At 57.0% G+C, this 115,343-nt stretch carries 98 protein-coding genes and 1 riboswitch (2 of these 99 cut by a window edge); of the genes, 45 read left to right on the forward strand and 53 right to left on the reverse strand.

What is annotated here, in order from left to right; all coding sequences use genetic code 11:
* Positions 1–2,036 carry the 5' portion of an ATP-dependent helicase HrpB gene (hrpB, locus tag N7V53_RS12645; RefSeq protein ID WP_279793585.1) on the reverse strand. The gene continues 394 nt to the left of window position 1, outside the view, so only the first 2,036 of its 2,430 coding nucleotides appear in the window; it begins with the start codon at positions 2,034–2,036; its stop codon lies beyond the left edge, outside the window.
* Positions 2,037–2,108: 72 nt separating this feature from the next.
* On the opposite strand from hrpB, the gene thpR reads away from it, so the two are divergent.
* The 9 genes from thpR to panD all read left to right on the forward strand — a co-directional run bounded on the left by thpR (position 2,109) and on the right by panD (position 9,192).
* Positions 2,109–2,642, forward strand: coding sequence for an RNA 2',3'-cyclic phosphodiesterase (gene thpR, locus N7V53_RS12650; RefSeq protein ID WP_279793586.1), 534 nt, complete (start codon positions 2,109–2,111; stop codon positions 2,640–2,642).
* Between the two features lie 44 nt (positions 2,643–2,686).
* Positions 2,687–3,391 (forward strand): DNA/RNA nuclease SfsA, encoded by a 705-nt coding sequence (gene sfsA, locus N7V53_RS12655; RefSeq protein ID WP_279793587.1) that lies wholly within the window; start codon positions 2,687–2,689, stop codon positions 3,389–3,391.
* A 172-nt stretch (positions 3,392–3,563) separates the two neighbouring features.
* Positions 3,564–4,019, forward strand: coding sequence for an RNA polymerase-binding protein DksA (gene dksA / locus N7V53_RS12660; protein WP_007373199.1), 456 nt, complete (start codon positions 3,564–3,566; stop codon positions 4,017–4,019).
* An 89-nt stretch (positions 4,020–4,108) separates the two neighbouring features.
* Positions 4,109–5,005 (forward strand): tRNA glutamyl-Q(34) synthetase GluQRS, encoded by an 897-nt coding sequence (gene gluQRS / locus N7V53_RS12665; RefSeq protein ID WP_279793588.1) that lies wholly within the window; start codon positions 4,109–4,111, stop codon positions 5,003–5,005.
* A gap of 58 nt (positions 5,006–5,063) precedes the next feature.
* Complete coding sequence (gene pcnB / locus N7V53_RS12670; RefSeq protein ID WP_279793863.1) at positions 5,064–6,461, forward strand: polynucleotide adenylyltransferase PcnB; 1,398 nt, start codon at positions 5,064–5,066, stop codon at positions 6,459–6,461.
* Positions 6,458–6,937, forward strand: a complete 480-nt coding sequence (folK, locus tag N7V53_RS12675) for a 2-amino-4-hydroxy-6-hydroxymethyldihydropteridine diphosphokinase (RefSeq protein ID WP_054802815.1) — start codon at positions 6,458–6,460, stop codon at positions 6,935–6,937. Before pcnB ends, folK begins: the two co-directional genes overlap by 4 nt.
* Positions 6,938–7,045: 108 nt before the next feature.
* Complete coding sequence (panB, locus tag N7V53_RS12680; RefSeq protein ID WP_054802814.1) at positions 7,046–7,837, forward strand: 3-methyl-2-oxobutanoate hydroxymethyltransferase; 792 nt, start codon at positions 7,046–7,048, stop codon at positions 7,835–7,837.
* Positions 7,838–7,848: 11 nt separating this feature from the next.
* Positions 7,849–8,706 (forward strand): pantoate--beta-alanine ligase, encoded by an 858-nt coding sequence (panC, locus tag N7V53_RS12685; protein WP_042716567.1) that lies wholly within the window; start codon positions 7,849–7,851, stop codon positions 8,704–8,706.
* A 105-nt stretch (positions 8,707–8,811) separates the two neighbouring features.
* On the forward strand, positions 8,812–9,192 hold the full coding sequence (gene panD / locus N7V53_RS12690) for an aspartate 1-decarboxylase (protein ID WP_023480241.1): 381 nt from the start codon (positions 8,812–8,814) through the stop codon (positions 9,190–9,192).
* Positions 9,193–9,196: 4 nt separating this feature from the next.
* On the opposite strand, the gene N7V53_RS12695 is transcribed toward panD, so the two are convergent.
* A complete protein-coding gene (locus tag N7V53_RS12695) occupies positions 9,197–10,441 on the reverse strand; it encodes a polysaccharide deacetylase family protein (protein WP_023480477.1) in 1,245 nt (414 codons plus the stop codon).
* Positions 10,442–10,658: 217 nt separating this feature from the next.
* On the opposite strand from N7V53_RS12695, the gene N7V53_RS12700 reads away from it, so the two are divergent.
* Positions 10,659–10,988, forward strand: coding sequence for a hypothetical protein (locus N7V53_RS12700; protein WP_054802813.1), 330 nt, complete (start codon positions 10,659–10,661; stop codon positions 10,986–10,988).
* An 81-nt stretch (positions 10,989–11,069) separates the two neighbouring features.
* Here the strand turns inward: N7V53_RS12700 and N7V53_RS12705 are convergent, their stop codons facing one another.
* On the reverse strand, positions 11,070–11,840 hold the full coding sequence (locus tag N7V53_RS12705; RefSeq protein ID WP_034813337.1) for an ABC transporter permease: 771 nt from the start codon (positions 11,838–11,840) through the stop codon (positions 11,070–11,072).
* The gene (locus N7V53_RS12710) at positions 11,837–12,763 is read right to left on the reverse strand and encodes an ABC transporter ATP-binding protein (RefSeq protein ID WP_023480271.1); all 927 of its coding nucleotides are present in this window, start codon (positions 12,761–12,763) and stop codon (positions 11,837–11,839) included. The genes N7V53_RS12705 and N7V53_RS12710 overlap by 4 nt, the downstream gene beginning before the upstream one ends.
* Positions 12,764–12,870: 107 nt before the next feature.
* On the opposite strand from N7V53_RS12710, the gene can reads away from it, so the two are divergent.
* Positions 12,871–13,533 carry a carbonate dehydratase gene (gene can, locus N7V53_RS12715; RefSeq protein WP_023480421.1) on the forward strand — a complete coding sequence of 221 codons (663 nt, stop codon included), beginning with the start codon at positions 12,871–12,873 and terminating at the stop codon, positions 13,531–13,533.
* A 28-nt stretch (positions 13,534–13,561) separates the two neighbouring features.
* Here the strand turns inward: can and hpt are convergent, their stop codons facing one another.
* Positions 13,562–14,098, reverse strand: a complete 537-nt coding sequence (gene hpt, locus N7V53_RS12720; RefSeq protein ID WP_023480399.1) for a hypoxanthine phosphoribosyltransferase — start codon at positions 14,096–14,098, stop codon at positions 13,562–13,564.
* 206 nt (positions 14,099–14,304) lie between these two features.
* On the opposite strand from hpt, the gene N7V53_RS12725 reads away from it, so the two are divergent.
* A complete protein-coding gene (locus tag N7V53_RS12725) occupies positions 14,305–16,695 on the forward strand; it encodes a glucose/quinate/shikimate family membrane-bound PQQ-dependent dehydrogenase (protein WP_279793591.1) in 2,391 nt (796 codons plus the stop codon).
* 222 nt (positions 16,696–16,917) lie between these two features.
* Here the strand turns inward: N7V53_RS12725 and cueO are convergent, their stop codons facing one another.
* Positions 16,918–18,474 carry a multicopper oxidase CueO gene (cueO, locus tag N7V53_RS12730; protein WP_279793592.1) on the reverse strand — a complete coding sequence of 519 codons (1,557 nt, stop codon included), beginning with the start codon at positions 18,472–18,474 and terminating at the stop codon, positions 16,918–16,920.
* A 144-nt stretch (positions 18,475–18,618) separates the two neighbouring features.
* On the opposite strand from cueO, the gene N7V53_RS12735 reads away from it, so the two are divergent.
* The 3 genes from N7V53_RS12735 (at position 18,619) to speD (ending at position 20,728) form a co-directional block, all read left to right on the forward strand.
* Positions 18,619–18,966 carry a YacC family pilotin-like protein gene (locus N7V53_RS12735; RefSeq protein ID WP_023480277.1) on the forward strand — a complete coding sequence of 116 codons (348 nt, stop codon included), beginning with the start codon at positions 18,619–18,621 and terminating at the stop codon, positions 18,964–18,966.
* A gap of 86 nt (positions 18,967–19,052) precedes the next feature.
* Positions 19,053–19,913 (forward strand): polyamine aminopropyltransferase, encoded by an 861-nt coding sequence (gene speE, locus N7V53_RS12740; RefSeq protein WP_279793593.1) that lies wholly within the window; start codon positions 19,053–19,055, stop codon positions 19,911–19,913.
* Between the two features lie 20 nt (positions 19,914–19,933).
* The gene (speD, locus tag N7V53_RS12745) at positions 19,934–20,728 is read left to right on the forward strand and encodes an adenosylmethionine decarboxylase (RefSeq protein ID WP_279793594.1); all 795 of its coding nucleotides are present in this window, start codon (positions 19,934–19,936) and stop codon (positions 20,726–20,728) included.
* Between the two features lie 30 nt (positions 20,729–20,758).
* Here speD and yacL read toward each other — a convergent pair whose 3' ends face one another.
* The 10 genes from yacL to pdhR all read right to left on the reverse strand — a co-directional run bounded on the left by yacL (position 20,759) and on the right by pdhR (position 35,374).
* The gene (yacL, locus tag N7V53_RS12750) at positions 20,759–21,121 is read right to left on the reverse strand and encodes a protein YacL (protein ID WP_023480494.1); all 363 of its coding nucleotides are present in this window, start codon (positions 21,119–21,121) and stop codon (positions 20,759–20,761) included.
* A gap of 176 nt (positions 21,122–21,297) precedes the next feature.
* On the reverse strand, positions 21,298–21,759 hold the full coding sequence (locus N7V53_RS12755; protein ID WP_279793595.1) for a DUF943 family protein: 462 nt from the start codon (positions 21,757–21,759) through the stop codon (positions 21,298–21,300).
* Positions 21,749–22,594 carry a YPO3983 family protein gene (locus tag N7V53_RS12760; protein ID WP_279793596.1) on the reverse strand — a complete coding sequence of 282 codons (846 nt, stop codon included), beginning with the start codon at positions 22,592–22,594 and terminating at the stop codon, positions 21,749–21,751. The genes N7V53_RS12755 and N7V53_RS12760 overlap by 11 nt, the downstream gene beginning before the upstream one ends.
* A gap of 168 nt (positions 22,595–22,762) precedes the next feature.
* Positions 22,763–25,360: a bifunctional aconitate hydratase 2/2-methylisocitrate dehydratase gene (gene acnB / locus N7V53_RS12765; protein WP_279793597.1), complete on the reverse strand. Its 2,598-nt coding sequence runs from the start codon at positions 25,358–25,360 to the stop codon at positions 22,763–22,765.
* Between the two features lie 273 nt (positions 25,361–25,633).
* On the reverse strand, positions 25,634–27,058 hold the full coding sequence (locus N7V53_RS12770; RefSeq protein ID WP_279793598.1) for a hypothetical protein: 1,425 nt from the start codon (positions 27,056–27,058) through the stop codon (positions 25,634–25,636).
* A 161-nt stretch (positions 27,059–27,219) separates the two neighbouring features.
* Positions 27,220–27,951 (reverse strand): conjugal transfer complement resistance protein TraT, encoded by a 732-nt coding sequence (gene traT, locus N7V53_RS12775; protein WP_023480291.1) that lies wholly within the window; start codon positions 27,949–27,951, stop codon positions 27,220–27,222.
* Between the two features lie 279 nt (positions 27,952–28,230).
* Positions 28,231–29,655 carry a dihydrolipoyl dehydrogenase gene (lpdA, locus tag N7V53_RS12780; RefSeq protein ID WP_023480442.1) on the reverse strand — a complete coding sequence of 475 codons (1,425 nt, stop codon included), beginning with the start codon at positions 29,653–29,655 and terminating at the stop codon, positions 28,231–28,233.
* A gap of 202 nt (positions 29,656–29,857) precedes the next feature.
* Positions 29,858–31,756: a pyruvate dehydrogenase complex dihydrolipoyllysine-residue acetyltransferase gene (gene aceF, locus N7V53_RS12785; RefSeq protein ID WP_279793599.1), complete on the reverse strand. Its 1,899-nt coding sequence runs from the start codon at positions 31,754–31,756 to the stop codon at positions 29,858–29,860.
* 14 nt (positions 31,757–31,770) lie between these two features.
* Complete coding sequence (gene aceE, locus N7V53_RS12790; RefSeq protein ID WP_023480311.1) at positions 31,771–34,434, reverse strand: pyruvate dehydrogenase (acetyl-transferring), homodimeric type; 2,664 nt, start codon at positions 34,432–34,434, stop codon at positions 31,771–31,773.
* Positions 34,435–34,609: 175 nt separating this feature from the next.
* Entirely contained in the window at positions 34,610–35,374 is a 765-nt protein-coding gene (gene pdhR, locus N7V53_RS12795) for a pyruvate dehydrogenase complex transcriptional repressor PdhR (RefSeq protein WP_023480248.1), read from the reverse strand.
* Between the two features lie 539 nt (positions 35,375–35,913).
* Here pdhR and aroP point away from each other — a divergent pair.
* From aroP to N7V53_RS12810, 3 genes are all read left to right on the forward strand, one after another.
* A complete protein-coding gene (gene aroP / locus N7V53_RS12800) occupies positions 35,914–37,284 on the forward strand; it encodes an aromatic amino acid transporter AroP (RefSeq protein ID WP_023480384.1) in 1,371 nt (456 codons plus the stop codon).
* A 172-nt stretch (positions 37,285–37,456) separates the two neighbouring features.
* Complete coding sequence (locus N7V53_RS12805; RefSeq protein ID WP_279793600.1) at positions 37,457–38,863, forward strand: MFS transporter; 1,407 nt, start codon at positions 37,457–37,459, stop codon at positions 38,861–38,863.
* On the forward strand, positions 38,863–39,813 hold the full coding sequence (locus N7V53_RS12810) for a family 43 glycosylhydrolase (RefSeq protein ID WP_279793601.1): 951 nt from the start codon (positions 38,863–38,865) through the stop codon (positions 39,811–39,813). Before N7V53_RS12805 ends, N7V53_RS12810 begins: the two co-directional genes overlap by 1 nt.
* A 15-nt stretch (positions 39,814–39,828) precedes the next feature.
* Here N7V53_RS12810 and ampE read toward each other — a convergent pair whose 3' ends face one another.
* Positions 39,829–40,683: a beta-lactamase regulator AmpE gene (gene ampE / locus N7V53_RS12815; protein ID WP_023480410.1), complete on the reverse strand. Its 855-nt coding sequence runs from the start codon at positions 40,681–40,683 to the stop codon at positions 39,829–39,831.
* Entirely contained in the window at positions 40,680–41,243 is a 564-nt protein-coding gene (gene ampD / locus N7V53_RS12820; protein WP_023480445.1) for a 1,6-anhydro-N-acetylmuramyl-L-alanine amidase AmpD, read from the reverse strand. Before ampD ends, ampE begins: the two co-directional genes overlap by 4 nt.
* A 129-nt stretch (positions 41,244–41,372) precedes the next feature.
* Between ampD and nadC the strand changes: the two genes are divergently transcribed.
* The 4 genes from nadC to hofC all read left to right on the forward strand — a co-directional run bounded on the left by nadC (position 41,373) and on the right by hofC (position 45,474).
* A complete protein-coding gene (nadC, locus tag N7V53_RS12825) occupies positions 41,373–42,266 on the forward strand; it encodes a carboxylating nicotinate-nucleotide diphosphorylase (protein WP_270221313.1) in 894 nt (297 codons plus the stop codon).
* A 177-nt stretch (positions 42,267–42,443) separates the two neighbouring features.
* Positions 42,444–42,878 carry a prepilin peptidase-dependent pilin gene (ppdD, locus tag N7V53_RS12830; RefSeq protein ID WP_279793602.1) on the forward strand — a complete coding sequence of 145 codons (435 nt, stop codon included), beginning with the start codon at positions 42,444–42,446 and terminating at the stop codon, positions 42,876–42,878.
* Between the two features lie 9 nt (positions 42,879–42,887).
* Entirely contained in the window at positions 42,888–44,282 is a 1,395-nt protein-coding gene (gspE, locus tag N7V53_RS12835; protein WP_279793603.1) for a type II secretion system protein GspE, read from the forward strand.
* Positions 44,272–45,474, forward strand: a complete 1,203-nt coding sequence (gene hofC / locus N7V53_RS12840) for a protein transport protein HofC (RefSeq protein WP_279793604.1) — start codon at positions 44,272–44,274, stop codon at positions 45,472–45,474. Before gspE ends, hofC begins: the two co-directional genes overlap by 11 nt.
* Positions 45,475–45,514: 40 nt before the next feature.
* On the opposite strand, the gene N7V53_RS12845 is transcribed toward hofC, so the two are convergent.
* Positions 45,515–46,558 (reverse strand): GMP reductase, encoded by a 1,044-nt coding sequence (locus tag N7V53_RS12845; protein WP_023480391.1) that lies wholly within the window; start codon positions 46,556–46,558, stop codon positions 45,515–45,517.
* A 319-nt stretch (positions 46,559–46,877) separates the two neighbouring features.
* Here N7V53_RS12845 and coaE point away from each other — a divergent pair, with 319 nt between their 5' ends.
* From coaE to yacG, 3 genes are read left to right on the forward strand one after another with little or no spacing between them, the layout of a single operon-like run.
* Positions 46,878–47,498 carry a dephospho-CoA kinase gene (gene coaE / locus N7V53_RS12850; protein ID WP_023480460.1) on the forward strand — a complete coding sequence of 207 codons (621 nt, stop codon included), beginning with the start codon at positions 46,878–46,880 and terminating at the stop codon, positions 47,496–47,498.
* Positions 47,498–48,241 (forward strand): cell division protein ZapD, encoded by a 744-nt coding sequence (gene zapD, locus N7V53_RS12855; RefSeq protein ID WP_023480376.1) that lies wholly within the window; start codon positions 47,498–47,500, stop codon positions 48,239–48,241. The genes coaE and zapD overlap by 1 nt, the downstream gene beginning before the upstream one ends.
* A 9-nt stretch (positions 48,242–48,250) precedes the next feature.
* Positions 48,251–48,445: a DNA gyrase inhibitor YacG gene (yacG, locus tag N7V53_RS12860; RefSeq protein ID WP_279793605.1), complete on the forward strand. Its 195-nt coding sequence runs from the start codon at positions 48,251–48,253 to the stop codon at positions 48,443–48,445.
* A 25-nt stretch (positions 48,446–48,470) separates the two neighbouring features.
* Here yacG and mutT read toward each other — a convergent pair whose 3' ends face one another.
* The 24 genes from mutT to N7V53_RS12980 form a co-directional block, all read right to left on the reverse strand.
* Positions 48,471–48,872: an 8-oxo-dGTP diphosphatase MutT gene (mutT, locus tag N7V53_RS12865; protein ID WP_279793606.1), complete on the reverse strand. Its 402-nt coding sequence runs from the start codon at positions 48,870–48,872 to the stop codon at positions 48,471–48,473.
* A gap of 59 nt (positions 48,873–48,931) precedes the next feature.
* Positions 48,932–51,637, reverse strand: coding sequence for a preprotein translocase subunit SecA (gene secA, locus N7V53_RS12870; protein WP_034813344.1), 2,706 nt, complete (start codon positions 51,635–51,637; stop codon positions 48,932–48,934).
* Positions 51,638–51,695: 58 nt separating this feature from the next.
* Positions 51,696–52,199 carry a secA translation cis-regulator SecM gene (gene secM, locus N7V53_RS12875; protein WP_023480225.1) on the reverse strand — a complete coding sequence of 168 codons (504 nt, stop codon included), beginning with the start codon at positions 52,197–52,199 and terminating at the stop codon, positions 51,696–51,698.
* Positions 52,200–52,480: 281 nt separating this feature from the next.
* On the reverse strand, positions 52,481–53,398 hold the full coding sequence (lpxC, locus tag N7V53_RS12880) for a UDP-3-O-acyl-N-acetylglucosamine deacetylase (protein WP_023480366.1): 918 nt from the start codon (positions 53,396–53,398) through the stop codon (positions 52,481–52,483).
* Positions 53,399–53,498: 100 nt separating this feature from the next.
* Positions 53,499–54,647, reverse strand: a complete 1,149-nt coding sequence (gene ftsZ, locus N7V53_RS12885) for a cell division protein FtsZ (RefSeq protein WP_007373153.1) — start codon at positions 54,645–54,647, stop codon at positions 53,499–53,501.
* Positions 54,648–54,761: 114 nt separating this feature from the next.
* A complete protein-coding gene (gene ftsA / locus N7V53_RS12890; RefSeq protein ID WP_279793607.1) occupies positions 54,762–56,018 on the reverse strand; it encodes a cell division protein FtsA in 1,257 nt (418 codons plus the stop codon).
* Positions 56,015–56,866 carry a cell division protein FtsQ gene (gene ftsQ / locus N7V53_RS12895; RefSeq protein ID WP_023480397.1) on the reverse strand — a complete coding sequence of 284 codons (852 nt, stop codon included), beginning with the start codon at positions 56,864–56,866 and terminating at the stop codon, positions 56,015–56,017. Before ftsQ ends, ftsA begins: the two co-directional genes overlap by 4 nt.
* A gap of 1 nt (position 56,867) precedes the next feature.
* Positions 56,868–57,788, reverse strand: coding sequence for a D-alanine--D-alanine ligase (locus N7V53_RS12900; RefSeq protein WP_279793608.1), 921 nt, complete (start codon positions 57,786–57,788; stop codon positions 56,868–56,870).
* A complete protein-coding gene (murC, locus tag N7V53_RS12905) occupies positions 57,781–59,253 on the reverse strand; it encodes a UDP-N-acetylmuramate--L-alanine ligase (RefSeq protein WP_279793609.1) in 1,473 nt (490 codons plus the stop codon). The genes N7V53_RS12900 and murC overlap by 8 nt, the downstream gene beginning before the upstream one ends.
* 59 nt (positions 59,254–59,312) lie before the next feature.
* Positions 59,313–60,380 (reverse strand): undecaprenyldiphospho-muramoylpentapeptide beta-N-acetylglucosaminyltransferase, encoded by a 1,068-nt coding sequence (gene murG, locus N7V53_RS12910; protein ID WP_279793610.1) that lies wholly within the window; start codon positions 60,378–60,380, stop codon positions 59,313–59,315.
* Entirely contained in the window at positions 60,380–61,621 is a 1,242-nt protein-coding gene (ftsW, locus tag N7V53_RS12915; RefSeq protein WP_023480426.1) for a cell division protein FtsW, read from the reverse strand. Before ftsW ends, murG begins: the two co-directional genes overlap by 1 nt.
* Positions 61,621–62,937, reverse strand: coding sequence for a UDP-N-acetylmuramoyl-L-alanine--D-glutamate ligase (murD, locus tag N7V53_RS12920; RefSeq protein WP_023480504.1), 1,317 nt, complete (start codon positions 62,935–62,937; stop codon positions 61,621–61,623). Before murD ends, ftsW begins: the two co-directional genes overlap by 1 nt.
* A gap of 2 nt (positions 62,938–62,939) precedes the next feature.
* Positions 62,940–64,022, reverse strand: coding sequence for a phospho-N-acetylmuramoyl-pentapeptide-transferase (gene mraY / locus N7V53_RS12925; RefSeq protein WP_023480302.1), 1,083 nt, complete (start codon positions 64,020–64,022; stop codon positions 62,940–62,942).
* A complete protein-coding gene (gene murF / locus N7V53_RS12930; protein ID WP_279793611.1) occupies positions 64,016–65,374 on the reverse strand; it encodes a UDP-N-acetylmuramoyl-tripeptide--D-alanyl-D-alanine ligase in 1,359 nt (452 codons plus the stop codon). The genes mraY and murF overlap by 7 nt, the downstream gene beginning before the upstream one ends.
* On the reverse strand, positions 65,371–66,858 hold the full coding sequence (gene murE / locus N7V53_RS12935; protein ID WP_279793612.1) for a UDP-N-acetylmuramoyl-L-alanyl-D-glutamate--2,6-diaminopimelate ligase: 1,488 nt from the start codon (positions 66,856–66,858) through the stop codon (positions 65,371–65,373). The genes murF and murE overlap by 4 nt, the downstream gene beginning before the upstream one ends.
* Positions 66,845–68,611 (reverse strand): peptidoglycan glycosyltransferase FtsI, encoded by a 1,767-nt coding sequence (locus N7V53_RS12940; protein WP_023480405.1) that lies wholly within the window; start codon positions 68,609–68,611, stop codon positions 66,845–66,847. The genes murE and N7V53_RS12940 overlap by 14 nt, the downstream gene beginning before the upstream one ends.
* Positions 68,612–68,636: 25 nt before the next feature.
* Positions 68,637–69,002: a cell division protein FtsL gene (gene ftsL / locus N7V53_RS12945; protein WP_023480380.1), complete on the reverse strand. Its 366-nt coding sequence runs from the start codon at positions 69,000–69,002 to the stop codon at positions 68,637–68,639.
* Positions 68,999–69,940: a 16S rRNA (cytosine(1402)-N(4))-methyltransferase RsmH gene (rsmH, locus tag N7V53_RS12950; protein ID WP_023480357.1), complete on the reverse strand. Its 942-nt coding sequence runs from the start codon at positions 69,938–69,940 to the stop codon at positions 68,999–69,001. The genes ftsL and rsmH overlap by 4 nt, the downstream gene beginning before the upstream one ends.
* Positions 69,941–69,942: 2 nt before the next feature.
* On the reverse strand, positions 69,943–70,401 hold the full coding sequence (gene mraZ / locus N7V53_RS12955; protein WP_023480198.1) for a division/cell wall cluster transcriptional repressor MraZ: 459 nt from the start codon (positions 70,399–70,401) through the stop codon (positions 69,943–69,945).
* A 621-nt stretch (positions 70,402–71,022) separates the two neighbouring features.
* Positions 71,023–72,027 carry a catabolite repressor/activator gene (gene cra, locus N7V53_RS12960; protein WP_279793613.1) on the reverse strand — a complete coding sequence of 335 codons (1,005 nt, stop codon included), beginning with the start codon at positions 72,025–72,027 and terminating at the stop codon, positions 71,023–71,025.
* A gap of 177 nt (positions 72,028–72,204) precedes the next feature.
* Positions 72,205–72,696 carry an acetolactate synthase small subunit gene (gene ilvN, locus N7V53_RS12965; protein ID WP_007373137.1) on the reverse strand — a complete coding sequence of 164 codons (492 nt, stop codon included), beginning with the start codon at positions 72,694–72,696 and terminating at the stop codon, positions 72,205–72,207.
* A gap of 2 nt (positions 72,697–72,698) precedes the next feature.
* Positions 72,699–74,423, reverse strand: a complete 1,725-nt coding sequence (gene ilvI / locus N7V53_RS12970; RefSeq protein WP_279793614.1) for an acetolactate synthase 3 large subunit — start codon at positions 74,421–74,423, stop codon at positions 72,699–72,701.
* Between the two features lie 386 nt (positions 74,424–74,809).
* Positions 74,810–75,772: a transcriptional regulator LeuO gene (gene leuO, locus N7V53_RS12975; RefSeq protein ID WP_023480261.1), complete on the reverse strand. Its 963-nt coding sequence runs from the start codon at positions 75,770–75,772 to the stop codon at positions 74,810–74,812.
* A gap of 223 nt (positions 75,773–75,995) precedes the next feature.
* Positions 75,996–76,253, reverse strand: a complete 258-nt coding sequence (locus N7V53_RS12980; RefSeq protein ID WP_023480356.1) for a hypothetical protein — start codon at positions 76,251–76,253, stop codon at positions 75,996–75,998.
* Positions 76,254–76,430: 177 nt separating this feature from the next.
* Between N7V53_RS12980 and leuA the strand changes: the two genes are divergently transcribed.
* Genes leuA through leuD form a run of 4 tightly spaced genes read left to right on the forward strand, consistent with a single transcriptional unit; the run spans position 76,431 to position 81,118 of the window.
* Positions 76,431–78,005, forward strand: a complete 1,575-nt coding sequence (gene leuA, locus N7V53_RS12985; protein WP_023480193.1) for a 2-isopropylmalate synthase — start codon at positions 76,431–76,433, stop codon at positions 78,003–78,005.
* Positions 78,005–79,096, forward strand: a complete 1,092-nt coding sequence (gene leuB, locus N7V53_RS12990; RefSeq protein ID WP_023480275.1) for a 3-isopropylmalate dehydrogenase — start codon at positions 78,005–78,007, stop codon at positions 79,094–79,096. Before leuA ends, leuB begins: the two co-directional genes overlap by 1 nt.
* 2 nt (positions 79,097–79,098) lie before the next feature.
* Positions 79,099–80,502, forward strand: a complete 1,404-nt coding sequence (leuC, locus tag N7V53_RS12995) for a 3-isopropylmalate dehydratase large subunit (RefSeq protein WP_279793615.1) — start codon at positions 79,099–79,101, stop codon at positions 80,500–80,502.
* A 10-nt stretch (positions 80,503–80,512) separates the two neighbouring features.
* Entirely contained in the window at positions 80,513–81,118 is a 606-nt protein-coding gene (gene leuD, locus N7V53_RS13000) for a 3-isopropylmalate dehydratase small subunit (RefSeq protein WP_023480422.1), read from the forward strand.
* A gap of 320 nt (positions 81,119–81,438) precedes the next feature.
* Here the strand turns inward: leuD and N7V53_RS13005 are convergent, their stop codons facing one another.
* Entirely contained in the window at positions 81,439–82,617 is a 1,179-nt protein-coding gene (locus N7V53_RS13005) for a sugar efflux transporter (protein WP_279793616.1), read from the reverse strand.
* Positions 82,618–82,863: 246 nt separating this feature from the next.
* Here N7V53_RS13005 and sgrR point away from each other — a divergent pair, with 246 nt between their 5' ends.
* From sgrR to thiQ, 4 genes are all read left to right on the forward strand, one after another.
* Positions 82,864–84,519, forward strand: a complete 1,656-nt coding sequence (gene sgrR / locus N7V53_RS13010) for an HTH-type transcriptional regulator SgrR (protein ID WP_279793617.1) — start codon at positions 82,864–82,866, stop codon at positions 84,517–84,519.
* 36 nt (positions 84,520–84,555) lie between these two features.
* Positions 84,556–84,656: riboswitch (TPP riboswitch) on the forward strand.
* Between the two features lie 29 nt (positions 84,657–84,685).
* Entirely contained in the window at positions 84,686–85,669 is a 984-nt protein-coding gene (gene thiB / locus N7V53_RS13015) for a thiamine ABC transporter substrate binding subunit (RefSeq protein WP_279793618.1), read from the forward strand.
* The gene (gene thiP, locus N7V53_RS13020; RefSeq protein WP_279793619.1) at positions 85,645–87,255 is read left to right on the forward strand and encodes a thiamine/thiamine pyrophosphate ABC transporter permease ThiP; all 1,611 of its coding nucleotides are present in this window, start codon (positions 85,645–85,647) and stop codon (positions 87,253–87,255) included. The genes thiB and thiP overlap by 25 nt, the downstream gene beginning before the upstream one ends.
* Entirely contained in the window at positions 87,239–87,940 is a 702-nt protein-coding gene (thiQ, locus tag N7V53_RS13025) for a thiamine ABC transporter ATP-binding protein ThiQ (protein ID WP_279793620.1), read from the forward strand. Before thiP ends, thiQ begins: the two co-directional genes overlap by 17 nt.
* On the opposite strand, the gene N7V53_RS13030 is transcribed toward thiQ, so the two are convergent.
* Positions 87,934–88,704: a DedA family protein gene (locus N7V53_RS13030; RefSeq protein WP_279793621.1), complete on the reverse strand. Its 771-nt coding sequence runs from the start codon at positions 88,702–88,704 to the stop codon at positions 87,934–87,936. The two genes, thiQ and N7V53_RS13030, sit on opposite strands and share 7 nt — an antisense overlap.
* A gap of 126 nt (positions 88,705–88,830) precedes the next feature.
* Complete coding sequence (gene araC, locus N7V53_RS13035; protein ID WP_023480364.1) at positions 88,831–89,676, reverse strand: arabinose operon transcriptional regulator AraC; 846 nt, start codon at positions 89,674–89,676, stop codon at positions 88,831–88,833.
* Positions 89,677–90,013: 337 nt separating this feature from the next.
* On the opposite strand from araC, the gene araB reads away from it, so the two are divergent.
* The 6 genes from araB (at position 90,014) to rluA (ending at position 100,360) form a co-directional block, all read left to right on the forward strand.
* Entirely contained in the window at positions 90,014–91,705 is a 1,692-nt protein-coding gene (gene araB / locus N7V53_RS13040) for a ribulokinase (RefSeq protein WP_279793623.1), read from the forward strand.
* Between the two features lie 10 nt (positions 91,706–91,715).
* The gene (araA, locus tag N7V53_RS13045) at positions 91,716–93,218 is read left to right on the forward strand and encodes an L-arabinose isomerase (protein WP_279793624.1); all 1,503 of its coding nucleotides are present in this window, start codon (positions 91,716–91,718) and stop codon (positions 93,216–93,218) included.
* Between the two features lie 289 nt (positions 93,219–93,507).
* Complete coding sequence (gene araD / locus N7V53_RS13050; RefSeq protein WP_023480360.1) at positions 93,508–94,203, forward strand: L-ribulose-5-phosphate 4-epimerase; 696 nt, start codon at positions 93,508–93,510, stop codon at positions 94,201–94,203.
* A 74-nt stretch (positions 94,204–94,277) separates the two neighbouring features.
* The gene (gene polB, locus N7V53_RS13055; RefSeq protein WP_279793625.1) at positions 94,278–96,635 is read left to right on the forward strand and encodes a DNA polymerase II; all 2,358 of its coding nucleotides are present in this window, start codon (positions 94,278–94,280) and stop codon (positions 96,633–96,635) included.
* Between the two features lie 146 nt (positions 96,636–96,781).
* Positions 96,782–99,688: an RNA polymerase-associated protein RapA gene (rapA, locus tag N7V53_RS13060; RefSeq protein WP_279793626.1), complete on the forward strand. Its 2,907-nt coding sequence runs from the start codon at positions 96,782–96,784 to the stop codon at positions 99,686–99,688.
* 12 nt (positions 99,689–99,700) lie between these two features.
* Positions 99,701–100,360 carry a bifunctional tRNA pseudouridine(32) synthase/23S rRNA pseudouridine(746) synthase RluA gene (gene rluA / locus N7V53_RS13065; protein WP_094419342.1) on the forward strand — a complete coding sequence of 220 codons (660 nt, stop codon included), beginning with the start codon at positions 99,701–99,703 and terminating at the stop codon, positions 100,358–100,360.
* Between the two features lie 37 nt (positions 100,361–100,397).
* Here rluA and djlA read toward each other — a convergent pair whose 3' ends face one another.
* Entirely contained in the window at positions 100,398–101,222 is an 825-nt protein-coding gene (gene djlA / locus N7V53_RS13070; RefSeq protein WP_124969843.1) for a co-chaperone DjlA, read from the reverse strand.
* A gap of 195 nt (positions 101,223–101,417) precedes the next feature.
* Here djlA and lptD point away from each other — a divergent pair, with 195 nt between their 5' ends.
* From lptD to apaH, 6 genes are read left to right on the forward strand one after another with little or no spacing between them, the layout of a single operon-like run.
* The gene (lptD, locus tag N7V53_RS13075; RefSeq protein ID WP_279793627.1) at positions 101,418–103,775 is read left to right on the forward strand and encodes an LPS assembly protein LptD; all 2,358 of its coding nucleotides are present in this window, start codon (positions 101,418–101,420) and stop codon (positions 103,773–103,775) included.
* 53 nt (positions 103,776–103,828) lie between these two features.
* Positions 103,829–105,115, forward strand: coding sequence for a peptidylprolyl isomerase SurA (gene surA, locus N7V53_RS13080; protein WP_023480474.1), 1,287 nt, complete (start codon positions 103,829–103,831; stop codon positions 105,113–105,115).
* Positions 105,112–106,101, forward strand: a complete 990-nt coding sequence (gene pdxA / locus N7V53_RS13085) for a 4-hydroxythreonine-4-phosphate dehydrogenase PdxA (protein ID WP_279793864.1) — start codon at positions 105,112–105,114, stop codon at positions 106,099–106,101. Before surA ends, pdxA begins: the two co-directional genes overlap by 4 nt.
* Complete coding sequence (rsmA, locus tag N7V53_RS13090; RefSeq protein ID WP_023480359.1) at positions 106,098–106,919, forward strand: 16S rRNA (adenine(1518)-N(6)/adenine(1519)-N(6))-dimethyltransferase RsmA; 822 nt, start codon at positions 106,098–106,100, stop codon at positions 106,917–106,919. Before pdxA ends, rsmA begins: the two co-directional genes overlap by 4 nt.
* 3 nt (positions 106,920–106,922) lie before the next feature.
* Positions 106,923–107,300, forward strand: coding sequence for a Co2+/Mg2+ efflux protein ApaG (gene apaG / locus N7V53_RS13095; protein WP_023480507.1), 378 nt, complete (start codon positions 106,923–106,925; stop codon positions 107,298–107,300).
* Between the two features lie 3 nt (positions 107,301–107,303).
* A complete protein-coding gene (gene apaH, locus N7V53_RS13100) occupies positions 107,304–108,152 on the forward strand; it encodes a bis(5'-nucleosyl)-tetraphosphatase (symmetrical) ApaH (protein ID WP_023480411.1) in 849 nt (282 codons plus the stop codon).
* 34 nt (positions 108,153–108,186) lie between these two features.
* Here apaH and folA read toward each other — a convergent pair whose 3' ends face one another.
* From folA to carA, 6 genes are all read right to left on the reverse strand, one after another.
* A complete protein-coding gene (gene folA / locus N7V53_RS13105; protein WP_023480281.1) occupies positions 108,187–108,666 on the reverse strand; it encodes a type 3 dihydrofolate reductase in 480 nt (159 codons plus the stop codon).
* A 194-nt stretch (positions 108,667–108,860) separates the two neighbouring features.
* On the reverse strand, positions 108,861–110,723 hold the full coding sequence (gene kefC / locus N7V53_RS13110; protein WP_279793628.1) for a glutathione-regulated potassium-efflux system protein KefC: 1,863 nt from the start codon (positions 110,721–110,723) through the stop codon (positions 108,861–108,863).
* A complete protein-coding gene (gene kefF, locus N7V53_RS13115; RefSeq protein ID WP_023480390.1) occupies positions 110,716–111,246 on the reverse strand; it encodes a glutathione-regulated potassium-efflux system oxidoreductase KefF in 531 nt (176 codons plus the stop codon). The genes kefC and kefF overlap by 8 nt, the downstream gene beginning before the upstream one ends.
* 130 nt (positions 111,247–111,376) lie before the next feature.
* Positions 111,377–111,610, reverse strand: coding sequence for a YgdI/YgdR family lipoprotein (locus tag N7V53_RS13120; RefSeq protein WP_023480333.1), 234 nt, complete (start codon positions 111,608–111,610; stop codon positions 111,377–111,379).
* Positions 111,611–111,844: 234 nt separating this feature from the next.
* Entirely contained in the window at positions 111,845–115,069 is a 3,225-nt protein-coding gene (gene carB / locus N7V53_RS13125; RefSeq protein WP_279793629.1) for a carbamoyl-phosphate synthase large subunit, read from the reverse strand.
* A gap of 17 nt (positions 115,070–115,086) precedes the next feature.
* Positions 115,087–115,343, reverse strand: partial view of a glutamine-hydrolyzing carbamoyl-phosphate synthase small subunit gene (carA, locus tag N7V53_RS13130; RefSeq protein ID WP_279793630.1) — the 3' portion only. 892 nt of this gene lie beyond the right edge of the window; the window shows 257 of its 1,149 coding nt (coding positions 893–1,149); the start codon falls outside the window, past its right edge; its stop codon occupies positions 115,087–115,089.

Genomic DNA, 115,343 nt, shown 5'->3' on the forward strand with positions numbered 1-115,343 from the left:
TGTAAATCGCGCAACGAACGAATGCCGCCCATCTGCGGCAGCAGCCACGCCTCAAGGGTGTCGAGCAGCGAGGCGTCATCAACGGCGGGCCAGTCAAACTCCGGCAGCCACTTCGCGGCGCAGAGTAAGCGTAAACGATACTGCGCCGCTTCGCTTGTCCAGTTCAGCACCCGCAGCCCCTTTTCGCGAATGCCGTTTAGCATCGCCTGGTGCATCTCCTCCTCAGAGGGCTTCGCCAGCGGCTGCGCGCTTAGCGTCAGTTGCCCAATTTGCCGACGACGAAACGCTTTCAGGGTGCCGAGCGTTTCATCCCACTCGACGCTGTCGGACTGGGTAATCAGCTGCGGGCACTGAGCCACAAGCGCATCAATATCCAGCGGCAGCGCCAGCAAAATACGCGCATCCGGAGACTGGCTCCCCTGCAATAGCAGCGGCGCAAGCAGCCATTCGTGACGGTTTAGCGCATCATCGGCATCCAGCGTTGCACCTAAACCGTTCGCCAGCTGATAGCGCCCCTGCTGGCCGCGCCTGCGCGCGATACGATCGGCAAACGCGCAGGCGAGAAGCGGTGCCAGTGCGCTGTTATCCGGCTCGCCGCCGCTGCTCTTCAGCCTGCGTGCCAGCTGGCGCGCGCGCTGTTGCCAGTTCCCCTGCTGGCGCGAGAAAGCAGCGCTCAAATCAGAATTACCGCCGCGCGGCGGCTCTTCGAGGATCGCCGCAAGCTTCGCCGCGGTGGCAATCTCATCCTCGCCCTGCGCGCTCGAAAGCATCGCAGCCAGACGCGGATCGTTGCCGAGCGCCGCCATTTTCATGCCAAACGGCGTTAAACGCCCCTCTTCCAGCGCGCGCAGTTGCGTCAGCAGCCTGCGCGCCGCCGCCAGATTGGCCTCAGGCGGCAGATCCAGCCAATTAAGCTGGGCAGCATCCTGGCAGCCCCACTGTAATAACTCCATTAACAGGCCGGAGAGATCGCTATTGACGATCTCCGGGCTGCTCTGCGCCGCCGCGCGCTCCGCCTGCTCTTTGGCAATCAGATGCAGGCAGATGCCCGGCTCCAGACGCCCGGCGCGTCCGGCGCGCTGGGTCATCGACGCCACGCTGATGCGCTGGGTAATCAGGCGCGTTAAGCCGCTGCGGGCATCAAAACGGGCAACGCGCTCCTGGGCGCTGTCCACCACCAGCCGGATCCCTTCAATGGTCAGGCTGGTTTCGGCAATATTGGTCGCCAGCACCACTTTTCGTTTGCCGGCAGGCGCAGGCAGAATCGCTTTGCGCTGTTCGCTTAACGGCAACGCGCCATAAAGGGGGCAGAGCAGCACATCGCTGCCGACACGCGACGCAAGCTGCTCCTGCACGCGCTGGATCTCGCCGACGCCTGGCAAAAAGAGCAGCAGCGAACCCGGTTCGGTGCGCAGCAGTTCAGCCGTGGCCTGTGCCACCGCTTCATCAAAGCGCTGATGGGCGGGCAGCGACTGGTAGCGCTGTTCAACCGGGAATGCGCGCCCTTCGGAGACGATCACCGGCGCATCGGGCAACAGCGAGTGTAGACGCTCATTATCCAGCGTCGCGGACATAATCAGCACTTTCAGATCGTCACGCAGTCCCTGCTGCACATCGAGCAGCAGCGCCAGCGCCAGATCGGCCTGTAAACTGCGCTCGTGGAACTCGTCGAGGATCACCAGCCCGATGCCATTTAGCTCCGGATCGTTTTGGATCAGGCGCGTAAGGATCCCTTCGGTGACCACTTCAAGACGGGTGTTCGGGCCGACGCAGGTGTCGGCGCGCATGCGGTAACCCACGGTGTCGCCGGGTTGCTCATTGAGAAGCTCCGCCAGCCGCTGTGCAACGTTGCGCGCCGCCAGACGTCGCGGCTCAAGCAGCAAAATTTTCCCTTCAACTGCATTCTGTTGCAGCAGTTGCAGCGGCAGCCAGGTCGATTTACCGGCCCCGGTCGGGGCGCTCAGCAGCACCTGTGGCGCATTTTTCAGCGCAGAGAGAAGATCGGGCAGAACGGCGGCAACCGGCAGTAAGGACACAAACGCTCCAGGGGTTAACAGAAGAGGAGCGGCAGTATACCATCCCCACATATTCTTGACCTCGAGCACACTATGCCCGCATCAAAAAGGCTCTTTTTTGCCATCGAACTGCCCGCCAAACTCCAGCCCCAGCTGGTGCAGTGGCGCGCGCAACACTTCGCGCCGGAAGCGGGACGGCCCATTGCCGCCGCCAATTTGCATCTGACGCTGGCCTTTCTGGGCGATATCAGCGCCGAGAAACAGAAGGCGCTGGAGACGCTAGCCGGGCGCATTCGCCAGCCGGGTTTTACGCTGACGCTGGATGATGCCGGGCAGTGGCTGCGCTCGCGCGTAGTGTGGCTCGGTTCGCGCCAGCCCCCGCGCGGATTACTGCAACTGGCGGATATGCTGCGCGCGCAGGCAGCACGCAGCGGCTGCTATCAAAGCCCGCAGCCTTTTCACCCGCATATCACGCTGCTGCGCGACGCCAGCCACGCGGTTTCGCTCCCGCCGCCGGGTTTTCGCTGGTCTTTTCCGGTCACTGAGTTTGCGCTCTATGAGTCGCAGTTTCTTAATGGGCGTACCCGTTACACCGCCCTGAAGCGCTGGTCCCTTAGCGGGGAGTAATCATTTCGGCGCGTCTTGAGCCACGAACATATTAAGGAAGAGGTATGGAATTCACCCCGCCGTTACAATCCGCCACGCTTGTGACGCGCTATAAACGCTTTCTGGCGGATGTGGTGACGCCCGAAGGCGAAACCCTGACGCTGCACTGCCCGAATACTGGTGCGATGACCGGTTGCGCGACGCCAGGCGATCGGGTCTGGTATTCCACCTCAACAAATCTGAAGCGTAAATATGCCCACACCTGGGAATTAACTGAAACGCAACAGGGCGCATTTATTTGCGTTAATACTCAGCGGGCAAATATGTTAACGAAAGAGGCGATTATCGCTGACCGCCTGCCTGAGTTAACGGGATATAGCGTGCTGAAAAGCGAAGTGAAATATGGTGCGGAGCGCAGCAGAATTGATTTTCTGTTACAGGCGGAGGATCGCCGCAACTGCTATATTGAAGTGAAATCGGTCACGCTCGCCGAGCAGCAGTCAGGCTATTTCCCGGATGCGGTCACACTGCGCGGGCAGAAGCATTTACGGGAGTTGATGAGCGTTGCGGCCAATGGTGATCGTGCGGTGATCTTGTTTGCCATTCTGCACTCCGCCGTTGAACATTTCGCACCCGCGCGCCATATTGATGGGGAATACGCACGATTATTGAGTGAAGCGCAACAAAATGGGGTGGAAGTTATTGCTTATAAAGCGGAACTTTCTGCCGATAATATGAGTCTTAGCTTGCCGCTACCGTTCTCGCTTTAAGGCAAGCGCCTGACGAATAAGTGATTTGGTCGCGTGCGCAAATACGCTTTTCTTCACAGGGTTGTCAAGTGTTACGTATGGATATTTGCCATCCGTAAAAGCATCTGCTATTTATAGCGGCCTGATTTTTCCCCCGTACGGGGATCGATAGTGCGTGTTAAGGAGAAGCAACATGCAAGAAGGGCAAAACCGTAAAACATCGTCCCTGAGTATTCTCGCCATCGCTGGGGTGGAGCCGTATCAAGAGAAGCCGGGCGAAGAGTATATGAACGAAGCCCAGCTGGCGCACTTCAAGCGGATTCTTGAAGCCTGGCGCAATCAACTTAGGGATGAAGTCGATCGCACCGTTACGCACATGCAGGACGAAGCGGCTAACTTCCCGGACCCGGTTGACCGTGCTGCTCAGGAAGAGGAGTTCAGCCTCGAACTGCGTAACCGCGATCGCGAGCGCAAGCTGATTAAGAAGATCGAAAAAACGCTGAAAAAAGTAGAAGACGAAGATTTCGGTTTCTGCGAATCCTGCGGCGTTGAAATTGGTATCCGTCGTCTGGAAGCGCGTCCGACTGCCGACCTGTGCATCGACTGCAAAACCCTGGCGGAAATCCGCGAAAAACAGATGGCGGGCTAACCCCGGCATTCCCCAAGACGCCCCGCTGATGCGGGGCGTCTCTTATATGGCGGCGAACGCGCCCGCCCTGTACTTTTTTGCCTGTCGATATGCCTGAATCACACTATATCGGGCGCTTTGCGCCATCCCCATCCGGTGAACTGCATTTTGGTTCGTTAATTGCCGCCCTCGGCAGCTATCTGCAAGCCCGTGCTCAGCATGGTATCTGGCGCGTGCGGATTGAAGATATCGATCCTCCCCGTGAAGTGCCCGGCGCGGCAGAGACGATTTTGCATCAGCTGGAACACTACGGTCTGCACTGGGACGGCGAGGTGCTGTGGCAATCCCGGCGGCATGAAGCTTACCGGGAAGTGCTGGCGCGGCTGCATCGCGAAGGGCTGAGCTACTTCTGCACCTGCACGCGCGCGCGCATTCAAAGCGTGGGCGGTTTCTACGATGGCCACTGCCGCACCCTCAATCATGGCCCGGAAAACGCCGCGGTCCGCCTGCTGCAACGCCAGCCAGTGCTGGAATTTACTGACCGCCTGCGCGGGCGCATCGTTGCCGAAGAGAAACTGGCACGCGAAGATTTTATTATTCACCGCCGCGATGGATTATTTGCTTATAACCTCGCCGTGGTGGTCGATGACCATTTTCAGGGTGTGACGGAGATCGTACGCGGGGCGGATTTGATTGTGCCAACGGTGCGGCATATCTCCCTTTATCAACAATTAGGCTGGCCGACACCCGAGTATGTTCATCTGCCATTAGCCCTTAATGAACAAGGGGATAAGCTCTCCAAGCAGAACCATGCGCCTGCCCTGCCGGAGGGCGATCCGCGTCCCGTGTTGATCCGTGCTTTACAATTTATGAACCAGGATGTAACAAAAGAGTGGCAGGATCTCTCGCTGGAGGCTCTGCTGGAAAAGGCGGTGGCGAACTGGTCGCTTTCACGCGTACCTGTAACAGGCGATGCGAATACAGCATTCTCAAATGCTTCGCGCTGAGCTATGATTAGCCGCTATTTTTTTGTCCCGATGACGTCTGACACTACCGAGGTGTACTATTTTTACCCGAGTCGCTAATTTTTGCCGCAAGGTGCTAAGCCGCGAAGAGAGCATGGCCGTTGAGGCAATGGCCAAACCGCAGATGGCGGTTATCCCGCGTGAGCAGCACGCTATTTCCCGCAAAGATATCAGCGAAAATGCGCTCAAAGTGCTCTATCGTCTGAATAAAGCGGGCTATGAAGCTTACCTGGTAGGCGGCGGTGTGCGCGACTTGTTGCTGGGCAAAAAACCAAAAGATTTTGATGTTACCACCAACGCCACGCCGGATCAGGTGCGTAAGCTGTTCCGCAACTGCCGCCTGGTGGGTCGCCGTTTCCGCCTCGCACACGTGATGTTCGGGCCGGAGATTATCGAAGTGGCGACCTTCCGTGGTCATCATGACGATCAACAAACCGATCGCACCATCTCCCAGCGCGGCCAGAACGGCATGCTGCTGCGCGACAACATCTTCGGCTCAATTGAAGAAGATGCCCAGCGTCGTGACTTCACCATTAACAGCCTCTATTACAGCGTTGCTGACTTTACCGTACGTGATTACGTCGGCGGCATGCGCGATCTGCAAGAGGGCACCATCCGTCTGATCGGCAACCCGGAAACCCGCTACCGCGAAGATCCGGTGCGCATGCTGCGCGCGGTGCGTTTCGCCGCCAAGCTGGGCATGCAGATCAGCGAAGAGACCGCCGAGCCGATCCCGCGTCTGGCAACCTTAATTAACGACGTGCCGCCGGCGCGTCTGTTTGAAGAGTCCCTGAAGCTGCTGCAGGCCGGTTACGGTTACGATACCTACCAGCTGCTGCGCGAATATGGCCTCTTCCAGCCGCTCTTCCCGATCATCACCCGCTGCTTTACCGAGCACGGCGACAGCCCGATGGAGCGCATTATTGCCCAGGTGCTGAAGAACACCGATAACCGCATTCACAACGATATGCGCGTTAACCCGGCGTTTCTCTTTGCCGCTATGTTCTGGTATCCGCTGCTGGAGAACGCGCAGCGTATCACCCAGGAGGGCGGGCTGGCCTATTACGATGCCTTCGCGCTGGCGATGAACGACGTGCTCGACGAAGCGTGCCGCTCGCTGGCGATCCCGAAACGCATCACCACGCTGGTTCGCGATATCTGGCAGTTGCAGCTGCGTATGTCCCGTCGCCAGGGCAAACGCGCCTGGAAACTGATGGAGCATCCGAAATTCCGCGCCTCGTACGATCTGCTGGCGCTGCGCGCCGATGCCGAGAACAACGCTGAACTGCAACGCCTGACAAAATGGTGGGGCGAGTTCCAGGTCTCTGCACCGCCAGCGCAAAAACATATGCTTGATGATTTAGGTGAAGAGCCGGCCGAGCGCCGTCGTCATCGCCGTCCGCGCAAGCGCGCGCCGCGCCGTGAGGGCAGTGCGTGACGCTGGCCTTTATCGCGCTGGGCAGCAATCTCGCCTCGCCGCTCGATCAAGTGAACGCCGCGATAGCCGCGCTGGGGGAGATCCCCGACAGCCGGATCGTGGCGTGCTCCTCGCTTTACCGCACTCCCCCGCTCGGCCCGCCGGATCAGCCTGACTATCTCAACGCCGCCGTGGCGCTGGAAACGACGCTCGCGCCGGAAGCCCTTCTCGATCATACGCAGCGCATTGAGCTGCAACAGGGGCGCGTGCGTAAAGCCGAGCGCTGGGGGCCACGCACCCTCGACCTCGATATTATGCTGTTTGGCGAGATGACGGTGCAGACCGCACGCCTGACCATTCCCCACTACGACATGAAAAACCGTGGCTTTATGCTGTGGCCGCTGTTTGAGATCGCCCCGGACCTGCACTTTCCCGATGGCGAATCATTACAGGCCGTGCTGACGCGGCTGAACGCGCCAAAACCTCACGCCTGGTAACTCCGCCTGAAAAGGTGACCTGCATCAACGGGTTGCCTAAAGTCATTGCCCCCCTGAATGTTGCTGCTTAGAATGCGCCAGATTCGCCTTCGACTATCAGGAAACGCTATGAAACCGACGACCCTCTCGTGGCTGCTGAAATGTAAGCAGGAGAAGCGCCGCTTCGCCACCATCACCGCCTATGACTACAGCTTCGCCAAACTCTTTGCCGAAGAGGGGATCAACGTGATGCTGGTCGGCGATTCGTTAGGCATGACGGTACAAGGGCACGACTCCACGCTGCCGGTAACGGTGGCCGATATCGCTTATCACACCCAGGCGGTTCGCCGCGGCGCACCCGCCTGCCTGCTGCTCGCCGATCTGCCGTTTATGGCCTACGCCACACCCGAACAGGCGTTTGAAAACGCGGCTGCGGTAATGCGCGCCGGTGCCAATATGGTGAAAATCGAAGGCGGCCGCTGGCTGGCTCCGACGGTGAAAATGCTCACCGAACGCGCGGTGCCGGTATGTGGTCATCTGGGGTTAACTCCGCAATCGGTCAACATCTTCGGCGGCTATAAAGTACAGGGGCGCGGCGATGCGGCGCAGGGTCTGTATGAGGATGCGCTGGCGCTGGAAGCGGCAGGCGCGCAGTTGCTGGTGCTGGAGTGCGTGCCGGTTGAACTGGCGCAGCGCATTACCGGGGCGTTAACCATTCCGGTGATTGGTATTGGCGCAGGCAATGTAACCGACGGACAGATTCTCGTGATGCATGATGCCTTCGGCATTACCGGTGGACATATTCCAAAATTTGCTAAAAATTTCCTCAATGAAGCAGGCGACATGCGTGCCGCGGTGAGGCAGTATGTGGCTGAAGTCGAGTCCGGTGCCTATCCGGGCGAAGAGCACAGTTTCCATTAAGGAGCCTTGTTGTGTTGATTATTGAAACCCTGCCGCTGCTGCGCCAGCATATTCGCCGCCTGCGTCAGGAAGGAAAACGCATTGCGCTGGTGCCGACCATGGGCAACCTGCACGATGGTCATATGAAGCTGGTCGACGAAGCGAAACTGCGCGCCGATGTAGTGGTGGTGAGCATCTTTGTTAACCCGATGCAGTTTGACCGCCAGGATGACCTGGTGCGCTACCCGCGCACCTTGCAGGAAGATTGTGAAAAGCTGAACAAACGCAAAGTCGATTTCGTCTTTGCCCCGGCGCCTGCGGATATCTACCCGCAGGGTACGGAAGGCCAGACTTATGTTGACGTTCCGGGCATCTCGACGATGCTGGAAGGTGCCAGCCGTCCTGGTCATTTCCGCGGCGTCTCCACCATCGTCAGCAAGCTGTTTAACCTGGTCCAGCCCGACATCGCCTGCTTCGGCGAGAAGGATTATCAGCAGTTGCAGCTGATCCGCAAAATGGTGGCGGATATGGGTTACGACATTGAGATTGTCGGTGTGCCGACCGTACGGGCGAAAGATGGCCTGGCACTCAGCTCGCGTAACGGCTATCTCACCGCTGACCAGCGCAAAATCGCGCCGGGAATGAGCAAAGTGATGAACGCCATCGCCGATAAATTACAGGCGGGCGAGCGCGATATCGAAGAGCTGGTGGCGCTGGCGGAACAGCAGGTTAACGAAGCCGGTTTCCGCGCTGACGATATTCAGATCCGCGATGCGGACACGCTGCTTGAAGTGACAGAGAGCAGCCAGCGCGCGGTAATTCTGATGGCGGCATGGCTCGGCCAGGCGCGGCTTATCGACAACAAAGTGGTTGAATTGACCCAGAAATAATCTGGCAGAACGCTGCGCCGGTTAAGGCGCGGCAACAACAGACGGGGTTAAGCAGGGAGCCGTCTCCCCGTTTCGGATTTACTCTCAGTAACGAAGGTTCAACTTATGATTCGCACTATGCTGCAAGGCAAGCTCCACCGCGTCAAAGTGACGCAGGCCGACCTGCATTACGAAGGCTCCTGCGCCATCGACCAGGATTTCCTGGAAGCGGCCGGTATCCTTGAATACGAAGCCATTGATATCTACAACGTCACCAACGGTAAGCGCTTCTCTACTTATGCGATTGCCGGTGAGCGCGGCTCGCGCATTATCTCCGTTAACGGCGCGGCGGCGCACTGTGCGGATGTCGGCGATATTCTGATTATCGCCAGCTACGTCACCATGCCCGATGACGTGGCCCGCAGCTGGCAGCCGAAAGTGGCCTATTTTGACGGCGACAACGAGATGAAACGCACCGCGAAAGCCGTGCCGGTTCAGGTTGCCTGATGCCCTACCCCTGCGGCTGATTGCTGATCAGCCGCGACATCGTTTCCAGCGAATCCGTCCGTAAGATATAGAGCCGCTTTAATAAGAACGGATTATCCCCCGGCTTCACCTTCCCGCGCACCGTGGTTACCGCCATATGGAAACCGGCGTCATTTGCCGCTTTCACCGCTTTATCGTCATAACCGCCAAACGGGTAAGAGAGATAGAGCACATGCGGGTTGAACTGCGCCAGCGCGCGGCGCGAACGTTTAAAATCAAACAGAATGTTGTGATAGCTGCGGCTAAAGAGGATCGGATGACGCGCGTCGTCGACCCGGTGCAGAAAGTGGGTGTGCGACTGCACATCAAACACATCACGAATGCCGTTAAGCTCCGACACGCTCATAAATTGCAGCGATTTTGGGTCCCACTTCTGCGGCTTCAGCTTGATGCGCGACGAGATAATAAACGCCGTCGCTTTAAAACCATACTGGCGCAGGATCGGGTAGGCGTAGCGGCTGACGGACTTCAGCCCATCATCAAAAGTGATCACCACCGCGCGCGCGGGCAGGTTCATGCGGTTACGCACATACCCTTCCAGTTGATACATCGACAGCGTGGCGTAACCCTGGTCGCGCAACCACGTCATCTGGTTGGTAAAGGCGCGAACCGAAGTGGTGGTGGAGGTGTGGCGAAAGCGGGTGTTCTCTTCGTCATGCAAAATATGGTGGTAAGTCAGCACCGGCAGGCCGTTATCTTCCTGCGCATCGAGGCTGCTGACCCACGCCAGCCGGTTGCCAATGCGGATCTGAAACCAGGTCTGGTTCAGGCGATCTTTGAGCTTATCGATAATCGGGTAGCGCAGGTTTTGCGCCAGCGTGCCGAACTGCGGGCTGGTTTTATCCGGCGCGTTGTAGAGCGGCGTATCCTGCCAGGTGATGAGATTCTGGTTGCTGAGCGGCTTATTAAGATCGCCGAGGCTATCCTGCACGCGCTTGTTGCCCGTTACCGTGCCGAGATGGCCTTTATCAATAAATCCCGAGCCAAAACCGAAGCGAAAGGCGTAGTAATCCTCCTCGCCCGGCACCACGCCGATGATCTGCCCGGCGCGAATATTACCGACGGTAATGACCTTATCGCCCACCTGCGCCCAGATGTCGGCATCTTCGGTGGTTTGCAGATAACGTGCAGGAACAGCTTGTTCGCTGATAATGGCGGCAGAGGCGCTGCCGGCCAGCAACAGAAAGAGAAAGGCAATCAAACGAGACATGAGACGAACCGCGTTAGGAAAGTGGCGTGATTGTAACAAAACCTGAGGGATTTAATGGCTTTGTTTAGGTCAAAAAGTGGGCTAACTCGGCGGATTGCCTCTTGGGCAGATGACCTCTGGCGTGGAATGCTCATCTTCTGTTCAAATTTTGCCTTTCCATTTCCGTGGTGTATTTTATTTGTGCAGTTGCACCTTAATAATGGACTAAGGAAATATTATGAACATGGATAAAGCTATCATTCTCGCTCTGCTTTTAGGTTTTTCATCCGCTTCAGGCGCGGCTTTCGCGGGTCAATGCCCGGCAAAAGGAAGCATAACGTCAACGGGAGTGGAAACGGACACGGATGGGATTTCAAGCATGGTTTATTGCTCGCCATCCGCCACTAATTGTAAATGGAAAGGATTCGACCCGATGGCCATCATAGGCAGCAAAGTGAAAGAGCTCTTAAATGCGATGAATCAGCCCACCAGAAACAATGGGCTCACTTATTGTGACTACCGATTAGAAACGGGCGATCAAATAAGAATGTCTTTAAAACACGATTAATTGCTGTTCATGCATAACAATAAGATCGCCGAAGCGATCTTATTGTTTTTTAGAGCAATGTTGAAAATAGCCGGGTAACCGTTAGCTACGCAGCCCGCGCCCGCGCTGAATCAGATACCAGCAGGTCAGATAGAAGCCGAGAATAAAGACCACCAGCACGCCAACCGTGGTGACCAGCGGCACATCGCTAATCCCGAGGAAGCCGAAGCGGAAGCCGCTGATCATATAGACGATCGGGTTCAGGTGCGACAGCGCCTGCCAGAACGGTGGCAGCAGCGTCAGGGAGTAGAAGACGCCGCCCAGGTAGGTCAGCGGAGTCAACACAAAGGTCGGGATCAGGCTGATATCGTCAAAGGTTTTGGCGAACACCGCATTCAACAGACCGGCCAGCGAGAAGAGCACAGCGGTAAGCAGCAGCGTCAGCCCGACAAACAGCCATGAGTGCACCTGGAAAGGCACGAAGAAGAGCGACACCGCCGTTACCAGCACGCCAACGCACAGGCCGCGCGCCACGCCGCCGCCCACATAACCGACGATAATCACGTGCGTCGGTACCGGTGCCACCAGCAGCTCCTCAATGTTGCGCTGGAACTTGGCGCTAAAGAAGGAGGAGGCGACGTTGGCATAGCCGTTGGTGATCACCGCCATCATGATCAGACCCGGAACGATAAACTGCATATAGGTGAAGCCGTGCATTTCACCGATACGCGAACCGATCAGGTTGCCGAAAATAATAAAGTAGAGGGTCATGGTGATCACCGGCGGCACCAGCGTCTGCACCCAGATACGCATAAAACGCTGGATCTCTTTGTACCAGATACTCTTTAGCGCCACCCAATAAAGCTGCATCATGCGCCCTCTCCTTTCCTGTCATGCACCAACGTAACGAACAGCTCTTCAAGGCGGTTGGCTTTGTTACGCATACTTAATACCTGGATCCCCTGCGCGCTCAGCTGGCTAAAGACGCTGTTGATCCCCTGCTCGCGCAGCACTTCAACTTCAAGCGTTGAGGTATCCACCAGGCGATATTGATACCCTTCCAGCTTCGGCAGCGCGCTTTTCGCCGCTAAATCGAGGATAAAGGTCTCCGATTTGAGCTTGGAGAGCAGCGACTTCATCGAGGTGTTCTCCACCAATTCACCATGCTGGATGATGCCGATATTGCGGCACAGCATCTCCGCCTCTTCCAGATAGTGAGTGGTGAGAATAATGGTGGTGCCTTTGTCGTTCAGATCCTTCAAAAAGCCCCACATGGAGCGGCGCAGTTCGATGTCGACGCCCGCCGTTGGCTCATCAAGGATCAGCAGTTTTGGCTCGTGCATCAGCGCGCGGGCAATCATCAAACGGCGCTTCATCCCGCCAGAGAGCATGCGCGCACGTTCGTTGCGTTTCCCCCACAGATCAAGCTGATTGAGGTACTTTTCGCTGCGCACTAAGGCATCTTTACGATCGACCCCGTAGTAGCCTGCCTGGTTGACGACAATCTGCTGTACGGTTTCAAAGGGGTTGAAGTTGAACTCCTGCGGCACCAGCCCCAGCTGGCGTTTGGCGTTCACCACATCTTTTTCCAGGTCATAGCCAAAGACGCTGACCCGGCCAGAGGTTTTATTCACCAGCGAGCTGATAATACCGATGGTGGTCGACTTACCCGCGCCGTTCGGCCCAAGCAGGGCGTAGAAGTCTCCCGCCTCGACTTGCAGGTCAATTCCGCGCAGCGCCTGAACGCCGCCCGGATAGGTTTTTTTAAGCTGCTCAAGCTCCAGTGCAATGGTCATGAATTATCACTTACCTATTTTCTTACACTCGATGTGTGGTTTTAAAAGAGAAAGAGTTGACCTATATTAGGCCTCGCACTTATTTTGCTTACAGGTCGCAAAGCGCTATGAAAGACATAGATACACTCATCAGCAACAACGCACTATGGTCAAAAATGCTGGTCGAGGAAGATCCAGGATTTTTTGCAACGCTGGCGCAGGCACAAAAGCCGCGCTTTCTGTGGATTGGCTGTTCAGACTCACGCGTTCCGGCTGAGCGCCTGACTGGCCTTGAACCCGGCGAGCTGTTTGTTCACCGTAACGTGGCCAACCTGGTCATCCATACCGACTTAAACTGCCTCTCCGTTGTGCAATACGCCGTTGATGTGCTGGAAGTTGAACACATCATCATCTGCGGCCACTACGGCTGCGGCGGTGTTCAGGCAGCGGTTGAAAACCCGGAACTGGGTCTTATCAACAACTGGCTGCTGCACATTCGCGACATCTGGTTTAAACATAGCTCGCTGCTCGGCGAAATGCCGCCAGAACGTCGTCTCGATACGCTTTGCGAATTGAACGTCATGGAGCAGGTTTATAACCTTGGCCACTCAACGATTATGCAATCCGCCTGGAAACGCGGCCAGAACGTGACGATTCACGGCTGGGCTTACGGCATCCACGATGGCCTGCTGCGCGATCTGGAAGTGACTGCCACCAACCGCGAAACGCTGGAACAGCGTTACCGCACGGGTGTACAGAACATCAGCCAGAAGCACATTAATCACAAATAACAATCGGGGCCCGTCGGCCCCGATTTTTTTATTCGTCCAGCATTACCACTTTGCCGACATAGGGCAAATGGCGATAGCGCTGAGCGTAGTCAATTCCGTAACCCACCACAAACTCATCCGGAATCGAGAAACCGACATACTCAACGGTGACATCCACTTCGCGTCGCGAGGGCTTATCCAGCAGGGTGCAGATCGCCAGCGATTTCGGCTCACGCAGGCTCAGGATCTCGCGCACTTTCGACAGCGTGTTGCCAGAATCGATAATGTCTTCAACAATCAATACATCTTTGCCGCGAATATCTTCATCCAGATCTTTGAGGATTTTCACATCACGGGTCGATGACATGCCGCTGCCGTAGCTGGAGGCGGTCATAAAATCGACTTCATGAGAGACCTGCACTTCACGGCAGAGATCGGCCATAAACATAAACGAGCCGCGCAGCAGCCCCACCAGCACCATCTCGCTGCCGCTATCTTTGTAACGTTCAGTGATTTGACGACCCAGTTCGGCGACGCGTGCTTTGATCTCCGCTTCCGGGATCATCACTTCAACTTTGTGTTTCATATTAACTAACCATATGATTTTAGAAGCAAATAATTCAACACCAATCGCTTAAACCGGTGATTGAAACGCAAGCCGTGAAGTATACCAGCAAAACCAATTCAGGTGGGCATGCATCGAGAAAGCTCGATTTGTGATGACGATCACACTTGTTAACACCTATAATTAGTTGCTATCAAAAATTTAACAAACTGATGAGTATTCCTTTTATGGCAGAAACAAAATCGCAACGGTCGCGGCTATTGATAATGCTGACGACGATCTTTGCAGCCTTCTGCGGGCTGTATCTTTTAATCGGTGGTGTCTGGCTGGTCTCCATCGGCGGCTCCTGGTACTACCCCATCGCTGGTCTGGTGATGCTTGGCGTAACCTGGCTGCTGTGGAAAGGGAAGCGTTCCGCGCTCTGGCTTTATGCGGCCCTGCTGCTTGCCACCATGCTGTGGGGCGTTTGGGAAGTCGGCTTCGACTTCTGGGCGCTGACCCCACGTAGCGATATTCTTGTCTTCTTCGGTATCTGGCTGATTCTGCCATTTGTCTGGCGTCGCCTGATTATTCCTGCCCGCGGTGCGGTTGCTGCTCTGTTAGCGGTACTGCTGATTAGCGGCGGCATTCTGACCTGGGCCGGTTTTAACGACCCGCAGGAGATCAACGGCACCCTGAGCGCTGACTCGACGCCTGCTGCACCGATCTCCAACGTTGCCGATAGCGACTGGCCGGCTTATGGCCGTAACCAGGAAGGCCAGCGTTACTCCCCGCTGAAGCAGATTAACGCGGATAACGTGAAGAACCTGAAGGAAGCCTGGGTATTCCGCACCGGCGACCTGAAGCTGCCGAACGATCCGGGTGAAATCACCAACGAAGTGACGCCGATTAAAGTGGGCGACACCCTGTTCCTCTGCACCGCTCACCAGCGCCTGTTCGCACTTGATGCGGCAAGCGGTAAAGAGAAGTGGCACTTCGATCCGCAGCTGAATGCGGACCCGTCCTTCCAGCACGTCACCTGCCGTGGTGTCTCTTACCACGAAGCGACGGCGGAAAACGCCAGCCCGGAAGTCGTGGCTAACTGCCCGCGCCGCATTATTCTGCCGGTCAACGACGGTCGCCTGTTCGCGGTGAACGCCGATAACGGCAAGCTGTGTGACACCTTTGCTAACAAAGGTATCCTCAACCTGCAAACCAACATGCCGGTTACCACGCCGGGGATGTATGAGCCGACTTCACCGCCGATCGTCACCGATAAAGTGATTATCATTGCCGGTGCAGTAACGGATAACTTCTCTACCCGTGAGCCGTCTGGTGTGATTCGTGGTTTCGATATCAACACTGGTAAGCTGCTGTGGGCCTTCGATCCGGGCGCGAAAGATCCGAATGCAATCCCGGCGGATGAACACCACTTCACCCTTAACTCGCCGAACTCCTGGGCACCTGCGGCCTATGACGCCAAACTGGATATGGTCTACCTGCCGATGGGGGTTACCACGCCAGATATCTGGGGCGGTAACCGTACGCCGGAGCAGGAGCGTTACGCCAGTTCCATTGTTGCGCTGAATGCGACCACCGGTAAGCTGGTGTGGAGCTATCAGACCGTACACCACGATCTGTGGGATATGGATATGCCGTCCCAGCCGACGCTGGCGGATATCGATGTAAACGGTAAGAAAGTCCCGGTCGTTTATGCTCCGGCGAAAACCGGTAACATCTTCGTGCTGGATCGTCGTAACGGCGAACTGGTTGTGCCGGCACCGGAAAAACCGGTTCCGCAGGGCGCAGCGAAAGGCGATTACGTCACCAAAACCCAACCCTTCTCCGATCTGAGCTTCCGTCCGAAGAAAGATTTGAGCGGTGCGGATATGTGGGGCGCCACCATGTTCGACCAACTGGTGTGCCGTGTGATGTTCCACCAGATGCGTTATGAAGGCATTTTCACCCCGCCTTCTGAGCAGGGTACGCTGGTCTTCCCGGGTAACCTTGGCATGTTTGAGTGGGGCGGTATCTCCGTCGATCCAAACCGCCAGGTGGCGATTGCCAACCCGATGGCGCTGCCGTTTGTCTCTAAGCTGATCCCGCGTGGTCCAAACAACCCGATGGAGCCGCCGAAAGATGCGAAAGGCACTGGTTCGGAATCTGGTATTCAGCCGCAGTATGGCGTGCCGTTTGGCGTAACGCTGAACCCGTTCCTCTCGCCGTTTGGCCTGCCGTGCAAACAGCCAGCCTGGGGTTATATCTCCGCGCTGGATCTGAAAACCAACCAGGTAGCATGGAAAAAACGTATCGGTACGCCGCAGGATAGCCTGCCGTTCCCGATGCCGATTAAAGTGCCGTTTACCCTTGGTATGCCGATGCTTGGCGGCCCGATCTCCACTGCCGGTAACGTGCTGTTTATCGCCGGTACAGCGGATAACTATCTGCGTGCGTACAACATGACCAACGGTGACAAACTGTGGGAAGGTCGTCTGCCAGCGGGTGGTCAGGCAACGCCGATGACCTATGAAGTGAATGGCAAGCAGTATGTTGTCATCTCCGCAGGCGGTCACGGTTCGTTCGGTACCAAAATGGGTGATTACATCGTGGCGTTTGCTCTGCCGGATGACGCGAAGTAATTAAGCACTCTGATGTAGACTTGCCGGATGGCGGCTAACGCCTTATCCGGCCTACAAAACAAAGCCCGGCATGCAGTGCGCTGCCGGGCTTTTTTATTGTGAAATCGCAACGCATTGCCGGATGGCGGCTGGCGCCTTATCCGGCCTACAAAACCCCGAAGAGACCACAGGACCGTAGGCCTGATAAGCGAAGCGCCATCAGGCATTAGTGCCAGCTACGGTTTACGCGACGGTAAAGCCGAGCATCATGCCGGTGTCTTCATGCTCCAGTAGATGGCAGTGCGCCATATAGGCAGACTCTTTCGCTGCTGCATGATCAAAGCGCACCAGCACTTCGCTGCGCGCTCCGTACACATTGACCGTATCTTTCCAGCCTGCGCGATGCGCGGCGGGCGGCTTGCCATTTTCGGAAAGAATGCGGAACTGCGTACCGTGAATATGGAACGGATGCAGCATCATGTCCCCCTCCCCGGAGATCACCCAGCGTTCAAACTGCCCTTTTTGCACCGCAAATTGCGGCGTCACCATATCAAACGCTTTGCCGTTAATCCGGTTGGCATTGTGGAAATCAAACCCCTGGCTGCCGTGATCCATATGGCCATGATCCATCTGCATCCCGTGCATATCGCCATGATGCATTCCCATGCCCGCCATCGCGCCGTCGCCATACTTCTGCTGTAGCGCCTGCATACCCATCATATCGAGCATTGGATCCATCGACAGTTGCAGGGTGCGCTGAGTTAAGCCCTCAAGCGCAGGCAGAGCGGGCAGCGAAGCAAGCGTATCCGGCAGATCGCCCGAGGCGGTCACCTGCAACGGTTGAATACGCAGCACCGGCACCGGCTTATCAAACGGCGCGACGGTCATGCCCATCTGCTTAACTGGCAGCGTCATCAGATCGAAAGGCTTACCATCGCTGATATCCACCAGCACCTCGAAGCGCTCGCCCATCAACATCGGCAGTTCAGTCACCTTAACCGGCTCACTTAACAGCCCGCCGTCGCTGGCGATGACATAGAGCGGGCGCTTATCGCTGGTAGCAAAATTGAGCGAGCGCGCGTTACACCCGTTGAGCAGGCGCAGACGCAGCCAGCCGCGCGGAGCCGCATGCTGCGGGTAGACGGCACCGTTGGCGAGCAGCGTATCGCCAAACCAGCCCACCGCCGCGCTCATCACATCGAGCTGGTAATCAATCTGCCCCTGCGCGGTAAATTTTTTGTCCTGCACGATCACCGGCACATCATCGATGCCCCACTGTTGCGGCAGGCGCAGCTTGCGGCTGTTGTCATCTTCGATCAGCACCAGCCCGGCCAGCCCCATCGCCACCTGACGCCCGGTTTTGCCATGCTGATGAGGGTGGAACCAGCAGGTGGCAGCCTGCTGCGTGGGCGTGAAGGTTACCGTCCGGCTACCGCCCGCCTTAATCACGCCCTGCGGCCCGCCGTCGACCTCCCCCGGCACTTCGAGACCGTGCCAGTGCACAGTGGTCTCTTCCGCAAGCTGATTGCGGATATCCACCGTCACCGCTTTTCCCTGGCGCAGCTGAATAGCTGGCCCCAGCAACGCGCCGTTATACCCCCAGGTTGTCGCGCTTTTCTGCGCAAACTGGCTCTCCCCTGCCTGCACCGTTAAGACAATGCGGCTCTCTGCATCCGGGGCAAGCAGCGGTGGAATGGGTAACGTGGGCCGGGTAGCGGCAAAGAGCGAGCGGCTCCAGAGCGGCAGCGCGCTGGCAGCCCCCAGGAGCGCGGAATATTTAAGGAAATCTCGACGTTGCATGGGTATATCCTTATCAAGAGTCGGCGATGCTTTAAGCGTAAACCTTTCCCCTGCCGGAAGGTCAAGAAAGCAGACGATAATAAATATCGTCGCGTTAACTGGACTGTGCTAACGTTTAATTTCCGTTACGCCGTGGTAGAGAGAATGAAAACGTTTTTCAGAAGTATCATCCTTGGCAGCCTGCTCGCTGTCTCCGCCAATAGTTATGCCCTGAGTGAATCTGAAGCTGAAGACATGGCCGATCTGACGGCGGTGTTTGTTTTTCTGAAAAATGACTGCGGTTATAACAACTTACCTAACGGGCAGATCCGCCGTGCGCTGGTCTTTTTTGCCCAGCAAAATCAGTGGGATCTCAGCAACTACGATAGCTGGAACATGAAAGCGCTGGGCGAAGAGAGCTACCGCGATCTGAGCGGCATCGGCATTCCAACGGCGAAAAAGTGCAAAGCTCTTGCCCGTGACTCGTTGAGTCTGCTCGCCTACGTGAAATAGCGCCTATCTTTTGACCGTGCATCGTTCTCCAGAGTTGGCTATCATGTTGCGCCCGTTTTTCACGGATGTTAACAAAGGAGCGACGAATGGCCGACAACACCATTTGGCAAGAAACGCTGCACGACAACTTTGGTCAGTACTTTGCCGTTGATAAGGTGCTTTACCACGAGAAGACCGATCATCAGGATCTGATTATCTTCGAAAACGCCGCCTTTGGCCGCGTGATGGCGCTGGATGGCGTGGTACAAACCACCGAACGCGATGAGTTTATCTATCACGAGATGATGACTCACGTTCCGCTGCTGGCGCACGGTCACGCAAAGCATGTGCTGATCATTGGCGGCGGCGACGGCGCGATGCTGCGCGAAGTCTCCCGCCACAAAAATATTGAAACCATCACCATGGTAGAGATCGACGCAGGCGTCGTCTCTTTCTGCCGCCAGTACCTGCCGAAACACAACGCCGGTGCCTACGACGACCCGCGTTTTGAGCTGGTGATTGATGATGGCGTCAACTTCGTCAACCACACGCAAAAAACCTTCGATGTGATTATCTCTGACTGTACCGATCCTGTCGGTCCGGGCGAGAGCCTCTTCACCTCGGCGTTTTATGAAGGGTGCAAGCGCTGCCTCAATCCCGGTGGGATTTTTGTCGCGCAGAACGGCGTCTGCTTCTTACAGCAGGAGGAAGCCGTCGGCAGCCATCGCAAACTGGGTCACTACTTTGCCGATGTCAGCTTCTACCAGGCGGCGATCCCGACCTATTACGGCGGCATTATGACCTTTGCCTGGGCGACGGATAACGAAGCGCTGCGCTCGCTCTCCACGCAGATTATCGCCGCACGTTTCCATACCGCCGCACTGACCTGCCGTTACTACAATCCGGCAATCCATACGGCAGCATTCGCTCTGCCACAATATCTACACGATGCACTGTCTGCACAGTGACGCTAAGGGGGTGAGAAAAATTGAAAAAGCTTAAACTACATGGCTTTAACAACCTGACCAAAAGCCTGAGTTTTTGTATCTACGATATCTGCTACGCCAAAACCGCCGAAGAGCGCGACGGCTATATTGCCTATATTGATGAACTCTATAACGCCAACCGCCTGACGGAGATCCTGACGGAGACCTGTAACATCATTGGCGCCAACATTTTGAATATTGCCCGCCAGGACTACGAGCCACAGGGTGCGAGCGTGACGATTTTGGTGAGCGAAGAGCCGGTCGACCCGCACCTGATCGATAAAACCGAACATCCGGGGCCGCTGCCGGAAGCGGTTGTCGCGCATCTGGATAAGAGCCATATCTGCGTGCACACCTACCCGGAAAGCCACCCCGAAGGCGGGCTGTGCACCTTCCGCGCTGACATTGAAGTCTCAACCTGCGGGGTGATTTCGCCGCTGAAAGCGCTGAACTACCTGATCCATCAGCTTGAGTCGGATATCGTGACCGTCGACTACCGCGTGCGCGGCTTTACGCGCGACGTGAATGGCATGAAGCACTTCATCGACCACGAGATTAATTCGATCCAGAACTTTATGTCTGACGATATGAAATCGCTGTATGACATGATGGATGTGAATGTTTACCAGGAAAACATCTTCCATACCAAAATGTTGCTTAAGGAGTTCGATCTTAAGCACTACATGTTCCATACCAAACCGGAAGATTTGACGCCGCAGGAGCGGGAAGAGATCACGGAAGCGCTGTGGAAAGAGATGCGCGAGATCTACTACGGCCGTAACATCCCGGCCGTGTAAATGCGCAGCGGGAGCAGGGACGCTCCCCGATTAGCGCTGCTTGAGAAATTGCCGGTAAGCGGCCACCACCTGAAGAAAATCTTCCACCCCGCAGAGGGATAAACTCTCCTCATCGTAGTAGTTCATCCCCTCTTCCATCTCGTCGCCGGTAAACTCCAGCAGATTGGCGCGGATCATCACCTCTTCACCATCCAGCCACAGCGTATACTCATGGCCGACGCGCTGCCACGAGCGCTCGCTGCCCTTCACCGTTTGCGCCGCCTGCTCCACTTCATCCAGCAGGGCGAGATTCTCTTTCACCTCTTCGTTAAACCAGTGGCCAATCACTTCGTGCCCCATCGACATGCGCACTTTGACGCCGCCGGTGACATCGCGCAGAAATTCGTAATCCATCATTGCTCCTCATGGGGGCCAGAGAGCCGCCAGTGCTTTAATTATCGCAGCACCATACAGGAAAAAAAGCGCGGGGACGGGAAGTCGTGAAAAATTCTTACAGATGAACCTGAACGGGCTGGCTGCAACAGTTTTTTGGTTATGCTCATTGTATTGTGTCTCCCCCTGCTCAGAAATCACTCATCACTTAACTGCACGACCTCCCCGTTTTCATGCATTCGATATCGTCCATCATTGACGGTAAATAACGTATCTCCGTTACGATCGCGCTCAACGATAAAAATCTTATTCTTGTCGATACACCGTTTTTCCGTCTTCATATCATCGAAGCACAACAGATCATATTTACCCTCTTTTTTATAACCATCGCCAAAATCCCAGAACATAACATTGAAATATCCCCAACTTGAGGGCTTTGGAATGCCGTATAATTTTTGCAGAATATTTTTATTTTGTACCCACCAGTTTATTTTTCCTTTATCAGTGATGGGAAATTGCTCTACCAGCACAGAACTAAAATGACCATCTTCATGAATAGCGATGATTTTTACCGGGCGTTGTGTAAGCCAGATAAAAAAACCGGCCAGAATTAAAATTGACAGAATCACGCTATAAATGAGCCTGTTATTAAATTTCATTGCGCTCTCCGCTAATCTCAACAGTTGCTTCCATGTTAGTCATAAATGGCTTATATCCAAACCTTTCATAACGCTGAAGCATAAACCAGATACGAAAGAAACGAAACTGATTGAATTTGAATTTAGATATATCGGTAATATCGAGACCAAAGTGATCCTGAATTTTGTAATGGACCTCAGCGCGGTAATAGGTTTCATCGATATATAAAGATTTTACTGCGATATGCGTTGCCCAGGTATCATGCACGGTGATGCCCATCCCGTTGAAGCTATCTTTAAATCGGTCAAATTTTGGCAATTTGCTAAAGGAAATGGCTTTGCTTAACTCACCTGCTCTTTCAGCAGGATAGGATTGAGTTGACCAATCAATATTTTGCTGAAAAGCCTGCTTTAATAACAATCTACTGCTATTCACTGCTGATTTATCGGTAAGGATTTGTTCTCGCAGCGCGTTATTGAGAATTGTATTATAAAAAGGCATTCCATTGCCTGTTTGCATATGGGTAATCATTTCCTTTATGAGATGTTGGTAATTACCGTAAATGGAAAAGGTGCCCGATAACAATCGGAACTCATCAAATAGTATAGCGGCGCACTCTTGCAGGGTAACAAGGCGTCCTTCATGCCGGGTTCTATAATTCATAGATAAAGAGTGATTAAGCGGACTTATCTCCTGCAGGGTATAGGGGTTTATTCGAGATGATATATCCAGCAAATGAAGATTACTCTTTAAATAACGTGCAGATAAATCACCATAGCGCATATCAGGCGCACCATAATCATCCATCGTTTTTTGAGTTTTAAAAATCAGAGTGGGAAAAACTTGCGCGACCATCGAACACCTCCATTTATTATCATCCTTTGGCGTAATCTGCCCAGGAAGAATAAAACGTTATATGTTGGAGGTTAAGTCGATGCGGGGTCAGATGAGTCTAATTCGGAATTTAACTTTTTTTAGAGACATAACGGAAAAAAAAGCCACTCCGAAGAGTGGCTTTTTTATTTAGACGGCGGTCTGGAATATCACGCCTTCAGCTTTATCGGTGTATTGATCAAGCTTGTCGAAGTTGAGGTAGCGGTAAGTATCCACGGCGGTTTTATCCACCTGATCCATAAAGGTCAGATACTCCTGCGGCGTCGGCAGCTTGCCGATCAGCGCCGAGACGGCTGCCAGCTCAGCAGAGGCCAGGAAGACGTTCGCGCCGGTACCTAAACGGTTCGGGAAGTTACGGGTCGACGTTGAAACGACGGTCGCACCGTCTGCCACGCGTGCCTGGTTACCCATGCACAGGGAGCAGCCCGGGATTTCGATACGCGCACCGCTCTTACCAAAGACGCTGTAGTAGCCCTCTTCGGTCAGCTGCGCGGCATCCATACGCGTCGGCGGCGCAACCCACAGGCGGGTCGGCAGCTGGCCTTTGTGGCTATCCAGCAGCTTACCGGCGGCGCGGAAGTGGCCGATGTTGGTCATACAGGAACCGATGAACACCTCATCAATGCTTTCGCCCTGCACATCAGAGAGCAGACGCGCATCGTCCGGATCGTTCGGCGCGCAGAGGATCGGCTCTTTGATTTCGGCCAGATCGATATCGATCACCGCCGCGTAATCTGCATCCGCATCCGCTTCAAGCAGCTGCGGATCCGCCAGCCATTTCTCCATGCCCTGGATACGGCGTTCCAGCGTACGGCGGTCGCCGTAGCCTTCAGCAATCATCCACTTCAGCAGCACGATGTTGGAGGTCAGGTACTCGATAATCGGCTCTTTGTTCAGCTTGATGGTGCAACCCGCGGCAGAACGCTCAGCGGAGGCATCGGTCAGCTCGAACGCCTGCTCGACTTTCAGATCCGGCAAGCCTTCAATTTCCAGGATACGGCCGGAGAAGATGTTTTTCTTACCCTTCTTCTCAACGGTCAGCAGACCCTGTTTGATGGCGTACAGCGGAATGGCGTGAACCAGATCGCGCAGTGTGATGCCCGGCTGCATTTTGCCTTTAAAGCGCACCAGCACTGATTCCGGCATATCCAGCGGCATCACGCCGGTCGCGGCAGCAAACGCCACCAGACCCGAGCCCGCCGGGAAGGAGATACCAATCGGGAAACGGGTGTGGGAGTCACCGCCGGTGCCAACGGTATCCGGCAGCAGCATGCGGTTCAGCCAGGAGTGGATAACGCCATCGCCCGGACGCAGCGACACGCCGCCACGGTTCATAATGAAGTCCGGCAGCGTATGGTGGGTAGTGACGTCAACCGGCTTCGGATAGGCCGCAGTGTGGCAGAAGGACTGCATTACCAGATCGGCAGAGAAGCCGAGGCACGCCAGGTCTTTCAGCTCATCACGGGTCATCGGACCGGTGGTGTCCTGCGAGCCCACGGAGGTCATCTTCGGTTCGCAATACGCGCCCGGACGAACACCGTCGACGCCGCACGCACGGCCAACCATTTTCTGCGCCAGCGAGTAGCCGCGGCTGCTTTCCGCCACGTCTTTCGCCTGACGGAAGATCTCGCTTGGCGGCAGACCCAGCGCTTCACGCGCTTTGGTGGTCAGGCCACGGCCGATAATCAGCGGGATACGGCCACCGGCGCGCACTTCATCAATCAGCACGTCGGTTTTCAGTTCAAAGGTCGCCAGCAGTTCGCCGGTTTCGTGGTTGCGCACTTCGCCTTTGAACGGGTAAACGTCAATCACGTCGCCCATGTTCAGGTCAGAAACGTCAACTTCAATCGGCAGCGCACCGGCATCTTCCATGGTGTTGAAGAAGATAGGCGCGATTTTGCCGCCGAGCACCAGACCGCCGCCGCGCTTGTTCGGCACGTTCGGAATGTCGTCGCCCATAAACCACAGCACCGAGTTGGTGGCGGATTTACGCGAAGAGCCGGTACCAACGACGTCGCCGACGTAGGCCAGCGGGAAGCCTTTCTGCGCCAGCGCCTCGATCTGTTTGATCGGGCCAACGCTGCCCGGCTGATCCGGTTCGATCCCTTCACGGGCGTTTTTCAGCATCGCCAGCGCGTGCAGCGGAATATCCGGGCGCGACCAGGCATCCGGTGCCGGTGAAAGGTCATCGGTGTTGGTTTCGCCGGTCACTTTAAAGACGGTAACGGTGATCTTATCGGCCAGCGGCGGACGGCTCTGGAACCATTCAGCATCAGCCCAGGATTGCATCACCTGTTTGGCGTAGGCGTTGCCCGCTTTCGCTTTCTCTTCCACGTCGTAGAAGTTATCGAACATCAGCAGGGTATGGGAGAGGGCTTTGGCAGCAATCGGTGCCAGCGCGTCGTTATCCAGGGCTTCAATCAGCGGATGGATGTTGTAGCCGCCCTGCATGGTGCCCAGCAGTTCAACGGCTTTTTCAGGGCTAACCAGTGGGGAGGTTGCGTCGCCTTTGGCGACCGCTGCAAGGAAACCCGCTTTTACATAGGCGGCTTCATCAACACCGGGCGGGACACGGTTAGCCAGCAGGTCTAACAGGAATTCTTCTTCGCCAGCAGGCGGACTCTTCAGCAGCTCGACAAGCGCGGCCATTTGGGTTGCATCTAATGGTTTTGGCGCAATCCCCTCAGCAGCACGTTCAGCTACGTGCTTACGGTATTCTTCTAGCACGACGGTTCTCCTCGCTCTCATTGTCATAATGCGGCAGGCGTTTCTCTTCACGCTCCTGTGAGACAGCAGTTTGTAGGGTAAATCCGCGAACCGCGCCGGGCAGCATAGCAGGAATTTCAGGGGGTGTTAATCTGTTTACAAAAAAGCAACATTAAATCCCGGCTGAATCGTTACAGATGGCATAAAGCCGACGGCAGAGGGGTTTAGCGAAAAATAATCCTCGAACCGACGATAAAACAAACGGCTCCGCAGAGCCGTTACGTTAAGACGATGTTAAAGCTTGCCGAGAATATCCAGCCCCCAGCTACGGCTATATTTCTCCGGGTTCAGGTTCTCATCAACCAGTTTGCCCAGCAGGTACTTTTTCACCGTTTCACGGTTATCTACCTGCTGATGGTGCTGAACGTTAGCCAGTTGGCCGCGTCCATTGTAGTTGAGCGTGGTGCTGTTCTCCTCGCTGTTTTCGACCACATGGTAGAAGTAGCTTTGTGAGGATTTCTGCGTGCCCAACGCCAGCGGAATCGACGGATCGATCGCCTGGTGCCAGGCGGCGCTCAGGTTGCTTCGCGTCGTCTGTTTCACGCTCTTAGTGCTGTCGCTGTGGGCGTTGGCTTCCGTTGACTGCGAGGCGGTGTAGGCAAAGCGATCTTTCTCCTGCAACTTCGCCGGGTTGACCGACTTCTCCGTCTGCGTCAGCGAGAGCGAGAAATCATTCAAACCGCTCAGCTGTGACGCGCCGTTATCGCCGATGCGGATCGCATTGGTCGCCACGACAGGCATTGTTTCGGCGCTGGTATTGCTGTTAAGCGCCCGGAAGACCGCCTTCATCGCTGCCATCTGGTCATAATTGCCCTGCCCGGCAGTGCGCGCTTTATCGAACTTGCTATCCCACGCGCTTAAGGCGATTTGCTGCTGCGCGGCGTTGCCGGCAAAGGCAGAGTGCGCCATATCGCTGCTCATTTTCAGCGAGAACTCGCCATCTTCATAAGCCGTGGAACGCGTTTTGTTATCCGCATGGAAATTGAGCGACTGCAACGACTTATCGTCGTTACGCAGGTCGGTTTTCAGATCCACCGATTTCAGCAGGCGAGTATCAAACTGGGTTAAGCCGCTGATGTCCAGCTGCGGTTGCTGCTTGCCGAGGCCGCTCAGGGTCTCCCCCAGCGCTTTACCGAGGCCCGCGATGGCGGCCGCTTCGTCGTCATTAAGCGCTTCGCCATCGGTTTTCAGCTGAACGGTCATGCCGTCATCCTGCTGGCTCATCACCAGCTGCACTTTGGTGCCGGACTGGGTGACGATATCCATGCTGATGGCGGAATTATTTGCCGCGCGGGCAATGCCCATATCCGCACCGCGCAGCGTCTGCACGACATCGCCACGGTTATCATTGAGGTTACTCAGCAGCGTGCTGCCAAGCGTGGCGAAAGCGGAGATGGAGCTGCCGCCAGAAGCCAGCCCCATCAGCCCCTGAATCTGGCTATGCTGCTGCTCGGCAATCGCCGGGTTCACTTTCTTAGGGATCAGCGAATAGACGGCGGCGATCTCCGGCGTCTGGCTGCCGAACATCACTTTTGTCGAGGCATCATCCGCGGGAGATGCTTTGTTTACAGATGCGGGTGCGGCAATGCCGACCCGCGCCGGGGTACTGACCCGCGCGGCTGATGGCAGTAGCGCAGTAAGGTTAATGCCGTTAATCATGGCGATGAAACTCCCTCTCACCGAAATGGTAAATAAGTAACATCGGCAGCGTGCGGCGAAGGTTTATCGTTTTTGGCTGAAAAGCAGGCACTCGTCACTATTGCGCATAAAAAAAGCGGACCAGTTGCCCGAGCCCGCTTTTTAAGATGTCAGCAATCAACTTACATAATGTTGGCGACAGATTTTGCCAGCTGCGCTTCGAGAGCCGGTTTCGCCTCTTCGAATTTCAGGTTTACTTTGTTGGCGTTAGAGACCACGCGGGTCTGGTATTTCGCGCGGTTACCCTCTTCGGTGCTGGTCTGCAGCTTGATACCGGAGGTGCCCTGACGCAGTGCAGCGATATTATCGGTGGTCACTTTCGCTTTGCTGCGCTCGGAGATCTGCAGGTCGGTGATCATAGTGAAGTTCACATCTTCCACCATCGCGTCTGCCGCGAGGCCAATCAGGCCAGCCGCCAGACCCACGCCCAGCGCGGCGCCGGAGGAGTTGCTGTTATAGGCGGTGATACCGGCACCCAGACCGGCACCAATCGCCGCGCCTTCGTAACCACTTTTCAGGTAGCCCTGCGTTTCACGCAGATCCATTTTGTCCGCTTTCAGCACGTTTGCCTGGATCCAGTAATAGGCCGTATCCGGAGAGGAGGTGACTTTATAGCCTTTATCGCTCAGCTCTTTCGCCAGCAGGGTCTGCAAATTACTCATGTCTTTATCAGAGGTATTTTTCACCTGAATAAACACCGTTTTCTCAGAAGCCGGCTCCAGCCAGATGGTCTGGCTCATCTGGGTTTTTACATCCAGATTGCGTTTTTTGATAGCCGTCGTCATCGCGCCACAGCCGGAGAGGGTAAACGCTGCCAGAACCATACCGACAACAGCGAGTTTTTTAATAGACATTAACGATTCCTTTATATTTCGAACACCAGAAGAACAACAAATGCGGCAAAGGCAGGACGGGAGCGATGAAACGCGGATAAGAGACAAAGTCCATGTCATGACGACGCCAGGCCACCCGCCTGAGGCGAGCGTGCCAACACTATTCTTAAGTGAGTTATCGGCTTCGTTATCAATTGGTTGAGAGGGAATTACCTACTAAATGTGGTGGTTTTCGCCAGACATAAAAAAAGCAGCCATAAAGGCTGCTTTATTTCGAACGCGTAAGCGGCGTGAAGAGAGTTATTTCTTCTTCGCTTTCGGGTTCGGCAGGTCGGTGATGCTACCTTCGAACACCTCTGCGGCCAGGCCAACAGATTCGTGCAGCGTCGGGTGCGCGTGGATGGTCAGCGCGATATCTTCTGCATCACAGCCCATTTCGATCGCCAGACCGATTTCACCCAGCAGCTCGCCGCCGTTGGTGCCGACAACCGCGCCACCGATAACACGGTGCGTCTCTTTGTCGAAAATCAGTTTGGTCATACCGTCTGCGCAATCGGAAGCGATAGCACGGCCAGAAGCTGCCCACGGGAAGGTGGCGGTTTCGTAGCTGATGCCTTTCTCTTTCGCTTCTTTCTCGGTCAGACCTACCCATGCCACTTCTGGCTCGGTATAGGCGATAGACGGGATCACTTTCGGATCGAAGTAGTGTTTCTTACCGGCGATAACTTCTGCGGCAACGTGGCCTTCATGCACGCCTTTGTGCGCCAGCATCGGCTGACCGACGATGTCGCCGATAGCGAAGATGTGCGGCACGTTGGTGCGCAGCTGTTTGTCGACGCGGATAAAGCCACGGTCGTCCACTTCCACGCCCGCTTTACCGGCGTCGAGGTTTTTACCGTTCGGCACACGGCCGATAGCAACCAGCACGGCGTCGTAACGCTGCGGTTCAGCCGGGGCTTTTTTGCCTTCCATCGTAACGTAGATACCGTCTTCTTTTGCTTCAACGGCGGTTACTTTGGTTTCCAGCATCAGGTTGAACTTCTTGCTGATGCGTTTGGTGAAGACTTTCACCACGTCTTTGTCTGCAGCCGGGATCACCTGGTCGAACATCTCAACCACGTCAATCTCTGAACCCAGCGCATGGTATACGGTGCCCATTTCCAGACCGATGATGCCGCCACCCATAACCAGCATACGCTTCGGTACGGATTTCAGCTCAAGCGCGCCGGTGGAGTCCCACACGCGCGGATCTTCATGCGGAATGAACGGCAGTTCAATCGGACGGGAACCCGCCGCGATGATGGCGTTGTCGAAGTTGATTACGGTTTTGCCGTTTTCGCCTTCCACTTCCAGGGTATTCGCCCCGGTAAATTTACCCAGACCGTTAACCACTTTGACCTTACGGCCTTTTGCCATACCTGCGAGGCCGCCGGTCAGCTGGTTAATCACTTTGTCTTTCCAGGTACGGATTTTGTCGATGTCGGTCTGCGGTTCGCCGAAGACGATGCCGTGCTCGGCCAGCGCTTTAGCTTCTTCAATCACTTTCGCGACGTGCAGCAGCGCTTTAGAAGGGATACAACCTACATTCAGACAAACACCGCCGAGGGTGTTGTAGCGTTCAACGATGACGGTTTCCAGACCTAAATCAGCGCAACGGAAGGCAGCAGAGTAACCTGCCGGGCCTGCCCCAAGTACGACGACCTGAGTTTTGATTTCAGTACTCATCATGACCTCTTATTGATTTCCGGCGGTCAGGGGTACTTCATGTCGCCCTTCATCCACCGGGACGTTCTATCCGCCCGCAGTTTACAAAATTGTTAACATTTTTGAAACAACAAACGGCTAACGAATTGTCCTTTGCCCCTGATAACCCCAAAAGCGCTATGAGATTAGCAGAAAAAAGCCGGCCGTCAGGCCGGCTTTTCGATTACATCACCAGACGGCGAATGTCGGACAGCATGTTATTGATGATGGTGATAAAGCGCGCCCCATCAGCACCGTCAATCACGCGGTGGTCGAAGGAGAGCGAAATCGGCATCATCAGACGCGGAACGAACTCTTTACCGTTCCACACCGGTTCCATCGCGGACTTGGAGACGCCCAGGATAGCCACTTCCGGCGCGTTCACAATCGGCGCGAAGTGGGTCGTACCCAGGCCGCCGATGCTGGAGATGGTGAAGCAGCCGCCCTGCATTTCGCCGGCAGTCAGTTTACCATCACGCGCTTTCTTGGAGATCACGGTCAGTTCGCGGGACAGCTCGGTCACGCTCTTCTTGTTCACGTCTTTAAAGACCGGAACCACCAGGCCATTCGGGGTATCAACCGCCACACCGATGTTGATGTATTTTTTCAGCGTCAGACGCTGACCATCTTCGGACAGCGAGCTGTTGAAACGTGGCATCTGCTCAAGGGCCGCAGCAACGGCTTTCATGATGAAGACCACTGGGGTGAATTTCACGTCCAGTTTACGTTTCTCGGCTTCGGCGTTCTGCTGTTTACGGAACGCTTCCAGATCGGTGATATCGGTTTTGTCGAAGTGGGTAACGTGCGGGATCATCACCCAGTTACGGCTCAGGTTAGCACCAGAGATTTTCTGGATACGGCCCAGTTCCACTTCTTCGATTTCGCCGAACTTGCTGAAGTCCACTTTCGGCCACGGCAGCATGCCTGGCAGACCACCGCCGGTAGCGGCAGCAGGTGCGGATTCGGCGCGTTTCACCGCGTCTTTCACGTAAGCCTGAACGTCTTCGCGCAGGATACGGCCTTTACGACCGGAGCCCTTCACTTTCGCCAGGTTAACGCCGAATTCGCGCGCCAGGCGGCGGATCAGCGGAGTCGCGTGGACGTAAGCGTCGTTCTCTGCGAAGTCAGATTTGCCTTCTGCTTTAGCCGGAGCCGCAGCAGCTGGTTTCTCAGCTTTTGCAGCCGGTGCCGGAGCCGCTTCCTGTTTCGCTGCCGGAGCAGCGGCAGGCGCAGCGCCTTCCACTTCGAAGACCATGATCAGCGAGCCGGTGGAGACTTTGTCGCCCACATTCACTTTCAGCTCTTTCACCACGCCCGCGAACGGTGCCGGGACTTCCATCGAGGCTTTGTCGCCTTCAACGGTGATCAGAGACTGTTCAGCAGAGACTTTATCGCCGACTTTGACCATCACTTCGGTCACTTCAACTTCGTCACCGCCGATATCCGGTACGTTAACGTCTTTCGCGCCCGCAGCCGCTGCCGGAGCAGAAGCCGCTTCTTCTTTGACCTGCGGTTTCGCGTCAGCAGCCGGTGCAGCACCTGCCACTTCGAAGACCATAATCAGAGAGCCGGTGGAGACTTTGTCGCCGGTGTTGACTTTGATCTCTTTCACGGTGCCAGCGAACGGAGCCGGAACTTCCATGGAGGCTTTGTCGCCTTCCACGGTGATCAGGGACTGCTCAGCGGTCACGCTGTCGCCCACTTTCACCAGAATTTCGGTCACTTCGACTTCATCACCGCCGATATCCGGCACGTGAACGTCTTTTGCGCTTGCAGCAGCCGGTGCGGTAGCTGCCGGAGCGGCTTCTTTCTTCTCTTCTGCCTGAGCAGGTGCAGCGTCAGCTGCACCGTCGGCGGAATCGAAAATCATGATCAGTTTACCGGTCTCGGTTTTGTCGCCGACAGAGACTTTAATCTCTTTCACGACGCCAGCCTGCGGAGACGGAACTTCCATAGAGGCTTTGTCGCCCTCTACGGTGATCAGCGACTGTTCTGCTTCAACTTTGTCGCCCACTTTGACCAGAATCTCGGTGATTTCTACTTCATCAGACCCGATGTCCGGTACGTTGATTTCGATAGCCATTGTCTCTTTACCTCTTACGCCAGACGCGGGTTAACTTTATCTGCATCGATGTTGAATTTGGTGATCGCTTCCGCCACCACTTTCTTGTCGATTTCGCCACGTTTAGCCAGTTCGCCCAGGGCTGCTACAACCACGTAAGAAGCATCAACTTCGAAGTGGTGACGCAGGTTTTCACGGCTGTCGGAACGACCGAAGCCATCGGTACCCAGTACGCGGTAATCATCAGCCGGTACATAAGTACGAACCTGTTCGGCGAACAGTTTCATATAGTCAGTAGATGCTACAGCCGGAGCGTCGTTCATCACCTGAGCGATGTACGGAACGCGCGGAGTTTCCAGCGGGTGCAGCATGTTCCAGCGTTCACAATCCTGGCCATCACGCGCCAGTTCAGTGAAGGAGGTGACGCTATAAACGTCAGAACCTACGCCGTAGTCGTTAGCCAGGATCTGCGCTGCTTCACGAACGTGACGCAGGATAGAACCGGAGCCCAGCAGCTGAACTTTACCTTTGTTACCCGCAACGGTTTCGAGTTTGTAGATACCTTTACGGATACCTTCCTCGGCACCTTCCGGCATTGCCGGCATGTGGTAGTTTTCGTTCAGCGTGGTGATGTAGTAGTAAACGTTCTCTTGTTTCTCACCGTACATGCGCTGCAGACCGTCATGCATGATGACCGCAACTTCGTAAGCGTAAGACGGATCGTAAGAGATACAGTTCGGGATAGTCAGCGACTGAATGTGGCTATGACCATCTTCGTGCTGCAGACCTTCACCGTTCAGCGTTGTACGACCAGAAGTACCGCCTACCAGGAAGCCGCGAGCCTGCTGGTCGCCTGCCTGCCAGCACAGATCACCGATACGCTGGAAACCGAACATCGAGTAGTAGATGTAGAACGGAATCATCGGCAGGTTGTTGGTGCTGTAAGAGGTCGCAGCCGCCAGCCAGGATGCGCCAGCACCCAGTTCGTTGATACCTTCCTGCAGGATCTGGCCTTTCTCGTCTTCTTTGTAGTAAGCAACCTGCTCACGGTCCTGCGGGGTGTACTGCTGGCCGTTCGGGCTGTAAATACCAATCTGACGGAACAGACCTTCCATACCAAAGGTACGCGCTTCGTCGGCGATGATCGGAACCAGGCGATCTTTGATCGACTTGTTCTTCAGCATCACGTTCAGGGCACGAACGAAAGCGATAGTGGTGGAGATCTCTTTGTTCTGCTCTTCCAGCAGCTGAGAGAAGTCTTCCAGCGCAGGCAGATCCAGTTTTTCGGTGAAGTTCGGCTGACGTGACGGCAGGTAGCCTTTCAGCGCCTGGCGACGTTCGTGCAGATATTTGTGCTCTTCAGAGCCTTCAGCGAAGGTGAGGTAAGAGAGTTTTTCAACTTGCTCATCGGTCACCGGAACATTGAAGCGGTCGCGGATATAACGCACGCCGTCCATGTTCATTTTCTTCACCTGGTGGGCGATGTTTTTACCTTCGGCGGTGTCGCCCATGCCATAACCTTTAACGGTGTGGGCCAGGATGACAGTTGCTTTGCCTTTGGTTTCCTGCGCTTTTTTCAGTGCAGCGTAGATTTTCTTCGGATCGTGACCACCGCGGTTCAGTGCCCAGATCTGCTCGTCGCTCCAGTCTGCAACCAGTGCGGCGGTTTCCGGGTATTTACCGAAGAAGTGTTCGCGAACGTACGCACCATCTTTCGATTTGAAGGTCTGGTAGTCGCCGTCAACGGTTTCGTTCATCAGCTGGATCAGTTTACCGCTGGTGTCTTTACGCAGCAGCTCGTCCCAACGAGAACCCCACATCACCTTGATTACGTTCCAGCCAGCACCTGCGAAGATGCCTTCCAGTTCGTTGATGATTTTGCCGTTACCGGTGACCGGGCCATCAAGACGCTGCAGGTTACAGTTGATGATGAAGCAGAGGTTGTCCAGTTTCTCACGGGTCGCGATAGTGATCGCGCCTTTGGATTCCGGCTCATCCATCTCGCCATCGCCGAGGAAGGCGTAAACGGTCTGTTCAGAGGTATCTTTCAGACCACGGTGTTCCAGATATTTCAGGAACTTCGCCTGATAGATCGCACCAATCGGGCCCAGACCCATGGAAACGGTCGGGAACTGCCAGAATTCCGGCATCAGTTTCGGGTGCGGATAAGAAGAGAGGCCTTTACCGTGAACTTCCTGACGGAAGTTGTTCATCTGCTCTTCAGTCAGACGACCTTCAACAAATGCACGTGCGTACACGCCCGGAGAGATGTGGCCCTGGAAGTACACCAGATCGCCGCCGTCTTTCTCGTTACGAGCGCGGAAGAAGTGGTTGAAGCAGACTTCGTAAATGGTTGCGGAAGACTGGAAGGAGGCCATGTGACCGCCCAGCTCGAGGTCTTTTTTAGACGCACGCAGAACCGTCATGATTGCGTTCCAGCGGATAGCTGAACGAATACGGCGTTCCAGTTCCAGATTGCCCGGGTATTCCGGTTCATCTTCAACGGCAATAGTGTTTACGTAGTTGCTCGCCCCTGTGCCAGCTGCCACTTTCACACCGCCTTTGCGGGCTTCAGAAAGGAGCTGGTCAATCAGATACTGAGCACGCTCAACACCTTCTTCACGGATGACCGATTCGATCGCCTGTAGCCAGTCGCGAGTTTCGATCGGATCCACGTCATTTTGTAAACGTTCTGACATGGGGGGTATTCCTTATCTATCTAATCGTTGATTGTCTGGAACCTGTCCCATTGCACTCTGACGGCCTGTAAAGGTTCGTAAAAATGCAATAAGACAGGTTCTGCGTTTAGTTGCCGCGCTCTAAAAATTGGCGCTGTTGTTACAACTCTTCCGGCACAATTTGCGCCAGAAAATTCTAATTCTTGCGCTGCTCCAGCCGACGCAGAGAGCGTTCACGACGACTCTGTTCACGGCTGCGATCCAGCAAAATCTCTTCAATAAACGCCAGATGGCGGTGCGACGCTTCACGCGCCTCTTCCGGTTTGCCAGCCATGATCGCGGCGAAGATACTCGCGCGATGGTTGCTGACCAGCGGTAGCATCTCGCGGCGGGCGTAGAGCAGTTCGAAGTTTTGACGAACGTTCTGCGCCAGCATCGGCTCCATGCAGCGTAGCAGATGAAGCAGGACTACATTATGTGCCGCTTCCGTTACGGCGATTTGATACTGCACGACCGCGCTCGACTCCGCGTCCAGATCGCCCGACTGTTGAGCCAGCTCAATGGCGCGATGCAGCTCGCCAATCCGCACTTTGTCTTCGTCGGTGCTGCGAAGCGCCGCGTAATAAGCAGCGATGCCTTCCAGTGCATGGCGCGTTTCGAGAAGATCAAATTGGGATTCGGGATGATCGGTCAGAAGCTCGACCAGCGGATCGCTGAAGCTCTGCCACAGACTGCTTTGGACAAAGGTCCCGCCACCCTGGCGACGTAGGAGCAGGCCTTTCGCTTCGAGACGCTGGATGGCCTCGCGCAGTGAAGGACGAGAAACGTCGAACTGTTTGGCCAGTTCGCGCTCTGGAGGAAGTTTTTCACCGGGACGGAGTGTGCCCTCGAGAATCAAAAACTCCAGTTGCTGCTCAATCACATCGGAAAGTTTAGGTTGGCGGATTTTGCTGTAGGCCATTGTTCCCTGTCTCTGCCACTCGCCCGGAGTAAATTGGTCTTACCAATTTCATATTGTTGACGCTAAAGTAACAAAGTATTCACCTTCTGTCCATACAGGTTTTGATTGAAATCAGGAAAGCACGCACATTTTAACAACCAAACAGAAATGGCGTTTCAAAGATGTAACCTTACGCAAATGACTCGTTTACCCCTTAAGAGTGAGTTTTAACTTTCCCGAAACGCAAATTGCTGAATGTGAACCGATTCAGTTGTTCAATAGATGATTTTTTATTCACTTCTGATGAATAAAAAGAGGGGTGTTTTTGTGTGAGGGGGTAAGAGGGTTATTTGCCGACGCTCTTTTTTTCGTCAGCTCGTCATGTCCGCGTCATAAAGCAGATGCATTCCCTTTCGCTTACCACTATTCTTTGGCATGCGAAAGGTCTTAACTCAAAATTACCCTGCCGCTTCGTAAAGCAAAAAATACATATAAATGGAACTTATTCATTACACGCTCAAACATAGCGTAAACATAATAACCACACACGAGGTTTCATAATGGAAGGTCAACAGCACGGCGATCAGCTAAAGCGCGGCCTTAAGAACCGCCATATACAGCTTATCGCGCTGGGCGGTGCTATTGGGACTGGGCTGTTTCTGGGCAGCGCGTCAGTCATCCAGTCGGCCGGTCCCGGCATTATTCTCGGCTACGCCATTGCCGGTTTTATCGCGTTTCTGATTATGCGCCAGCTCGGTGAGATGGTGGTCGAAGAGCCCGTTGCCGGCTCCTTCAGCCATTTCGCTTACAAATACTGGGGCAGTTTTGCCGGCTTCGCCTCCGGCTGGAACTACTGGGTGCTCTACGTGCTGGTCGCCATGGCCGAACTGACGGCGGTCGGTAAATATGTCCAGTTCTGGTGGCCGGAAATTCCTACCTGGGCTTCCGCTGCCGTCTTCTTTGTCGTTATCAACGCCATCAACCTGACCAACGTAAAAGTGTTCGGCGAGATGGAGTTCTGGTTTGCCATTATCAAAGTGGTGGCCGTGGTGGCGATGATCCTCTTCGGCGGCTGGCTGCTGTTTAGCGACAGCGCAGGCCCGCAGGCGACGGTTCGCAACTTATGGCAACAGGGCGGCTTCCTGCCGCACGGCATTGGCGGACTGGTGATGATGATGGCGATCATCATGTTCTCCTTCGGCGGGCTGGAGCTGGTCGGTATCACCGCAGCGGAAGCGGATAACCCGGAGCAGAGCATTCCCAAAGCGACCAACCAGGTTATCTATCGCATTCTGATCTTCTATATCGGTTCGCTGGCGGTGCTGCTCTCCCTGCTGCCGTGGACCCGCGTGACGGCTGACACCAGCCCGTTTGTACTGATCTTCCATGAACTTGGCGACTCCTTTGTAGCCAATGCGCTGAATATCGTGGTACTGACGGCGGCGCTGTCGGTCTACAACAGCTGCGTTTACTGCAACAGCCGCATGCTGTTTGGCCTGGCCAAACAGGGCAACGCGCCGAAGATGCTGCAAAAAACCGACAAGCGCGGCGTGCCGGTCAACACCATCCTCGTCTCCGCGCTCTTCACCGCGCTCTGCGTGCTGATTAACTACCTCGCACCGGAATCCGCCTTTGGGCTGCTGATGGCGCTGGTGGTCTCCGCGCTGGTGATTAACTGGGCGATGATTAGCCTCGCGCACATGCGTTTTCGTCGTGCGAAGCAGCAACAGGGCGTGAAACCGCGCTTCCCGGCGCTCTTCTACCCGCTGGGGAACTGGATCTGCCTGATCTTTATGGCGGCGGTGCTGGTTATCATGGTGATGACGCCGGGTATGGCGATCTCCGTGTGGCTCATCCCGGTGTGGATTGCCATTCTTGGCGTCGGCTACCTGGTACGACAGAAAAATGCAAAAGCGGTGAAAGCACACTAATCCCCTTCTGCCCTGCCCTCTCCCGCCCGGGAGAGGGTTGTTAAACCAATGTTAACTTCCTCACACTTTCCTTTACGTAGCTATATTGTCCATCTCTGCGGCGTGATCCTGCTACGCAAATAAAAATTTACGGGCGAATAATCGAACTCATACCTCAGAGGGAGACCCGTCGATGGACACCAATAAACTGTCTGTTAAAGAGAAGATTGGTTATGGCATGGGCGACGCCGGATGCAACATCATCTTTGGCGCCATCATGCTGTTTGTGAACTATTTCTACACCGATATCTTCGGTCTGGCTCCCGCGCTGGTCGGCGTGCTGCTGCTGTCGATTCGCGTTATTGATGCCATCACCGACCCGTTAATGGGCGCGCTGGCCGACCGCACGCAAAGCAAATATGGCCGTTTTCGCCCGTGGCTGCTGTGGATTGCCGTGCCTTACGCGGTCTTCAGCGTGTTGATGTTTACCACGCCGGAGTGGACCTACAGCAGCAAAGTTATCTATGCCTTTGTCACCTACTTCCTGCTCTCTCTCACCTATACCGCCATCAATATTCCCTACTGCTCACTGGGCGGCGTTATCACCAACGACCCGAAAGAGCGCGTAGCCTGCCAGTCTTACCGTTTTGTGATGGTCGGCATTGCGACGCTGCTGCTGTCGCTGACGCTGCTGCCGATGGCGGAGTGGTTCGGCGGCGCGGATAAAGCCAAGGGCTATCAGATGGCGATGACGGTTCTGGCATTTATCGGCATGTGTATGTTCCTGTACTGCTTTGCTACGGTGCGCGAGCGTGTGCGCCCGGCGGTGCCGACCAATGACGATCTGAAGAAAGATTTCAGGGACGTGTGGAAGAACGATCAGTGGGTGCGCATTCTGCTGCTGACGCTGTGCAACGTCTGCCCCGGCTTTATCCGTATGGCTGCAACCATGTATTACGTCACCTGGGTGATGCAGGAGAGCACCCACTTCGCCACGCTGTTTATCAGCCTCGGCGTGGTCGGCATGATGTTCGGTAGCATGCTGGCAAAAGTGCTGACCGACCGCTGGTGCAAACTGAAAGTCTTCTTCTGGACCAATATCGCGCTGGCGATTTTCTCCTGCGGCTTCTACTTCCTCGACCCACGCGCAACGGTGATGATTGCGGTGCTCTACTTCCTGCTCAACATCCTGCACCAGATCCCCTCCCCGCTGCACTGGTCGCTGATGGCCGATGTCGATGACTACGGCGAGTGGAAAACCGGCAAACGTATCACCGGCATCAGCTTTTCCGGCAACCTCTTCTTCCTGAAAGTCGGGCTGGCGGTGGCGGGCGCAATGGTCGGTTTCCTGCTCTCCTGGTATGGCTACGACGCCGGTGCCAAACAGCAGAGCGCCAGCGCCATCAACGGCATTATGCTGCTGTTTACGGTGATCCCGGGCGTCGGATATCTCATCACCGCAGGCGTTGTCCGTCTGTTGAAAGTAGACCGTGAATTGATGAAACAGATCCAGGCGGATCTGGAAAAACGCCGCATTAACTACCACGAACTGAGCGACAGCCAGAGCGTACCGGCGGCGAAAAACGTAAGGAATGCATAATGAAAACCTGGCCGAACCCCTTTATTGAGCAGCGCGCAGACCCGTTTATTCTGCGCCACGATGAACACTACTACTTTGTCGCCTCGGTGCCGGAGTACGACCGCCTCGAGATCCGCCGCGCCGCCACGCTCGACGGGCTGCGCAGTGCAGAAGGCGTTGTGGTGTGGCGCAAGCCGCAAAGCGGGCCGATGAGCGAGCTTATCTGGGCACCCGAACTGCATCATATTGAGGGCAAATGGTATTTATACTTTGCCGCTGCCGGAACACAGGCGCTCGATAAGCTGAATATGTTCCAGCACCGCATGTTTGTGCTCGAGTGCGCCGATGCCGATCCATTAACCGGGAAGTGGGTTGAGAAAGGCCAGGTTAAGACGCCGTTCGACACCTTTGCGCTGGATGCCACCACCTTTGTCCATCAGGGTAAGCGCTGGTATTTGTGGGCGCAAAAAGCGCCGGATATTGCGGGCAACTCCAATCTCTATCTGGCGGAGATGGAAAACCCGTGGACGCTGAAAGGCGAGCCGGTGATGTTAAGCAAACCGGAGTTTGAGTGGGAGTGCCGCGGCTTTCTGGTTAACGAAGGCCCGGCGGTGCTGTTTCACAACGATAAGCTCTTTATCAGTTACTCCGCCAGCGCGACGGACGAGAACTACTGCATGGGGCTGCTGTGGATCGATCTCGACGCCAACCCGCTTGAGCCACAAAACTGGCATAAATCGCCCGAGCCGGTGTTTAAAACCAGTTATGAAAACCGCCAGTATGGCCCGGGACACAACAGCTTTACGCAGACGCCGGAGGGGGAAGATGTGCTGGTGTATCACGCGCGTAACTACACCGAAATTGAGGGCGATCCGCTCTACGATCCCAACCGCCATACGCGCCTGAAAACGATTCGCTGGCAGGAAAACGGGATGCCTGATTTCGGCATCCCGGCGGCGGATAATCAGTAAACCGGCGGCACGCGGTTACATCAGCGTGCCGTAAATCGTCAGTAACGCCACCACCACGACCACGGCAAACGAGGTCTTCTTCGCCATCGACACCGCCGCTTTCGGCGTGGCGACCTTATCATGATGCGGCTCGCGCGCCAGCGAGAACTGCGCCAGCCGCGTCAACACATGATATTGCGAGGTGTGGGTATCACCGAGCGAGGCGAACCAGGCCGGCAGCGCTTTCTCACCATGGCCGATCAGCGCGTAGACCACGCCCGCAAGGCGCACCGGTATCCAGTCCAGCAGATGTAAAATAGCGTCGATGCCCGATTGCTGGCGCTCGGTCGGCGTCTGGAAGCGCGCCAGCCAGTACTGCCAGGCGCGCAAAAAAGCGTATCCGACCAGCAATACCGGACCCCAGGGGCCACCCACCACAAACCAGAACAGCGGCGCGAGGTAGAAGCGGAAGTTGATCCACAGCAGCGCATTCTGCAATTCGCGCAGGAACTCGCGCTCGTCGCATCCGGGCGGCACGCCGTGAATCAACGTCAGCTCACTGGCCATCGCCATATGGGCGCGGCTGTCGTTTCGCGCCGCCGCTTTCAGGTAGGCGTGGTAGTGCAACCGCACTTTGCCCGCGCCGATGCACAGCAGGCCAATCAGGATCCACACCACCAGCAGCGGGACGTTGAAAAACATCCCCAGCAGCGCGCGCAGAATCAGGAAGGTCACCAGCATGGCTAACGCCGTCATTAACAGCGTTCTTAGCATCGAATAGCGCTTGATGCGCCGGAACAGCACCTCCAGCCGGTGGTCCAGCTGCCAGTGCTCTCCCAGTTTAAACAGCCGCTCCGCTGCCAGTACCAGCAGCATGGTGAATAACGTCATGGCATCTCCTTTTCTGACAACGCGGCGACCAGGGCGCGAAATTTGGCCCAGTCAAACGCAGGGCCGGGGTCGGTCTTACGTTCAGGCGCGATATCGCTATGTCCGGTCATATTGTCGGCAATCGCCGGGTAAAGCTCAATCACCGTTCGTGTCACCGCCGCCAGCTGGCGGTACTGCGCGTCGGTATACGCCAGGTCGTCCGTTCCCTCAAGCTCAATACCGATTGAGAAATCGTTACAGCGCTCGCGCCCCTGATAAGAGGAGACGCCCGCATGCCAGGCGCGCTTATCGAAAGGCACATATTGCACTATTTCTCCGTCGCGGCGAATCAGACAGTGCGCAGAAACGCGAAGATGAGCAATGCCGGCAAAGTAGGGATCGGCGCTGGGATCCAGCGTGCCGGTAAAGAGCGCGTCAATCCACGGGCCGCCAAACTCGCCGGGAGGCAGGCTGATATTATGTACCACCAACAGTGATGGTGACTCATCGTCCGGGCGGCAATCATAATGCGGAGAGGGCACATGCCGCGCCTCCACCAGCCAACCCTTGCGTAACTGCATAAGGAACTCCTTATAGAGGATGGTGCTGAAACACGCTTCAGAGTAGCATGCTTAGGCCGCCTCCCATAATGCCGGAGCTGCACAACCAAACGCTAACTTTGTGATTCGTTACACTTTTTGGAGCTTATCATGCCGCCTCGCCGCTATAACCCCGACCTTCGCCGTGACGCGTTGCTAAAACGCATCGAACTGGATATTCCTGCCGCCGTCGCGCTGGCACTGCGTGAAGATCTGGGTGGAGAAGTCGATGCGAATAACGACATTACCGCGCAATTATTACCGCCAGAGAATCGCTCCCATGCGGTAGTGATCACCCGTGAAGAGGGGGTGTTCTGCGGTAAACGCTGGGTTGAAGAGGTGTTTATACAGCTGGCGGGCGACGACGTGACGCTCACCTGGCACGTTGCGGATGGCGACACGGTGCACGCCGATCAGCCGCTGTTTGAGCTGGATGGCCCTTCGCGCGTGTTGTTGACCGGTGAACGTACGGCGCTCAACTTTGTCCAGACGCTCTCCGGCGTCGCCAGCGCGGTGCGCAACTATGTTGCCCTGCTGGAGGGCACCAAAACACAACTGCTCGATACGCGCAAAACCCTGCCCGGCCTGCGCACGGCGCTGAAATATGCGGTGCTCTGCGGCGGTGGCGCGAATCATCGTCTCGGGCTTTCCGATGCGTTTCTGATCAAAGAGAACCACATTATCGCCGCAGGCTCAGTGCGCAACGCGGTAGAGAAAGCCTTCTGGCTGCACCCCGATGTGCCGGTTGAGGTTGAAGTCGAGACGCTGGAAGAGTTCGATGATGCGCTGAAGGCAGGGGCGGATATCATCATGCTGGATAACTTCGCGCCCGAGCAGATGCGCGAAGCGGTAAAACGGGCCAACGGCCAGGCGAAGCTGGAAGTCTCCGGCAATGTTACCGAGCAGACGCTGCGCGAATTTGCGCAAACCGGCGTCGATTACATCTCTGTCGGCGCGCTGACAAAACACGTCCGCGCCCTCGATCTCTCGATGCGCTTTCGCTGATCATCTCTCAATATCACGGGCCGCTGGCCCGTTTTTTTGCGGCTTATCTCGCAGCAATCTTGTTCTGTTATGCAACCGCGGTAAAAACGCCGGAAGCCACTTTCCGGGCTGCTCTTTTGCCGCTCGCACCGCTTTTCCCCCCCTGACACAGTAACGGCTCTGCATAAGGAGCCGTCTATGAACAGACAACACGGATTTACCCTCATTGAGCTGATGGTGGTGATTGGCATTGTCGCCATTCTGAGCGCCATCGGCATTCCCGCCTATCAAAACTACCTGCGCAAAGCGGCGCTAACGGACATGCTGCAAACCTTTGTCCCCTACCGCACCGCCGTCGAGCTCTGCGCGCTGGAGCGCGGCGGCGTCGATAGCTGCGACGCCAGCAGTAATGGCATCCCCTCTCCAACGACGACGCGTTATGTCGCCACGCTCAGCGTTGCCAAAGGCGTGGTCTCGCTCACCGGCCAGGAGAGTCTTAACGGTTTGAGCGTGGTGATGACACCGCAATGGAGCAGCGCAAATGGCATTCAGGGGTGGACGCGCAGCTGTAATACCGAGGCAGACAGTGCGCTACAGCAGGCGTGCGAAGACGTTTTCCGTACCGGTCGATAAGGATATCTGATGAAAGAGAACAAACTCGAGGCGCTGTGCCGCCGCCATAACGCGGCATTACTGAGCAAAGATGATGAAGCACTGGTTATCGCTGTTGTAGGCAGCCCGAGCATGGAGCTAATGGAGTCACTCAGTTTCGTTGCCCAGCAGCGTGTTGATATCCGCTGCTGGACGCAGGATGAAATGGAAAAGCATCAACAGCTCGCCGCGCAGTCACTACCTGCGGCAAGTGCCGCACTCACCGAGGAGAGCGGCTCGGCGGTTGAGATCATCAACCAAACGCTGCAACAAGCGCTGATGCTGCGCGCATCGGATATCCATTTCGAGCCGGGCGAGATGCACTACGCGATCCGCCTGCGGGTGGATGGCGTGCTCCATCCGCTTTCGCCTCTGCCATGCACCCTCTCCGACACTCTGACCGCCCGGTTAAAAGTGATGGGCAATCTGGATATCGCCGAGCGGCGACTGCCGCAGGATGGGCAGTTTACCGTCACCCTCGCCGATCAGCCGGTATCGTTTCGTATTGCTACACTGCCCTGCCGTCACGGCGAGAAAGTGGTGCTGCGGCTGCTACACCAGGTGAACCAGGCGCTGGCGCTGCCCGCGCTCGGCATGACCGAGGCGCAGCTGGCACAGTTCAACGCCGCGCTGGCGCAGCCGCAAGGTTTACTGCTGGTAACCGGTCCCACGGGTAGCGGAAAAACCGTCACGCTCTACAGCGCATTGCAGGCGCGTAATAAGCCGGAGGTTAATCTTTGTAGCGTGGAAGATCCGGTGGAAATCCCGCTGGCGGGTCTGAATCAAACCCAGATAGCACCGCGCGCCGGGCTGACCTTTCAGAGTGTGCTGCGCGCCCTGCTGCGCCAGGATCCCGACGTCATTATGGTCGGCGAGATCCGCGATGGTGAAACCGCCGAGATTGCCATCAAGGCTGCGCAGACGGGTCACCTGGTGCTGTCGACGCTGCATACTAATTCCACCAGCGAAACATTGGTGCGGATTGAACAGATGGGGGTGGCCCGCTGGATGATCTCTTCGGCGTTATCGCTGGTGGTTGCCCAGCGGCTGGTCCGTAAGCTCTGCCCCCACTGCCGCAAGCTGGCGACAGAGAGCATTCATCTGCCTGCTAACGTCTGGTCACGCCCGCTGCCACGCTGGCGCGCTCAGGGGTGTGAAGCCTGTTATCACGGCTTCTACGGCCGGGTGGCGCTATTTGAGATCCTCAACATCACACCGCCGATACGCCAGGCGATTGTCAGCGGCATGAGCGTGAACGAGATTGAACAGTGTGCGCGTGAAGAAGGCATGACAACGCTCTTTCACCATGGCTGCCAGGCGGTTGAACAGGGGCTGACGACCTTTGAGGAGCTGGTGCGGATACTGGGTTACCCGCATGGCGAGTAGGCAACTCTGGCAATGGTCGGGGCTGGATGATAGCGGTGAACTGCAAGCGGGGCTGCTCTGGAGTGAAAGCCGCGCGGCGGCGGTATTGTGCCTGCTACAGCAACAATGTCATCCGCTGACACTGAAACGTCGACCGGTGCGCGCGCGTCTGTGGAGCCCTGAGCAGAGTACGCCGCTACTCAACCAGCTTGCCACCCTGCTTAAGGCCGGGCTGACACTGCCGGAAGGGCTACAGTTGATGGCGGAGCAGCATCCGGCCAGACAGTGGCAGGCACTGCTGCAAAGCCTGTCAGCGGCACTCGAAGAAGGAGAAACCTTCTCTGCGGCGCTGCGTCAGTGGCCGGAGGTATTTCCGCCGCTCTGGCAGGCGATGATCCGCACCGGTGAACTGACCGGCAAGCTGGACGAGTGCTGTTTCAGGCTCGCTGCGCAGCAAAAAGCACAGCATGAACTGAAGCTGAAGGTGAAAAAGGCGCTGCGCTACCCGCTGATTATTCTGTCGCTGACCGCTGCGGTGGTGCTGGCGATGATCTACCTGGTGCTGCCGGAGTTCGCCACCATCTACCAGACCTTCAATACGCCGCTGCCGGCATTAACGCGCGGGGTGATTGCGGGAGCGGAGATAGTCAAACATTGCGCGCTGCCTTTGATGCTGGTTAGCGTGCTGGCAGGCGCGCTGCTGCTGCGGCTACGTAATAACGATAACTGGCTTCGTGCCTGTCAACGGTTGCTGCTTGCCTGCCCGGTCATCGGGCCGCTGGTGCGCGGGCAGCGCCTGAGCCAGATCTTTACCGTCTTGTCGCTGACCCAGCGTGCAGGTATCGCCTTTTTACAAGGGCTGGAGAGCGTGACCGAAACGGTGGTCTGCCCCTACTGGCGGGATCTGTTAGTGCGCGCGCAGCAGGAGATAACCGAAGGCGCGCCGATATTTGCCGCGTTAAAAGCGAGCGGCGAGTTTCCGCCGCTCTGCATACAGCTGGTACGAACCGGGGAACTGTCAGGCGCGCTCGACAGCATGCTGGATAATCTGGCGCAGTATCACAGTGAACAGACGCAGCGTCAGGCCGACGGGCTGGCGGCGGTGCTGGAGCCGCTGATGCTGGTGGTGACAGGGATAATCATTGGTGTGCTGGTGGTGGCGATGTACCTGCCCATCTTTCATCTTGGCGATGCGATGGGCGGTACGGGCTGATGGCGGTACAACGCGTTAAGCCGCGTTTACCGCAAGCCATTTACAGGCTGTTGAAAACGCGGTTTTCCTGCTCCTGAACGCGAATAAAGGTGGTGCGTTTGGTCAGCTCTTTCAGACGAGAGGCGCCGACGTAAGTGCAGGCGGAACGTAAACCACCGAGGATATCGCGCGCAGTGTTCTCAACCGGGCCACGCAGCGGAAGCTTAACGGTTTTACCTTCAGCGGCACGGTAGCCTGCCACGCCACCAACGTGACGGTTCATCGCGGACTCAGAACTCATGCCGTAGAAGAGCATAAACTTCTCGCCGTTCTCTTCCATCAGCGTGCCGCCGCTCTCTTCATGGCCTGCCAGCATACCGCCGAGCATCACGAAGTCTGCGCCGCCGCCAAACGCTTTGGCAACATCGCCCGGCACAGTGCAGCCACCGTCGCTGACGATCTGGCCGCCGAGGCCGTGCGCCGCATCGGCACACTCAATCACCGCCGAGAGCTGCGGATAACCGACGCCGGTTTTTACGCGCGTTGTGCAGACAGAACCAGGGCCAATGCCCACTTTGACGATATCGGCGCCGGAGAGGATCAGCTCTTCGCACATTTCGCCGGTCACTACGTTGCCCGCGCAGATGGTTTTGTCCGGCCAGGCTTCACGCGCCTTAGCCAAAAACTGCACGAAGTGTTCGGAGTAGCCGTTAGCAACGTCAATGCAGACGAAATTAAGGGACGGATGCAGCGCGAGGATCTGCTTGGTTTTTTCGAAATCGGCATCGGATGTGCCGGTTGAAACCATTACGTGGCGCAGCACAGAGTCGGCCTGCGCCTGCACAAATGCTCGCCACTCTTCAACGGAGTAGTGCTTGTGGACGGCAGTCAGGATATCGAACGAGGCCAGCGCTTTCGCCATGGCGAATGTCCCCACGGTATCCATATTGGCAGCGATAACCGGTACGCCGGACCAGCGCATTCCTGAGTGCTTGAAAGTGAATTCGCGCTCCAGTTCAACATCGGAACGGCTTTTGAGAGTGGAACGTTTAGGGCGGATAAGAACGTCTTTGAAACCTAACTTCAAATCTTCTTCGATACGCATGTAGGGATTCCTGGGGTTAATGGCGCTAAGACAAACTCACAACTCCAGTGACGCTATCATACGCACTAATAAGGGCCGCGCAAGACTGCGAAAATCTCTTTTTTTACGCTACAATCCTATAAATTTACCTGGTGAATATGCCAGTTTCAGTTAATTGATTTCTTTATTGTCTGATTGATTTTCAACTTACTGATTCCTATAAATAAAAAAAGGGTGGCTTTGCTTTTTTTCACGCTAAGTCTGCTGCGGTTTCGTTGTGATGAGTGGCGAAAATAATAGCAGAGAATGAGTCTGGCAGCCCCTTACAGGATTGAGCGTTATGAAGTATAAGGTCGCGTTAACGGGCGGTATTGGCAGCGGTAAAAGTACCGTGGCGGACGCGTTCGCCAAACAGGGCGTTAACGTTATCGATGCGGACGTGATTGCCCGCCAGGTCGTCGAGCCTGGCACCCCTGCGCTACGCGCGATTGCCGAAAAATTCGGCGATGAAATGATCCTCGCGGACGGCTCACTCAATCGTCGCTTACTCCGCGAACATATTTTTGCCTCTGACGTTGATAAGCGCTGGCTCAACGGCTTGCTGCACCCGCTTATCCAGCAAGAGACCGAGCGTCAGATGGCCCGGGCGACATCACCGTATGTGCTGTGGGTCGTTCCACTGCTGGTGGAGAACCAGCTTTACCACAAAGCCGATCGGGTATTAGTCATTGACGTTCCGGTTGAGACGCAAATTTTACGCACCATGCGCCGTGACGGCGTGACCCGCGAACATGCTGAACAGATCCTCGCCGCGCAAGCCACGCGCGATGCGCGGCTTGCCGTCGCGGATGATGTCATTGACAATAATGGCGCACCAGATGCAATCGCATCGGATGTTGCCCGCCTGCATGCGCACTATCTCGCTCTCGCCGCGCAGGCCGTATCACAGGAAAAACCGTAATGCACACCCACATCCTTTTTGAACATCCGCTGAATGAAAAAATGCGCACCTGGCTGCGTGTCGAGTTCTTACTGCAACAACTCTCCGTCCACTTGCCCGTCAGCGACCACGCTGGCGCGCTGCACTTCTTCCGTAACGTGGGCGATCTGCTGGATGTGTTCGAGCGCGGTGACACCCGTACTGAATTGTTGAAAGAGCTGGAGCGCCAGCAGCGTAAGCTGCAAGCCTGGAGCGAAGTGCCGGGCGTGGATCCCAGGCGTATTGAAGAGATCCGCCAACAGCTGAAAGGGAGCGGGGCCGTGCTGATGAATGCGCCGCGTATTGGTCAGATGTTACGTGAAGATCGGTTGATAGCATTGGTACGCCAGCGCTTAAGCATTCCCGGCGGCTGCTGTAGCTTCGATCTGCCGACGCTGCATATGTGGTTACACTTACCGCAGGAGCAGCGCGATGCGCAGGTAAGTTACTGGCTGGAGAGCCTGGAACCGCTGCGCGCTACCCTGACATTAATCCTCGATCTGATCCGCAACGCCGCCCCGTATCGTCGCCAGACCAGCCTGAACGGTTTCTACCAGGATAACGGTGATGATGCCGATCTGCTGCGTCTGCAACTGCCGCTCGAGGCGCGGCTTTACCCGCAAATCTCCGGCCATAAAAGCCGCTTTGCCATTCGTTTTATGCCCCTCGACAGCGAACACGGCACGGTGCCGGAGCGGCTCGATTTTGAATTAGCCTGCTGTTAAGGAACTCTGATGACTGAAAAGACAATTGTGAATTGCCCGACCTGCGGCAAACCTGTGGTATGGGGCGAAGCCAGCCCGTATCGCCCTTTTTGCTGCAAACGCTGCCAGCTGATTGATCTTGGCGAATGGGCGGCGGAAGAGAAACGAATCCCCAGCGCGGGCGATCTCTCTGACAGCGATGAGTGGAGCGAAGAGCAACAGTAATCCCGGGCTGCCCGCTGGCTGAAGGTCAGCGGGTCTTGCTCTGCGCAATCAGTTTTGTAATGACCGGTTCGTTAGCCGGGGGAAAATCTTCTGCTTTCAGCGCGCTCTGCGCAATCCACTCGCCCGGCTGCCCCTCTTTCCCCCACGGTTCGCCCTGCCATTTGTCGACTAGCCAGAACCAGAGCGTGATATGGCGGTCGGGGAATTCATACTCCAGCTTATCGAACAGTGTGGCGCTTTGCGTGGTGATGCCCACTTCTTCCTGAAGTTCACGGATCATCGCCTGCTCCGGCGTTTCACCCGCTTCGATTTTGCCGCCGGGGAATTCGCGCATGTTTGCCATATGCGCATCGGCCGCGCGCCGGGTAATAAAGATTTCGCCCTGCGGATTACGAATAATACCGACGGCGATGTTGAGTATTTTCATGCTGATGACTCCATAAAAAAGGCGCAGATCTCTGCGCCTTTTCATCAGTTAGTTAGCCGTTATGCGAGACGGCCATGGCACTGTTTATATTTCTTACCAGAACCGCACGGGCAAGGATCGTTCCGGCCAACTTTGCGCTCGCCGGATTGATCGGCAAGTGCAGCGGCGGCAGCGGCTTCATCGTCCTGATGGCTTAGCTGCTGCATCTGTGCCAGACGCTCTGCCTCTTCGCGGCGCTGTTGCTCCATTGCTTCAACTTCTTCCGGCATGCGCACCTGCACCTTGCTCAGGGTGCTGATCACTTCATACTTCAGTGACTCCAGCATCGCGGCGAACATGGCGAAGGATTCACGCTTGTACTCCTGCTTCGGATCTTTTTGCGCGTAGCCGCGCAGATGGATCCCCTGGCGCAGATAATCCATCGCCGCCAGGTGCTCTTTCCACAGAGAGTCGAGGGTTTGCAGCATGACGCCTTTTTCGAAGTGACGCATCATCTCCGCGCCAACCACTTCCTCTTTACGCTGGTAGGTCTCTACCGCGCTCTGCAGAATACGCTCACGCAGCGTCTCTTCATGCAGGTTCGGCTCTTTATCCAGCCACTCTGCGATCGGCAGGTCGAGGTCGAAATCATTTTTCAGACGCTCCTGCAGGCCCGGAATATCCCACATCTCTTCCAGAGACTGCGGCGGAATGTGCCCGTCGATGGTCGCTTTGAAGACATCTTCACGAATGCTGTTGATGGTTTCGCTCACGTCGGTCACATCCAGCAGCTCGTTACGCTGGGTGTAGATTGCGCGACGCTGATCGTTCGCCACATCATCATATTCCAGCAGTTGCTTACGGATATCGAAGTTGCGGCTTTCCACTTTACGCTGCGCGTTGGCAATCGCTTTTGTCACCCATGGGTGCTCAATCGCTTCGCCCGGCTTCATACCAAGCTTACGCATCATGCCGGAAACGCGATCGGAGGCGAAAATACGCATCAGCGCATCTTCCATCGAGAGGTAGAAACGGGAAGAACCCGCATCGCCCTGACGACCGGAACGGCCACGCAGCTGGTTATCGATACGGCGCGATTCGTGGCGCTCGGTACCAATAATGTGCAGACCGCCCGACGCCAGCACCGCGTCATGGCGTTTCTGCCACTCGGCTTTAAGCTCTGCAACCTGTTCAGGCGTCGGATCGACAAGCTCGGCCAGCTCAGACTGCCAGCTGCCGCCCAGCACGATATCGGTACCACGGCCCGCCATGTTGGTGGCGATAGTGACCGCGCCCGGATAACCGGCCTGCGCCACAATATCTGCTTCTTTGGCGTGGAATTTGGCGTTCAGTACGTTATGTTTGATGCCCGCTTTGGTTAACTCATTCGACACCACTTCTGATTTTTCAATCGAGATGGTACCAACCAGCACCGGCTGACCGTTGGCGGTACGCTCTTTGATATCTTCGATGATCGCCTGGATTTTTTCCGCTTCGGTCATATAGACCAGATCCGCCATATCTTTACGGATCATTGGGCGGTTTGTCGGCACAACCACGGTATCGAGCTTGTAGATGGAGCTGAATTCGAACGCTTCGGTATCTGCGGTACCGGTCATACCGGCCAGTTTTTCATACAGACGGAAGTAGTTCTGGAAGGTGATGGACGCCAGCGTCTGGTTTTCGTTCTGGATCTCAACGCCTTCTTTGGCTTCAACGGCCTGGTGCAGGCCATCGGACCAGCGGCGGCCCTGCATCGTACGACCGGTGTGCTCATCAACAATGATCACTTCACCATCTTTTACGATGTAATCAACATCGCGGGTAAAGAGCACATGGGCGCGCAGCGCGGCGGTAACGTGATGCATCAGCATGATGTTGGTCGGGGAGTAAAGCGACTCACCCTCCTCCATGATGCCCTCTTTCACCAGCAGCTCTTCAATCAGTACCAGACCGCGCTCGGTCAGGGTAACCTGACGCGCTTTTTCGTCGACAGAGAAGTGGCCTTCGCCCTGGAAGGTATCAGAGTCCTCTTTCTCCTGGCGCACCAGGTGAGGAATGATTTTGTTCACTTTTTTGTAGAGGTCAGAGCTATCTTCCGCCGGACCAGAGATGATAAGCGGCGTACGCGCTTCATCGATCAGGATGGAGTCCACCTCATCCACCAGCGCATAGTGCAGCTTACGCTGAACGCGCTCTTCCGGGCTGAACGCCATGTTGTCGCGCAGATAGTCGAAGCCATATTCGTTGTTGGTGCCGTAGGTGATATCGGCGGCGTAAGCTTCGCGTTTCGCGACAGACGGCATGCCAGGCAAGTTGATGCCGACGGTCAGGCCGAGGAACTCGAACAGCGGACGGTTGTTTTCGGCGTCACGCTGCGCCAGATAGTCGTTGACGGTCACCACGTGCACGCCTTTGCCGCTCAGCGCGTTGAGGTAGGCCGGCAGGGTTGCGGTCAGGGTTTTACCTTCACCGGTGCGCATCTCGGCGATGCAGCGATCGTTAAGCACCATGCCGCCAAGCAGTTGCACATCAAAGTGGCGCATGCCGAAGACGCGTTTACTGGCTTCGCGTACCACCGCAAAGGCTTCCGGCAGCAGGGAGTCAACGCTTTCGCCCTTCTCAAGACGCGCGCGGAACTCTACCGTCTTGCCTTTCAGCTCATCATCGCTGAGCTTCTCAAGGGCCGGTTCCATGGCATTGATCTGGTTGACGGTTTTACGCATACGACGCAGCGTACGATCGTTGCGGCTACCGAATACTTTTGTTAACAAATTTAGCATGATAAAAAATCTCTGATACTCCGCTCAGCGAAGCGAAAAAAATGGATGAATAGGGCTTTTTTTAGCTGAGGGAGTATGGGCCTGCGCGGATACCCTGCGCCTGGCTAATCCAGTTCGAGACACTGAACGTTGCGAAAGGTGTAAAAGAGAGGCGATCCGCAAGGCGTACAATCGCCGGCGGCTTGCTTTCAACGTTAAGCAGCGCGCTTAGCGTATCGAGCAGGGCAAGATGATGTGCCTGAATCGGCAAAGGCTCTTCCGTTGCGGCTGCCAGCGTTTGCGGCGCCATGGCGAACGAAAGATGACGAATAACGGTGCGGATGGCGTGCTGATGCCAGTAATCGACGGTGAAGTTCGGGCGGCGTTTCGCTTCCAGCAGCGCGAGGCTGGTAAAATTCGCCGTAGTTGCCGAAGCGTGATTGCGCGTCGTTTCGCGCGTGGCGTGGGTTTCGGTATTACTGGCAAGCGCGGGCAAGCCAAAACTCGCCGCGACCATCCCTAATAAGAGATGCGGCCAGAAATAGCGTCTGCCAAATTGTCGCCAACGCGTCAGTATTCCGCTCACTTGCTCCACCAAAAAAGACGCGTCCATCATGTTGCGTCTATGAAAGTCGATTGCGCCCAAATCTTATCACTAATGCCGTCGCCACACAGCAGGAAACAGGCCTGACGCGCGTGAAAACTGGCGAGGAAAGCAGCAATCAAACGCAGGATCGCAGCGTTGAAAAGATTTCCGGAAAGATTAGTCGTAAAGAGAGGATTTTGCGGCGCGCAAAAAGAAAAACGACTGGTTCCCCTGACCGGAGAGAGTGCCAGGTTAACCAGTCGATTTTTTAGGTTATGGCGTTATGCCAGAACCATTGAAGGTGCTTTGAATGCCAGCGGCAGTTCAGCTTCGTCTTCGAAGGTCACATATTCCCAGGCTTCCTGTTTTGCCAGAACAGCCTGCAGAAGTTTGTTGTTCAGCGCATGACCGGATTTATAAGCGGTAAACGCACCGATAATGTTGTGACCACACATAAAGAGGTCGCCGATTGCATCGAGCATTTTGTGGCGCACGAATTCATCTTCGAAACGCAGGCCGTCTTCGTTCAGTACGCGATAATCGTCAACTACGATGGCACAATCGAAGCTTCCGCCCAGGCACAGGCCGCGGGACTGAAGGTATTCGATATCACGCATGAAACCGAAAGTACGCGCGCGGCTAATCTGGCGCATAAATGCGTCGGCAGAGAAGTTCATCGCGTAGCGTTGCGTGCTGGCATCAATCGCCGGGTGGTTGAAGTCGATGGTGAAATCGAGCGTAAAACCGTTATGCGGTTTGAACTCGGCCCACTTATCGCCATCTTCAACACGCACCGTCTCTTTGATGCGAACGAATTTCTTGGCGCTGTTCAGCTCCTCGACCCCTGCGTCAAGCAACAGGTATACGAACGGTGCTGCACTGCCATCCATAATTGGAATTTCCGGTGCATCGACTTCGACAATGATGTTGTCGATACCCAGCCCCGCCAGAGCCGCATTTAAGTGCTCGACGGTGGAAATCCGCACGTCATGCTCGTTGACCAGACAAGTACAGAGCATAGTATCACGCACAGATTTAGCATCAGCCGGAAAGTCTACCGGTGGATTTAAGTCAGTGCGACGATAGATGACCCCGGTATTTGCCGGCGCAGGGCGCAACGTCAGTGTGACTTTCTTGCCGGTATGTAAACCGACACCAGTCGCCTGAACGATACGTTTAAGAGTCCTTTGTTTGATCATCGTATAATCTCGCCTTATTACCAATCCAACCAAATTGTATAACACAATGGGTGGGCCAGTTTAGCACAAAGAGCGAACATGCCCAACTTCCAGTAAATTCTTAGTCCGCCTGCTTACGCAGAAACGCCGGAATATCCAGATAATCGGGCTCTTTGGTGGTCTGCGGCGTATTGTCGTTAACCACTTTCGCCGGCTTCTGCTCCTGCTGCATCGGCTGCATGCCGTGCTGCTGGTAGCGATCCATAACCGGCTGCTGCGCCTGTTTGTTAGTTACCAGAGTAATCTCAGGACGCTTGTCCATACCGATACCGGTGGCAACAACGGTCACACGCAGTTCGTCGTTCATATCCGGGTCGAGAGAGGTACCGATAACCACCGTCGCGTTGTCAGAAGCGAACGCACGAATGGTGTTACCAACGGTCTCGAACTCATCCAGACGCAGGTCGAAGCCGGCAGTGATGTTAACCAGCACACCACGCGCACCAGAAAGATCGATATCTTCCAGCAGCGGGCTGGAGATCGCCATTTCTGCCGCTTCTTCCGCACGATCTTCACCGCTTGCCACGCCGGAGCCCATCATCGCGTAGCCCATTTCGGACATCACGGTGCGCACGTCGGCGAAGTCAACGTTCATCAGACCCGGACGGGTAATCAGCTCGGCGATACCCTGCACCGCGCCTTTCAGCACGTCGTTTGCCGCGCCGAACGCGTCAAGCAGAGAGATACCGCGACCCAGCACTTTCAGCAGCTTGTCGTTCGGGATAGTGATCAGGGAATCGACATGTTTTGAGAGTTCGGTAATACCCTGCTCTGCAAAGGCCATGCGCTTCTTGCCTTCAAAGTTGAACGGCTTAGTCACCACCGCAACGGTCAGAATGCCTAAGTCTTTAGCAACTTCAGCTACCACAGGCGCCGCACCGGTACCGGTACCGCCACCCATGCCCGCTGCGATAAAGACCATGTCAGCGCCTTCCAGCGCAGCGCGCAACGCTTCACGATCTTCTTCAGCCGCATTACGACCGACTTCAGGGTTAGCCCCTGCGCCCAGACCTTTGGTAATACCGCCACCGATCTGGATGGTCTGCCCTACCGCCGTCTTACGCAACGCCTGGGCGTCGGTATTCACCGCGAAGAACTCAACCCCTTCGATGCGCTCGCGCACCATATGCTCTACGGCATTACCGCCGCCGCCACCGACGCCGATGACTTTAATCACCGCGTCGTTGGTTAATTCCATTGGTTCAAACATAATCTCTCTCCGTCTTTACGCCTCATCCACCGGGCAGCCCGTGGGCCGCTTATCAGGATTGGCGTATGTGCCTGTCGCCTGAAACCGCTAATTTTCTACGGTCTCTGAAAAAAATTAAAACTCTTTTCGCAGCCAGCTGTTGATTCGTTTGAACCACGAACCGACTGACGTCCGCTTTTCCACTTCCGCTTCACCACTTAAATGGGTCTCTTTCCCGTAGTGCAGCAACCCAACCGCCGTAGAGTAATACGGCTCCTGGGCATAATCAGTTAAGCCAGTAATATTGAGCGGTGCACCAATACGCACCTGCGTATGGAACACACGTTGCGCGCAGGCCGCCAGACCTTCAATCTGCGCCGCGCCGCCGGTTAATACAATCCCTGCCGCAAGATGATGTTTCACACCCTGCTGGCGAAGCTGCTCCTGCAACTGCAATATCTCGTCGTTGACCAGGTTGAGCAGCTCGGTATAGCGCGGCTCAATCACATCTGCCAGCGTCTGGCGCTGCAGGCTGCGCGGCGGTCGACCGCCCACGCTCGGCACTTCAACGCTCTCATCTTTACCGACCAGCGATCCCAGCGCGCAACCGTGGCGAACTTTAATCGCTTCCGCATCGCTCGGCGGTGTGCCGAAGGCGTAGGCGATATCGCTGGTTACCACATTCCCCGCGTAAGGGATCACTTTAGTGTGGCGCAGCGCGCCACCGGTATAAACGGCCATGTCCATTGTACCACCGCCGATGTCAACGACGCAGACGCCCAGTTCGCGTTCATCTTCAGTCAACACCGAGTAGCTGGCGGCCAGCCCGGCAAAGATAAGTTGGTCAACTTTCAAACCACATCGTTCAACGGCTTTAACGATGTTTTTCGCCATATCGTTATGGCAAGTAATCAGGTGTACTTTCGCCTGCATGCGCACGCCGGAAAGGCCTACCGGGTTTTTAATACCCTCCTGGTAGTCAATGGCGTACTCCTGCGGAATCACGTGCAGTACGCGGTGTTCATCACGTACGCGGACTGATTTCGCGGTATGCACCACGTTTTCCACATCTTCCAGCGTCACTTCTTCTTCTGAAATCGGCACCATACCAATTTCGTTCTGGCAACTAATGTGTTTCCCCGAGAGCGCAAGGTAGACCGAGGAGATCTGGCAATCGGCCATCAGTTCGGCCTGATCGATGGCGCGCTGTACGCACTTCACCACCGACTCCAGATCGTTCACCCCGCCTTTGTCCATCCCACGGGATGGGCAACTGCCTACGCCAATGATATTAACAATACCGTCGGGCAGAACTTCCCCTACTAAAGCGGCGACCTTCGCGGTGCCAATCTCCAGTCCAACTACCAGTTTTCTGTCCGTCGCCTTGATCATTGTTGCTCTGCCTGTGCCTGATTCTGTTGTGCCTGATTTTGCTGCTGATCCGGTTGTGCCTGTACAGGGGCAGGCTTCCAGCCTACCGCCGCGCCTGAGTCATAGCGCAAATCCACGTAGCTTATCTCTTTGCCATCCGTCTGGGCCTGCTGCTGCAGCACCGGGTAGAGTTCAACAAAGCGCGCCAGACGTTTCATCGTATCGCCACGTCCCAGGTTGAGCTTGATATCATTGCTCAGCGTCACCTGCCAGGAGCGCCGCGCGGTCATCGCCGCTTCTTTCAGCGTGAACTTATCCTTTGCCAGCACCTGTCCCATATCGCGGTATCCCTGCAGCACTTCGTTTTCGCTGCCTTCCGGGCCATACAGCATCGGCAATATCTGCTTGCTGGTGCGTTCCGCCGGTACGCTAAAGGCGTTGCCGTCCGCATCAACCATATGCTGGTCATTCCACCGCGCTATGGGCACATATTCAACCAGATGAATCTTCAATTCGTCCGGCCACTGCTTTCTTACGCTCGCCTGCTTGATCCACGGCAAGCGCTCAATCTGGCTCTGAATGATATTGACGTCCTGGGACATAAAGGTCCCGGGTGCGCCAAGCGCCAGAATGGACTGGCGAATATCATCATTGCGCGTGTAGTGACGATCGCCGGTTAACACCAGCTTCGACAGCGGCAACCGCTGCGCGTCATCCATCCAGCCGAGCACGATCCAGCCACTCACCAACACGGTGCACAGTACCGTCAACAGGAACACAATGCCGGCAAGGCGCGTTCCATTGTTGCGGCGGGAGGTCGTTACCGCCTCCGCTTCGCGATTTCGCGTGTTCAGCGCAGCCTGAGACATATCACTCCGCCAGTTCCAGAATACGAACAACAAGCTGGGTAAAGCTCAGCCCCGCCTGACGCGCCGCCATCGGCACCAGGCTGTGGCTGGTCATACCCGGCGAGGTATTCGCTTCCAGCAAATAAAATTGACCATCACTGTCGAGCATCGCATCGATTCGTCCCCAGCCGCGGCAGCCTAAAACCTGCCACGCTTTGGCGATCAGCGCCTGTAAAGCCGCTTCCCGCTCTGCTTCCAGACCTGATGGGCAGAAATACTGCGTCTCATCAGAGAGATACTTCGCCTCATAATCATAGAAGATTCCCGCCGGTTGAATGCGAATCGACGGTAAAATTTCATTTCCAAGCAACGCGACGGTAAATTCCGGGCCACTGAGCCATTTTTCGATCAGAACTTCATCATCGTGTTGAAAAGCAAGCGCTAAAGCCGCCTGCAGATCGCTACTTTCGTTGACCTTTGACATCCCGACGCTGGAGCCTTCGCGGCTTGGCTTAACGATCAGGGGTAAGCCCAACGCTTCAATACGTTGCATATCAGCCGCTTGCAGGCCTGATTCAAACTCACCGCGCGTCAGCGCAACCCACGGCGCAACCGGTAAACCCGCGCCCTGCCACAGCAGTTTGCTGCGCAGTTTATCCATTGAAATCGCAGAGGCCATCACGCCGCTGCCGGTGTAGGGAACGCCGGTCAGCTCCAGCAGTCCCTGCAACGTGCCATCTTCACCGCCGCGGCCGTGCAGCGCGATAAACGCTTTACTGAAGCCCATCTCTTTCAGGCGGGTTACATCAACCTCGCGCGGATCGATGGCGTGGGCGTCAACGCCGCCTTCACGCAGCCCGGCAAGCACAGCCGCGCCTGAATTAAGCGACACATCGCGCTCGGCAGAGGTGCCACCCAGCAGAACGGCAACTTTCTCAGCCACGCTGCACCTCCTCGCTCTGCGGCACCAGTTTGCACTGCGCGAGGCTGCGGGCGATCTTGCCGATATTACCTGCGCCCTGAATCAGGATCAGATCGTTACCGGTCAGCACCGGGGCCAGCATCGCCGCCACTTGATCCGGATCGGAGACCAGGATTGGGTCGATCTTGCCGCGACCGCGGATCGTGCGGCAGAGCGAACGGCTGTCAGCACCCGGGATTGCCGTTTCGCCCGCGGCGTAAACTTCCAGCATCAGCAGCTTATCCACCTGCGTCAGCACGTTGGCGAAATCGTCATAGAGATCGCGGGTACGCGTATAGCGGTGCGGCTGGAAAATCATCACCAGATTTTTATCCGGCCAGCCGGCGCGCGCGGCTTTAATCGTTGCGTCCACTTCCGTTGGATGGTGACCGTAATCATCAACCAGCATCGCGCTGCCGCTGTTGCCATTCACCGCTTCCAGCGGAAACTCGCCGAGGAAATCAAAGCGGCGACCGGTGCCCTGGAAGCTCTCCAGCGCGCGCAGAATCGCCTCGTCGTCAATCCCCTCTTCCGTCGCCACGGCCACCGCCGCTGCGGCGTTGAGCGCATTGTGGCGACCCGGCGCATTGAGCGTTACGCGCAGCGCCGATTTATCCTGGCGCACCAGCGTAAAGTGGCCCTGCGGCCCCTGCTGGCGGTACTCTTCAACGCGCACATCGGCGTCGTCGCTAAATCCATAGGTGGTAATTTGACGCCCGACGCGCGGCAGCAGCTCGCGGATCACTGGGTCATCAACACACATCACCGCACGGCCATAAAACGGCAGGTTGTGCAGGAAGTTGATAAACGTCGTTTTCAAATTCTCGAAGTCACCGTGGTACGTATCCATATGGTCGGCTTCGATATTGGTCACAATCGCCACCATCGGTTGCAGGTGCAGGAAGGAGGCGTCGCTCTCATCCGCTTCGGCAATCAGATAACGGCTATGGCCCAGGCGCGCATGCACCCCGGCCGCTTTTACCAGCCCGCCGTTAACGAAGGTCGGATCCAGACCCGCTTCCGCGTAGATACTGGAGACCATGGCGGTGGTGGTCGTTTTTCCGTGCGTCCCGGCGATAGCGATGCCGTGACGAAAACGCATTAATTCAGCCAGCATCTCCGCGCGGCGGATCACCGGGATACGCGCTTCCTGCGCGGCAACGATCTCCGGGTTATCGGCAGAGATGGCGCTGGAGACCACAACAACGCTCGCATCAAGCACATTTTCCGGGCGATGGTTGAAGTAGATGGTGGCGCCAAGAGACGTCAGCTGCTGCGTCACCGGGTTTGGCGCTAAATCAGAACCGCTAATCTGGTAGCCTTCGTTGGCCAGCACTTCGGCAATACCGCCCATGCCAGCACCGCCGATGCCAACGAAGTGAATGTGCCGGACGCGACGCATCTCGGGCACGATTAAACGCAGTTTCGCAAGTTCTTGTGTATTCATTTTCTAAACGCCATCAACTTCTAAAAAATTGGCGCGACGCAAACAGGCGTCGCCACGATTTAACCTTGAGCCGCAAGGCTCACTTCATGCGCCACCCGCTCGGTGGCGTCGGGGATGGCTGCCGCGCGTGCGCGTTCCGCCATCTCTCTTAATGCTTCACGATCCCAGCCCGCAAGCGTTGCTGCCACGGCATCAACGGTAAACTGCGGCTGTTCGAGGATCTTCGCCGCGCCCACTTTCTCCAGCGGCAGGGCATTCCAGTACTGTTGTCTGTCTTTGTGCTGGAACGGCACAAACAGCGCCGGCAGACCGGCAGCGGCGATTTCGCTCACCGTCAGCGCGCCGGAGCGGCAAACGACCACATCCGCCCACGCATAGGCTTTAGCCATATCGTCAATAAATTCAGTAACTTTATGCTGCGCCTGCCCGGAAGTGGCATACGCCTGCTCAACATCCTGCTGCGCGCCTTTCCCGCTCTGATGCCAGATGGTGACCGCCGCGCCCAGTTTAGCCGCCACCTGCGGCATGGTCTGGTTCAGCACGCGCGCGCCCTGAGAGCCGCCAACCACCAGCACGCGGATTGGCCCTTCGCGGCCCGGCAGACGCATCTGCGGCAGCGGCAGCGCCAGCACATCAACGCGCACCGGGTTCCCCACCACTTCCGCTTTCGGAAATGCGCCGGGGAATGCCTGCATCACTTTGGTGGCGATCTTCGCCAGCCACTTGTTGGTCAAACCGGCAATACCGTTCTGCTCATGCAGGACAACCGGAATACCGAGCGACCAGGCGGCAAGACCGCCGGGGCCGGAGACATATCCGCCCATGCCCAGCACCACGTCCGGTTTGAAGCGCTTCATAATGTCGCGCGCCTGACGCCAGGCGTTAAAGATACGCACCGGCGCGAGCAGCAGCGCTTTCAGCCCTTTGCCGCGCAGGCCGGAGATGCGGATGAAGTCGATATCGATGCCATGTTTCGGCACCAGGTCAGCCTCCATACGATCGGCGGTTCCGAGCCAGCGTACTTGCCAGCCCTGATCCATCAAATGGTGCGCCACGGCGAGACCGGGGAAAACATGCCCGCCGGTTCCGCCTGCCATCACCATTAACCGCTTAGGTTGACCACCCATCACACACCTCGTGTAAACGCCTGAGCTTTCTTCAGACGCGTTTCATAATCTATCCGTAGCAACAGCGTAATCGCCGTCGACATAATCAATAAACTGGAGCCGCCGTAACTGATCAGCGGCAGGGTTAAGCCTTTGGTCGGCAGCATACCGGCTGCCGCACCGACGTTAACCAGCGCCTGGAAGCTAAACCAGATACCTATGGAGCAAGCAAGGAAACCGGAGAAGCGGTGGTCAATCTCCAGCGCTTTTCTGCCAATGGACATGGCGCGGAAAGCGACGAAGAATACCATTAAAAGTGCGGCTACCACACCGATATAACCGAGTTCTTCGCCGATGATGGAGAAGATAAAGTCGGTATGCGCTTCCGGCAGATACTCAAGCTTCTGTACCGAGTTGCCAAGCCCCTGCCCCCACAGCTCGCCGCGGCCAAACGCCATCAGCGACTGGGTTAACTGATATCCGCTGCCAAACGGATCTTCCCACGGGTTCCAGAAGGAGGTTACGCGGCGAATACGATAGGGTTCGGCGAGGATCAGCAGTATCACAGCCGAGATACCCATGCCGATAATGGCGATGAACTGCCACAGCTTCGCGCCTGCAAGGAACAGCATCGCCAGCGTAGTAATAAACAGCACCACCACCGTACCGAGGTCCGGCTGCGCCAGCAGCAGGATCGCCAGCACGAGGATCACGCCCATCGGTTTTAAGAAGCCGCGCAGGTTGTTACGCACCTCATCCACTTTGCGCACCAGGTAGTTCGCCAGGTAGCAGAAGAGCGACAGCTTGGTGAACTCCGCAGGCTGGAAGCGCATGATGCCAAGGTCGATCCAGCGCGACGCACCGTTGATCGAGCTGCCCACCACCAGCACCACTAACAGCATAATGATCGCCGCGATCAGCATCACCGAGCTGTACTTCTGCCAGAACTCCATCGGCAGGCGCAGCGTGATCATCGCCATACAGAACGACAGGAACAGGTAAAGCCCGTGGCGTTTGGCGAAGAAGAAGGGATCGTCCGTCAGTCGCTGACCGACCGGCATTGACGCCGAGGTCACCATAATGAAGCCGATCGCCGCCAGGCCCAGCGTCAACCACAGCAAGGTGCGATCGTACATCACCAGGCTGTCGGTATCTTTCTGTCGCGAACCCATGACCCAGCCTTTCAATGCCGCAAACAGCCACGCCAGGATCCCATAACCTGGCAGACGCGGCATTCTCGGGCGGGGAAGCGTTAAACGCATTAGCCTAACTCCTGCGCCAGACGGGTGAACTGGTCGCCCCGTTGTTCGAAATTCTTAAACTGATCGAGGCTGGCACAGGCCGGCGACAACAGCACCATATCGCCCGGCTGCACGCGCGCGGCAATTAAGCGCATCGCCTGATCCATAGTTTCTGTCTGCTCAGCCACTTCCGGGCGCAGCGCAGCCAGTTCAGCGCCATCGCGCCCGAAGCAGTAAAGGCGAATACGATCGCCGCCGAGGTAGCGCTTCAGCGGCGAAAAGTCCGCCGATTTGCCATCGCCGCCCAGCAGCAGATGCAGCGTACCTTCCACCTGCAGGCCATTAAGCGCCGCTTCGGTGCTGCCGACGTTGGTCGCTTTCGAGTCGTTGATCCAGCGCACGCCGTTATGCTCAAACGCCAGCTGGAAGCGGTGCGCCAGCCCGCCAAAGGTGGTCAGCGCCTTCAGGCTGCTGGCGCGCGGTAAACCGGCTGCATCCGCCAGCGCCAGCGCTGCCAGCGCGTTGGTGTAGTTGTGCTGGCCGCTCAGTTTCATCTCTTTGACGTTCAGCACCTTCTCACCTTTTACCCGCAGCCAGATTTCGCCCTGCTGGCGGTTGAGGTGATAGTCACCGACATCGACACCAAAGCTGACGCAGCGCTCATCGGCACCGCGAACCGGCATAGTGAGGGCGTCATCAGCATTCACCACGCACACTTTGGCGTTTTCATAGATACGCAGTTTGGCCGCGCGGTACTGCTGCAGGCCAAACGGGTAGCGATCCATATGATCTTCAGTAACGTTGAGAATCGTTGCTGCCACGGCGTGCAGGCTGGAGGTGGTTTCCAGCTGGAAGCTGGAGAGCTCCAGCACATACAGCTCGCGCGCTTCGTCCAGCAGCATCAGCGCAGGTAGGCCGATATTGCCGCCGACGCCAACATTTTTACCGGCCGCTTCCGCCATCTCACCGACCAGTTTGGTAACGGTACTTTTGCCGTTCGAACCGGTAATGGCGATGATCGGAGCCTGTGCTTCACGGCAGAAGAGCTCGATATCGCCGACAATCTCGACGCCCGCGTCCGCAGCGGCGCTCAGCGACGGATGCGCCAGCGCCATACCGGGGCTGGCGACAATCAGATCGGCGCTCTGCAACCAGTTATCGTTAAGACTACCAAGATGGCGCTCGACCGTTTCCGGCAGCTTATCCAGCCCCGGCGGCGACGTGCGGGTATCCATCACCTTAGGCGTGACGCCGCGCGCGAGGAAAAAGTCCACGCAGGAAAGGCCGGTCAGGCCTAAACCGATAATGACGACTTTTTTACCCTGGTAATCTGCCATGATTAACGTACCTTCAGCGTTGCCAGGCCAATCAGCACCAGCATCAGCGAAATAATCCAGAAGCGCACAATCACGCGCGGCTCCGGCCAGCCCTTCAATTCATAGTGGTGGTGAATCGGTGCCATACGGAAAATGCGCTGGCCGCGCAGTTTGAACGAGCCAACCTGCAAAATCACCGACAGCGTTTCCACCACAAAGACGCCGCCCATGATCACCAGCAGGAACTCCTGGCGCAGCAGCACGGCGATAATGCCGAGCGCGCCGCCGAGCGCCAGCGATCCGACATCGCCCATAAAAACCTGCGCCGGATAGGTGTTAAACCACAGGAAACCGAGCCCGGCACCGACAATCGCCGTACAGACGATCACCAGCTCACCCGCGTGACGCAGGTAAGGAATGTGCAGGTAGTTGGCGAAGTTCATGTTACCGGTCGCCCACGCCACCAGCGCGAAACCGCCTGCGACAAAGACGGTCGGCATAATCGCCAGGCCATCGAGGCCATCCGTCAGGTTGACGGCGTTACCGGTGCCGACAATCACAAAGTAGGCGAGCAGCACGTAGAAGAGGCCGAGCTGCGGCATTACATCTTTAAAGAACGGCACCACCAGTTCGGTGGCGGGGGTATCTTTTCCGGCAAGGTAGAGCGCAAACGCGACGCCGAGCGCAATCACCGACATCCAGAAGTACTTCCAGCGGGCGATAAGCCCCTTGGTATCTTTGCGCACCACTTTGCGGTAATCATCGACAAAGCCAATGATGCCGTAGCCCACCAGCACCACCAGTACGCACCAGACGTAAGGGTTGGAGGGGTAAGCCCACAGCAACACCGAGACGACGATCGCGGTGAGGATCATAATCCCGCCCATCGTCGGCGTACCGCGTTTACTGAAGTGCGATTCCGGGCCGTCGTTACGCACAACCTGGCCAAAAGAGAGTTTCTGCAAGCGGGCGATCATGCGCGGCCCCATCCATAAGGAGATGAAGAGCGCGGTCAGCAGGCTGACAATGGCGCGAAACGTCAGATAGGAAAAGACGTTAAAGCCGGAATAATATTTGACCAAATGCTCGGCCAGCCAAACTAACATGTCCCGTTCTCCTGTAAGTCGCGTACCACCTCTTCCATGGCGGAGCTACGTGAACCTTTCACTAAAATGGTAATCATTGGGTGCTCGGCAATCAGCGCTTTTAAACGCGCCGTAGCCGCAGCTTTATCGTTGAAATGCTCGCCAACGCCGCTGGCGTCGCTGAGCGCTTTACTTAATGTGCCGACGCTCAGCACTTTGTCGATACCGACGGCTTTCGCCGCTTCGCCGACCTGAACGTGGCAGGCTTCGCTCTCGTCGCCCAGCTCCGCCATATCGCCCACCACCATCACGCGGTAGCCGGGCATCTCTGCCAGCACGTGCGCAGCGGCGGTCATCGACCCGACGTTAGCGTTATAGGTATCATCCAGCAGCAGCTGGTTTTCACCAAGGCGCACCGGGAAGAGACGGCCCGGCACCGCTTTCAGCTTCGCCAGGCCCTGTTTTACCGCATCGAGAGATGCGCCCACCGCCATTGCCAGCGCGGTCGCTGCCAGCGCGTTAGCAATGTTGTGACGTCCCGGCAGGGGTAAAGTCACCTCGGCATTGCCGGTCGGCGTTTGCAGCGTGAACTCGGTACCGTGCGAGGTGATATGCACATTGGTGGCGGTAAAATCGCTGTTCGCCGCGTTGGGCGAGAAGCGCCACACTTTGCGATCGCCGATAATGCTCTGCCAGTTCAGCCAGTCATTGTTATCGGCATTGAGAATGGCGATGCCGTTGGCCGGCAGGCCGGTGTAGATTTCACCTTTCGCCTTCGCCACGCCCGCCAGCGATCCGAAGCCTTCCAGATGCGCGGCGGCCAGGTTGTTAACCAGCGCCGCTTCCGGGCGGGTCAAACTAACGGTCCAGGCGATTTCACCCTGGTGGTTAGCACCCAGTTCAATCACCGCGTACTGATGCTCTTTAGTCAGACGCAGCAGAGTCATCGGCACGCCGATATCATTGTTCAGGTTGCCCGCGGTGTAGAGGGTGTTGCCGCACTCGCCAAGAATGGCGGCGGTCATCTCTTTCACCGAGGTTTTACCGGAGGAGCCGGTCAGCGCAACGACGCGCGTCGGCACCTGCTGACGCACCCATGCCGCCAGTTCGCCAAAGGCCTGGCGGGTATCACTCACCACCAGCTGCGGCAGATCGGTATCCAGTTTGCGGCTCACCAGCAGCGCGCCCGCGCCGCCCGCTTTGGCTTGATCGGCAAAATCGTGGGCGTCGAAACGTTCGCCTTTCAGCGCCACAAACAGGCAGCCCGGCGTCAGTTTGCGGGTATCGCTGGTCACGGCGTCAATCGTGACGTCCTGACCCAAAAGTTCACCGTACAGCGTGCCGGCAAGCTGGCTGAGCGTTACGCTAATCATGCTACTACCCCCAGCAGACGCGCGGCGGTGACACGGTCTGAGTAATCGAGACGGTGCGTGCCGACAATCTGATAATCTTCATGGCCTTTACCTGCCAGCAGCACCACATCATTCTCTTTGGCCTGCATAATGGCGTTGGTCACCGCTTCGGCGCGGCCCTCCACCACATGCGCGCGTCCGGCGTCGAGCATACCGGCGAGGATGTCATTAATGATGGCGCGCGGCTCTTCGGTACGCGGGTTGTCATCGGTGACGACCGGCACATCCGCAAACTCTTCGGCAATCGCGCCCATCAGCGGACGTTTGCCCTTGTCGCGATCGCCGCCGCAGCCAAAGACGCACCACAGTTTTCCGGTGCAGTGCAGGCGCGCGGCCTGCAGCGCTTTTTCCAGCGCATCCGGCGTGTGGGCATAATCCACCACCACCGTCGGTTTGCCCGGCGCGCTGAACACTTCCATCCGGCCACAAACGGGTTGCAGGCGGGAGGCGGTTTTCAGCAGTTCGCTGAGGGGATAGCCGAGCGCCAGCAGGGTTGCCAGCGCCAGCAGCAGATTGCTGACGTTAAACGCGCCCATCAGGCGGCTTTCGATTTCGCCTTCGCCCCAGCTGGAGTCGAAGCGAATGGTCGCCCCGCTGTCGTGGTAATCGACGCTCAGGGTTTTCAGCCAGCGCCCGTGGCAGTCCGGGTTGATATGACCTTCCATTGACACGGCAACCGCATCCGGCAGGTTTGCCAGCCAGCGGCGGCCCACTTCGTCATCGGCGTTGATGATCGCCTGGCCGTAGTGGTGCGAGGAGAAGAGCAGCCATTTGGCGGCTTCGTAATGGGTCATATCGCCGTGATAATCGAGGTGATCGCGGCTTAAATTGGTGAACACCGAGGCGGCAAATTTCAGCGCCGCCACGCGATGCTGGACTAAACCGTGGGAGGAGACCTCCATTGCGGCAACAGTAGCGCCCTGCTCCGCAAGACCAGCAATCACATGCTGAACATCAACCGCGGAACCGGTGGTGTTTTCCGTTGGCACCACTTTACCGAGCAGGCCGTTGCCGACCGTGCCCATCACCGCGCTGGTTTCACCCAGCAGCTGGCTCCACTGCGCTAACAGCTGCGTGGTGGTGGTTTTACCGTTGGTACCGGTGACGCCGATCAGGCGCAGCTGGTCTGACGGCTCGCCGTAGAAACGGCCCGCCAGCGCAGAGAGGCGCTCGTTCAGCTGGCTTAAGTAAACCACCGGTACACCGTGCATTTCACGAATTTCACCGTCATTTGCCTCGTCTTTCGCTTCAGCAATAATGGCAGCAACACCTTGCGCAATCGCCTGCGGGATATAACGACGCCCGTCCGCCTGATGACCGACCACCGCCACGAAGAGATCGCCCGACGCAGCCACACGGCTGTCGAGTGTCATCTCTCGTAGTGCTCGCGCAGGTAGCATCGGTACCCACGGAGCGAGAAGGTCGCGCAAATTACGATCTGCCACCTGATCCCTCGCCTTGATTAATTACAAACTCACTTTTTTCGCCCGTGGTCAGCGCATCCGGCTCAATGTTCATGGTGCGCAGTACGCCGCCCATGATGGCACCGAAGACCGGCGCAGAGACCGCGCCACCGTAGTATTTGCCCGCTTGCGGATCGTTAATGACCACCACCAGCGCAAAGCGCGGCCGGCTGGCAGGCGCGACGCCCGCAGTGTATGCAATGTATTTGTTGATGTAGCGCCCATCCGGCCCGACTTTTTTCGCCGTACCGGTTTTGATCGCGATGCGATAGCCCTTAATGGCCGCTTTTACCCCGCCGCCGCCCGGCAGCGCCACGCTCTCCATCATGTGCACCACAGTGCGGACAATGGATTCGTTGAAGACGCGCTCACCCGGTACGGGCGGGTCGACTTTGGTAATCGACAGCGGGCGATAGATGCCGTAGCTGCCAATGGTTGCGTAGACTCGCGCTAACTGTAACGGCGTTACCATTAGCCCGTAGCCGAAAGAGAAGGTGGCCCTCTCTATGTCAGACCACCGTTGTTTTTGAGGAAATAAGCCACTGCGTTCCCCGACCATCCCCAAATTGGTCGTTTTTCCCAGTCCAAAACGTGAGTAAGTATCTACTAACGCTGAGGAGGGCATCGCTAACGCCAGCTTGGATACGCCAACGTTACTCGACTTCTGCAGCACCCCGGTGAGGGTCAATTCGCTATAGCGCGCCACGTCTTTGATTTCGTGACCGTTAATTCGGTAAGGCACGGTGTTAAGCACCGTATTCGGGTTAACCACACCGCGTTGCAGCGCGGTCATTACCACCATCGGTTTCACCGTCGAACCTGGTTCGAAAACGTCGGTGATAGCGCGGTTACGCATCGCGTCCTTGGCAGTGCCGGAGAAGTTATTCGGGTTATAGGAGGGGCTGTTCGCCATCGCCAGCACTTCGCCAGTGTTGACATCCACCAGCACAGCGCTGCCGGACTCGGCTTTGTTAAATGCCACGGCGTTATTCAGCTCGCGGTACACCAGCGCCTGCAGACGTTCATCAATGCTCAGCGCGAGATTGTGGGCCGCCTGGCTGTCGGTCGAGGAGATATCCTCAATCACGCGGCCATAGCGATCTTTACGCACGATGCGCTCGCCCGGCTGGCCGGTAAGCCACTTATCAAAGCTCTTTTCGACCCCTTCAATCCCCTGGCTGTCGACGTTGGTAAAGCCGATCAGGTGAGCGGTCACTTCCCCGGACGGGTAGTAGCGGCGTGACTCTTCGCGCAGATGAATGCCGGGAAGCTTGAGTTTTTTGATGTAATCCCCCAGATCCGGATTGACCTGGCGGGCAAGATAGATAAAGCGCATCTTCGGGTTGGCGTTGATGCGCGAGGCCAGCTGATCGAGCGGCATATTGAGCGCATCGGAGAGCGCTTTCCAGCGGTTATCCAGCGTTACGCCGCCCGCGTCATGCAGCTCTTTCGGGTCGGCCCAGATCGCTTTTACCGGCACGCTGACCGCCAGCGGACGCCCGGAGCGGTCGGTGATCATCCCGCGCGACGTCGCCACTTCCTGCACGCGCAGCGAGCGCATGTCGCCCTGGCGCACCAGCATATCGGGGTTGATGATTTGCAGATACGCGACGCGACCAATCAGGAAGCCTAGCGCCAATAAAATACAGCCGCAAAGCAACGCAAAACGCCAACTTATAAAGTTGGCCTGCTCTTCCTGGCGTTTCGCTTTCACCATCTTCGCCGCGGCTTTCATGCGCTGGGTTGTTCCTTTTTCATCGCTATTTCTGCACCACAATATTTTCCTGTGAAGGATCGACGTGCTGCATCTGCAGCTTCTCGGTAGCAATCCGTTCCACCCGGCTATGATCGCCGAGTGCGTTCTCTTCAAGAATCAGGTTGCGCCATTCGATATCCAGCGCGTCGCGCTCAATCACCAGTTGTTCACGCTGTGCGGTCAACAGACGGGTATGGTGCGCGGTGGTGACGACCGTGATGGCCGTCATGATGATGCAAATGAACAGGCAGAGTGGCAGTTTCCCGAACCGCAAAAGATCGTCGCCGATCACGCCAGGCAAGGCATGGCGCTCGCTGCTTCCTAACGATCCCTTAACTTTGCTGAGGGTCTCTGTCACTCTGCCGATCATGCGTTCGTCCTCTCTGCAATACGCAGAACTGAACTACGGGCACGTGGATTTTCCGCCACTTCTTCTTCGCCCGGCATCATTTTTCCTAAGGCTCGCAGTTGACGGCCACCCAGCTTGCTGAGTTGCGCTTCGGTCATCGGCAGCCCGGCAGGAACCTGCGGCCCCCGACTTTGCTCACGCATAAAGCGCTTCACAATGCGGTCTTCCAGCGAGTGGAAGCTGATGACAGAAAGCCGGCCTCCCGGGGCCAGCACATCGAGCGAGTTTTTTAGCGCCTGCTCTATCTCCTCCAGTTCACTGTTCACCCAGATGCGCACCGCCTGGAAGGTACGGGTCGCGGGATGTTTAAACTTATCTTTTATCGGCGTCGCCGCTGCCACCACTTCCGCCAGTGCTTTGGTGCGGGTCATCGGATCGAGGCGGTTACGCTCGACGATGGCGCGGGCGATGCGTTTGGCAAAGCGCTCTTCGCCAAAGGTTTTCAGCACCCAGGCAATATCCGCTTCGTCTGCGGTTTGCAGCCACTGGGCGGCAGACTGGCCGCGCGTCGGATCCATACGCATATCCAGCGGGCCGTCTCGCATAAAGGAGAAGCCGCGCTCCGGATCGTCAAGCTGCGGTGAAGAGACGCCAAGATCGAGAAGAATGCCGTCGATCTTGCCAATAAGATCGCGCTCGCTGACATAATCAGCGAGCGCAGAAAAGGGTCCATGAATGATGGAGAAGCGCGGGTCATTAATGGTCTTCGCAACTTCAATTGCCTGCGGATCGCGATCGATTGCCAGCAAGCGGCCTTCCGCCCCCAGCTGGGAGAGGATCAGGCGCGAGTGTCCACCGCGACCAAAAGTGCCATCAATGTAAATGCCATCAGGACGAATATTCAGGCCGTTAACGGCCTCATCCAGCAGCACCGTTGTGTGTTTAAAATTTTCCATCATCATTAAAGAGACAAATCCTGCAACCGATCCGAAAGTCCTTCGGAACCGGATTGCTCAGCGTCAATATCTTCCCTGACCTGTTGATACCAGGTCGTTTCATCCCACAGCTCAAATTTATTGAACTGTCCGACCAGCATCACTTCTTTGGTTAGCCCGGCGTGCTGCCGTAAGACAGGCGCAATTAAGATGCGACCGGCGCTATCCATCTGGCACTCGCTGGCATGCCCCAGCAATAAACGTTGTACGCGCCGCTCAAGCGGGTTCATGCTCGACAGCCGCGACAGTTTTTGCTCGATAATTTCCCATTCGGGCAGAGGGTAAAGCAGCAGGCATGTGTGGCGAATATCAATAGTACAGACCATCTGGCCGGAGGCACTCTCCTGCAGCGAATCCCGATAACGGGTCGGAACGGATAACCGCCCTTTGCTGTCGAGATTGACTAACGTCGCGCCACGGAACATGTCCGGTTTACCCCCGCATGATCATTTCCACCACTTTATCCCACAAAACCCCACCGAGGGAGTTTACGGAGCGGAGGAAAAGCTTGTCAAGCCAGCGCAAAGGCCAACAAGAACAAAAGATCCCTTATTCGTAATGAATATCAGCGTCGGTGAAATAGTGCTCAGCTTACGAGGCAAATTAACGTCATGAATATTTGCAAGAAAAAAGGGGGGAATATAGGGCCCGGGGTTTCAGACCATTCCGTTTCTGTACGCGAAATATAAAGTGTCAGTTTGCGACGCGGGCGGCATTTTAAGGCATAACGGCGCGACTTAACAGCGCCAGATGCAGGAGCTGGCGCTAACTTAGCCCCGGTTTCGCTAAGGGAATGCTTCGCTCAACAAAAGTGGTTGTTAATTAATCGAATGCGATCAGGAGATGTAACAATTCAATACAGAAATCATCATCAGTAACTTCTTAACGGGCAGTGAGAAATCGGAAGTAAAGAAACTTAAAGAAATAATAAATCAGAGCATCTTCGTAAATTAAGGATTTATCTGAGGAGTTAAATAGCACTATTTCGATTAAGGCGAAATGTTGAAAAGGAAAAAGGCAGCGGGCGCTGCCTTAATTGCGTTTATTTATACCCGGCTTAATATGCCGCGTCGATAGAGATTACGTCGGATACGGCTTAACCCCGGCTTCGGCTTGCGCGGTTCATCGAGGCTTGCCAGCACAATCTCGAGCACCCGCTCGGCGACGTCGCGGTGACGCTGCGCCACAGCTAGCACCGGGCACTGCAGGAAATCGAGCAGTTCATGATCGCCAAAGGTGGCTATCGACAGATTGGAAGGCAGCTTGCCGTCGCGGCGCAGCGTCACATCCAGCACGCCCTGCAGCAGCGCGAAAGAGGTGATAAATATCGCTTCCGGCATCTCGTTCGTTTCCAGCCACTTTTCAAATAACTGGGCGGCGGCTTCGCGCTCATAGCCATTGGCGTAGAGGTACTTCACCTCGCGGGGATCGTCTTTCCAGGCGCTGCGGAAACCCTGCTCGCGCAGGAAGCTTACCGAGAGTTCCGGAAGCGCGCCTAAATAGAGCACGCGCTCCGCCGGCATTTTACGCAGCTCCGCCGCCAGCATCTCTGAATCCTCCTGGTCGGCACCCACTACGCTGGTGAAGTGTTCACGATCCAGCGCGCGATCGAGCGCGACAATCGGGAAGGCGTCATTTGCCCAGCGCTGATAGAAGGGATGCTCCGGCGGAAGCGAGGTCGAGACGATAATGGCATCAACCTGCCGTTGCAGCAGATGTTCGATGCAGCGCATCTCATTATCGGGCTGATCTTCAGAGCAGGCGATCAGCAGCTGGTAGCCACGCTGGCGCGCCTGGCGCTCCAGATAGTTGGCAATACGGGTATAGCTTGTGTTTTCCAGATCGGGAATGACCAGCCCAATCGATCGTGTGCGTCCTGCTCGTAACCCAGCCGCCACCGCGTTCGGGTGGTAGTTATGCTCACGAACGACCGCCATAACTTTCTCAACGGTTTTATCGCTGACACGATACTGCTTCGCCTTTCCGTTGATGACGTAGCTTGCCGTGGTTCGTGAGACGCCGGCGAGCCGGGCGATTTCATCCAGTTTCACAATTGCCCCTTAAAATGATGCGCACCATAACCTTTTTAGGGATATAGGTTAATTTCCATAACATCTAAGCGCAGAAAGGTAACTGCGGCAACCGCTTTTCTCTCTGCTTCCGGCTGATTTCGCAAAAAAAAGCCCGGCATAATCAGCCGGGCTTAAAAATGTGGAACCTTGCTCGCATCAGCGCATGATTTTATCGCCGCGCGATAAACCGACCACGCCCGAACGCGCTACTTCAACAATCTTCGCCACATCACGAATTGTGGCGAGGAACGCATCCAGCTTGTCGCTGGTGCCGGCGAGCTGAACCGTGTAAATCGACGGCGTGACGTCAATGATCTGCCCGCGGAAAATCTCCGCGTTGCGTTTAACCTCTTCACGGCCATAGCCGCTGGCCTGAATCTTCACCAGCATGATCTCGCGCTCAACATACGCTCCCTGCCCCAGTTCGTTAACGCGCAGCACGTCCACCAGTTTGTGCAGCTGCTTCTCGATCTGTTCGAGGACTTTTTGATCGCCCACGGTCTGGATGGTCATCCGCGACAGGGTGGGATCGTCCGTTGGCGCGACCGTCAGGCTCTCGATGTTATAGCCGCGCTGTGAGAAGAGGCCGATGACGCGTGATAACGCGCCCGATTCGTTTTCCAGTAAGACAGACAGTATCCGGCGCATAATCAGGTTCTCTCCGTTTTGCTTAACCACATCTCATCCATGCCGCCGCCGCGGATCTGCATCGGATAAACGTGTTCACTTCCGTCAACGGTCACATCAACAAAGACCAGACGATTGTTTTTCACCTGCTCCAGCGCCTCGGCGAGCTTCGCCTCCAGCTCTTCCGGGCGGGTAATGCGGATGCCAACATGCCCGTACGCTTCGGCGAGACGGGCAAAATCCGGTAAAGACTCCATATAGGACTGCGAGTGGCGCCCGGAGTAGATCATGTCCTGCCACTGCTTCACCATGCCGAGGTAGCGGTTGTTGAGGTTGAGAACCAGCACCGGCAGCTCATATTGCAGCGCCGTGGAAAGCTCCTGAATATTCATCTGGATACTGCCATCGCCGGTGACGCAAATCACCGTTTCGTCCGGCAGCGCCATTTTTACGCCCAGCGCGGCAGGTAAGCCGAAGCCCATCGTGCCGAGGCCGCCGGAGTTGATCCAGCGGCGCGGTTTATCAAAGCGGTAATAGAGTGCGGCAAACATCTGGTGCTGGCCAACATCGGAGGTGACGTAAGCATCGCCATTGGTCAGACGCCAGACGGCCTCAATCACCGCCTGCGGTTTGATGCTTTCGCTTTGCGTGTCATATTTCAGGCACTGGCGCGCGCGCCACTGTTCAATGCGCAGCCACCAGTCGCGGATCTCATCATGCGGCTGCGACGCGCGCTCCTGCTCCAGCAACTCCAGCATCTGCTCCAGCACCTGGCGCGCATCGCCAACAATCGGGACATCTGCCTGTACGGTTTTAGAAATAGAGGTGGGATCGATATCAATATGCAGCACCGTCGCGTCGGGGCAGTACTTGAGCAAGTTATTAGTAGTGCGATCGTCAAAACGTACGCCGACGGCAAAGATCACGTCAGCGTGGTGCATCGTCATATTCGCTTCATAGGTGCCGTGCATCCCGAGCATGCCGAGGGACTGACGATGGGAAGCCGGGAAGACGCCCAGCCCCATTAATGAGGAGACCACCGGCGCATTCAGCGTTTCAGCCAGCTGGCGCAGCGGCGCGTCGCAGGCAGAAGTAATTGCCCCACCGCCGACATAGAAGACCGGCTTTTTCGCGGCAACCAGGGTTTGCAGCGCGCGTTTAATCTGCCCTTTGTGCCCCTGCGTGGTTGGGTTGTAGGAGCGCATGCTGACCGACTCCGGCCAGAGATAGGGCAGCTTGTTCGCAGGGTTCATAATATCTTTCGGCAGATCCACTACCACCGGCCCCGGGCGTCCGCTGGCAGCGAGCCAGAACGCCTTTTTCAATACGCCGGGAATATCTTCCGTCTGCTTCACCAGAAAGCTGTGTTTTACCACCGGGCGGGAGATGCCCACCATGTCGCACTCCTGGAAGGCATCGTAACCAATTAGCGAGGTCGCTACCTGACCGGAGAGCACCACCAGCGGAATGGAGTCCATATAAGCTGTTGCAATACCGGTGATGGCGTTCGTCGCGCCGGGGCCGGAAGTAACCAGTACCACCCCCACTTCGCCTGTCGCACGCGCCAGCCCGTCTGCCATGTGAACGGCCGCCTGCTCGTGCCGCACCAGTACATGCTCGATGCCACCGACGGTATGCAGGGCGTCGTAGATATCAAGTACCGCCCCTCCGGGGTAGCCGAATACCTTCTTTACGCCTTGATCGATGAGCGATCGGACGACCATCTCGGCTCCAGACAACATCTCCATGCTTTGCCTCCAGGCTTACGTTTGTCGACTGACGGCAGAACTCATTTCCGCACTGTCGCTCTGTTCAGAACAGGACATCCTGCTTTCTGATTATGAATGGCAGTTACCATAACCGCTCAAAATCTGGCAGGCAATCCGACCTCCGGCGAGGAAAAGCCGCGCTAAAAGCAGAAATACGACGTCTTAAATGAAGAGCTGGTGAAAACGTCTGTAATAAGCCGCGACGATGACCATTGATCGCTGTGATAAGGGAATGTTCAGTAATTCATGCATTTTTAACGTCGTGCAGAGATTCGTAGTCGGGGCAAATCAGAATAAAATAGTAGTTCTTTCGATAAATGCAGAATAAACCGGAAGTTTGCAACCCGGTTTATTCTGCACGCCGCTTAGTGGCTACAGACCGACACCAGCAGCTCCTCCATCCACTGATGCCCCTTATCGCGACCGGCGGATTCGTGCCACGAGAGACAGCAGGTACGGCTGTTGAGCGTAAGCGGCAACGGCAGCGTATGCAGCGCCAGCCCGCTGGCAAAACGCTCCACCAGCCAGCGCGGCGCAATGGCAACCAGATGGGTTTGAGAGACAACGTTTAATACGCTGGGCAGCGCCATTCCCTGATAGGCAATGCGGTTGCGCTTTTCAACCGTGTCGTACCAGGGCTGGCTGAAAGAGGCGTAGCGCTCAAGCGAAACAACGGCGTGCTGCTCGTTAAACAGGCTGTTTTCCGTCGTCAGTTCAGCGATGCGCGGATGTTGTTGGCTCACCGCCAGCACCATTTCATCTTTAAACAGCGGGACGCAGGAAAACTCCGGACGACGAAATTCTTCATAGCCGATCACAAATTCTATTTCCTGATAGCGCAACTGATGTTCGGTACTGTGATTTAGATCAGATTTAAATATCAGTTTTATATTTGGTGCGACGGCTTTCACATTATTGTAAATAACCGAAGTCAAGAAATTATCGAGTGGACTGCATACGCAAAGATTAAAAATACGCTCGCTGCTTTGTGGATCAAAACCGGAGCCAGGCAGTTCATTTTGTACCAACTGAAGAGCCTGTCTTATCGCACCAAAAAGCTGATACGAACGCGCGGTAGGTTGAATACCCCGACCATAACGAACAAAAAGTTCGTCATTAAACATCACTTTAAGACGCGCAACGGCATTACTGACGGCGGGTTGAGACATGCCCAACGCATGGGCTGCACGCGTAATGTTTTGCTCCTGCATAACGGCATCAAAAACGGTCAGCAAATTGAGATCTACTGAACGTAATTGTGGTTTCTCGCCGTCATTAACTTTTTGATTATAAAGACTTTCCCCGGGAAAATTGCAATCCGTCGTCATGATAAACTCCCTTGACTTGTGTAATAATAATATTCAGGAAGATGATTTATCACGCATATAGCATTATTAGAAGCGCAGTGTGAAAATTTAGGAATATATAAAGCTTACATTTAATTTCCTGGATGAAATTAAAAAAAGCATTACTTAGCCCTGTAATATAAATTATTTTTTAATATTTTCACTTCCATAGCTGTTTTGTAACGATAATCATAAGTCGATCGCCCTACCCACCATTTTCTTTAACATCTTGCCGAAAAGGATTATTAATTCTCTGCGCCTTGCCTTCGCTTTTTCTTACGAAAAGTCTTATGAACACAAAAAGCAAGAATGTCGCGATCACGCTAATTAGACAGCAGATTAAACTAAAGCGCGGGGCGATGATTTGCGCTTCAACATAGCCAGTTTTCGCCGGGGGGTTGACATCAAAGTGCGTATCCAGTACCACTAAAAGCATATCGATTTTAACGGGAGCAAGATTCATGATTCGTCACGTTCGTTTCGCTGGTCTACTACTACTAAACGCATCAATTATGCGCGGTAGACCGGTGGACGACACTCAGAACTGAATCGTCTTCCTGTTAAGACTAAGAACCCGCGCCTTGGCGCGGGTTTTTTTATGCTCGTAGCGAGGCGGCCAAAGCGAACAAGGATCTAAACCATGAGCCAGCAGCAAGTCGTAATTTTCGATACCACCTTACGTGACGGTGAACAGGCATTGCAGGCAAGCCTGAGTGTGAAAGAGAAGCTGCAGATCGCCCTGGCGCTGGAGCGTATGGGTGTTGATGTGATGGAAGTCGGTTTTCCGGTCTCGTCGCCGGGCGATTTTGAGTCCGTGCAGACCATCGCCCGCCAGGTAAAAAACAGCCGTGTCTGCGCTCTGGCACGCTGCGTAGAGAAAGATATTGATGTCGCCGCAGAGTCGCTGAAAGTGGCTGAAGCGTTCCGTATTCACACCTTTATCGCCACCTCGCCGATGCATATCGCCACCAAGCTGCGCAGCACGCTGGATGAAGTGATTGAGCGCGCGATCTATATGGTGAAACGTGCGCGTAACTACACCGATGACGTGGAGTTTTCCTGTGAAGATGCCGGGCGTACGCCGATTGAAGACCTGGCGCGTGTTGTCGAAGCGGCAATCAATGCCGGGGCGAAAACCATCAATATCCCGGACACCGTGGGCTACACCATGCCGTTCGAGTTCGCCAATATCATCACTGGCCTGTATGACCGCGTTCCAAACATCGATAAAGCCATTATCTCTGTCCACACCCATGATGACTTAGGCCTGGCCGTCGGTAATTCGATTGCCGCCGTGCATGCCGGTGCGCGCCAGGTGGAAGGCGCCATGAACGGCATCGGCGAACGTGCCGGTAACTGTTCACTGGAAGAGGTGATCATGGCGATTAAAGTGCGCAAAGACATTATGAATGTGCACACCCGCATCAATCATCAGGAGATCTGGCGCACCAGCCAGACCGTGGCTCAGATCTGCAATATGCCGATCCCGGCCAACAAAGCGATCGTCGGCACCGGCGCCTTCGCCCACTCCTCCGGCATCCACCAGGATGGCGTGCTGAAAAACCGCGAAAACTACGAAATCATGACGCCGGAATCGATTGGCCTGAACCAGGTGCAGCTGAACCTGACTTCACGCTCCGGTCGCGCAGCGGTCAAACACCGGATGGAAGAGATGGGCTACCAGGAGAGCGATTACAACCTGGATAACCTGTATGACGCCTTCCTGAAGCTGGCGGATAAAAAGGGTCAGGTCTTTGATTATGATCTGGAAGCGCTGGCCTTTATCAACAAACAGCAGGAAGAGCCGGAGCATTTCCGCCTGGAGTACTTCAATGTGCAGTCCGGCTCCAACGATATCGCCACCGCCTCGGTGAAACTGGCCTGCGGCGAGGAGATCAAAGCCGAAGCCGCCAACGGCAACGGGCCGGTTGACGCAGTCTACCAGGCAATTAACCGCGTCACCGAGTATGACATTGAGCTGGTGAAATACAGCCTGACGGCGAAAGGCCACGGGAAAGATGCGCTGGGCCAGGTTGATATCGTCGTCAATTACAACAACCGCCGCTTCCACGGCATCGGCCTGGCGACGGATATCGTTGAGTCCTCCGTCAAAGCGATGGTCAACGTGCTGAACACCATCTGGCGCGCCGCGGAAGTGGAAAAAGAGTTGCAACGTAAAGCGCAGAACAAAGAAAACAACAAGGAAACCGTGTGATGTCGAAAAGTTACCATATTGCCGTGCTGCCGGGAGACGGCATTGGCCCGGAAGTGATGGCGCAAGCCCTGAAAGTACTGGAAGCCGTGCGCAGCCGTTTCGCAATGCGAATTACCACCAGCCATTACGACGTTGGCGGTATCGCCATCGACCGCCACGGCAATCCGCTGCCGCAGGCGACGGTCGAAGGCTGTGAGCAGGCCGATGCGATTCTGTTTGGCTCCGTCGGCGGCCCGAAATGGGAAAACCTGCCGCCAGCGCAGCAGCCGGAGCGCGGCGCGCTGCTGCCGCTGCGTAAACACTTCAAGCTGTTCAGCAACCTGCGCCCTGCCAAACTCTATGCGGGCCTGGAAGCCTTCTGCCCGCTGCGCGAAGATATCGCCGCCAACGGTTTCGATATCCTGTGCGTACGCGAACTGACCGGCGGCATCTACTTCGGCCAACCGAAAGGGCGCGAAGGCAGCGGCCAGCACGAGAAAGCTTACGACACCGAAATTTATCACCGCTTTGAGATCGAGCGCATCGCGCGTATCGCTTTCGAATCGGCGCGCAAACGCGGCAAAAAAGTCCACTCCATCGATAAAGCCAACGTGCTACAAACTTCGCTGCTGTGGCGTGAAATCGTCAATGAGATCGCGGGCGAGTATCCGGACATTGAGCTGGCGCATATGTATATCGATAACGCCACCATGCAGTTGATTAAAGATCCGTCCCAGTTCGACGTGCTGCTCTGCTCCAACCTGTTCGGCGATATCCTCTCCGACGAGTGCGCGATGATCACCGGCTCAATGGGCATGCTGCCCTCTGCCAGCCTGAATGAGCAGGGCTTTGGCCTGTACGAACCGGCGGGTGGCTCCGCGCCGGATATCGCGGGCAAAAATATCGCCAACCCAATCGCGCAGATTCTGTCGCTGGCACTGCTGCTGCGCTACAGCCTGAATGCTGACGAAGCGGCAACAGCGATTGAACAGGCCATTAACCGGGCTTTAGAAGAGGGCGTGCGCACCGGTGATTTAGCGCGTGGCGCGTCCGCAGTCAGTACCGATGAGATGGGCGATATCATCGCTCGTTATGTCGCAGAAGGGGTGTAATCATGGCTAAGAGTTTGTACGAAAAGTTATTTGACGCCCATGTGGTCTATGAAGCGCCGAACGAGACCCCGCTGCTCTATATCGACCGCCATCTGGTACATGAAGTGACCTCGCCTCAGGCGTTTGACGGCCTGCGCGCGCACAATCGCCCGGTGCGTCAGCCGGGTAAAACCTTCGCCACGATGGATCACAACGTCTCAACGCAGACCAAAGATATCAACGCCTCCGGCGAGATGGCGCGCATTCAGATGCAGGAGCTGATTAAGAACTGCAACGAATTCGGCGTCGAGCTGTATGACCTGAACCACCCCTATCAGGGCATCGTGCACGTGATGGGGCCGGAACAGGGCATCACCCTGCCGGGGATGACCATCGTCTGCGGCGACTCCCACACCGCCACACACGGCGCATTTGGCGCGCTGGCGTTCGGTATCGGCACTTCAGAGGTGGAACATGTGCTGGCGACGCAGACCCTGAAGCAGGGGCGCGCCAAAACCATGAAGATTGAAGTTAACGGCACCGCCGCGCCGGGCATCACTGCCAAAGATATCGTGCTGGCGATCATCGGCAAAACCGGCAGCGCTGGCGGTACGGGTCACGTGGTGGAGTTCTGCGGCGATGCCATTCGCGCGCTCAGCATGGAAGGCCGCATGACGCTGTGCAATATGGCAATTGAGATGGGTGCGAAAGCAGGCCTGGTCGCGCCGGATGAGACCACCTTTAACTACGTGCAGGGTCGCCTGCATGCGCCGAAGGGCAAAGATTTCGACGAAGCGGTCGCTTACTGGAAAACGCTGCAAACCGATGAAGGCGCCCACTTTGACCGCGTAGTTACCCTGCAGGCAGAAGATATCGCCCCGCAGGTCACCTGGGGCACTAACCCAGGCCAGGTGATCTCGGTCACCGAGATCATTCCCGATCCGGCCTCCTTTGCCGATCCGGTTGAGCGTGCCTCGGCGGAAAAAGCGCTGGCCTATATGGGACTGAAACCAGGCGTACCGCTGACCGACGTGGCGATCGACAAGGTCTTTATCGGCTCCTGCACCAACTCGCGCATTGAAGATTTGCGCGCGGCGGCGGCAATTGCCAAAGGGCGTAAAGTGGCGCCGGGCGTGCAGGCGCTGGTGGTTCCAGGCTCCGGCCCGGTAAAAGCACAGGCGGAAGCGGAAGGTCTGGATAAGATCTTTATCGAAGCCGGTTTTGAGTGGCGTCTGCCGGGCTGCTCGATGTGCCTGGCGATGAACCATGACCGCCTGAACCCGGGCGAGCGCTGCGCCTCTACCAGTAACCGTAACTTTGAAGGGCGTCAGGGCCGCGGCGGGCGTACCCATCTGGTCAGCCCGGCAATGGCCGCCGCTGCGGCAGTAACCGGTCGTTTTGCTGATATTCGTCATTTGCAGGCTTAAGGAGATCACCATGGCAGAGAAATTTACCCAACATACCGGGCTGGTGGTTCCGCTGGACGCCGCTAACGTCGACACCGACGCCATTATCCCGAAGCAGTTTTTGCAGAAGGTAACGCGCACCGGTTTTGGCGCGCATCTGTTTAACGACTGGCGATTCCTCGACGATAAGGGCGAGCAGCCGAACCCGGAGTTTGTGCTCAACTTTCCCGAGTACAAAGGGGCGTCGATTTTGCTGGCGCGGGAGAACTTTGGCTGTGGATCCTCGCGCGAGCATGCGCCGTGGGCGCTGACGGATTACGGCTTCAAAGTGGTGATTGCGCCGAGCTTCGCCGACATCTTCTATGGCAACAGCTTTAACAACCAGCTGCTGCCGGTGACGCTGAGCGACGAAGAGGTGGATGAGCTGTTTGCGCTGGTGCAGAGCAAACCGGGCATTACCTTTGAGGTGGATCTGCAGGCGCAGGTGGTAAAGGCGGGCGGCAAGTCCTACAGCTTTACGCTCGACGCCTTCCGCCGCCACTGCATGCTGAACGGTCTGGACAGCATTGGCCTGACGCTGCAACACGACGACGCTATTGCCGCCTACGAAGCAAAACAACCCGCCTTTATGGGGTGATAGCCTGATGCTGATTGCCGGATAGTTATCCGGCAGTCGGCATCGTGCGGGTTTGTTTGCCGGATGGCGGCGTTGCCTTATCCGGCCTACGCTTCACCTCAACCTCGCACCCGGCCTACGGCGCATTGCTCATTTTTGCCGGATGGCGCTAACGCTTATCCGGCCTACGCTTCACCTCAACCTCGCATCTGGCCTATGGCTCGTTGCTCATTTTTGCCGGATGGCGCTAACGCTTATCCGGCCTTGCCTCGACCCCGCACCCAAACGTAGGCCGGATAAGGCGCAGCCGCCATCCGGCAATTGAACCGCCGCACCGCGCCTTACACATCCTTCACTCGGCTGGTGAGGAGCAGCGTCACCACCGACAGCCCGGCAATTCCCCAATACACCGAGCCGTGACCAAAATATTGCGCCAGCGCGCCCTGGATAATACCTGCCAGAATCACACCGGTTGAAATACTGTTGGTAAACAGCGTGGTTGCTGAACCGGCTCGCCCAGGCATCAAATCCTGGAACCACAGCATGCCGATCCCGGCGACAATACCGATAAACACCGCATTGAAAAACTGCAACAGCAGCAGCGCCGTCTGGCTATGGAAAAAGAGCAGGCCGATATAGAACAGCACACCTGCTGCAACGGCGATCAGCATCATCAGCCGCTTACCGAAACGCTTCACAAAGTAGCCCGCGAGGATCATAGCCGGGATCTCAAGGCCTGCGGCAGTGCCCATCAAAATGCCCGCCAGCTTGTCCGGCAGCCCCAGATCGAGGCTGATCCACAGCGGCATATCAATGATGTACATGGTGTTGCAGGTCCACATCAGCGTTGAGGCGATAAACAGCATGCGCACATTGCTGTCGCGCCAGCCGCTCACCTGCGTAACGGCCACGTCGGCGGGCTGCTCAACCCGCGGCACCGAGGGGAGCCAGAAGGCAATCAGCACCAGGCTGACAATAAACAGCCCGGCGGCGATAGAGAACATGGCGACAAAGCCATAATTGAGCGCCAGCATAAACGCCAGCGGCGGCCCGATAACCCACGCCAGCGAGAGCTGCGCGCGCATGATTGAACTGAACATCACCACTTCCCGCGCCGAGCTGTCGGCGTACTCACGCGCCAGCGCGAAGAGCTGCGGCATCGCGGTGCTGGCAAGCGAAGCCAGCAGCACGCCGCAGGTGATTAAGGTCAGATAGTGACGGTTAAACGCGAACAGCAGTGCGTTTCCCACCGCCATCAGGCAGCAAAAGAGGATCAGCTTGCGCCGGTCGCCCTGGCTGTCGGATCGTTTTGCCAGCGCAAGGCTGACGAGGATACCGGCAATGGCGTTGACGGTATAGAACAGCCCGATCCAGAAGGGCTCGGCGCCCACTTCGCGGCTGAGGAACAGGCTCAGCGTCGGTGCCTGTACCGCACCGGCAACACCCATCATAAAGGCGACGATCATAAACGCGACGTAGACGCCATTCATGCGGCGTCCCATCGTCATCAACCAGAGCATGGCATTTCCTTGTTGAAAGCGGAAAACAGCGACGCAAGCTTAAACGAAAAAAGCCAGCAAAAACATTTTGCTGGCGGGTGCATTCGCACTTAATACTCAGTCACACATGATTCGGGCGAGTCAGTTTTTCCACACGCGTCGTCATTCCCCACTCCGCTATGCGCCTCCTCGCTTTCATCGCAGAGAAGTATCGGCTTAATATAGGGATAAATAAATTGCTGAGTTTTTGCCGGGAGTTCCTCTTTTATGTCCTCTGGTCGCTTGCAACAACAGTTTATCCGTCTGTGGCAATGCTGCGATGGAAAATCTCAGGAAACTACGCTCAACGAGCTGGCGGAGTTGCTCAACTGCTCCCGCCGCCATATGCGCACCCTGCTCAACACCATGCAGACGCGCGGCTGGCTCACCTGGGAGGCAGAAGCCGGGCGCGGTAAACGCTCGCGCCTCACCTTCCTCTACACCGGCCTGGCGTTACAGCAGCAGCGGGCGGAAGATCTGCTCGAGCAGGATCGCATCGACCAGCTGGTGCAACTGGTAGGGGATAAAGCCGCCGTGCGCCAGATGCTGGTATCGCATCTTGGCCGCAGTTTTCGCCAGGGGCGGCATATCCTGCGCGTGCTCTACTACCGCCCGCTGCGTAATCTGCTGCCCGGCTCGCCGCTGCGCCGCTCCGAAACCCATATGGCGCGGCAAATCTTCAGCACCCTGACGCGCATAAATGAGGAAAACGGGGAACTGGAAGCCGATATTGCTCACCACTGGAAAGCGATCTCTCCCCTGCACTGGCGCTTCTACTTACGCCCCGGCATCCACTTTCACCACGGCCGCGAGCTGGAGATGGCGGATGTTATCGCCTCCCTGCGGCGCGCGAGCGCCCTGCCGCTCTACTCCCATATCCGCGATATCGTTTCTCCCACGCCGTGGACGCTCGACATTCACCTCTCGCAGCCCGACAGCTGGCTGCCGTGGCTGATGGGCCACGTGCCGGCGATGATCCTGCCGCAGGAGTGGGAGACGCTGGCGAATTTTGCCAGCCAGCCGATTGGCACCGGCCCTTACGCGGTGATGCGCAACACCCGCAACCAGCTAAAGATCCACGCCTTTGAGGATTACTTCGGTTTTCGCGCGCTGATTGATGAAGTGAATGTCTGGGTGCTGCCGGATGTCGGGGATGAGACCACCTGCGGCCTGACGCTTGAAGGGCCAACGGAGGGTGAAAAAGCGGTGGAGAGCCGTCTCGAAGAGGGCTGCTACTATCTGCTGTTTGACGCGCGATCCAGCCGCGGCGCGAACCCGGCGGTGCGCGAGTGGGTAAGCCGGATCCTTTCGCCAACCAATCTGCTGTGGCACGCCAGCGAACAGAATCAGCGCTACTGGTTTCCCGCCTATGGATTGCTGCCGCGCTGGCACCATGCGCGCCCCGGCAGCGGTGAAAAGCCCGCCGGGCTGGAGACGCTGACGCTCACCTTCTACCGCGAGCACAACGAGCACCAGGCGATCGCCCACACCATGAGCACGCTGCTGGCAGAGCACGGCGTTAAGTTACTGATTCAGGAGGTCGATTATGATGCCTGGCATCGCGGCGAAACAGAGAGCGATATCTGGCTTAACAGCGCCAACTTTACGCTGCCGCTCGACTTCTCGGTCTTCGCTAACCTCTATGAAGTACCGTTGCTGCAACACTGCATCCCGCGCGACTGGCAGGCGGACGCCGCGCGCTGGCGCGCCGGGGAGATGAACCTGGCAATGTGGTCGCAACAGTTGCTGGCGAGTAAAGCGATTGTGCCGTTGATCCACCACTGGCTGCGCATCCAGGGGCAGCGCACCATGCGCGGGCTGCGCATGAATACCCTCGGCTGGTTTGACTTTAAATCGGCCTGGTTTGCGCCGCCGGATCCGTAATGCTTTCAGATTGTTTACCAAATCATTACAATAGCGCCGTTCTCAACGGGGTGCTGCGCTTCACGCGCGTGCTGAGAAAATACCCGTCGAACCTGATCCGGATAACGCCGGCGAAGGGATTTGAGGCTCTCTCAAAATCCTTTGCCACCCATTTATGAGGTGCAAAGTGTTAAAAAAATCGTTGTCACTGCTGCTGCTGATTGCCGCGCCCGTTTTCGCTAAACCCGTCCTGACCATCTACACCTACGACTCCTTCGCCGCCGAATGGGGGCCAGGCCCTGCGGTAAAAAAAGCCTTTGAAGCCGACTGCAACTGCGAACTGAAGTTCGTGGCGCTGGAAGATGGCGTCTCGCTGCTCAACCGTCTGCGGATGGAGGGCAAAAAGAGCAAAGCTGACGTCGTGCTCGGTCTCGATAACAACCTGCTGGAAGCCGCCACCCAGACAAAACTCTTCGCCAAAAGCGGCGTGCCGGATGACGCGGTGAAGGTGCCGGGCGGCTGGAGCAATGACACATTTGTGCCGTTCGATTACGGCTGGTTCGCCTTTGTCTATGACAAAACCAAACTGAAAAACCCGCCGAAGAGCCTGAAAGAGCTGGTCGAGAGCGATCAGAAGTGGCGGGTGATTTATGAAGATCCGCGCACCAGCACGCCTGGGCTCGGCCTGCTGCTGTGGATGCAGAAAGTCTATGGCGATAAAGCCCCCGAAGCCTGGCAAAAGCTGGCGGGCAAAACCGTTACCGTCACCAAAGGGTGGAGCGAAGCCTACGGCCTCTTTTTGAAAGGCGAAAGCGATCTGGTGCTGAGTTACACCACCTCGCCTGCCTACCACATCATCGAAGAGAAGAAAGAGAACTACGCGGCGGCGAACTTCAGCGAAGGCCACTATTTGCAGGTTGAAGTCGCGGCGCGTACCGCCGCCAGCAAACAGCCGGAGCTGGCGGAAAAATTCCTCAAATTTATGGTTTCACCTGCTTTCCAGAGCGCCATCCCTACCGGCAACTGGATGTACCCGGCGAGCAACGTCACGCTGCCCGCCGGGTTTGACCAGCTTGAGAAACCACAAACCTCGCTGCAATTCTCGCCGCAAGAGGTGGCCGCCCAGCGCGCAGCATGGATAGCCTCGTGGCAACGCGCAGTCAGCCGCTAATTCCCGGCTGGCTGCTTCCTGGCCTCACCGCCGCCACGCTGATGGTGGCGGTCGCGGTGGCGGCCTTTTTCGCGCTGTGGCAAAACGCACCTGTCGAAGGGCTATCCGACTTCTTGTCAGACAGCTACCTGTGGCACGTGGTGCGATTCTCATTCTGGCAGGCTTTTCTCTCCGCCCTGCTCTCCGTGGTGCCCGCCATTTTCCTCGCCCGCGCGCTCTACCGGCGACGCTTCCCCGGCCGCCAGCTGCTGCTGCGCTTATGCGCGATGACGCTGATCCTGCCGGTGCTGGTGGCGGTGTTCGGTATTCTCAGCGTCTATGGTCGCCAGGGGTGGCTCGCCGCGCTCTGCCAGACGCTTGGCCTTGAGTGGACCTTTTCGCCCTACGGCTTGCAGGGCATTCTGCTGGCGCACCTCTTTTTTAACCTGCCGATGGCCTCGCGCCTGCTGCTACAGGCGCTGGAGCAGATCCCCGGTGAACAGCGCCAGCTGGCAGCCCAGCTAGGGATGCGCGGCTGGGCCTTCTTCCGCTTTGTCGAGTGGCCCTGGCTGCGCCGCCAGATCCCGCCGGTGGCGGCGCTGATCTTTATGCTCTGCTTCGCCAGTTTCGCCACCGTGCTGTCGCTGGGCGGCGGCCCGCAGGCAACCACCATTGAGCTTGCCATCTACCAGGCGCTCAGCTTTGATTTCGATCCCGCCCGCGCGGCGATACTGGCGCTGATCCAGATGATCTGCTGCCTCGGGCTGGTACTGCTAAGCCAGCGGATGAGTAAAGCCTTCGCCGTCGGTAGCCATCACATTCAGGGCTGGCGCGACCCGGAAACGCGCTGGTTTAGCCGCCTCGCCGATACGCTGTTAATCGTGCTGGCACTGCTGCTGATGCTGCCGCCCTTGCTGGCGGTGATCGTTGACGGGCTTAATGTCAGTTTGCTGAAGGTGCTGGCAGAGCCAGTGCTGTGGCAGGCGGTGTGGACCTCGCTGCGCATTGCGCTGGTCGCCGGGCTGCTCTGCGTGGTGCTGACCATGATGCTGCTGTGGAGCAGCCGCGAACTGCGCGCGCGCCACCGTGCAGCCGCCGGGCAGGCGCTCGAACTGAGCGGCATGCTGATTCTGGCGATGCCGGGGATTGTGCTGGCGACCGGCTTTTTCCTGCTGCTTAATAACACCATCGGCCTGCCCGACTCCGCCGATGGCATCGTGATATTCACCAATGCGCTGATGGCGATCCCCTATGCATTAAAGGTGCTGGAAAACCCGATGCGCGATCTCACCGCGCGGTATGCGCTGCTCTGCCAGTCGCTCGATATTGCCGGTTTTCGCCGCCTGTGGGTGGTGGAGCTGCGCGCGCTGAAACGCCCGCTGGCGCAGGCGCTGGCGTTTGCCTGCGTGCTGTCGATTGGTGATTTCGGCGTGGTGGCGCTGTTCGGCAATGAAGGTTTCCGCACACTGCCCTTCTATCTCTATCAGCAAATCGGTTCTTACCGCAGCCAGGATGGAGCCGTGACGGCGCTGATCCTGCTGCTGCTCTGCTTTTTACTCTTCACTGTGATTGAAAAACTACCGGGCCGCCATGCTAAGACTGATTGATGTCACCTGGCTTTACGAACATCTGCCGATGCGCTTTACCCTCGCAGCCGAACGGGGTGAGCAGATTGCCATTCTCGGCCCCAGCGGCGCAGGCAAGAGCACGCTGCTGAACCTGATTGCCGGGTTTATTACCCCTGCCAGCGGCACGATTTTACTTGGCGATGAGGATCACACCCGGACGCCGCCCGCGCGCCGTCCGGTGTCGATGCTGTTTCAGGAGAACAACCTCTTCACCCACCTGACGGTGCGGCAGAATATTGGCCTGGGTTTACATCCGGGGTTGAAGCTGAATGCCGCGCAGCGGGAGAAGCTTAATGAGATTGCCGCCACCATGGGGCTGGAGGCGCTGCTGGAGCGGCTACCGGATCAGCTCTCCGGCGGCCAGCGCCAGCGCGTGGCGTTAGCCCGCTGCCTGGTGCGCGAGCAGCCGCTGCTGCTGCTGGATGAGCCCTTTTCCGCGCTCGATCCCGCCCTGCGCCAGGAGATGCTCGCGCTGGTGCAAAACGTCTGCCGTCGCCAGCAGTTAACATTGCTGATGGTGTCGCACAGCGTGGAGGATGCCGCGCGCATTGCCGAACGCGCGCTGGTGGTCGCCGAAGGGCGTATCGCCTGGGATGGCGCAACCGACACGCTGCTTAGCGGCAACGCGCCGGTCTCCGCCCTGCTGGGTATTCAGGCTCAGTGACCGCGGATCACTTTGCCGAGAATATCGAGATAGATCGGCATCAGCGGATGTTTTGCCAGCATCACTACTGCGGCAATAGCAATCACCATCGTGCCCGGTGCCAGCCAGAGCAGGCGCTGGCGCGGCAGGTATGCCGTTAAGCGATCGCTGCCCGATTTCCCCGCCCGCCACAGACGCCAGCAGAGCCAACAGGCCAGCCAGAGCACAATCGCCGTCAGCAGCAGCAGCCATTTAAAGCTGCTGCTCTGCATATCGGCAGGAATATCGATCGCCGCACCGGCAAGAATCCCCGGCAGGAAGTAGAAGGGCGGCCACAGCAGGCAGCCGATGATATTCGGTGGTAAAAATTTGCGGATCGGCAGATCGAGCATTCCGGCGACCATCGGCACCAGCGGGCGCGTCGGGCCGACAAAGCGCCCAACCAGAATGGTAAACAGGCTGTGCTCATGCAGCGCGTGTTCGGTTTTATCGAGCAGCGCTTTGTGCTTTTTCAGGAAAGACCAGCGGTGCAGCGGTTTCTTAAAGCGCCAGCCGAGCCAGAAGGAGATCCAGTCGCCAAGCAGGCAGCCGACAATGCCCGCCAGCCACGCATGCCAGAAATTAACTTCCCCGCTGCCAATCAGTGCGCCCAGCGCTGCCATCATCACCGTGCCGGGGAGGATCAGCCCCACCAGCGCCAGCGACTCAAAAAAAGCGACCAGCGCGATCGCCACCAGCGAGTATATGGCTGACTGGGTAATAAAGTGTTCCAGCAATGCTTCCATAAAGGGTCCTGTTCAGATTGAACGGCGGATTCTGCGGAGCGCCTCCGCCACCGTCAAGCTTTCAATTATCTGAATCTTTACCACTTATGTCAGATTGAAGAACAGATTATTTCCATTCTTTACGCTTCATTCACATCCAGCACGAAACTCGCTCGGGCTGGCACCGGTGCATTTTTTAAACACCCGAGAAAAGTAGAGCTGATCGTCAAAGCCGACGTTACGCCCGACGCTGGCAATCGGCATCCGCGTGGTGCTGAGCAGCAGCTTCGCCTGGCTGATGCGCTGATCTTCGCGCCAGCTCAGCACGCTGACGCCAAGCTGCTGGCGAAAGAGATGCGACAAGCGCGACGGCGAGAGGCAGACATGCTGCGCGACGCTGGCGATATCAAAATGGTTATCGGAAAGGTGGTCGCTGATGTACTGACAGGCGTCACGCACGCGGTTATCAAGGGGCGGATTGAGGGATTCGTTGATCGCCTCCATGCGCCGCAGCAGCAGCTGTTCGAGCAGGTTGATCGCCAGATGTTCGGCGTAGCGCCCGGCGCTCTGCCCGGCATCGATAATTTGCGCGAAAAGGTCGCGAAAACGATCCATATGCGCATCATCAGGGCGGTAAAAACCGGTTTGCGCGAAGAGCGTCGGCCAGTTTAGCCACTCCTGCCAGTAGGCGCGCGGACGGAAATAGACCCACTGGTGATACCACGCCTCGGCGTCAGGATGGCGGCCATAGTGGTGAATTTCGCCGGGGGGAAAGAGCAGAATATCGCCGGGTCGGCAGACAAACTGTTTACCCTGGTTCATCACCACGCCTTCGCCGCGCACCGTCAGGTTAAGGATATAGCCCTTCATCCCCATCGGTCGGTCAACAAAAAAGTCGAGATAGCTTTCCGATTCAATCGGCGTCAGACCCGCTACCAGGTGCGCGTTAAACGAGTACCCGGGCAGCAGTGGATCATTTTGAGATTCGGCCATAAAACGCATTACTCCCCTACCCGACAAGGAAACCAATTGTCCATATTGTCATTCCCGTTATTTCCCGGCTAATGGCGGGCAGAGCGCGTCAATACTGCTATCACGCGATGCCGCAAGACAAAAGCGATAATCCCTTTTTAACGCCTTAAAGCAGGGTGAAAACGGATAACGGAAGTGTCTATAAAGGCGACAGAAATGTCCACATCGAATTTTTGCACGGCGTCACACTTTGCGATGCCATAGCAATTTCGTCCATAAGATTAGCGAATCCTGCCTGACGGTTTTCGCCGCCGATCTCTATCGTTTTTCTAACGGTTATTCTTATGGAGCACTAAGCATGGCAATCACGATTGGCCTCGATTTCGGCAGCGATTCAGTACGTGCGCTGGCGGTAGACTGCACATCCGGGGCGGAGATCGCCACCAGCGTCGAGTGGTATCCGCGCTGGCAGGAGGGCCGTTATTGCGACGCGCCGCATAACCAGTTTCGCCATCATCCGCGCGATTACATCGAATCGATGGAAGCGGCGCTCAAAAGCGTGCTGGCAGAGTTAAGCGACGCCCAGCGCGCAGAGATCAAAGGCATTGGCGTAGACAGCACCGGCTCCACCCCGGCGCCGATTGATGCCGAAGGCCGCGTGCTGGCGCTGCGCCCGGAGTTTGCCGACAACCCGAACGCCATGTTCGTGTTGTGGAAAGATCACACCGCAGTTGAAGAGGCGGAAGCCATCACCCGCCTGTGCCACACCTCCGGTAAAACCGACTACTCGCGCTACATTGGCGGCATCTACTCCAGCGAATGGTTCTGGGCGAAGATCCTGCACGTGACCCGCGCCGACAGCGCCGTGGCGCAGGCCGCCGCCTCGTGGATCGAGCTGTGCGACTGGGTGCCAGCCCTGCTCTCCGGCACCACGCGCCCGGAAGCGATCCGTCGCGGACGTTGCAGCGCCGGGCATAAATCTCTGTGGCATGAAAGCTGGGGCGGCCTGCCGCCCGCTGCCTTCTTTGATGAACTCGATCCGATTATCAACAAACACCTGCGCTGGCCGCTCTTTACCGAAACCTTTACCGCCGACCGCCCGGTGGGCACGCTGACCGCCGAGTGGGCGCAGCGCCTGGGGCTGCCTGAATCGGTGGTGATCTCCGGCGGCGCGTTCGACTGCCATATGGGTGCCGTCGGCGCGGGCGCACAGCCTAATACGCTGGTGAAAGTGATCGGCACCTCCACCTGCGACATTCTGATCGCCGATAAACAGAGCGTTGGCGACCGCGCGGTGAAAGGTATCTGCGGCCAGGTGGACGGCAGCGTAGTGCCGGACTTTATCGGCCTCGAAGCCGGGCAATCCGCCTTCGGCGATATCTACGCCTGGTTTGGCCGCATCCTCGGCTGGCCGCTGGAACAGCTGGCGCAGCAGCACCCGGAACTGAAAGAGCAGATCAAAGCCAGCCAGAAACAGCTCCTGCCAGCGCTTACCGACGCGTGGGTGAAAAATCCTTCTCTCGATCACCTGCCGGTGGTGCTCGACTGGTTCAACGGTCGCCGCACGCCAAACGCTAACCAGCGCCTGAAAGGGGTGATCACCGATCTGAATCTTGCCACCGACGCCCCGGCGCTGTTCGGCGGGCTGATTGCCGCCACCGCCTTCGGTGCCCGCGCGATTATGGAGTGCTTTACCGAACAGGGCATTGCCGTTGACAACGTGATGGCGCTCGGCGGCATCGCGCGGAAAAACCTCGGCGTAATGCAGGCCTGCTGCGATGTGCTCAACCGCCCGTTGCAGGTTGTCGCCTCTGAACAGTGCTGTGCGCTGGGCGCGGCTATTTTTGCCGCCGTCGCCGCAGAGGTGCACGCCGATATCCCGGCTGCACAGCAGAAGATGGCGAGCGCCATTGAGAAAACGCTCCAGCCTTCGGCACAGGCGCAGCAGTTTGAACGGCTCTATCGTCGCTATCAGCAGTGGGCCGCCAGCGCCGAGCAGCACTATCTCCCTTCAGCCGCGACAGTTTCGCCGGCCGCGTTAACCCATTAAGGACACGATCATGACTATTTTCGACAAGTATGAAATTTGGTTCGTTATTGGCAGCCAACACCTGTACGGGCCGGAAGCCCTGAAGCAGGTGACGCATCATGCCGAGCAGGTGGTTAACGCCCTCAACGCAGAAGCAAAACTGCCCTGCAAACTGACGCTGAAGCCGCTGGGAACCACGCCGGATGAGATCACCGCCATCTGCCGCGATGCCAACTATGACGAGAAGTGCGCCGGGCTGGTGGTGTGGCTGCACACCTTCTCGCCGGCGAAAATGTGGATCAACGGCCTGTCGATCCTCAACAAGCCGCTGCTGCAGTTCCATACCCAGTTCAATGCCTCCCTGCCGTGGGACAGCATCGATATGGACTTTATGAACCTCAACCAGACCGCGCACGGCGGCCGCGAATTTGGCTTTATCGGCGCGCGTATGCGTCAGCAGCACAGCGTGGTAACCGGTCACTGGCAGGATAAACAGGCTCACTCCCGCATCGGCGCGTGGATGCGCCAGGCGGTGTCGAAACAGGATACCCGCCACCTGAAAGTGGCGCGCTTTGGCGACAACATGCGCGAAGTGGCGGTAACCGACGGCGATAAAGTGGCGGCACAGATCAAATTTGGCTTCTCGGTAAATACCTGGGGCGTCGGCGATCTGGTGCAGGTGGTAAATGCGGTGAGCGACGGCGATATCAATGCGCTGGTCGATGAGTATGAGAGCAGCTACCGCCTGACCGCAGCGGCACAGGTGAACGGCGATAAACGCCAGAACGTGATTGATGCCGCGCGTATTGAGCTTGGTCTGAAGCGCTTCTTAGAGGAGGGCGGCTTCCACGCCTTCACCACCACTTTTGAAGATCTGCACGGCCTGAAACAGCTGCCGGGTCTGGCGGTACAACGCCTGATGCAGCAGGGCTACGGCTTTGCCGGCGAAGGCGACTGGAAGACCGCAGCGCTGCTGCGCATTATGAAGGTGATGTCCGGTGGCCTGAACGGCGGCACCTCCTTTATGGAGGATTACACCTACCACTTTGAGAATGGCAACGACCTGGTGCTCGGCTCGCATATGCTGGAAGTGTGCCCCTCTATTGCTCTCGACGAGAAACCGACGCTCGACGTGCAGTATCTCGGCATCGGCGGCAAGGCCGATCCGGCGCGTCTGATCTTCTCCACCAAAACGGGCCCGGCGATCAACGCCAGCCTGATCGATCTCGGGGATCGCTTCCGCCTGCTGGTGAACTGTGTTGAAGCGGTGAAAACACCGCACGATCTGCCGAACCTGCCGGTGGCGAATGCCCTGTGGAAAGCGCTGCCGGATCTCAACACCGCCTCCGAAGCGTGGATCCTCGCCGGTGGCGCGCACCATACCGTCTTTAGCCAGGCGCTGACGCTTGATGATATGCGCCAGTTCAGCGAGCTGCACGGCATTGAGCTGACGGTGATCGATGAAGATACCCGCCTGCCAGCGTTTAAAGATGCGCTGCGCTGGAACGAGCTCTATTACGGCGCTAAGCGCTAAGCCGATGCCCGGTGGCACTGCGTTTACCGGGCCTACAAACCCCATATGCCGGATAGATGCAGCGCCATCCGGCAATACAGACAAAACGAACCCGTAGGCCGGATAAGCAACGCGCCATCCGGCAATACAGGCAAAACAAACCCGTAGGCCGGATAAGCGCAGCGCCATCCGGCAATACAGACGAAACGAACCCGTAGGCCGGATAAGCCACGCGCCATCCGGCAATACAGGCAAAACGAATCCGTAGGCCGGATAAGCGCAGCGCCATCCGGCAATACAGGAGAAACCGATGCTCGACGATCTCAAACGGCAGGTGCTGGAAGCCAACCTGGCACTGCCAAAACATAATCTGGTCACCCTGACCTGGGGCAACGTCAGCGCCGTCGACCGCACCCGCGGCGTGCTGGTGATCAAACCCTCCGGCGTCGATTACACCGTGATGACCGCCGAAGATATGGTGGTGGTCGATATCGCCACCGGCGAAGTGGTTGAAGGGACGAAAAAGCCCTCTTCCGATACCCCCACCCACCGCTTGCTCTACCAGGCGTTTCCGACCATTGGCGGCATTGTCCACACCCATTCGCGCCACGCCACTATCTGGGCGCAGGCCGGGCAACCCATTCCGGCGACCGGCACCACCCACGCCGACTACTTTTATGGCGAGATCCCCTGCACCCGCAAAATGCGCGATGAGGAAATCAACGGTGAATATGAGTGGGAAACCGGCAATGTGATTGTCGAAACCTTCGAGAAAAACGGTATCGACGCGGCACAGATGCCCGGCGTGCTGGTGCACTCCCACGGGCCGTTCGCCTGGGGTAAAAATGCCGATGACGCGGTGCATAACGCCATTGTGCTGGAAGAGGTGGCCTATATGGGCATCTTCAGCCGCCAGCTCAATCCACAACTGCCCGCCATGCAGCAAACGCTGCTGGATAAGCACTATTTACGTAAACACGGCGCGAAAGCCTATTACGGCCAATAGCTGTATAAAACCACAGCATCACCTACCGAACCAGGCTATAATCTCGCCTGGTTTTGGTTGAGTGAGAGCAAACTGTGGCGCAGGCGCAAGAAGGCTTTATTTTAACCCGTCACTGGCGGGATACGCCCAACGGGACGGAGATCGAACTCTGGCTTGCCACGGATAACGGCCCGCTGCGCGTGGTGCTGCCGCCGCAGGAGTCGGTTGCCTTTATTCCCGCTGAGCAGGCCGACAAAGCCCGCGCGCTGCTGCGCGATGAGCACAACTGGCGCTTAACGCCGCTCTCTCTCAATGATTTTCACCGCCGTCCCGTGATGGGTATTTACTGCCGTGCCCACCGTCAATTAATGCGTTTTGAAAAGCTGCTGCGCGAAGGCGGCGTTACCGTCTATGAAGGCGATGTCCGCCCGCCGGAGCGCTACCTGATGGAGCGCTTTATCACCGCTCCGGTGTGGGTCGATGGCGAACCGCGCGGCAACGCGCTGGTCAATGCGCGCCTGAAACCGAGCCCGCACTATCGCCCGCCGCTGAAGTGGGTGTCGCTGGATATTGAAACTACTCGCCACGGTGAACTCTACTGCATCGGCCTTGAGGGCTGCGGCCAGCGCACGGTCTATATGCTCGGCCCGGAAAATGGCGATGCGCAGGGGCTCGATTTCGACCTTATCTATGTCGCCAGCCGCCCGCAGCTGCTGGAGAAGCTTAACGCCTGGTTCGCCGAACACGATCCCGATGTGCTGATTGGCTGGAACGTGGTGCAGTTTGATTTGAAAGTGCTGCAAAAGAGCGCCGAGCGCTACCGCGTGCCGCTGACCCTCGGGCGCAACGGCAGCGAGCTGGAGTGGCGCGAGCACGGCTTTAAAAACGGCGTCTTCTTTGCCCAGGCACCGGGCCGCCTGATAATCGACGGCATCGACGCGCTGAAGTCCGCCTTCTGGAGCTTCTCCTCCTTCTCACTGGAATCGGTATCGCGCGAACTGCTCGGCGAGGGCAAAGCCATCGACAACCCGTGGGATCGCATGGATGAGATCAACCGCCGCTTCGCCGAAGATAAGCCGGCGCTCGCCACCTATAACCTGAAGGATTGCGAGCTGGTGACGCGTATCTTCCACAAAACGGAGATTATGCCCTTCTTGCTGGAGCGTGCGACGGTCAACGGCCTGCCCGCTGACCGCCACGGCGGCTCGGTTGCCGCCTTTAGCCACCTCTACTTTCCGCGCATGCACCGCGCCGGTTACGTGGCGCCCAATCTCGGCGATGTCGCGCCGCAGGCCAGCCCCGGTGGCTACGTGATGGATTCACGTCCGGGCCTCTATGATTCGGTACTGGTGCTCGATTACAAAAGCCTCTACCCGTCGATCATCCGCACCTTTCTTATCGATCCGGTCGGCCTGATTGAGGGGCTGGCGCAACCGGATGCGGCACACAGCACGGAAGGTTTTCTCGGCGCGTGGTTTTCGCGCAAGAAGCACTGCCTGCCGGAGATTGTCGGGCAGATCTGGCACGGGCGCGATGAGGCAAAACGGCAGGGCAATAAGCCGCTTTCACAGGCGCTGAAGATCATCATGAACGCCTTCTACGGCGTGCTCGGCACCACCGCCTGCCGCTTTTTCGATCCGAGGCTCGCCTCGTCGATCACCATGCGCGGGCACCAGATCATGCTGCAAACCAAAGCGCTGATCGAAGCCGAAGGCTATGACGTGATCTATGGCGATACGGACTCCACCTTCGTCTGGCTTAAGCATGCGCACAGCGAAGAGGCGGCGGCGAAAATTGGCCAGCATCTGGTCAAGACGGTTAACCGTTGGTGGACGGCGCACCTGCAACAGCAGGGGCTGGAGAGCGCGCTGGAGCTGGAGTTCGAAACCCATTTTTGCCGCTTCCTGATGCCCACCATTCGCGGTACGGATCAGGGGAGTAAAAAGCGCTACGCCGGGATGATTCAGGAGGGCGATACGCAGCGCATGGTGTTTAAAGGCCTTGAGACGGTGCGCACCGACTGGACGCCGCTGGCGCAGCAGTTCCAGCAGTCGCTCTATCTGCGTATCTTTCGCAACGAGCCGTACCAGGATTATATCCGCGAGACCATCGCCAGCCTGATGGCGGGCGAGCTGGATGCACAGCTGGTCTACCGCAAACGCCTGCGCCGCCCGCTGGCGGAGTATGAGCGCAATGTGCCGCCGCACGTGCGTGCCGCGCGCCTTGCCGACGAGGAGAACCAGAAGCGCGGGCGCGCGCCGCAGTACCAGAACCGCGGCACCATTAAGTATCTCTGGACCACCAGTGGCCCGGAACCGGTCGATTACCAGCGCTCGCCGCTCGATTACGATCACTATTTAACGAAACAGTTGCAGCCGGTCGCCGATGGGATCCTCCCTTTCCTTGACGATGACTTTGCTACACTGATGACAGGGCAGCTGGGACTATTCTGACCGTGATGCTACACGAATCGGTCTATACGAACGAAGTTGGTTCCAGTACCATAGCGCCCTTCCTTTTTCTGGCCCCAAATTTATCCGCCCGCCTGTCGCCAGGCGGTGACGAACTATTGCCTGCAATTAGAGATTAGAGTTCATTTATGCCCTTTACACTTGGTCAACGCTGGATCAGCGATACGGAAAGCGAGCTTGGACTTGGTACTGTCGTTGCGATGGACGCGCGCACGGTAACCCTGCTTTTCCCCGCCACCGGTGAAAATCGCTTGTATGCCCGCAGCGACTCTCCCGTCACGCGCGTCATGTTCAATCCCGGTGACACCATCACCAGTCACGACGGCTGGCAGCTCACCATCGATGAAGTCAACGAAGAGAACGGTCTGCTCGCCTATACCGGTACGCGTCTTGATACCGGGGAGAGCAATGTGGTGCTGCGTGAAGTGCTGCTCGACAGCAAGCTGGTGTTCAGCAAGCCGCAGGACCGTCTTTTCGCCGGGCAGATTGATCGCATGGACCGTTTCGCGCTGCGCTACCGCGCGCGGAAATACCAGAGTGAGCAGTACCGCATGCCGTGGAGCGGCCTGCGCGGGCAGCGTACGAACCTGATTCCGCACCAGCTGCACATTGCCCATGACGTGGGCCGCCGCCATGCGCCGCGCGTGCTGCTGGCCGATGAAGTGGGGCTGGGCAAAACCATTGAAGCCGGGATGATCCTGCATCAGCAGCTGCTGGCGGGTGCCGCCGAGCGCGTGCTAATCGTGGTGCCGGAAACCCTGCAACACCAGTGGCTGGTTGAGATGCTGCGCCGCTTCAACCTGCGCTTTGCGCTGTTTGATGACGATCGTTACGCCGAAGCGCAGCACGATAGCGATAACCCGTTCGAGACCGAACAGCTGGTGATCTGCTCCCTTGATTTCGTGCGCCGTAGCAAGCAGCGTCTCGAACACCTGTGCGATGCCGAGTGGGATCTGCTGGTAGTCGATGAAGCGCACCATCTGGTGTGGAGCGAAAAAGAGGCGAGCCGCGAATATCTCGCCATTGAACAGCTGGCCGAGCGCGTGCCGGGCATTCTGCTGCTGACCGCAACGCCGGAACAGCTCGGTATGGAGAGCCACTTTGCGCGTCTGCGCCTGCTCGACCCGAACCGTTTCCATGATTTCGCCCAGTTTGTTGAAGAGCAGCAAAATTACCGCCCGGTAGCCGACGCCGTCGCGTTGCTGCTGGCGGGCGAGCGCCTGAGCAATGACGATCTCAATATGCTGAGCGAACTGGTTGGCGAGCAGGATATCGAGCCGCTGCTGCAAACCGCGAACAGCGATCGCGACGGCGCTGCCGATGCGCGCCAGGAGCTGATCGCCATGCTGATGGATCGCCACGGCACCAGCCGCGTGCTGTTCCGTAACACCCGTAATGGGGTTAAAGGCTTCCCGAAACGCGAACTGCACACGGTGAAACTGCCGCTGCCGACCCAATACCAGACGGCGATTAAAGTCTCCGGCATTATGGGTGCGCGTAAAAGCCAGGAAGAGCGCGCCCGCGACATGCTCTACCCGGAGCAGATCTACCAGGAGTTTGAAGGCGACAGCGGCACCTGGTGGAACTTCGATCCGCGCGTCGAGTGGCTGATGGGCTACCTTACCAGCCACCGCTCGCAGAAGGTGCTGGTGATCTGCGCCAAAGCGGCGACCGCCCTGCAACTGGAGCAGGTTCTGCGCGAGCGCGAAGGTATCCGCGCAGCGGTGTTCCATGAAGGGATGTCGATTATTGAACGCGACCGCGCGGCGGCGTGGTTCTCGGAAGAGGATAGCGGCGCGCAGGTGCTGCTCTGCTCCGAAATCGGTTCTGAAGGGCGTAACTTCCAGTTCGCCAGCCATCTGGTGATGTTCGATCTTCCCTTCAACCCGGATCTGCTCGAGCAGCGTATTGGCCGTCTGGATCGTATTGGCCAGGCGCACGACATTCAGATCCACGTGCCCTATCTTGAAAAAACCGCGCAGTCGGTGCTGGTGCGCTGGTATCACGAAGGGCTGGACGCGTTTGAACACACCTGCCCGACCGGCCGCGCCATCTATGACAGCGTGCACGGCGAGCTGATTAACTACCTGGCCGCGCCGGAAAACACCGACGGTTTTGACGATCTGATTAAAGCCTGCCGCGCGCAGCATGATGAGCTGAAAGCGCAGCTGGAGCAGGGCCGCGACCGCCTGCTGGAGATCCACTCCAACGGCGGCGAGAAAGCGCAGGCGCTGGCTGACAGCATCGCCGAACAGGATGATGACACCGCGCTTATCGCCTTCGCCATGAACCTGTTTGATATCGTCGGCATTAACCAGGACGATCGCGGCGAGAACATGATCGTCCTGACGCCGTCGGATCATATGCTGGTGCCGGACTTCCCGGGCTTGCCGGAAGATGGCTGCACCATCACCTTTGAGCGTGATGTGGCGCTGTCGCGCGAAGATGCGCAGTTTGTCACCTGGGAGCACCCGATCATCCGTAACGGTCTGGATCTGATCCTCTCCGGCGACACCGGCAGCAGCACCATTTCGCTGTTGAAGAACAAAGCCTTACCGGTCGGCACGCTGCTGGTAGAACTGATCTACGTAGTTGAAGCGCAGGCACCGAAGCAGCTGCAGCTTAACCGCTTCCTGCCGTCGACGCCGATCCGTCTGCTGGTGGATAAAAACGGTAACAACCTCGCTGCACAGGTGGAGTTTGAAACCTTTAACCGTCAGCTGAGCGCGGTCAACCGCCACACCGGCAGCAAACTGGTCAACGCCGTACAGCAGGAGGTGCATACCATCCTGCAAAAAGGTGAAGCACAGGTGGCTGATGCCGCGAAGGCGCTGATTGAAGCTGCACGCCGCGAAGCCGATGAGAAGCTCTCTGCGGAGCTGGCGCGTCTCGAAGCGCTGAAAGCCGTCAACCCGAACATTCGTGATGACGAACTGGAAGCGATCGAGAGCAACCGGCTGCAGGTGATGGAGAGCCTGGCGCAGGCCAGCTGGCGTCTGGACGCGCTGCGTCTGATTGTCGTCACGCATCAATAAACGGAGCCCGCAATGGTGATGGAGCCCTACAACCCGCCGCAGGATCCCTGGCTGGTCATTCTCTATCAGGATGAGCACATTATGGTCGTCAACAAGCCCAGCGGCTTGTTGTCGGTGCCGGGGCGTCTTGATGAGCACAAAGACAGCGTGATGACGCGCATTCAGCGCGACTATCCGCTGGCGGAATCGGTGCATCGGCTGGATATGGCCACCAGCGGCGTGATAGTGGTGGCGCTCACCAAAGCGGCCGAGCGCGAATTAAAGCGCCAGTTCCGCGAACGCGAGCCGAAAAAGCAGTACCTGGCGCGCGTCTGGGGTCATCCGGAAAAAGCGGAAGGGCTGGTGGATCTGCCGCTGATTTGCGACTGGCCGAACCGGCCAAAGCAGAAGGTCTGTTTTGAAACCGGCAAGGCGGCGCAGACGGAGTATGAAGTGCTGTCGTATGACGAAGATGGCAGCGCGCGGGTGCGCCTGAAGCCGATCACCGGCCGCTCGCACCAGCTGCGGGTGCATATGCTGGCGCTGGGTCATCCGATCCTCGGCGACCGCTTTTATGCGACGCCGGAAGCGCTGGCGATGGCGCCGCGTTTACAGCTCCATGCCGAAATCTTGACGATTACCCATCCGGCGTTTGGCAACAGCATGACGTTTAAGGCACCGGTGGATTTTTGAGAACGCGCCCCGATCTTGCGGTCGGGGACGTTTTTTATTAGCGAAACCCTTTCTGTTCGCGAATCAGTTCGTAGGCTTTCTGGATGTCCTGCGCTTTCTGCTTCGCCATCTCCATCATCTCCGGCGGTAATCCTTTCGCCACCAGCTTGTCCGGGTGATGCTCGCCCATTAAGCGGCGATAAGCGCGTTTAATGGTTGTCGCATCGTCGGTGGCTTTCACCCCCAGCACGTTGCAGGCATCTTCCAGCGTTGGGCCGCGTTGCGACTGCTGCCATCCGCCACCGCCCGCCTGCTGCTGCGAGTTGTTAAAGCCGCCGCCAAACTGCGCCCCGCCCTGCATCATCAGCAGGAACTGATCGAACTGCTGGCGAGAGATGCCCAGCTCTTCGGCGATGACGTAAAGCACCTGCCGTTCGCTCGGGTGGAGCGTACCGTCAGCAAACGCGGCCTGGATTTGAATTTCCAGAAACATCCTAATCAAATCAAAGCGGCCGAAACAGACGCTGCGAAACTGACGCATCTTGTCGCGTAACGGGTAGTTATCCGTTTTGCCGACGCGGAAAGCGTGCTGCGCCGCGGTGCGCGACTCGCCGTGCAGGTTCAGACGATCCATAAACAGGGTGGCGACCTGAATATCCGCTTCCGTTACGCGCCCCTTCGATTTGGTTAAATGCCCCATCACCTCAAAGGTGGTGGCAAAAAAGAGCGTCTGGCGCTCGCGCTGGTTGGCAAACCACGCCATTTTACGGCTGCGCGATTTGTCAAAAAGATGCCCAATAATCAGCCCCAGCACGGCGCCCCAAAAGCCGCCGCCTACGAAAAGGGCAACGACCACTCCAACCACTTTCCCCCAATACTGCATATACTCCCCAAATCGTCATGCCGTCGGCTAAAATTTGCTTTATCATACCCGTCATTCTATGCCGTGCACAGGCGCAGGCTCTCCTTCTGGCTCGAACGCGGGCAGGATTAAAACTAGCGTTGCAAAGGCGAGTAAGTTAGTCTCAGACCGTTTGCCAGCGTAAAGCCACAGATGACGGAACAACACATAAAACGTATGAAAAAACGTATCCCCACCCTCCTGGCCACCATGATTGGCTACGCCCTTTACAGTCAGCAGGGGATGGCAGCCGATCTTGCCTCGCAGTGTATGCTTGGCGTTCCCAGCTATAACCGCCCCCTGATTAAAGGCGATACCAATAACTTACCGGTAACGATCAACGCCGATCATGCTAAAGGCAACTACCCTGACGACGCCGTGTTTACCGGTAATGTCGATATTAATCAGGGTAATAGCCGCATGCAGGCCGATGAGGTTCAGGTTCATCAACAGCAACCGGAAGGTCAGACGGAACCTGTACGAACGGTGGATGCGCTCGGTAATGTGCACTATGACGACAATCAGGTCATCCTGAAAGGTCCGAAAGGTTGGGCTAACCTCAACACCAAAGACACCAATATCTGGGACGGTAACTACCAGATGGTTGACCGCCAGGGTCGCGGTACTGCCGATGTGATGAAACAGCGCGGCCAGAACCGTTATACCATCCTGGATAACGGTACCTTTACCTCCTGCTTGCCCGGCTCCAATACCTGGAGCGTTGTCGGCAGCGAGGTGATTCAGGATCGCGAAGAGCAGGTTGCTGAGATCTGGAACGCCCGCCTTAAGCTTGGCCCGGTTCCGGTCTTCTATAGCCCCTATTTGCAGCTGCCGATTGGTGATAAGCGCCGTTCAGGTTTCCTGATCCCGAACGCCAAATACTCAACCAGCAACTATTTCGAATTCTATCTGCCCTACTACTGGAACATCGCGCCCAATATGGATGCGACGATCACGCCGCACTATATCCATAAGCGCGGCAACACCCAGTGGCAGAATGAGTTCCGTTATCTGTCGCAGGCGGGCGAAGGCCTGATTGAGTTCGATTATCTGCCTTCTGATAAAGTCTACGAAGATGAGCACCCAACCGAGGGCGATCGCCATCGCTGGCTCTTCTTCTGGCAGCATACGGGCGTGCTGGACAAAGTGTGGCGTTTTAACGCCAACTACACCAAAGTCAGCGATCCGAACTACTTTAACGACTTTTCGTCAAAATATGGTTCCAGCACCGATGGTTACGCCACGCAGATCCTCAGCGTTGGTTATGCGATCGAAAACTTTGACGCCACGGTCTCGACCAAACAGTTCCAGGTGTTTAACCGTAACAACAGTAACTCCTACTCTGCGCAGCCGCAGGTGGATGTGAACTGGTACCACAACGATCTCGGCCCGTTCGATTTCCGCGTGTATGGCCAGGCGGTTAACTTTGTTAACACCAACAAAAACAACCCAGAGTCGACGCGTCTGCATCTGGAGCCGACCTTAAGTCTGCCGGTATCCAATGACTGGAGCAGCCTCAATACTGAAGTCAAACTGTTGGCGACCCATTACCAGCAGACCAATATCGACACCTTTAACGCGGCGAACGCCAACGCGCAGACGGGTCGTTCGTATGACGCGAACGTCAACCGCGTCATGCCGCAGTTTAAAGCCGACGGCAAGCTGGTCTTCGAGCGCGATATGGACTGGGCGGCTGGCTATACCCAGACGCTGGAGCCGCGCGCGCAGTACCTCTACGTGCCGTACCGCGATCAGAGCCATATCAACAACTACGACTCCTCCCTGTTGCAGTCGGACTACAGCGGCCTGTTCCGCGACCGCACCTATGGCGGCCTCGACCGCATCGCGTCAGCGAACCAGGTTACCACCGGTCTCACCACGCGTATTTTTGATAATGCGGCGGTTGAACGTTTTAACGTTTCTGTTGGTCAAATCTACTATTTCACCGAGTCCCGTACCGGTGATGACAATATCAACTGGGAGAAAGACAACAAAACCGGTTCGCTGGTGTGGGCGGGCGATACCTACTGGCGTATCTCCGACCGTTGGGGCCTGCGCGGCGGGGTTCAGTACGATACGCGTCTGAACAACATCGCCAACAGCAGCTCCGCGCTGGAGTATCGCCGTGATGAAAACCGTCTGCTGCAGCTGAGCTATCGTTATGCCAGCCCGGAGTATATTCAGGCAACGCTGCCGGAATTCGCGGCGGCAGATCAGTTTAAAAAAGGGATTTCGCAGGTGGGCACCGCCGCAAGCTGGCCGATTGCCGATCGCTGGTCTCTTGTTGGCGCGTACTATCTTGATACCAATACAAAAAAACCTGCGGACCAGATGGTTGGTGTGCAGTACAACTCCTGCTGTTATGCGATTCGCCTCGGTTGGGAACGCAAACTTAACGGCTGGGAGAACGATCAGAGCAAGTATGAAAAAGTTATCGGTTTCAACATTGAGCTTCGCGGCCTGAGTTCCAACTATGGCCTGGGTACGCAAGAGATGCTGCGCTCGAACATCCTGCCGTACCGTAGCTCACTGTGATCTGTTTGATTTGCAACGTAATCCGCACTGCGGTTAATTGAAATGGAAAAGGTATGAAGAACTGGAAAACGCTGCTTCTCGGTATCGCTATGGTTGCGAATACCAGTTTTGCCGCGCCTCAGGTTGTCGATAAAGTCGCCGCCGTGGTGAATAACGGCGTCGTGCTCGAAAGTGACGTTGATGGTTTGATGCAGTCCGTCAAAGCGAATGCTGGCCAGGCGGGTCAACAGTTGCCGGATGACAAGACCCTGCGCCATCAGATCCTGGAGCGTCTGATCATGGATCAGATCATTTTGCAGATGGGCACGAAAATGGGCGTCAAAGTGACTGACGAACAGCTCGATGCCGCTATCGCGGATATTGCGAAACAGAACAACATGACGATGGATCAGATGCGCAGCCGTCTGGCCTACGACGGGATGAATTTCAGCACCTATCGTAACCAGATCCGCAAAGAGATGATCATCTCCGAAGTGCGTAACAGCGAAGTGCGTCGCCGCGTGACCGTGCTGCCGCAGGAAGTGGAGTCGCTGGCGCAGCAGGTTGGCAATCAGAACGACGCCAGCACCGAGCTGAATCTGAGCCACATCCTGATCCCGCTGTCAGAAAACCCGACCTCTGCCCAGGTTAACGAAGCAGAAGCCCAGGCGCGCTCGATCATTGAGCAGGCGCGTAACGGCGCTGACTTTGGCAAGCTGGCAATCACCTACTCTGCCGACCAGCAGGCGCTGAAAGGCGGCCAGATGGGCTGGGGCCGTATTCAGGAACTGCCGAGCGTCTTCGCGCAGGCGCTGAGCACGGCGAAAAAAGGCGACGTGCTGGGCCCAATCCGCTCCGGTGTTGGTTTCCACATTCTTAAAGTGAACGATCTGCGCGGTCAGTCGAAGAGCATCTCCGTGACAGAAGTGCATGCCCGTCACATCCTGCTGAAACCGTCGCCGATCATGACTGATGACCAGGCGCGCACTAAGCTGGAAGAGATTGCTGCCGACATTAAGAGCGGTCGCACCACCTTCGCTAATGCAGCGAAAGAGTTCTCGCAGGATCCGGGTTCAGCCAACCAGGGCGGCGACCTCGGCTGGGCGGCAGCGGATATCTACGATCCCGCTTTCCGCGATGCGCTGATGAAGCTGAAACGCGGCCAGATGAGCGGCCCGGTGCACTCCTCCTTCGGCTGGCACCTGATCGAAATGCTCGATTCGCGCAACGTCGACAAAACCGATGCCGCGCAGAAAGATCGCGCCTACCGGATGTTGATGAACCGCAAGTTCTCTGAAGAGGCGGCAACCTGGATGCAGGAACAACGCGCCAGCGCTTACGTCAAAATTCTGAGCAACTGATGAACACGCAGCGCATCGTTATCACTCCCGGTGAACCTGCCGGGATTGGCCCGGATCTGGTGGTGCAGCTCGCCCAGCGCGACTGGCCGGTTGAACTGGTAATCTGTGGCGATGCGACGCTGTTAACTGACCGGGCAGCCCTGCTCGGTCTGCCGCTTACGCTTCGGGAGTACGCTCCCGGGCATGCAGCGGTGCCGCAACAGTCCGGAACCCTTACCCTCCTGCCTGTTGCGCTCAACGCGCCGGTTATCGCCGGCACTCTTAATCCGCAAAACGGCGCTTACGTCGTCTCTACCCTTGCCCGCGCCTGCGATGGTTGCCTGAACGGTGAATTCGCCGCGCTGGTCACCGGCCCGGTGCATAAAGGGGTGATCAACGATTCGGGTACGCCCTTTACCGGGCACACGGAGTTTTTCGAGCAGCGCGCTCACGCCGACAAAGTGGTGATGATGCTGGCAACGGAGACGCTGCGCGTGGCGCTGGCGACGACGCATCTGCCGCTCAGAGAGGTGGCGGATGCCATCACGCCCGATTTGCTGCGTGAAGTGATCACCATCCTGCACGGCGATTTACGGCAGAAGTTTGGCATCGTCTCTCCGCATATTCTGGTCTGCGGCCTCAACCCCCACGCGGGCGAAGGCGGTCATATGGGCACGGAAGAGATCGACACCATTATTCCGGTGCTGGAGGCGATGCGTCGCGAAGGCATGAATCTGAGCGGCCCGCTCCCGGCTGACACGCTGTTTCAGCCGAAATACCTCGATAACGCCGACGCGGTGCTGGCGATGTACCACGATCAGGGCCTGCCCGTGCTAAAATACCAGGGCTTTGGCCGCGGGGTGAATATTACCCTCGGTTTACCTTTTATTCGCACCTCCGTCGACCACGGTACCGCCCTTGAACTGGCGGGCCAGGGAACCGCGGAGGTCGGCAGTTTTATTACGGCGCTTAATCTCGCCATCAAGATGATTGTTAATACTCAATGAATACTCGCGTCCATCAGGGCCACTTAGCCCGCAAACGCTTCGGGCAAAACTTCCTCCACGACCAGTTCGTGATCGACAGCATCGTTTCCGCCATCAACCCGCAAAAGGGTCAGGCCATGGTCGAAATCGGCCCGGGTCTTGGCGCGCTGACCGAACCGGTCGGCGATCGTCTGGATAAAATGACGGTTATCGAGCTTGACCGCGATCTGGCGGCTCGTCTGCAAACGCACCCGTTCCTCGCACCAAAGCTGACGATTTATCAGCAGGATGCGATGACCATGAACTTCGGCGAGCTGTCGCAAACCCTCGGCCAGCCGCTGCGCGTTTTCGGCAACCTGCCCTACAACATCTCAACACCGTTGATGTTTCATCTGTTTAGCTATACTGATGCCATTGCCGACATGCACTTTATGTTGCAAAAAGAGGTGGTAAACCGCCTGGTTGCAGGGCCGAACAGTAAGGCGTATGGAAGACTGAGCGTGATGGCGCAGTACTATTGCCAGGTGATCCCGGTGCTTGAAGTGCCGCCGACCGCCTTCGCGCCGCCGCCAAAAGTCGATTCCGCCGTGGTGCGTCTGGTGCCGCATACCACTATGCCGCACCCGGTAAAAGAGGTTCGCACCCTGAGCCGCATTACCACCGAAGCGTTCAACCAGCGCCGTAAGACCATTCGTAACAGTCTCGGCAATGTGTTTACCGTCGACGTGCTTTCATCGTTGGGTATCGATCCGACGATGCGCGCAGAAAATATCTCTGTTGCGCAATATTGTCAGTTAGCCAACTACCTGACGGATAATGCGCCGCCGAAGGAGAGTTAACCCATGATCAATTCGCCCCGCGTCTCTGTGCAGGTCCAAAGCCTCTATATCGAGTCACAGTCGCAACCCGACCATGAACGCTATGTCTTTGCTTACACCGTCACCATCCGGAACCTGGGGCGAAGCGCCGTCCAGTTGCTCAGTCGCTACTGGTTGATCACCAATGGAAATGGCCGCGAAACGGAAGTTCAGGGCGAAGGTGTGGTCGGCGAACAGCCCCATATCGAGCCAGGCGGCGAATTTCAGTACACCAGCGGCGCGGTGATCGAAACGCCGCTGGGCACCATGCAGGGCCATTACGATATGGTCGATGCGCAGGGCACCCCCTTCCGCGTCGCTATCCCGGTCTTCCGACTCGCCGTTCCAATAGTGATCCATTAATCAATGTCTACATACTTTATTGGCGACGTTCACGGTTGCTTTGATGAACTGATCGCGCTGTTAAACCAGGTGCAGTTTTCACCGGAAAAAGACACCGTATGGCTGACCGGCGACCTCGTGGCGCGCGGCCCTGGCTCGCTCGACGTGCTGCGTTACGTCAAATCTCTTGGCGACAGCGCGCGCGTTGTGCTCGGCAATCACGATCTGCATCTGCTGGCGGTCTTTGCCGGTATCAGCCGCAATAAGCCAAAAGATCGGCTTAACCTGCTGCTGGAAGCGCCCGACGCCGACGAGCTGATTAACTGGCTGCGTCGCCAGCCGCTGCTGCAAATCGATGAAGAGAAAAAGGTGGTGATGGCCCACGCCGGGATCACGCCACAGTGGGATCTCGACACGGCGAAAAGCTGCGCCCGCGATGTCGAAGCGGTGCTGGCAAGCGACTCCTATCCGCTATTCCTCGATGCGATGTATGGCGATCTGCCAAACCACTGGTCGCCGGAGCTGAGCGGTCTCGCTCGTCTACGCTTTATCACCAACGCGTTTACGCGGATGCGTTACTGCTTCCCGAACGGGCAGCTGGATATGTACTGCAAAGATACGCCGCAGAACGCACCGGCACCGCTGAAACCCTGGTTCTCAATTCCGGGTCCGGTCGCGCAGGAGTACAGCATCGTCTTTGGCCACTGGGCATCGCTGGAAGGCGAAGGCACGCCGGAAGGGATTTACGCGCTGGATACCGGCTGCTGCTGGGGCGGGGATCTCACCTGCCTGCGCTGGGAAGATAAGCAGATCTTCACGCAGCCATCGAATCGCCAGATGGATCTGGGTGATGGGGAGGCCATCGCCTCCTGAAATGAAAATCCCCGGCATGCCGGGGATTTTGCTATTAGCGACGCTCGAGAATTTCGAAGCAGTAGCTGTGTGAATTCTGCGCGTCCGCGTCGTGGAATTCACTGAAGACCGAGTCCCACTCGTCCGGATCGTAATCCGGGAAATGGGTATCGCCCTCCACTTCCGCATCAATGTGCGTCAGGTAGAGGCGCTGCGCTTTCGGCAGGAACTGCTCGTAGACGCGGCCGCCACCGATCACCATGATCTCCTGCGCATCGCCGCACGCCGCCAGCGCATCCTCAACGGATTTCACCCACTCAACGCGATCGTCGGTGCCCGGCTGGCTGCTGATGACAATGTTTTTACGCCCCGGCAGCGGGCGACCGATGGATTCCCATGTCAGGCGGCCCATCACAACAGGTTTGTTTAAGGTGTTGCGCTTAAACCAGGCGAGATCGGCAGGGAGATCCCACGGCATGGCATTCTCCATACCGATGACGCGATCCACTGCTAACGCCGCAATCAGACTGATCATTCATTCATTTCCTGGATGCAAAAAATTGTCGCCACTATACGGAAAGCACAATCTTTCGTCGACGGTGCGTAAGGTAAAGAAGAAGAAAAATTTCTGTTCTGCTGGCGGTGACCCTGCACATCTTCGCACCGCCAGCTTTCCATGCCTGATCTATCAAGCCGTTAGCCGTCAAGCAGCCTTAACAGACCGCGCGATCAGGGCTGCGGTTTCACCGCGGGCTCATCTGCCGGATCGTCAGTATGCCTTCCCTCTTCCGTCCCCTGCCAGCCATGGCGCTGCGTGACGGAGAGATGCGCACGATCTTCGGCAATAATCTCCGTTAGCATGGCGCTGGTGCGTTTAAACACCGCAACGCGCCCCTGGCCGCCATCTTCCGCATTTGCCATCTCTTCAATCATGTCGTGATTAAAGCGGCGGAAGCGATCGGCGCGCTCACGCGCCTCATAGGCACCCAGCCCCAGCCCTTCAAGGGCCTGACGCCCGGTTTTCAACGCCGCTTCGAAGGTCTCACGTTCAGGATCCTCAACGCCCATCTGACGCAGGCGAATGTAGTGATCGACATCGCGAGCGCGGGCAATAATGCGCAGGTGCGGGAAGTGCTCCTTCGCCAGCTCCGTTAAGTGCAGGCTGGCTTCGGGATCATCAATTGCGTTGATCAATACTTCCGCCCGCGCCGCGCCCGCTGACTCCAGCAGATCGACGCGGGTCGCGTCACCGTAGAAGACCTTCATGCCAAACTTACGCAGCGTCTCGATATGGTCGGGATCGTGATCGAGGATCACCATCTTCACGCCGCTGGAGAGCAACAAGCGCCCTGAGATCTGCCCGAAGCGGCCAAAGCCGGCGACAATCACCCGCGCCTCCTCTTCATCGATCGCATCGGCTTCCTGCTCACGATCGCCGCCGCCCGCCTCCAGACGCGCGAGCAGCACCAGCAGCAGCGGCGTTGCCGCCATCGACAGTGCCACAGTGAGAGTTAAGGCTTTCGCCCATTCGCTATCCAGCACCTGCGCCGTCTGCGCGGCGCCAAACACCACGAAGGCAAACTCACTCCCCTGCCCCAGCAGCGCCGCGAACCACCAGCGCTGCTTGCGCGGCACCGTTAAAGGACGCGCGATCAGCCACAGCACGCCGGTTTTAATCACCAGGAAGCCGCCCAGCAGCAGCAGAATGCGCAGTGGATGGCTCACCAGCGTGCCGAAATCGATCGACATACCAACGCCGATAAAGAAGAGCCCGAGCAGCAGACCTTTAAACGGCTCGATATCGCTCTCCAGCGCGTGGCGATATTCGGAGCTGGCAAGCAGCACCCCGGCGAGAAAGGCGCCCATCGCCATCGATAACCCGGCCTCTTCCAGCAGCAAACCGAAACCGAAGACCAGCAGCAGCGCCACGGCGCAGAAGACTTCCCGCAGGCCGGAGCGGGCAACAAAGCGCAGCGCAGGACGCGCGACATAGCGCCCAATCAGCACCACCAGCGTCAGCGCCGCCACCACTTTTAGCGCGGATAATAGAAAGGCGCTAAGGGTCATCGCCCCGCCGCTGGCGGCCAGCAGCGGGATCATCGCCACCAGCGGAATGGCGGCGATATCCTGGAACAGCAGCACTGAAAAGGCGCTGCGCCCCATCTGCGAGGCGGTCAGGTTACGCTCATTCATCGCCTGCATGGCGATAGCGGTCGATGAGAGCCCAAGCGTCAGGCCTATCAGCAGCGCCACCGACCACGGCAGCCCGAGCAGCAGACAGAAGCCGCCGAGCAACAGGCCACAGCTGCCCATCTGCAACGCGCCGCCGCCAAATACCGAGGCGCGCAATTTCCATAACCGCTGCGGATCCAACTCCAGGCCGATGATAAACAGCATCAATACCACGCCGATTTCGGCGAAGTGCAGAATAGACTCCGCATCGGTGACCAGCCGTAACCCCCACGGGCCGATAATCCCGCCGGCAATCAAGTAGCCGAGCACCGAACCGAGCCCGAGACGCATAGCGATGGGTACCACCAGCGCCGCCGCGCCCAGGTAGATCAGCGCCTGAATCATTGAGTGACTATCCACGCTGCACCTCCAGCCATGTCTGCAAACGCTGTTTATATTGCCGTGCCTGCGCCTGCAAGGTTTCGTCATCACAGACAAAGGTGCGGTGAATGGCAAAAGGCGGCAGCCACGTCAGGCCGCAGTAGAGCGCCGTGGCCTGCAAAGGCTGGGCAAGCACCTCAAATCCTGGGTGATCGCCCAGATCAAAATGGTGTTCGCCGCCGCCGGTGGTCACCGCCCACATAATGCTTTTGCCGCGCAGCGCGGTGCCGCCCTGACCGTATGCCCAGCCGTGAGCCAGCACTTTATCGATCCAGAGTTTGAGTAACGGCGTGACGCTATACCACTGCATCGGGTGTTGCCAGATGATGAGATCGGCACGCGCCAGCGCCTGCTGCTCGGCGGCAATGTCGATATTGAAATCGGGATAGAGGTCGTAGAGGGAGCGGATCTCCACCTCATCCATTGTCTCAACCTGCTCAAGCATGCGCTTATTAGCATGGGAGTGTTGTGGATAGGGGTGGGCGTAAATAATGAGGATCATCGATTACCTGTTTCACTGATATTTTCAGAGAGTGTAGTCAGTTAATCGATTGGCTAACAGTAGCAATCTGTAGGGGAATTCAGAGGGGGTCGTGCGGCGGCGAAAGCCACCGCACGCTAAGCGTGGCGAATTAGTTATTCAGCTCGCTCATGCCTTTAACCTGGTCACGGTTAATCTGCTGCGTTTTACCGGTTTCGGCATTTTTAATCGAGACCATGCCGGTATCTTTGTCTACCTGCGGTTTGCCGTCGGTGACGATGGTTTTACCATCGGTCGTCTCTACAGCCTGGTTTGAAGAACAACCGGCAACGGTGAACAGCGCAGCGGCAGTCATTACGGATGTGAGCAGAAGTTTAGTTTTCATGGTTCTCTCCCTGTTTTGCAGTCAATTTTAAGCTTCTTGGGAGTAAGTGTAGGGTAACTCGCTGAGGGATGAGGAAAATACAGAACACTCTGAAGGTGGATAAATGCAGGTAGGATCGCGTAGGCCTGATAAGCGAAGCGCCATCAGGCATTATTGCCGGATGGCGGCAACGCCTTATCCGGCCTACAAATAGTGCGAATAAAAAAATTCGGGCCGGTAAACCGGCCCGCTCTGTTACTTGCTGATCTGCGCGTGCATCTCCTGCACGGAGGTCACCTTCTCGGTGGCGTCAGCATTCAGCGCCATCGCGGTGGCGAAGCCGCCGTTCAGGGTGGTGTCGTAATGCACCTTGTACTGCAGCGCGCTACGGCGAATCAGTTTTGAATCCTCAATCGCCTGGCGGCCTGCGGTGGTGTTGATGATGTAGGTATATTCGCCATTCTTAATACGATCCTGAATGTGCGGACGCCCTTCATGCACCTTGTTCACCAGACGCGGGTTGATGCCCGCTTCGCCGAGCACAATCGCCGTGCCGTGGGTGGCATCCAGTTCAAAGCCCTGCTTCAGCAGCTTGGCGGCGAGGTCGACAACGCGCTCTTTATCCCCTTCACGCACCGACAGCAGCGCACGGCCGCGCTTCTGCATGGTGGAGTTGCTGCCGAGCTGCGCTTTGGCAAACGCTTCAGCAAAGGTGCGACCGACGCCCATCACTTCCCCGGTCGAGCGCATTTCCGGCCCTAACAACGGGTCAACGCCCGGGAATTTGTTGAACGGCAGCACCACCTCTTTCACCGAGTAGTACGGCGGGATAATTTCGCTGGTGTGGCCCTGCGCAGCCAGAGTCTGGCCAGTCATCACGCGCGCCGCCACTTTCGCCAGCGGAACGCCCGTCGCTTTCGAGACAAACGGCACGGTACGCGCCGCACGCGGGTTCACTTCAATCAGGTAGACGTCGTTATCTTTCACTGCGAACTGCACGTTCATCAGACCGCGCACCTGCAACTCAAACGCCAGTTTCTGCACCTGCTGGCGCATCACATCCTGAATCTCCTGGCTCAGCGTATAGGCTGGCAGTGAACAGGCGGAGTCACCGGAGTGCACCCCTGCCTGCTCGATATGCTCCATGATGCCGCCAATCAGCACGCTTTCGCCGTCGCAAATCGCGTCGACGTCCACTTCTACTGCGTCATCGAGGAACTTATCCAGCAGCACTGGCGCATCGTTCGAGACGCTGACTGCGGTCATAAAGTAGCGACGCAGGTCGACTTCGTCGTAGACAATCTCCATTGCGCGGCCGCCCAGCACATAGGAGGGACGCACGACCAGCGGATAGGTGATCTCTTTGGCTTTCTCAACCGCCTGCTCCAGCGCCGTGACCGTGGCGTTAGCCGGTTGCAGCAGCTTCAGGCGCTCTACCGCCTGCTGGAAACGCTCGCGGTCTTCCGCGCGGTCAATTGCGTCCGGGCTGGTGCCGATAATCGGTACGCCCGCCGCTTCCAGTTCGCGCGCCAGTTTCAGTGGCGTCTGGCCGCCGTACTGGACGATCACGCCCTTCGGCTTCTCGATACGCACGATTTCCAGCACATCTTCCAGCGTTACCGGCTCGAAGTAGAGGCGGTCGGAGGTGTCGTAATCGGTGGAGACGGTTTCCGGGTTACAGTTGACCATAATGGTCTCGTAACCATCTTCGCGCAGCGCCAGCGAGGCGTGGACGCAGCAGTAGTCGAACTCAATACCCTGCCCGATACGGTTTGGACCACCGCCGAGCACCATAATTTTTTCGCGATCCTGGTTCGGATTGGCTTCGCACTCCTCTTCATAGGTGGAGTACATATACGCGGTGTCGGTAGCGAACTCCGCGGCACAGGTATCAACGCGTTTGTAGACCGGGTGCAGGTTGTACTGGTCACGCAGCTTGCGGATCTCCGCTTCGCGCACGCCAACCAGCGTCGCCAGACGCGCATCGGCGAAGCCTTTGCGTTTCAGCTGGAGCAGGAAGTCGGCGTTCAGGCCATTGATGCCCTGCGCGGCAACCTGCTCTTCCAGACGCACCAGCTCCTCAATCTGCACCAGGAACCAGCGGTCGATATTGGTCAGGTTGAAGACGCCATCGACGGAAAGGCCAGCGCGGAAAGCGTCAGCGATGTACCAGATACGATCCGCGCCCGCGTCTTTCAGCTCGCGGCGGATTTTGGTCAGCGCTTCCGGATCTTCAAGGCTTACTTTCGGGTCGAAGCCGGTGGCGCCCACTTCGAGGCCGCGCAGCGCTTTTTGCAGCGACTCCTGCTGGGTGCGGCCAATCGCCATCACTTCACCAACGGATTTCATCTGCGTGGTCAGGCGGTCGTTAGCACCGACAAATTTTTCGAAGTTGAAGCGCGGAATCTTGGTGACGACATAGTCGATAGAGGGTTCGAACGACGCCGGGGTACGCCCGCCGGTGATATCGTTCATCAGCTCATCCAGCGTGTAACCTACCGCCAGTTTCGCCGCCACTTTTGCAATCGGGAAGCCGGTCGCTTTCGAGGCCAGCGCCGAGGAGCGGGAAACACGTGGGTTCATCTCGATAACAATCAGACGACCATTTTTCGGGTTGACCGCGAACTGCACGTTGGAGCCGCCGGTCTCAACACCGATTTCACGCAGCACCGCCATCGAGGCGTTACGCATGATTTGGTACTCTTTGTCGGTCAGGGTCTGCGCCGGAGCCACGGTGATGGAGTCACCGGTGTGAATGCCCATGGCGTCGAAGTTTTCAATCGAGCAGACGATGATGCAGTTGTCGTTCTTATCGCGCACCACCTCCATCTCATACTCTTTCCAGCCAATCAGCGACTCATCAATCAGCAGCTCTTTAGTCGGAGAGAGGTCGAGGCCGCGGGCGCAAATCTCTTCAAACTCTTCGCGGTTATAGGCGATGCCGCCGCCGGTGCCGCCCATGGTAAAGGAGGGGCGGATAATGCACGGGTAGCCGACGTCAGCCGCCACGGCCAGCGCTTCGTCCATGGTGTGCGCAATGCCGGAACGCGCGGTATCGAGGCCAATTTTCTTCATCGCGATATCGAAACGGCGGCGATCTTCCGCTTTATCAATCGCATCTGCGGTGGCACCAATCATCGTCACGCCGAACTCTTCCAGCACGCCCTGACGCTCAAGCTCCAGCGCGCAGTTGAGCGCGGTCTGGCCGCCCATTGTCGGCAGCACCGCATCCGGGCGCTCTTTTTCGATGATCTTACGCACCACTTCCCAGTGGATTGGCTCGATATAGGTGGCGTCCGCCATTTCCGGGTCGGTCATGATGGTTGCCGGGTTGGAGTTCACCAGGATTACGCGGTAACCCTCTTCGCGCAGCGCTTTACACGCCTGCGCGCCGGAGTAGTCGAATTCACACGCCTGGCCGATAACAATCGGGCCAGCGCCAAGGATCAGGATGCTTTTTAGGTCTGTACGTTTTGGCATGGCTCTTTTTCTCCTGATTATTTGGCGGTATGACGATACTGCTCAATCAATTCAATAAAGTGGTCAAACAGCGGCGCGGCGTCGTGCGGGCCAGGGCTGGCTTCCGGGTGACCCTGGAAGCTGAAGGCCGGCTTATCGGTGCGGTGAATGCCCTGCAGCGTGCCGTCGAACAGCGATTTGTGCGTGACGCGCAGGTTAGCAGGCATCGACGCCTCGTCGACGGCAAAACCGTGGTTCTGCGCGGTGATCATCACTGTATTGTTGTCGATATCTT

Source organism: Kosakonia sp. HypNH10, assembly GCF_029850615.1.
GTDB classification, from domain to species: Bacteria; Pseudomonadota; Gammaproteobacteria; order Enterobacterales; family Enterobacteriaceae; genus Kosakonia; species Kosakonia cowanii.

Bases quoted from the DNA above. Each gene is read 5' to 3' on its own strand.
- thpR (WP_279793586.1), top strand. From the start codon at position 2,109: ATGCCCGCATCAAAAAGGCTCTTTTTTGCCATCGAACTGCCCGCCAAA.
- sfsA (WP_279793587.1), top strand. From the start codon at position 2,687: ATGGAATTCACCCCGCCGTTACAATCCGCCACGCTTGTGACGCGCTAT.
- dksA (WP_007373199.1), top strand. From the start codon at position 3,564: ATGCAAGAAGGGCAAAACCGTAAAACATCGTCCCTGAGTATTCTCGCC.
- gluQRS (WP_279793588.1), top strand. From the start codon at position 4,109: ATGCCTGAATCACACTATATCGGGCGCTTTGCGCCATCCCCATCCGGT.
- panB (WP_054802814.1), top strand. From the start codon at position 7,046: ATGAAACCGACGACCCTCTCGTGGCTGCTGAAATGTAAGCAGGAGAAG.
- panD (WP_023480241.1), top strand. From the start codon at position 8,812: ATGATTCGCACTATGCTGCAAGGCAAGCTCCACCGCGTCAAAGTGACG.
- N7V53_RS12695 (WP_023480477.1), bottom strand. From the start codon at position 10,441: ATGTCTCGTTTGATTGCCTTTCTCTTTCTGTTGCTGGCCGGCAGCGCC.
- N7V53_RS12700 (WP_054802813.1), top strand. From the start codon at position 10,659: ATGAACATGGATAAAGCTATCATTCTCGCTCTGCTTTTAGGTTTTTCA.
- N7V53_RS12705 (WP_034813337.1), bottom strand. From the start codon at position 11,840: ATGATGCAGCTTTATTGGGTGGCGCTAAAGAGTATCTGGTACAAAGAG.
- N7V53_RS12710 (WP_023480271.1), bottom strand. From the start codon at position 12,763: ATGACCATTGCACTGGAGCTTGAGCAGCTTAAAAAAACCTATCCGGGC.
- can (WP_023480421.1), top strand. From the start codon at position 12,871: ATGAAAGACATAGATACACTCATCAGCAACAACGCACTATGGTCAAAA.
- hpt (WP_023480399.1), bottom strand. From the start codon at position 14,098: ATGAAACACAAAGTTGAAGTGATGATCCCGGAAGCGGAGATCAAAGCA.
- N7V53_RS12725 (WP_279793591.1), top strand. From the start codon at position 14,305: ATGGCAGAAACAAAATCGCAACGGTCGCGGCTATTGATAATGCTGACG.
- cueO (WP_279793592.1), bottom strand. From the start codon at position 18,474: ATGCAACGTCGAGATTTCCTTAAATATTCCGCGCTCCTGGGGGCTGCC.
- N7V53_RS12735 (WP_023480277.1), top strand. From the start codon at position 18,619: ATGAAAACGTTTTTCAGAAGTATCATCCTTGGCAGCCTGCTCGCTGTC.
- speE (WP_279793593.1), top strand. From the start codon at position 19,053: ATGGCCGACAACACCATTTGGCAAGAAACGCTGCACGACAACTTTGGT.
- yacL (WP_023480494.1), bottom strand. From the start codon at position 21,121: ATGGATTACGAATTTCTGCGCGATGTCACCGGCGGCGTCAAAGTGCGC.
- N7V53_RS12755 (WP_279793595.1), bottom strand. From the start codon at position 21,759: ATGAAATTTAATAACAGGCTCATTTATAGCGTGATTCTGTCAATTTTA.
- N7V53_RS12760 (WP_279793596.1), bottom strand. From the start codon at position 22,594: ATGGTCGCGCAAGTTTTTCCCACTCTGATTTTTAAAACTCAAAAAACG.
- N7V53_RS12770 (WP_279793598.1), bottom strand. From the start codon at position 27,058: ATGATTAACGGCATTAACCTTACTGCGCTACTGCCATCAGCCGCGCGG.
- traT (WP_023480291.1), bottom strand. From the start codon at position 27,951: ATGTCTATTAAAAAACTCGCTGTTGTCGGTATGGTTCTGGCAGCGTTT.
- lpdA (WP_023480442.1), bottom strand. From the start codon at position 29,655: ATGAGTACTGAAATCAAAACTCAGGTCGTCGTACTTGGGGCAGGCCCG.
- aceF (WP_279793599.1), bottom strand. From the start codon at position 31,756: ATGGCTATCGAAATCAACGTACCGGACATCGGGTCTGATGAAGTAGAA.
- aceE (WP_023480311.1), bottom strand. From the start codon at position 34,434: ATGTCAGAACGTTTACAAAATGACGTGGATCCGATCGAAACTCGCGAC.
- pdhR (WP_023480248.1), bottom strand. From the start codon at position 35,374: ATGGCCTACAGCAAAATCCGCCAACCTAAACTTTCCGATGTGATTGAG.
- aroP (WP_023480384.1), top strand. From the start codon at position 35,914: ATGGAAGGTCAACAGCACGGCGATCAGCTAAAGCGCGGCCTTAAGAAC.
- N7V53_RS12805 (WP_279793600.1), top strand. From the start codon at position 37,457: ATGGACACCAATAAACTGTCTGTTAAAGAGAAGATTGGTTATGGCATG.
- N7V53_RS12810 (WP_279793601.1), top strand. From the start codon at position 38,863: ATGAAAACCTGGCCGAACCCCTTTATTGAGCAGCGCGCAGACCCGTTT.
- ampE (WP_023480410.1), bottom strand. From the start codon at position 40,683: ATGACGTTATTCACCATGCTGCTGGTACTGGCAGCGGAGCGGCTGTTT.
- ampD (WP_023480445.1), bottom strand. From the start codon at position 41,243: ATGCAGTTACGCAAGGGTTGGCTGGTGGAGGCGCGGCATGTGCCCTCT.
- nadC (WP_270221313.1), top strand. From the start codon at position 41,373: ATGCCGCCTCGCCGCTATAACCCCGACCTTCGCCGTGACGCGTTGCTA.
- ppdD (WP_279793602.1), top strand. From the start codon at position 42,444: ATGAACAGACAACACGGATTTACCCTCATTGAGCTGATGGTGGTGATT.
- gspE (WP_279793603.1), top strand. From the start codon at position 42,888: ATGAAAGAGAACAAACTCGAGGCGCTGTGCCGCCGCCATAACGCGGCA.
- hofC (WP_279793604.1), top strand. From the start codon at position 44,272: ATGGCGAGTAGGCAACTCTGGCAATGGTCGGGGCTGGATGATAGCGGT.
- N7V53_RS12845 (WP_023480391.1), bottom strand. From the start codon at position 46,558: ATGCGTATCGAAGAAGATTTGAAGTTAGGTTTCAAAGACGTTCTTATC.
- coaE (WP_023480460.1), top strand. From the start codon at position 46,878: ATGAAGTATAAGGTCGCGTTAACGGGCGGTATTGGCAGCGGTAAAAGT.
- zapD (WP_023480376.1), top strand. From the start codon at position 47,498: ATGCACACCCACATCCTTTTTGAACATCCGCTGAATGAAAAAATGCGC.
- yacG (WP_279793605.1), top strand. From the start codon at position 48,251: ATGACTGAAAAGACAATTGTGAATTGCCCGACCTGCGGCAAACCTGTG.
- mutT (WP_279793606.1), bottom strand. From the start codon at position 48,872: ATGAAAATACTCAACATCGCCGTCGGTATTATTCGTAATCCGCAGGGC.
- lpxC (WP_023480366.1), bottom strand. From the start codon at position 53,398: ATGATCAAACAAAGGACTCTTAAACGTATCGTTCAGGCGACTGGTGTC.
- ftsZ (WP_007373153.1), bottom strand. From the start codon at position 54,647: ATGTTTGAACCAATGGAATTAACCAACGACGCGGTGATTAAAGTCATC.
- ftsA (WP_279793607.1), bottom strand. From the start codon at position 56,018: ATGATCAAGGCGACGGACAGAAAACTGGTAGTTGGACTGGAGATTGGC.
- ftsQ (WP_023480397.1), bottom strand. From the start codon at position 56,866: ATGTCTCAGGCTGCGCTGAACACGCGAAATCGCGAAGCGGAGGCGGTA.
- murC (WP_279793609.1), bottom strand. From the start codon at position 59,253: ATGAATACACAAGAACTTGCGAAACTGCGTTTAATCGTGCCCGAGATG.
- murG (WP_279793610.1), bottom strand. From the start codon at position 60,380: ATGGGTGGTCAACCTAAGCGGTTAATGGTGATGGCAGGCGGAACCGGC.
- ftsW (WP_023480426.1), bottom strand. From the start codon at position 61,621: ATGCGTTTAACGCTTCCCCGCCCGAGAATGCCGCGTCTGCCAGGTTAT.
- murD (WP_023480504.1), bottom strand. From the start codon at position 62,937: ATGGCAGATTACCAGGGTAAAAAAGTCGTCATTATCGGTTTAGGCCTG.
- mraY (WP_023480302.1), bottom strand. From the start codon at position 64,022: ATGTTAGTTTGGCTGGCCGAGCATTTGGTCAAATATTATTCCGGCTTT.
- murF (WP_279793611.1), bottom strand. From the start codon at position 65,374: ATGATTAGCGTAACGCTCAGCCAGCTTGCCGGCACGCTGTACGGTGAA.
- N7V53_RS12940 (WP_023480405.1), bottom strand. From the start codon at position 68,611: ATGAAAGCCGCGGCGAAGATGGTGAAAGCGAAACGCCAGGAAGAGCAG.
- ftsL (WP_023480380.1), bottom strand. From the start codon at position 69,002: ATGATCGGCAGAGTGACAGAGACCCTCAGCAAAGTTAAGGGATCGTTA.
- rsmH (WP_023480357.1), bottom strand. From the start codon at position 69,940: ATGATGGAAAATTTTAAACACACAACGGTGCTGCTGGATGAGGCCGTT.
- mraZ (WP_023480198.1), bottom strand. From the start codon at position 70,401: ATGTTCCGTGGCGCGACGTTAGTCAATCTCGACAGCAAAGGGCGGTTA.
- ilvN (WP_007373137.1), bottom strand. From the start codon at position 72,696: ATGCGCCGGATACTGTCTGTCTTACTGGAAAACGAATCGGGCGCGTTA.
- ilvI (WP_279793614.1), bottom strand. From the start codon at position 74,423: ATGGAGATGTTGTCTGGAGCCGAGATGGTCGTCCGATCGCTCATCGAT.
- leuO (WP_023480261.1), bottom strand. From the start codon at position 75,772: ATGACGACGGATTGCAATTTTCCCGGGGAAAGTCTTTATAATCAAAAA.
- N7V53_RS12980 (WP_023480356.1), bottom strand. From the start codon at position 76,253: ATGAATCTTGCTCCCGTTAAAATCGATATGCTTTTAGTGGTACTGGAT.
- leuA (WP_023480193.1), top strand. From the start codon at position 76,431: ATGAGCCAGCAGCAAGTCGTAATTTTCGATACCACCTTACGTGACGGT.
- leuB (WP_023480275.1), top strand. From the start codon at position 78,005: ATGTCGAAAAGTTACCATATTGCCGTGCTGCCGGGAGACGGCATTGGC.
- leuC (WP_279793615.1), top strand. From the start codon at position 79,099: ATGGCTAAGAGTTTGTACGAAAAGTTATTTGACGCCCATGTGGTCTAT.
- leuD (WP_023480422.1), top strand. From the start codon at position 80,513: ATGGCAGAGAAATTTACCCAACATACCGGGCTGGTGGTTCCGCTGGAC.
- N7V53_RS13005 (WP_279793616.1), bottom strand. From the start codon at position 82,617: ATGCTCTGGTTGATGACGATGGGACGCCGCATGAATGGCGTCTACGTC.
- sgrR (WP_279793617.1), top strand. From the start codon at position 82,864: ATGTCCTCTGGTCGCTTGCAACAACAGTTTATCCGTCTGTGGCAATGC.
- thiQ (WP_279793620.1), top strand. From the start codon at position 87,239: ATGCTAAGACTGATTGATGTCACCTGGCTTTACGAACATCTGCCGATG.
- N7V53_RS13030 (WP_279793621.1), bottom strand. From the start codon at position 88,704: ATGGAAGCATTGCTGGAACACTTTATTACCCAGTCAGCCATATACTCG.
- araC (WP_023480364.1), bottom strand. From the start codon at position 89,676: ATGGCCGAATCTCAAAATGATCCACTGCTGCCCGGGTACTCGTTTAAC.
- araB (WP_279793623.1), top strand. From the start codon at position 90,014: ATGGCAATCACGATTGGCCTCGATTTCGGCAGCGATTCAGTACGTGCG.
- araA (WP_279793624.1), top strand. From the start codon at position 91,716: ATGACTATTTTCGACAAGTATGAAATTTGGTTCGTTATTGGCAGCCAA.
- araD (WP_023480360.1), top strand. From the start codon at position 93,508: ATGCTCGACGATCTCAAACGGCAGGTGCTGGAAGCCAACCTGGCACTG.
- rapA (WP_279793626.1), top strand. From the start codon at position 96,782: ATGCCCTTTACACTTGGTCAACGCTGGATCAGCGATACGGAAAGCGAG.
- rluA (WP_094419342.1), top strand. From the start codon at position 99,701: ATGGTGATGGAGCCCTACAACCCGCCGCAGGATCCCTGGCTGGTCATT.
- djlA (WP_124969843.1), bottom strand. From the start codon at position 101,222: ATGCAGTATTGGGGGAAAGTGGTTGGAGTGGTCGTTGCCCTTTTCGTA.
- lptD (WP_279793627.1), top strand. From the start codon at position 101,418: ATGAAAAAACGTATCCCCACCCTCCTGGCCACCATGATTGGCTACGCC.
- surA (WP_023480474.1), top strand. From the start codon at position 103,829: ATGAAGAACTGGAAAACGCTGCTTCTCGGTATCGCTATGGTTGCGAAT.
- rsmA (WP_023480359.1), top strand. From the start codon at position 106,098: ATGAATACTCGCGTCCATCAGGGCCACTTAGCCCGCAAACGCTTCGGG.
- apaG (WP_023480507.1), top strand. From the start codon at position 106,923: ATGATCAATTCGCCCCGCGTCTCTGTGCAGGTCCAAAGCCTCTATATC.
- apaH (WP_023480411.1), top strand. From the start codon at position 107,304: ATGTCTACATACTTTATTGGCGACGTTCACGGTTGCTTTGATGAACTG.
- folA (WP_023480281.1), bottom strand. From the start codon at position 108,666: ATGATCAGTCTGATTGCGGCGTTAGCAGTGGATCGCGTCATCGGTATG.
- kefF (WP_023480390.1), bottom strand. From the start codon at position 111,246: ATGATCCTCATTATTTACGCCCACCCCTATCCACAACACTCCCATGCT.
- N7V53_RS13120 (WP_023480333.1), bottom strand. From the start codon at position 111,610: ATGAAAACTAAACTTCTGCTCACATCCGTAATGACTGCCGCTGCGCTG.
- carB (WP_279793629.1), bottom strand. From the start codon at position 115,069: ATGCCAAAACGTACAGACCTAAAAAGCATCCTGATCCTTGGCGCTGGC.